The sequence below is a fragment of the Methylocystis sp. Sn-Cys genome (assembly GCF_016745395.1).
In the GTDB taxonomy this organism is placed as follows: Bacteria; Pseudomonadota; Alphaproteobacteria; order Rhizobiales; family Beijerinckiaceae; genus Methylocystis; species Methylocystis iwaonis.
The window spans coordinates 56,318-171,660 of sequence record NZ_JAERVJ010000008.1 but is presented as its reverse complement, the minus strand read 5'-3'; the positions used below and the strand labels follow the sequence as shown (position 1 = coordinate 171,660).

Sequence of the window (115,343 nt, the reverse complement as noted above, 5' to 3'; positions counted from 1 at the left end):
GCGCGGACGCGCTCCGGTCGCGACGATGATATGCTTGGCCTGATAGGCGCCCTCCCCCAGAGGCGTCTTCGGCGCCGGGAGCTGCGGCGTCACGGCCGGTTTCGTCGGCGCGCCGACCTGCACTTCGCCCTTGGACCCGAGCCGCGCCTCACCCCAAATGACGTCGACCTTGTTTTTCTTCAGCAGAAAGCCGACGCCAGCGTTGAGCCGCCCCGCCGCCTCGCGCGAATGCGCCACGATACGGGCCGCATCGAAGCCCGGTTCCGTGACCGTCACACCATAGCGCGCGCCCTCCTGCGCCAGCCGGTAGACCTCGGCCGAACGCAGCAGCGCCTTGGTCGGGATGCAACCCCAGTTGAGGCAAATGCCGCCGAGATGCTCGCGCTCGACGACCGCCGTCTTCAGCCCGAGCTGCGCCGCGCGTATGGCGGCGACATAGCCGCCCGGTCCGCCGCCGATGACGATGACATCATATGACTGGCTCATGCGGGCCCCGCTCGCTTCCGCCGCTTCGCCCAGTGTTAGCGGCGCGCGCGGTTTTAGTCGAGATGAAGGCCGTTACGTCGGCGGCGACGGGCGCCAGGAAGGAAAAGATCGGTGAAAAGGCGCCGATGATCTCGCGATGCCCCAGCCGCGGATAGAATCTCGTCTCGACCTCGCCGCCCGCCGCCCGCACGGCGGCCGCGAGATCATGCGTGTTGCGCGGCGTAACGGTTTTATCGACCTCTCCCGTCGCCAGCAGCAGCGGCGGCGCGTCGCGCGTCACATAGGCCATGGGCTGGGTCCGCCCCTTGTTTTCCGGCGGGCCGAAGACGCCGCGGAGCAAATCCGTGTCGATCTCGAAGTGATAGGGGCCGGCAAGGCCGATCACGCCGGCAAGGTCGGCGCGGCTATCGAGGCCCACGGCCGCAAGCCAGCGTTTTTCGAATGCGAGCATGGAGGCGATATGAGCCCCCGCCGAATGGCCCATGACAAAGAGCCGCCTTCGATCGGCGCCGAAGCGCGCCGCATGGTTATGGGTCCAGCAAAGCGCCTCGGCGGCGTCCTCGACAAACGCCGGAAAACGGGCGGCCGGATAGATGCTATAGTCGGGGACGACGGCGAGATAGCCCCGCGCGGCCAGCGACGCGCCGAGAAAGCGGTAAATCTCCTTGGCGCCGGAGGACCAGCTCCCGCCGTAGAGATAAAGGATGATGGCGCGGGGCGCCGCGAGGCTCGCCGGAAGATAGACGTCGAGCCGACGGCGCGGCCCCTCGCCATAAGGCATATCGGCGATCCGCCGATGATCCTGCAACCGCGCGGCGAGATCGACCGCCAGTCTCGGCGTCTCCCTCACCGCCTCTCCGAGGAATTTCGTCGATCTCAAAAGCGCCTGCGCCGGCATTTGGCCTCTATCTGAGTCTTTCGCCGCTGTAGCAAAAGATAGGACTCGCCGACGCAGGCGGGAGTGTCTTGTCCAACGCGCTAGTCATGGCGTTGGGGAGCAACTGGCCGCCGAACGGGGATCGGCCGCAATACGGGCGTCGCCGGGCCGGCGAAGGCGCCGCGCACGGCGTCCACCAATTTGGCCAAAGTCGCCGCGACTCCGTCTTTCTGCTTGCCTTTCATGAGTGTGACTCCTGTTCTCCTTTCCAGGGAGGAGCAACACCCGAAGAAGCCGGATTGATCCAGGTAAATTTGGAATAAATCAAAAAAGCGCCCGCCGTCGAACGGCGAGCGCTTCAATAAATCTTGTATGATCAGAAGGTTAGGCAGCCTGCGGCAGCGCCGCCTTGGCCTGCGCCACGATGGCCGCGAAAGCCTCGGGCTTCTCGATGGCGAGCTGCGACAGAACCTTGCGGTCGACGATCACGCCAGCCTTGGCGAGGCCGTCGATGAAGCGCGAATAGGTCAGGCCATGCTCACGCACGGCGGCGTTGAGGCGCTGAATCCACAGCGCGCGGAAGGTGCGCTTCTTGGCCTTGCGGTCGCGCGTGGCGTATTGCATCGAGCGATCGACGGCCGCCTTGGCGGTGCGGATCGTATTCTTGCGGCGGCCGTAGAAGCCCTTGGCGGCCTTCAGCGTTTTCTTGTGCTTGGCGTGGGACGTAACGCCCCGTTTGACGCGAGCCATGACGAAACTCCTTCAGAATTCTGCGTGTATAGGGGACGATTAGGCGTTCGGCAGGAAGTATTTCTTGACGTTGTCGCCGTCGGTCTTGAACAGAACATTCGTCCCGCGCAGATTTCTGATCTGCTTGTTCGTGCGCTTGATCATGCCGTGGCGCTTGCCCTGCTGGGCATAGACCACCTTGCCGGTCCCGGTGACCTTGAAGCGCTTCTTTGCGCCGGATTTCGTCTTCAGCTTGGGCATTTTGCTCTCCTGGGCCTTGGCCCTGTTGTTTTTCGCGCCGGCTGAGCCAACGCGCTTCGCGCGAGCGAAAGAACCGCCACGGCAGCCCATCACTGGCCGGGCGGTTCGGAAGCGCGGCTTATAAAGCGAAACCAGCCGGACTTGCAAGAGCGTTGGACCGGAGCCGTTCCTGCGACATATTGAGCGATGGCCCTCTCTCCCGCGTCGGCCAAAAATAATAGCGAGGAAACACCGGGATTTTCAGCATGAACTTTCACGCGCCTTCGTCCGAATCGTCCGCCGCCGCCTGCCCTGTGAGTTCCCACAATGAATGGGACCCGCTGGAGGAAATCATCGTCGGACGCCTCGAAGGGTCGACCATCCCCTCCAACCACCCGGTCGTCACTTGCAACATCCCCGGCATGGCGGCGCGCGCCCAGTCCCTGGCGGCGGGCTTCCGCTTTCCCAAATTCATGGTCGAGCCCGCCCAGGAGGAGCTCGATCATTTCATCGAGGTGCTCGAATCGCTCGGCGTCACCGTCACGCGCCCCGAGCCCTTCGATCACCACGCGAAATTCGCGACACCCTATTGGTCCTCGCGCGGCTTCTGCAATTCCTGCCCGCGCGATTCGATGCTGGTCATTGGCGACGAGATTCTCGAAACGCCCATGGCCTGGCCCTGCCGCTATTTCGAAACGCACTCTTACCGCCCCATCCTCAAGGACTATTTCCGCCGCGGCGCGCGTTGGACCTCGGCGCCGAAGCCGCAACTCACCGACGCGCTGTTCGATCCGAATTTCGAATTGCCGAAAAAGGGCGAGCCGATCCGCTATATTCTCACCGAATTCGAACCGGTGTTCGACGCGGCCGACTTCTTCCGCTGCGGGCGGGATATTTTCGTCACCCGCTCAAATGTGACGAACAAGATGGGCGTCGACTGGCTGCGCCGGCATTTGGGCGAAGGCTATCGCATTCACGAGATCAAAAGCCGCTGCCCCAACCCGATGCATATCGACACGACCATCTTGCCACTCGGCCCCGGCAAGCTCCTCATCAATCCGGAATATATTCACCCCGACGAGCTGCCGGACATTCTCAAGAAATGGGACATACTCGTCGCGCCGGACCCGACGCCGATCGACGACCGCATTCTCGCCATCACCTCCATGTGCGGCAAATGGCTGAGCATGAATATTCTGATGATTGACGAGAAGCGCATGATCGTCGATCCGCATCACGTCAATATGCTGCGGCAGGTCGAGAAATGGGGCTTCGAGCCGATTCCCGTTCCCTTCCTGCATTATGCGGCGTTCGGCGGGGCCTACCATTGCGCGACGCTCGACGTGCGCCGGCGTGGAACGCTGGAGAGCTATTTTTAGTTCACGCCGCTCAATCTGAGCCCGACCATGCCGATGACGATCAAGGCGAAGGACGCCAGCCGCATCGGGGTGGCGGGCTCGCCTAAGAAAAACACGCCGACGACCGCCACGGCCGCGATGCTGCCGCCGGTCCACACGGCATAGGCTGTCCCCGCCGGTATCGTCTTTATCGCGACGCCCAAACAGCCAACGCTCGCGACCATGAAAAACAGCATGATCACCGTCGGCCACAGGCGCGTGAAGCCGTCGGCGTATTTCATGCCGACGAGCCAGCCCACCTCGCAAAGGCTTCCGATCAAGAGGATGATCCAGGCCATCTACAATTCCTTCCAACACAGAATGCGATTGCCTTGTTGGCGCTCCAGCCAGCGGCGTCAAGCGGGCGGCGCGCGCCCAGCCCGCTTGTTTGAATTACGCGCGCGAGCCCCAACATAAGTTGGAAAGGAATTTGCCGGACGAGTCGGCAGGGAGGTCCGTTATGCGCAAGATCATCGGGGTCCTTGCCGCGCCCGAGACCATGCATTGGGTCGGCGACGGCTTTCCGGTGCGCACGCTTTTCTCGCATCAACGGCGCGAGGCGCTGATGAGCCCTTTCCTCCTGCTGGATTACGCCGGTCCTGTGCATTTCGAGCCAACCGAGCGGCGTCTCGGCGTCGGGCTGCATCCGCATCGCGGCTTCGAGACGGTGACGATCGTCTATGACGGCGCAGTCGCGCATCGCGACTCGACCGGCGCGGGCGGGCTTATCGGGCCTGGCGACGTGCAGTGGATGACAGCCGGCGCGGGCGTCCTGCATGAGGAATATCATGCCGATGATTTCGCCCGAACAGGCGGGCGCTTCGAAATCGTTCAGCTATGGGTCAATCTGCCGGCGCACCTGAAGATGACGGCCCCGCGTTACCAGGCGCTATCCGCCGGCGATATTCCGAATGTGGCGCTGCACAAGGGCGCCGGCGTCGCGCGCGTCATCGCCGGGGAGCTTCAGGGCGCGACCGGGCCCGCGCGCACGGCGACGCCGATGAACATTTGGGACGTCCGCATCAAGGAAGGCGGGACCGCCGCCTTTTCCTTGCCCGAGGGGCATAATCTTGTCGTCGTCGCGCTCGACGGGCCGGTTGTCGTCGATGGCCAAGCGCATGTGCGCGCTGGAGAGACGATCATCTTCGAGCGCGCGGGCGGCGACGTCATCTTCTCCGCGCAAGCGGATACGAAACTCCTGCTGCTCAGCGGCGAACCGATCCACGAGCCGGTCGTGCAGGAGGGGCCTTTCGTGATGAACACGCGGGCGGAGATCGAGCAAGCGATCGCGGATTATCGCGCGGGGCGTTTTGGAGCGGCGGCGCCGTAAGGCGCGTGAGCGGGGCGCGTCTCCACCGGTCTACCCGCCGCGGCGTTCGACGCCGCATGGCGTAAGCCGGAGCTCCTCGATCGTTGCGGCGAGCACGGCGAAATCGACCGGTTTGGTGAGAAAGCCGTCGACGCCGGCGGCGCGGGCCGCGCGCTCGTCCTCCGCCTGCGCGCTCGCCGTCAAGGCAAGGATCGGCGTGCGCGGCGCCCGGGCGCGCGCTTCGGCCTCACGGATTCGCCGCGTCGCTTCGCGCCCGTCGAGTTCGGGCATGAAGAGATCCATAATGACGACGTCATAGCGGCCGGCCGAACCTGCTTCGATCGCCGCCGTCACAAGCGCGACCGCCTCGGCGCCAGTATGGGCGCGGGTCGCCGCCGCGCCGAGCTTCGCGAGATGCCGCGAGAGAATCAGGGCGTTGACGTCATTGTCCTCGGCAATGAGCGCCCTCGCGCCCTCGAGCGCGCGGATCGGCTGCGCTGCGGCAGGCGCTGGCGCATCGGCCCGCTCTTTGGACAGCCGCGCGACGAGCGAGGCGCTGCGCACGGGCTTGACGAGCCAGCCGTCGAAATCGCGTAGCGCCGCTTCGCCGAAGGCCCGCCGCTCCAAGGGCGAGAAGAGGAGAAACCGGCGCCGCACGCCTGCCGCGCGCGCCGCCGCCGCAAGTTGCGCGACATCCTCCGATCCCAGCGCGCAATCGACGATGATCGCCTCATATGGCGCAGCCGCTGAGATAAGCGTCAGCCCCGCCTGCAGATTTGCGGCAACCTCGGCAATGCCGCCCGCCGACCTCAGGCTCTCAGCGAGAAACGGCGCTTCGAACGAGCTGTCGTCGACGAGCAGAACCCGCAGACCGGCAAGCGGCCTCGACGGCGTTTCCGGAGCGCTTATTGAGATCGGCAACGTGAAGGCGAAGGTCGACCCATTGCTCGACGTCTGCGCGAGCGACAGCGCGCCGCCCATCAGGCTTACGAGACGGCGGGAAATGGCGAGCCCCAATCCCGTCCCGCCCTGGCGGCGCGTCGCGGAGGCGTCGCCCTGCTCGAATTCCTCGAAGATCGCCTCGCGCGCGGACTCGGGAACGCCCGGCCCCGTATCGCGCACGTCGATTCGCAATAAGGCGCCGTCACGCGCAACCCGCACGCCGACGCCGCCGCGCACGGTGAAGTTGATGGCGTTGCCGATAAGATTGACCAGCACCTGTCGCAGCCGCGAGGGATCGCCCTCGATCATTCGCGGCGCATCCTGCTCGACAACGCTTGCGATCTCCAACCCTTTGGCGAAAGCGCGCGGCGCCAGCAGCTCGACGACGCCCTCGACGAGCGGCGCCAATGCAAAGGTCTCGCGGCGCAAGTCCAATTTGCCGGCTTCGATCTTGGAGAAGTCGAGGATGTCGTCGATGAGCTGAGCAAGCGACCGGCTGGAATCGCCGATAGCCTCGACGTAGCTCGCCTGCTCCGCGTCGAGCCGCGTCATCGCAAGAAGCTGCGCGAGCCCCATCACCCCATTGAGGGGCGTGCGAATTTCGTGGCTGACGGTCGCAAGAAAGCGGGATTTGGCCAGACTCGCGGCCTCGGCCTTATCGCGCTCGGCCGCCGCGGCGCGCAGCTCCCAGATTTCATCCCGCAGCTTTTCGAGCTCCGCCTCGCGCACGCCGCGCTGGCTCCTGCGCAAGGCGCCGAAAACCGCGCCCCCGAGCAGCGCCACAGCGGCGATGAGAGCCACAATCTCCACAGCGCTCATGCCGCGACCCGCCGCGCCGCCAGACCCGCACGATAGGAGAGCGCCTCGGCAAGATGCGCGCGCGCAATCCGTTCGGCGCCATCGAGATCGGCGATGGTGCGGGCGAGTTTCAATACGCGATGGAAGCCGCGCGCGCTCAGGGCGAAACGATCCGACGCGTCCCGGATCAGCGCAGTCCCCGGGCCGTCGAGCTGCGCCACCCGCTCGATGACCGACGCAGGCGCAGCGGCGTTGGCGAGGACGCCCGGCAGTCCCAACGCCTCGTAACGCTCCCGCTGCAAGGCGCGGGCGCGAGCGACGCGCGCCGCGACCTCGCGCGAGCCTTCGGCCGGCGGCGGCAGGACAAGATCGGCGGCGCTGACAGCGGGCGCCTCGATTTGGAGATCGAAACGGTCGAGCAGCGGCCCGGACAGACGCGCCTGATATTGCGCCACGCACCGTTCATTGGGCTGCCGGCGGCAGGCGAAGCCGGGATCGAGCGCGTGGCCGCAACGGCAGGGGTTCATCGCCGCGACAAGCTGGAAACGCGCGGGATAAACCGCCCGATGATTGGCGCGCGCGATGGCGACCTCGCCAGTTTCGAGCGGCTGGCGCAGACTGTCGAGAACCTGCGGCTGGAACTCCGGCAATTCGTCGAGGAAGAGCACGCCATTGTGGGCGAGCGAAATTTCGCCGGGCTTCGCGTGGGTTCCGCCGCCGACGAGAGCGGCCATGGAAGCGGAATGATGCGGCGCGCGAAACGGCCGCCGGTCGGTCAGCTCGCCGCCGGCGATCTGCCCCGCCACCGAATGGATCATGGAGACTTCGAGCAGCTCGCGCGGCGTCAGCGGCGGCAGGATCGACGGGAGCCTTGCGGCGAGCATGGATTTGCCCGCCCCCGGCGGCCCGCTCATCAGCAGATTGTGGCCTCCAGCCGCGGCGATTTCCAACGCCCGCTTGGCGCTCTCCTGCCCTTTGATGTCGGCAAGATCGGGAAGATCGGCGGCCCGTGCGCGCACCGCCGGCTCGGGCCGGGCCAAGACCTGCGTTCCTTTGACATGATTGACGAGCTGAATGAGCGAGCGCGGCGCGAGCACCTCCATCTCTCCGGAGGCCCAGGCGGCTTCCGGCCCGCATTCCTTGGGGCAAATCAGCCCCTGCCCCCGCGCATTGGCCGCCACCGCGGCCGGGAGCACGCCGGCGACAGGCGTCAGCGTCCCGTCGAGCGCGAGCTCGCCGAGGACGACAAAGCCTTCCAGCGCATCGGCCGGGATCGCGCCAATGGCCGCCATCACCCCCAGCGCGATAGGCAGATCATAATGGCTGCCCTCCTTGGGCATGTCGGCGGGAGCGAGATTTACGGTGATGCGCCTGGCGGGCAGGGCGAGGCCGGAGGCGATGAGCGCCGCCCGCACCCGCTCACGCGATTCGGCGACAGCCTTGTCGCCGAGGCCCACGACATTGAAGACGACCGAGCCGGGCGCAATCTGGACCTGGACGTCCACCGGGCGCGCTTCGACGCCTTCGAAAGCGACCGTCGCCACCCTGACCGCCATAGCAATGCTCCCAGAAAACCACCGGCCGCCTGAAACAGAGCTAAATTAACTTTCGGGGCTTGATCGCGCAAGAACAATATACGAACATTCGAGCGCTCGCTCGTAAGCTTGCCGCATTGTCAAATATGTTTAGGCTCCCTGGCGTTTCGGAGAGCCCGAGGAGGAGGCCGATGAAGAGATTATCGACAAGCCGCGCCGCCGCTAAGTTTTTGGCGGCGACGCTTGTTATCGGAGCGCTCGGCGCGGCGGCGCCGGCTCAGGCGGCGCGATGCGGCAATGGCGCGGGCGGCTTCGAGGCGTGGAAACAGGCGTTCGCCGAGGAAGCGCGCGGGCGCGTCGGCGCCGCGGGCATCGACGCCCTCATGGACACCCATTACAACTCCCCGACGATCGGCGCGGATCGCGGCCAGAAGAGCTTTCATCTCTCGCTGGAAGCCTTCATGACGAAGCGCGGCGCCTCGGCCATTGTCGCGCGCGGACGCCAGCTCAAACATTCGCAGGCCGCGCTCTTCTCCTCGATCCAGAGCCGCTATGGCGTGCCGCCGGGCCCGCTTTTGGCGATTTGGGGCATGGAGACGGGTTTCGGCGCGGTGCATGGCAATCAGCACGCGCTCTCCGCCGTGGCGACGCTCGCCTATGACTGCCGGCGGTCGGACTATTTCACAGATCAGCTCTACGCCGCCCTCGAGCTGATCGACAATGGGAGACTGTCCGCCAGCGCCCGCGGCTCCATGCATGGCGAGATTGGCCAGACGCAGTTTCTGCCCAAGAACATTCTGCAATATGGCGTCGGCAATCTGGACAACGCCTCGGCGGCGCTGATGTCCACGGCGAATTTCCTGCACGCGCATGGCTGGCGCGCGGGGGCGGGCTATCAGCCGGGAGAGCCCAATTTCGAGGCGATCCAGGCATGGAACGCCGCCTCGGTTTATGAAAGAGCCATCGCCATCATCGGCCGCCAAATCGACGGCGGCGGCGAATAGCTCGATTTGCTAAGTCCGCCGTTTGGAAAACGGCGGACTTACATGATGACGGCCTATTCTGCGGCGGTGCTGTATCTGTCGGTCTCGTCCCGTTCCTCGGCTTTTTCTCCGTCGGTCTCGGCCGCCTCTTCTTCAACCGTCTCTCGGGACGGGTCCGCGTCCGGGTCGGGGCCGTCGATCGGCGGCAGCGGCGGCGTCTTGAAAGCCGCGGCGGCGGTGGCGATCTGCGGCGGCGGCTTGCGGCCGCGATGCACGAGATAAATGAGGAAAGCGGCGACGACGCCAAGGCCAAGCGTCAGATAGATCGGCAGATCGCGCATAAAAGTGCGATCGACCGAGAAAGGAAAGCGCGACACCCATTGCTCGCCGTGGTCGCCGGTCACGGTCACGATGCCGACGAAATAGCCGCCCTCCTTGAAGGTGTGCTCGAAATTCACCGTACCGGTTGGATAGAGCTTGGGCGGCTGGTAGGCGACGGTCGCCGCCTCGAGATTCTCGTTCTCTTTTTCCGGGCCGCCCACGTCCTTGACGATACGTATCTCGATCTTCATGTCGCGGAGCTCTTGCTGCTCCGCGTCGAGCACCATGATGATCGGGCCGGTCGCGGGGATGTCCTCGCAGAACTCGTTTTTCGAGGCCTCGGGCAAATAGCCCGTGAAGTTCATGACGTCGGGGCCGATGTACAGCCGGCAGCGGCCTTCGGCGGCGCCCAGGCGCCCATGCGCCTCTGCCGGCGCGGCGAAGAGCCCTGTGAAAGCCAGAGCGCCGGCGGCCGCAAAAGTTCTGAGCAGCCTCATGTAGCTATGAAACGACGTCGGCGCGTCATCACTCATCTTCTCCTCCTGGTCCTCGTGCGGCAAAGACACGCGACTCCCGGGACATCCGCATTGCGCCGCGCAATCCCGCCGCTCCGGCGGGAAGCCGGGCGACGCCCTTCCCTCGATGTTAGCGTAATCCGTTTGAACGGCAAGGGTGCGACAATCAGTCATCTATGCGGCTTCGCACCATGGCTGGCCGCGCGTTTTTCCCCTCGAAACCGCCTGGACGCCCGGGGGCGCAGGGGAAGTCGAGGGCTCCTGGCACGGCGCTTGCGCCTTTCGCAACCGCACAAAAAAAAGCCCGAACCGGCGGCGCAGCCGTCATTGCGGGGCAAAGCGACGAAGCGATCGGGAGTTGCGACGCGGCCCTGATCGCTCGCAATGACGGATCCGGGGCGTTTCCTGGCGAGCGGCGGGACGCCAAGCCTGTTCTCTACTTTCCATTAATCCTCGCGCCACCTTAACAAGAGTTCATCCAGGCGCGCCTTGCCACCCAAATCGGGCCAAGCCATATTGCACTCAGCCATAATGGTTGAGGCTACGAGCGATGGTCGGAAATCCGTCCGCGCCGGCCTTGGGAGATCGAGAGGATCGCTATGTCATATTACGACCGCAACTCGAACTTCGGCTACGGCCGCGGGGTCGCCCGGTCGACCACGGCCGAGATCGACGAAGGCCTGCGCGGCTATATGCTGGGCGTCTACAATTACATGACGCTGGGCCTCGCCGTGACCGGCCTCGTGGCGCTGGGCACCTATATGCTCGCGGAGCCGCAATTCGTCGGCGGCAAGCTGGTGGCTCTGTCGTCCTTCGGCCAGGCGCTCTATCTCTCGCCGCTGCGCTGGGTGGTGATGCTATCGCCGCTCGCTTTCGTCTTCCTGATCGGCGCGCGCGCCCAGACCATGTCGGCGGCGACGGCGCGTAACCTGTTCCTCGCCTTCTCGGCGTTGATGGGCCTGTCGATGTCGTCGATCCTGCTGGTCTACACCGGCGTTTCGGTCGCCCGCGTCTTCTTCATCACGGCGGCGGCCTTCGGCGGCCTCAGCATCTACGGCTATATAACGAAGCGCGACCTCTCGGCCTTCGGCTCCTTCCTGGTCATGGGCGTGTGGGGGCTCGTTATCGCCGGCCTCGTCAATTTGTTCCTGCACTCCAGCGGCCTTCAGTTCGCGCTGTCGATCCTGTCGGTGCTGATCTTCTCGGGCCTCACCGCCTGGGACACGCAGAACATCAAGGACATGTATTACGAGGGCGATGGTTACGAAGTAGCGCAGAAAAAGAGCGTCTTCGGCGCGCTGTCGCTCTACCTCGACTTCATCAACATGTTCCAGTCGCTGCTGTATCTCTTCGGTCAGCGCAACGACTGACGCTTTGAGGCGGCCTAAGCCCGATCCGGAGAAGCCCCGCGCGAGCGGGGCTTTTTTATTGGCCTATTCCGCGCCGACGATGCGCAGCCCCTTGTCGAGCACGCGCAAAACGCGCGCGAGGTCGTGCCCACGCCGCATAACGAGCCCGCCGGCGGCGATCACCGCATAGGCCCCCTGCTTGCGCGCCAGCTCAGGATTTTTTTCGATTCGATATAGCGGCGCTTCGCTGGTCCGCCGGAAAATCGAGAAAACCGCCTTGGCGGGCGTGAAGTCCAGCGCGTAATCGCGCCACTCGCCGGCGGCGACCTTGGCGCCGTAGAGATTGAACAGGGCGTTGAGCTCGCGCCGGTCGAACGAGACCTGCGCCGCCGCCCGGTTCTCCGCCCCCTTCGCGTGGTCCCCCTGCCCCGAGCGTCCGGAGCCGCCCACCACCACAAAGGCTGGGCGGGAACGGCTGGGCTCCGTCGTCTCCGACTCCGCCATGCATGTTCTCCAAGCTTGCCATTATGTTCGCGCGATGCGGGCTGCGGGGCAAGCGTTGTTTGTCATCGACGCGACATATTAAAGGGCTTCCGCGCCTTAACCTCGGCACCTACAGTCATTAATCACAATTTAGCCTGCATTGGGCCCCTTGCGCGTCAAACGGCTAGCCCAATATTTCTTCTCATTGCCGCGACCGGCTTCGGCGCGCTTTTCCGGTTTTCGTCAGCCCCCCAGCCCCCCGGGATCGCGCGTTCTCAAGTCGCAACAGGTCCGGTGATGACGGGCCGGCCGGGAGAAATCCCGCGCCGGCCCTGTCTTTTGACCGCTGTCCCCTTGCAATTTTTGGACAAATGCCAAACTCAAGCAGCGCGCCGCAAGGCCGCCCTTTTTGCCTTTTTAATCAGGACTCCCGCGCCGGAGCCTGACCGATTTGGAGCACTCATGACCAAAGACGCTGTTACTGCCGAAGCGCCGCAAGCCGCTCAGTTCGGCTTCGAAGCGGATGTCGCGCAGCTTCTCGAGCTAATGACGCATTCCGTCTATTCGGAACGCGAGGTTTTCCTTCGCGAGCTTATTTCGAACGCCGCCGACGCCTGCGAGAAGCTGCGCTACGAATCACTCTCCGACGAGAGGCTCGCGGCCGAGGCCGGCGCGCCGCTGGTCACCATCGCGCTCGATAAGGAAAAGCGCCAGCTCACCGTCGCCGACAATGGCGTCGGCATGTCGCATGACGAGCTTATCAGCGCGCTCGGCGCCATCGCCAATTCCGGCACGCGCGCCTTTTTGGATAAGCTCGGCCAGGAGGGCGCCGGGGAAGGCGCGTCGCTGATCGGTCGGTTCGGCGTCGGCTTTTATTCCGTCTTCATGGTCGCCGATCTGGTCGAGGTCGCCACGCGGCGCGCGGGCGATGACCAAGCCTGGCTCTGGTCGTCGCAAGGCAAGGGAACCTATTCGATTGCGCCGCTCGCGCTCGACGACGCGCCCAAGGTCGGCGCGCGCGTGACGCTGCATCTCAACGCTGAATCCGACGAATTTCTCGAGCCCTGGCGCATCGAGAACATCGTGCGCGAACATTCCGGCGCTGTCTCGACGCCGATCGACCTCATCGAGGAGCCTGGCAAGGAGCCGCGCCGAATCGCCGACGGTCAAGCGCTCTGGACCAAGCCGAAGTCGGAGATCACCGAGGAGCAGTACACGGACTTCTACCGACAGCTCTCGGGCTCCTTCGACGAGCCGGCGCTGACGGTGCATTGGCGCGCGGAGGGCCGCACCGAATATACGGTGCTCGCCTTCGTGCCTGGCTCGCGTCCGTTCGACCTCTTCGAGCCCTCCCGCAAGAGCAAGTCGAAGCTTTACGTGCGCCGCGTGCTCATCTCGCGCGACGTCGAGCTTCTGCCGGCCTGGCTACGCTTCGTGCGGCTCGTGGTCGATAGCGCGGACATTCCCCTCAATGTCTCGCGCGAGATGGTGCAAAAGAGCCCCGTCATCGCCTCGATCGGCAAGGCGGTCGCGACGCGTCTCCTCCAGGAGCTCAAAAAGCTTGCCGAGAACGAGCCCGAGAAATTCGCGACAGTGTGGGAAAACTTCGGCTCTGTGCTGAAAGAAGGCCTGCACGAAGACCCGAGCCGCCGCGACGATCTCTTCGCGATTGCACGGTTCACCTCGAACAAATCCGACGGCGAGACGCGCACGCTGAAAGATTACGTCGCCGACCTGCGCGAGAATCAGACAGCCATCTATTACATCACCGGCGACGACGCGAAGCGTCTGGCGACGAGTCCCCAGCTCGAAGGCTTCCGCGCGAGAGGCGTCGAGGTTCTGCTGCTCGACGACGCCGTGGACGCCTTCTGGGTGACGAACGCGCTCGGGTTCGACGGCAAGCCGTTCAAATCCGTGACTCAGGGCGCGGCGGACATCGACGCCATTGCCCTGCTCGACGAGAGCAAGGAGGAAACCCCGCCGGCCGCCGATGTGGGCGATCTCGTCGCCGCGCTCAAGGAGACCTTGTCGGACGCCGTCGAGGACGTGCGCGTCTCGACGCGGCTGACCGAAAGCGCCGCCTGTCTCGTTGCGTCCGAAAAGGGCCTCGACCGGCAGCTTGCGCGCATTCTCGCCGAAACCGGACAGAAGGGGCTTTTCGGCAAGCCGGTGCTGGAGATCAACGCCAAGCATCCCGCCGTCGCGGCGCTGGCGGCGAGCCTGCGTGAGAAGGGTCGAGAGGGCGCGGCCGATGGGCTGCATCTCCTGCTCGATCTCGCGCGCGTCGCCGACGGCGAGGCGCCTGTCGATCCGGCGGCCTTCGCCAAGCGTCTGTCGGCGCTGATCGCCAAGGTCGCATAGACATGGACATGCGCCGCGACCCAGCGCCATTCTCCGCCATCGAGAGGCAACCCTCGCGCGCGGAGGCCATTGCGCAGGTCGCGGCCTATCTGAGCGATAGCGGCGTGGAGGCCGCGCAAGCCCAGGACGACGCGCGGGCCTTGCTGCGCGCGGCGGCGGGGCTTTCGCGCCTGGAGCTGGCGATGTCTCCCCAGGCGCCAATTACCGACGACGAAGCCGACCGGCTTTCGCGACTGGCGGCGCGCCGCGCGGCGCGCGAGCCGGTCTCGCGCATTCTCGGGGAGCGCGGCTTCTGGACGCTCGACCTCGTCGTCTCTCCTCAAGTTCTCGACCCGCGCCCCGACACGGAGACGCTCGTCGAAACCGTTCTTGCGCTCCTCGACAAGCGCGACGCGCCGCTTTCTATTCTCGATCTCGGCGCAGGGTCGGGGGCGATCACCTGCGCTTTGTTGAGCGAATTGCCGGCGGCGCGCGCTATCGCGGTCGATCTCTCGCCTCATGCTTGCGCGGCGACGGCTGAAAATCTCGCGCGTTGCGGCTTCACGGACCGCGCCATCGTGGTGCGGGGAAGATGGGCCGAATCGCTCGCCGGTCCCTTCGACGTCATCGTCTCCAACCCGCCCTATGTGCGCGCCGGCGATATTTCCACCCTCGATCCGGAAGTCAGGCTCTATGATCCTGCGCTCGCGCTCGACGGCGGGCGGGACGGACTCGATTGCTACCGCGAGATTGTCGCAGATGTTGCGCGATTGCTGAAATCCGACGGACTTGTCGCATTCGAGGTCGGCTCGGATCAGGCGGTGAGCGTTGCTTCCCTCCTTGGCGCGAAGGGTTTCGCCATTGCGCGGGTGGGCAGAGACGCGGGCGGCCACGAGCGCGTCGTGGCCGCGCGTCCGGCTCAGCCGTAGACGTGACATATTCGCTACAGTGCACTCGATTTTAACCGTAGAACGCGACGCCGCACTTGGCTCGGGGGGATGCAGTCTCTATAGTCTGAACTATATCAGCTAAACGAAATCGAGATGGGGATCTCGACAATTCCGGGCCCGCCTCGCGAGCGACGCCTCAGGACAGGCCGGCAAAGGCTGGCGTGTAAGCTGCATGATCCCGGCGGAGTAAAACCACGCTGATCGTCACGGCGCGCCTCCTTTGAAGATGCGCGGCCATCGATGTCCGCTTGGTTGACATGTTAGGCGACCGCGCCGAGAGGCCAGGCGAGTCGCCGAGCGATACAGGGAATCGCGCAGGGCCAAGCGGCAGCAACAGGATCGATGACGGCGCGGTCAATGGCCGGCCTCCGATCCGTCGATACGCAGCGCCTGCGGAGCGATCCAAACGAACTTCCTTCGGCGGAAGGAACGGCATGGCGCGACCTGCCATTTGCATCATTTGCGCATGAATTGCGCGAAGCTTTCGGGGGAATTATGAGACCAGGACAAAACAAGAGAATGCGGGGGCGCAGCGGCCGGAAAGGGCCGAACCCACTGACGCGCTCTTACGAGTCGAACGGTCCAGACGTCAAAATCCGCGGCACCGCCCAGCATATCGCCGAGAAATATTTGCAGCTCGCGCGCGACGCGCAGTCGTCTGGCGACACGATCATGGCCGAGAGCCTGCTGCAGCACGCCGAGCATTATTTCCGCCTCATCGCCGCCGCGCAGCTCGCGCAGCAGCAGGCAAGCGGCTACGGCCGCCCGCCAATGGAGGCGGAAGTCGAGCTGGAGGACGACGACGATTTCGCCGCCCTGCCCGATCGCTTCGCGCCGCTCTCCGAGCGCTTGCCGCAGCCGGTTTATCAAGGGCAGCCGCAGCAGCAGCCTTTCGCGCCGCAGCAGCCACAGCCGCAACCCCATTACGCGCAGCAGCAACCCCAGCCGCAGCCCTATGAGGAGCGGCCGATCGGAGAAATGCGCGCAGAGCGGCCGGAACGCCCGGAGCGGCCCGAACGGCCCGAGCGTGCGGATCGGCAAGAACGCATGGAGCGGCCAGAGCGGATGGAGCGGCCAGAGCGCGGCGAGCGACCGCCGCGGCCGGAGCGCCCGCCCTTCCGCGAGCGCAGCGCCGAGGGTGAGCCGCGTCGCTTCGAACGCGGCCGCGACCGCCGCTTCCAGCGACCCGAGGCCAGTGACGAACCGCCGCCCGGCCTGCCCTCCTTCATCACCGCGCCGCCCGCGCGCGCGCCTGTCGCCGCCGAGGGCGACGCCCCCGAAGCCGGTTTCGCGCCTGCCGAGCGCCCGCAGGCGCGCGAGCACGAGGGGGTGAATTTCCACCTCAATCCGCGCCGCCGCCGCCGTCCGCGCGCGCAGCTCGACGAAGCCGCCAGCGAAGCTCGCGAGGAAGCGACGCAGCCAACCGAGCTCCCGCTCGAGCCGGACCGTCTCTGAGCTTCATCGAAACCAAAAGAGCCGCCTCAGACCGAGGCGGCTCTTTTCTTTTTCAAAGGCGCATCAGCTCTACGAAATCCGTGAGACCAGTTCGGTGTCATTCCCGACGCTCGCGCAGCGAGTGATCGGGAATCCAGAGCAAAACCTGCGCTTTTGTGGCTCTGGATTCCCGATCGGGCCTTTGCCCCGTCGGGAATGACAAGCGCCAATGCGATCTATTCAAACGGAAACGGTATCAGAGGAGCGTCAGAGCATCGCCGACCGCCACGCGTCCGCCCTTTTCGACGCGGGCGTAGACGCCGCAGTCGACGTGGCCAAAATTCTTTCTCAGCGTCTGCACGACATCCATATCGCGCCGCCCCGTGCCGGGCTCGACGCCCGTCGCCGCGCAACGGTCGGTCATCTTCAGTACTGAAAGCGTCGCGTCGCCGATCTTCAGCGTGCGCCCCGGCCAAGCGGCTTCCGCCCAAGCGTCTGCGCCCTCGATATAGAGATTGCCGCGAAAGCGCAGCGGATCGACGCGGGTCCCTTGCGCCTTCTCGATCTCTGCAACGCTTGCGAGATTGATGAGCGAGACGAAGCCCGATTTGGAATCGGTGAACCGAAAACCTTCGGGCGCCTCTAGCAGCTTCACCGGCCCGCGAATTTGCGCGTCATCGACATATGCGCTCAGAAACGCCTCGATTGCGGCGCGCCCCTCTGACGTGCGCAGATTGGCGCGCACCGCCTCACGGCCACCCTCCGAGATCGCGAGCGTTCCGCTCTCTTCGTCGTAGCGGGTGGCAAGCCCAGCGAGGGCGCCATTCTTCATGAGCATGAGAAACTTGATCTTGGGCTGATGCTCCGGCGCGGCCGGGTCGAAACCCGAAGGCCCGTTCTCCAACGCGAAGAGCCGGTCGCAGGGGAAATAACCATCCGTCGGGAGATCGGCGGCGCGCAGCGGCTCCGGCGAGAGGCCCTTGACTGGATAGCGGTAGAGTTGGGCGAGGCGCATGACGACTCCGGCGCATGAAAACCGGCCGCAAGTCACGGCGAAGAGGCGCCGTTGTCAAGCGCAGCTCGCGGCGTCGGGCTCGCAATCTCCAGCTCCGGCAGCGGGATTGCGCTCTCGAACCGGCGAACCAGATAGCATCGAGCGAGCGTAGGGACGAATGCGTGAAGTCCCTGCGCGAAACTCCGCCTTTGCATTGGAGCTTGCCATGAAGGTGAAGGACGTGATGCACCAGGGCGTCGAATGGGTTTCGCCCGACACGCCGGTCGCAGAAGTGGCGAAAAAGATGCGCGAGCACGACGTCGGCGCAATCCCGGTTGGCGAAAACGATCGCCTTGTCGGCATGGTCACCGACCGCGACATCACCATCAGAGCCGTCGCCGAAGACAAGGATATTTCCAAGCTCTCCGTACGCGAGGTCATGACGAGCGGCATCATCTATTGCCGCGATACGGAGGATGTCGGCGACGCGATAAGGATCATGGAAAGCAAGCAAATCCGACGGCTTCCAGTGATCGACGAAAACAAACGCATGGTCGGAATCGTCGCTTTGGGCGACATCTCCCACGGCGGCTCGCGCGATCTCGCGGCGGAAGTAATGAAAGCCGTATCGGCGCATCACCGTTGACGCTCGATCGCGCATCTGCGGCGGGAGAGGCAGATATGATCACGCTCGAAGATATCGACGTCCGCCAGGCGCAATCCATCGCAACCCTTGCAAAGGCGGCGCGTGCGCGCCGCGATGAATTGCTCGGCAATGTCGCCGAGGAGGATCTCGGCGAAGCGCCGCCAGCGCGCGGCGAACATAACCCAACGGGGGCTCTCGGCTTCGAGCCCCTGCCTCCCGGCGCCCCGCAGATTGCTGCGCTGCGCGACGCGATGGCGGCTCTCTCTCCAGCAGCGCGCTTCGAGCTTTACGCCCTGATGCGCATTGGCCAGGGGCATCTTGCCGCCAAGGATTTGCGCGAGGGTGCAGCGGAGGCCGAGAGACTCGGCAATGAGACGATCAGCGCCTCGATGATGGAGGACGCCGATCTGCACGACCACATAACCAAGGCGCTCTACGAAGCCGACCTCTCGTGATATGGCATCTCATCGATTTGGTTCGGCGCCATTTCCGACGCTCGCGCCGTTTGAACACACAGGAAAACACTGCCGTCATTGCGAGGAGGCGGAGCCGACGAAGCAACCCAGGGCCGCATCGCTGTCCTGGATTGCTTCGCTTCGCTCGCAATGACGGGCGCTGGGCAAAACTAGCGCTCTCCTGGCTCTGGATTCCCGGTCGGGGGAATGACACGCGCGCGATCGAGCTGTTCAAACCGAAATGGTATCAGCCAGCATTCGGGAGATGGCGATCGAACCAATCTATCGCCAGGCTGACGACCGTCTCCAGCGTTCCGGGCTCCTCAAAAAGATGCGTAGCGCCCGGGACGATATCGAGGCGCTTCGCGCATTGCAGCATGAGCAGCGCCGATTGATTCAGTTGTATAACCAGATCGTCCAGGCCGCCAACGATCAACAGAGTCGGCGCCTTCACCAACGGTAGCGCTCTTTCGGCGAGATCAGGGCGACCGCCACGCGAGACCACCGCGCCAACCAGGGCGGGTCTTGCTGCTGCAGCAACCAAGGCCGCCGCGCCGCCGGTGCTTGCTCCAAAGAGGCCGATCGGCAATCCGTGCAAAGCCCGCTCGCGCGTCGCCCATTCGAGCGCTTCGACGACACGCTCGCCCAGTAAAGCGACATCGAAGACGTTACGGCGATCTTGCGCTTCTTCCTCGGTAAGAAGATCGAACAGCAAGCTTGCGAATCCGCGCTTGGACAGCTCCCCCGCGACAAAGTTGTTGCGTGGGCTCAACCTCGACGAACCGCTGCCATGGGCGAAAATGACGAGACCCTGCGGTTCACGCGGCTTACGCAGAACGCCTTCGAGACCTTGGCGACCGACGATGACCTCTTCCTTGATGACGCTCTCGGTCATGGCGCGCCTCCTGCGTTAAATTAGCCAATTAATGCACGACACGCAAAGGGCGACTGGCGCCTTTCCCTATGAACAGCTCGCACGGGACCTTGTCATTCCCCGCGGGCTGGAAGCCCGACCGGGGAACCAGAGCCACAAGAGCGCTATCGTTGATCTGGTCTCTTGCCGCAGGCGTCCCCGCTAAGCGGGCCGCCATTCGTAAGCTACTCGCTTACCGTTCAACGCCCTCACGCTACCGCGCGGGTGAGTAGCCGATGGCCGGAGCGGCCGCAGCGCAATGCGCTTTTGCTTCCCCGGCGCCAGATGAAACCAATTATCCTCCGGGAGAAATTCTTCACACTCTATGCAGACCGACTGCGCGAAAGAATCCACGGTCAACATCAGGGCAAAGCCCGCGCCGTCGAAAACAACCCCCGCTCGTAAGCCACATTCGGCGCGCGCTATGCCGAACCCAAGCGGGAAGTGAAATGCTTCCAACACATGGTCTGGATTGTCTTTCGGCCGGAACGCCGCGACAGTGACGTCATGCGACGGCGGTCCGAAATTATAGGCGAGCGCCGTGTCGAAGAACCCGCCCCAGAACGCAATGTCTCGAGTGACGCTCACCTGTCCCGGCGCCACTCTGATCGAGCGTGTCGCGTGCATGACAATGGTTCTTCCGTCGCGGTAGCAGGTCAGCGACGCGTCGCCTTCGAGCGTCTCGGGCCCGGCATTGACGAGGTGCAGATGAAGACCATTCACCCCTTCGTCTATCAGGAACGTCTGCGCCGGCGCAAAGGCGCGCTTCAACGCGTAATAGGAGGATTTCGGCAATCGGTCTGAATCGAGAACGCCCCACCCCGGCCCCGGCCAAAGATCCTTCAAGAACCAAACAAGCGCGCCACGCACCTCCGAACCGCAACGCCGCCACTCCGAGATGGTCGACGTCATCGTTTCGGCGACGCAAGCGCGTGCGAGGTCGAGATAGCGGTCAGGGTCGGACGCCCGCAGCCGCTCTGGCTCGCAGCCATAGAGAAGCCGCATATAGTGCTCGGTGACGTCCCTGAAATCCTGCAGCGCGCCCATGTCGCGCGGGATACGAGGCTCCCAGAGCGGCGACGCAATTTGCGCCGACCCGAAATTGCGCAGGATCGACGCCGTCTCCGGCGGACAGGAAAAACCGAGGCACTCGGTGGCAAAACGCACATTGGCGCGTCGGGCGTCATCGAGCGGGCGGCGATAGGCGCCGACGCCATAGTAGTGAGAAACGCCATAATCGGATTGGAAGGGCAAGGCGCCGCCGGAAGGCGAGTTCTCAACGTAAATCACGTCGGGCCTTTGCTGCCGCACCGCTTCCGGCAAAAGCTCCTCATACAATGGCGAACGCCATTTCGCCTCGGCAATCCCCATCATCGCGGCCTGCTGATAGACCTCGCTGCCCCCACAAGTCACCGCCAAAGACGGCGACGCCTCGACGCGGGAAAGAAACTCTGCGGCCTCACGCGCAACGCTCGCACGAAATTCAGGCGCGTCGATTGGGTAATCGAAGTTGGCGAAGGCGAAATCCTGCCACACCATGATCCCGAGTTCGTCGCACAGCTCGTAAAAGTCGTCGCTCTCGTAGTAGAGTATTCCAGGAACACGCAGCATATTCATGCCCGCGTCTCGCACCGCTTCAAGGAGCGGCGCAAGCGTCTGGCGTGAGCCGTCGAGACTGTGTGGATCCGCTCCCGTCCAGACGGCGCCGAGACAGACGAGCGGCGCGCCATTCACCGAGAGGGCGAAATCGGCGCCGTCTTCGCCACGCGAAAGGTCGACGCGGCGAAAGCCCGTGCGCCCGAGATCGACGCTAACGCCGCCGATCTCGGCGTGAACATCGTATAATTTCGGCGCGCCGATGCTGTGAGGAAACCAAGGCTCGTAAGCAACCAGCCGGAGTTCGGCGACGAGACGTCCCTCCCCTTGCTTTTCAAAAGCTACATGACGCTCGCCACAGAATAGCGTGCCCGAATCCACTTCGGGCGTGGCGACATCCACCTTGACCGCAAGTGTCGCGCCCCTCCTATCGACCTCGGCGCGAACCGCCGCGTCACGCAAACGCAACGGACCGTGCTCGATCAACTCGACAGCCCGATAAGGCCCGACCGGCGGCGTCGGCGGCGCAAATCCAGGTAGCCGTCCCAACGCCGTTGTCCGAATGTGCCTCAGCCCGCTGGGAACGATCATGCGCGGGCGCCAACGCGCGCGCCCCTTCTTCGTGTCTATCTCGCGCAGGACCGAGCGAAACCGGATGTGCAGATCGTGCTGTCCGGGCTGGATAGAACGAATTGCCTCCCGAACGAACATATTGTCACTCGACAGCACCAGCGCTCCGTCCAGGAAAATCTCCGCGAGCGTCGCGAGCCCGTGAAACACGAGATCGGCTTCAACCTCATTCTCGAAGGACAGGCGGTACCAGCAGTCGATCCCGTCGAGCGGCGGCAGATGCTCGTAACGACAGCCTTGCTCGATCAAAGCTTGCGCGAGGACGCCGGGGACCTTGGCGGCGCGCCATACAGCATCCGATGGAATTACGTCAGGATGCGACCAGTCGCCGCCTTCGTCGATAAGAAATGACCAACCGTCTTCGAGCCGGCGCCGGCGTTCTCCTTGCACCGAAAGAACGCGCGCCACCTGTTATCTCGCGCCGTCGAGCGTGGCGAGGAGACCGGCGAAAAGGCGATCATAAGCAGCCGCCATTTCATTCAAGGCTTGCGTGGGATCGATCGCCCGTCGCCGGGTTGCCGCCCGCGCCACATTGAATTGCAGCGCCTTTGCCGCCGAGGAAAGCGCGCGGCACTCGGCGCTTTCTCGCGCGAATGCGCCATCGGGCCTCAGCCAGTTGAGATGACTGCCGAGCAGCTCGAAATTCGCGCCAAATTGCCGAAGCGTGTTGAAGGCGAAGACGTTGAAAAAAGCAGGCGGTCGCTGTTCGAGGTTTTGCCAGAGCTGCGGAAACGCAACCGCAAACGCGCTCACAGGATTGCGCTCCGGCCGACGCGCCAGATGCGCGCGAAGAAGCTGCTCTGCTTTTTTGCGAACATCCACCCCCCGCTCGGGTATCGCCTCGAAACGCGCAAACTCCGCATAAGGAAAAAGCGCATCTTCGCGCTTCTGCTCGGGCGCGCGGCCGAGCACGCCGAGGAAGTCGTCGTTCTCGAGCGCGAAGAGGCCGTCATTGTGGAAATAGAGCATTTGCGATTGCGCGACATCAAAGCCGACGATGCCGATCGTCGTCTTCGAATGTTCGCTGTGGTAGGAAATTCCGCGCGTGTCCGGCAGGTAAAAACTATCCACCTCGATGACGACAATGCGCCCGCGATGCAACTGCGTCTCGATATGATTTTCGAGGCTGTCGTAGAGAGCGAGCTCATCCACCCGCAAACCGTACAGAAAGTCGAGATCTGCATGCGACGGCTTGAAGAAAGTGAACTGATCGCCCTCGAAATCCTGACGAACCGTGAAGCCGAGCATAGCCTCGGGCGCGAAGCCATGCGTTGCAATCACCTCGATCCAGAGATCGACATAGCAATTGGTCTGAGGCCAGTCGCGTTCCGGGCGATGCAACGCGTGCGACACATAGCTCGCAGGCGAGACGCGCGGCGCTTCCTCAGAATTGGAGCGCGGCGCGAACTGAAGAAGGCCAGCCATCGGTGTCGAGCCCATGGTGTTTGAACAAGGCGAGCGCCAAGCGCTCCATTCCGAAACCCACGCACGCCGTATGCGCGACTTCATCGGCAGCCGTCTGGATGCCCCAGAGCGAACCAAAGTGGTCCTGATGGTAATTGAAGCTCTGGCAGGCCGTCGGCTTGTCGGCGTCTTCGATCGGAACAAGGAGTTCGAACTTCAGTCCGAGTTCACGCTGGCTGGAGGCCATCATGCGCCCGCTGCGACCAAAGAACGGATCGTTCGCGACGTCGATGTCGAATGGCAGGCCGAGCGCGCCTGCGAATTCCCGGCCGCGATCCAGCCAATCCTGCCGGAAGCTCGTGACAGTCTCCGGCGGGCCGATACGCACAAACTCCCGCATTCGAAACATCTGCATCCGCGCCGGGTCTTTCGACGGCTCGTGACGGAAGCAATAGGACTGCACGTCGAAAAGCAGGCCGCCTTCGGGTAGTTTACCGCGCTGGGCGACGATCGGATAAAGCGGGTAGCAAGCCGCGGGCGTCAGCGCGATCTCTGTCGCCTGTTGCCCGTCGGTCCATTTCTCGCCATTGTGAATCCGATCGAGCAGCAACAAGTGCTCGCGCTCGGATCCGGCAAAACTATGCACGGTCCCTGCGAGCTGGGGAAATGATTTCATGTAGCCGCTCTTTTGAAAGAGCGACAGATTCATCCCAGGCGGAAAGCGGATGACCTCGGCGCCGTCCTTAGCGCCGAAATTCGAGATAAGCGCGTCGATCCCCTCGATGACAGCCTCGAAGCGTCCGCCACGCGCATATAACCCATCGACGCCAGTCGCATGAAGAATGCCTTTGGCGAATAAGTTCTCGAGAAAACTGGAGCAAGCGCCACACATTTAAGAAAGCCTCGGATCGAGTCGATGGGCAAGCAGCATATTCGACAGGTTCTGATAGATCCGGTCGTTCGAGATCATGATCCGCGCCGAGAGCGCGTCCCGCATATGGCGGCCCACGCTGTGCGGACTGTCGTTCCGATAGCCCGAGATCCCGGTGATCAACAGCGCGTGATTGATGATGTCGATCGCCGTTTCAGAGGCAAAAGTCTTTAGATTGTTGAATCGGACGCCGAAGCTCATCGAATTGAGGTCTTCGTGATTCTCCTGCGCACATTCGAAGCGGGCGAGACCTTCCTTGAGCGCTGCGCGCATCGCTTCGGCTTTCGTCGACGCCTCCGCCAAGCGCAATGCCCCGGGCGGCAGCCCGCCGCCACCCTTGCGCGCTTCTGCGCGAACGAAATTTTGAGCGCGCACGAGCGCGTCGACGGCGACGCCATACCACACCGAACCCCACAGAAGATGGGCTGTCGCCAGCATCGATTGCGCGGCGATTTCGGCGAAATCGGCGCCGAGAATCTGCTCGGTCGGGGCCTTGGCTGTCAGAATGAAGCTGTCACTACAAGTCCCGCGCATGCCGAGCGTATCCCATACGCCCGTGCGCGACAGCGTGTATTGATCTTTGGTGATGGCGGCCATGAGCTGGTCGGAGGCGGCCGCATCGGGCGCACGCCGCGCCGTGACCAAGATGGCGTCGGCTTGAGCGCCATAGGAGATCAAAGCGCCGCGCTTTTCGACGCGAAAATCGCTTCCCTCGCGCTCGAAGGCGCAAACGCTCGCGCGCATATTGCCGCCGACGCCGCCTTCAGTGGTGGCCGAAGCAAGAAGCAGTTGCTCGTCGCTGATGCGGCGCAGGAAGCGCTTCCCCCAATCGGTTTCGGCCCCATAAGAGACGAGGCTGGAAACCTTGATCTGATGCATGGCGAAGATCATGGCCGTCGACGCGCAATGCTGTCCCAGCGCGGAGCAAACCTCCGCGACTTCGGCAAGCCGCGCGCCGTCGCCGCCAAATTCTACCGGGATGAGGAGAGACAGCAGCCGCGCGTCTTTGAGAGCCGCAAAGGCTTCAAAGGGAAAACGCGCTACTCTGTCGACCTCCTCCGCATGGCGCGCAGCGACAGCGACGACGCTCGAAATACGGTCGAGCGGGGCGCTCATGCAGCGACGCCTTTACCTTTGAGCTCGGAGATGCAGCTCGCGATCATGTCGATCGACGCCCAGCTTTTTCGGTTGAGCATTCTATCCGGAAACTCGATGTCGAATTTCTCTTCGAGAGCAAGCATAAGTTGAACCGCTGCGAAGGAGGTCAGGCCGGCCGCGTAGAGGTCGGACGCTCCGGTGAGCGTATCGACTGACACAGCAAGGCGGCCATGTTCCTCAAGAGCCTGCCGAATGGCCTCGTTCATTTCCATTTCTCCGCCGATACGGACACACAAGTCCGCGTCGCAATGAATTGCTCGTCGTTTCCGGCGAGGATGTTACGACGCTTGTCTGAATGAACTCTTTATCGGATCGTCGAGTCGGGCGAGAAGATGATCTCGCAGCCAATCGACGCTTTCCTGCGTCGTCAGATTATGGTCGGCGTTTTGGATACGCGACCAAGTGACATTGTCATATGCCCGCAGACCGACGCAATTCTTGCCGAAATATTTGGTCAGCTCATCCTCTCCCAAATCTCCCGCGCTCGTCACGAAGGAGATCCGCGTTCCGCGCGCAGCCAATTCCGCCAATCGCTTCTGCGGTTCGTTCAAGAGCTTTTTGCCGACCAACGAGTGAATCAGCCACATCAATTTGTATTTGGCGGAATCTGCGATCCGCCCCAAAACAACCGAAAGCAGCTTGCGGATAGGCGCTTGGCCTTTGAGCAGCTTGATCAGCCCGTCGCGATCGAGCACGCGAGAGAAATATTCCGTATTGCTGCGAGAGTGATATTTTATCAATTCGCTGACCGAGCGCGCGGGGTCGCGGGCGAAGACCACGAGATTGATGATAATCGCTTGTTCGATCCGCGGGTCGCGGATGGCGGCGTGGAAGGCTTGATAGGCGCCGGAACATACGCCAATCACGGAGACTTTCCCCCTGCCTTGCCCCGCCAGCCAATCGACGGCGGCGAGAACATCCGCAGTTTGCGCCTGCGTGTATATTCTTTCGCCAAAGTCAATCGGCGCCGGGCAATCGCCAATCCCGGTCGTATCGATGCGAAGAGACGCAATCCCATGCGCCGCCAGAACGCGGGCATGGTCGACGGTCATGCGCCGCCAACCCGTGTGCGGATTGGCGCCGCAGTTGAGAAACAGCGCAACACTCTCGACGCGCGGAGTCAGCGGTTCGCAGAACACGCCGAACACATGACCGTTCGCCAGGTGTAGCGGCGTTTCCCGCCACGAAGGGCCCGCGAGCGGCTTGGCGGGTTGCGGCGCACGCGGCGTGGAATTAAAGGGGCGCGTTCGATCGCCGCTCCAAGCGAGCATGTGGTCGACAATGCCGGAAAAGACCTCGCGGGGATGCTCGGTGATCGTCGGATTGGAAACGAGCTCCTCGTAGCCAGTGTAGGGAACCTGCTCGACGGCCGCGCCAAGAAAGTTGAAATGGTTTGCGAGTTCCTGCTGGCTTTGAACGCGATCGACCAAAAGAACGCGAGGCGCCGGCAAGCTTTCCAACTCGAGGAAATTGAGTTTCTTGAGATCGCCGACGAACGAGGCCGGAAGCTCGAAGCCCAGCATGGTCAAAGACCCGTCGGCGCGGGCGGCGATGGAAACGCCAGCCGCATCTGCGAGCATAGTGGCGGAGACACTCAGCTCGCGAACATAAGCGCGCCCCTTGGAAAATGACGCAAGGAGAACGAGGCCTTCGACACGCGAGAGCTGTTGCGCCACAAGGATCGCGACGCCCGCGCCGAGGCCTTGACCAAGCACGATGATCCGGCGCGCTTGCGAGATATCCAGCAGCAAGGCGGCGGCCGCTTTGGCGGCGTCGATCCAATCGTCGAGGCGCCATGGCTCTGTCGAGGCGCCGAGTGAATCACAGACGCCCGGATAATCGAAGCGGAGCGTTGGAAAGCCGGCCGCGGCCAATTCGGCGGCCATTCGCCGCCAGCTTGCGCGAACGCATAATTCTTCATAGCCCCAGGCGCTGCACATCAGCACGGCGACATCGCCCCCGCCCGGATGGTAAAAGCCCGCGCAACCGGAGAAGGTGACAGGAATTCCCCCCTCGGTTGCGGCGCTGAAGGCAGTGGGGATCGTGGCGGTCAACTTTCAACCCCTTCGTAATATTCATCGAGCGCTGCGGGCGCCTCCAAACAGCCGAGAAGATACCAGAGCAGAGCCCCGGTTTTAATCGAATACATTGAATTGCTGATCATCAGCAATGCGATGATGTAAATTGCGGTAAACAGCCGATAGCGCCAGGCCACTTCATCCGAGACGGGGCGCAGCACGAATAAGCTCCAGAGGCCGATGCAGCCGAGCAGCCCGAATTTGGTGAGCGTGTAGGTATATCCTGAATCGGCGACAAAACGCGTCACCTGCACGAAGCCCATGGCCTCCCAAAAATCGAGATGCGAAAGCATCTGACCGGTCAGAAGAAGGCGACCGGCGAAACCATTGTCCCACGGCTTGTCGGGGTTGAGGAAGCCGTTTACGGCAAGAAGCAGAAGGACGCAGAAGGGCGCCAACAGGATCGGCAACCGTCCGATATACCGCGCCAGCGGATACAAGACGAAGCTCGTCAGCGACACCATCAGGCCGAAACGCGCGTCGGCGAGCACGAAAACGGCGGTGGCGGGTAGAAGCTTCATCGCCATGACGAGCGGACGCTCGACATTGCGCAATATGATCCACGAGAAGACAACCGCTCCAAAATTGCCGACCGAAACAGGCTCGAGGAAAATCGACGAAACACGGTGCGGGCCAAGGAACGGCAGGAGCGTGCGCCCCTCCGGCCGAATTCCGCTAGCGAAAAGTCCTGTTCCAGTGGTGTCCGCCGCGGCGGCGTCGACCGTCCCGCGCGCGACGTAATAGGCCAATATGTCGAAGAACTTCAGATAATACGGCAGGAACAAATATTCGCAGATGCCGACGACGAGCACTGTCCAGACGCATATATCGACAAGCCGGTCGCCTGCTTCCGGCGAACCGAGACGGCGGCCAAGAAACAAAAAAACGATCGGGATAAGAATATCCCGTATCGCCTTCATGTCCAACGCGCCTTGCAGGCTGCTCAAATAGAGCGCGAAGGACACATAGCCCGCGAGGACGGCGTATAAGGGCGGATTGTCTCTGAGGACCAGGAGTAAGGCGAGGCCAAGAAGCGCCATCTCCGACGCCATCACAATTGCGGCGCTGACCCCGAAAATCTTCGTGTTGACGAAGCACAGGATGAAATTGAACGTCAGCGCGCCGAAAACAATCCATCCCGCGAAGCTCGCCCCATAACGAGTCTCGGCGGTGCGTAGCCAGTCGAACGCGTCAGAGTGGCCGGCGCTCACGCCGCCGCCCTTTCGCTGACGAGCATGACGCAAGTTGAATCCGGATATTTCGGCCCGAGCCGATCCGATAGGCTCGCCATGTCGGAAGCACGCATATGGTCGCTGTCGACGAGCACGACCAGGCCGTCGGAAATCTCCCTGCAGGCGCGGTCCAGGTTCTCGTCGATGCCTGCGTCTATCAAGACAATGTCAGCGTCCTCTGTCCAAGGCTGAAGCGCTCGTTCGAGGCGCCCCGCCGTCAAAGAATTCCTGTTCCGGCCCGTTACGTCGCCCAGCCACAAGAATTCGAGCGCCCCGGGGCCAGGGCCGTAGATTGCAAAAGAAGCTTCGAATTCTTCGAACGGCGCCAATTCGAATGCGGCCAATTCGAACGGCTGCACACGGCGTTCCGCGCTCACCAAGCCTTCGCCAGCTTTGCGCCAAAAGGTGCTCGCCGCGCCCCCGTCGAGGTCGGTATCGACGACAAGGGCGCGTCGCTTGTCCAAAAGACAAGCGACGCCCAACTCGAACAATATCCTCGATTTCCGTAAATCACCGTCTAGCCCGGCGACACATATGATGCGCGCGCCATATCGTGGCGGTATGGAGAGAATCCAATCGAGCAACTGCTCCGATTGGACCTCTATCGCAGGAGGATCGCCGCGCCGGGAAGCCGCAGCGTTACCCATCGCGTCCCGGCGCGCAAACACCGCCTGCGCAACGACGGGCAGGCCAAGACGGTCTCCCAGCGAAGCGCCGGCGCCAGCATCCACGTTGTTGCTGGAAAGATCGCGCAGATAGCCGAGCGCCGATCCCAGACCCAGGCCGCAGATCAGCACGCCTCCAAGTATCAGCGGCAAGGGCGCGCCGCTGCGTTTCGACGCGGGCGTGGCTTCTGTAATGATGCGCGACGTCGAGCTGTCGACGTCCTGCGTTTCCTCGAGGTCTTTGGCGCGCGTCAAGGAGGATTGGTATAGCGCCCGCGTCGCCTCGAGGCCGCGCTCCAAGGCGCGCAAGCCGATTACCGATTCATTCTGGCGGTATGACTTCTGCTTGAGCTCCGTGAGGGTTTTCTCCAGCGCCGCTTCCTTCGCCTGCGCACGGCGGTAATCACTGAGCGCGGCGCCGACGAGCCGCGTCAGCTCGTCCTTGATCAATCCGCTCACCGTGCGCAACTGGCGGTTTACGTCGACGACGGCGGGATACTGAGCTCCGAACTGAGTTTCTAGCGCCGATTTCTGTTGCATGAGAGCGGCGTATTGCGCGCGCAATCCAATCAACACCTGCGAGGATTCGGCCTCGCTCAATTGGTCCGTCTCGGCGCGCGAGCGGCTCAGCCGCAACGCCTCCTCGTAGCGCGCATGCTGCGTCGCCGTCTGCGAGCGCGCCAGCCCGAGTTGATAGTTCACATCGTTGAGCTGCTGCTCCTCGGTGAGCTTGCCCGCCTGACCGGAGAGATCATGTTCGGATTTGTAGCGTTCGACCTTGACTTCCGCTTCCTGGACCTGCCGAGCCAATTGTTCGGCGCGTGTCTGTAACGCCAGCCCGGCGCGCTTGGCCGCCTCGGTGCGCGCATTGGCCTGTTGCGTGAAAAACGCCCGGCTGATGGCGTTCGCGAGGCGCGCCGAAAGCTGAGGGTCCGACGTCGTGACGACGACGTCGAGAATAAGCGCGCGTTCGCCGCGCACAACCTCGACGCTGTCGATCAACTTGGCTAACGCCGCTTCGCGCGCGTCGCCGCTCTTGGCGCCGAATTTGAAAAGCCTGCCGAAAAAGCCGGGCCCGGCAAAACGCGGGTCGTCAGCCAGATGCTCGCTATCGACGACGGAGCCGAGGACAGCCTTGGACAGGATGAGATAGCGGTACGTTTCGAGATCGAGCAGATTACTGTCGGCGCCCTGGGTTTGCGACGCCGAGTCCGTCTTGGAGACCGCAATTCCACGTGGATCGATCAGCAATTCCGCAGCCGAACGGTATTTCGCCGGCGCGACGAGGTAAAAGACGAGTCCGAGCGCCAAAGCGAGGGCCGTCGTCCCCCCGATCCATCGCGCACGGCGCCGAAGAAACTGAATCAATCGCGCCAAATCGAGGCGATCCTGCGGAAGCGCCCGCGTCCTGGCCTCGAGTTCCGGCCGAGCGCCGAACCTCCCGAGCTGCTTGACGCTTCTGGCCGACACGCGATTCATAAACCCGCTTTCCACGCGACGCCATAAAACCAGGCGTCGGTCGCTGGCCGCAATTTTAAGAACCAGCGGCTTAAAATTCCGCTAACCATATTCGGGGAACCTCACCCGCGTCGCCTCGCCTGAAAGGCGCCGAGCAATGGGGCCGCTCGTGCAGCCAGCCTGTTCGCGACCTTGCTCACCGCCTGGATGTCGCTCGGCGTCAGGGCGCGGAAAGCGAGGATCGCCACGACGTAAAGAATCGCGCCCGCGGGAATAGCAAGAAAGAGTGCAACAGGCTGCGGCCACAGAACAATGATGGCGCGCGCGGCGATCGCGCAGCCCAGCGCCGCGGCGGTAATTCGAAGGACGGCGCCGAGGGGAAATGGGCACTGCAGCCCTTTCTCGATGAAGATGAACGCCAGGATGGTTAACAATCCTTGCACAAAGGCCCGCGAGATCACCGCGCCCTCGAGACCGAAAAACGGAATGACCGTCATTCCGGCCAGGAGCGAGAACAGGACGCCGAGCAGGCCGACACGCACCAGAAAAGCGCCGCGCTCGACCGACATGAGAAACGTCGAGCTGACCGTCGAAATAGCGCCGAGGGCCTGCGCGCCAACAAGGATCGCCGCAGCCGGAGCAGCGTCGGAAAATGCGTCGCCGAAGAGCAGAGGCAAGATAACGGGCGTGATCGCCGCCATACCGAAACAGGCGGGAAGCAGAAGAAGACTCATAAATCGCACGGCCTGCGCATAGGCCTCTTTGAGGCCCGACTGATCCGAAACAGCGTGGCGTTCGGAGAAATAGGCGAGGAGGCCGCCGGTCATGAGCATCGGACCCTGCACGGCCAGGGCGCATAGCGTATAGGCGGCCGAGTAGAGTCCCGCCTCCCGCGCGCCCCGCCAATAATCCAGAAAGGCAAGCTCCACCCGCGACCAGACGATGGTCGAAATGACGCCGACGATCCAGCTATTGACGGCGAAGCGCCATGATCGGCGTTTCAGCTCGTCGGGCAAATCGACTTTGGCGCCGATTAACCGCAAAGCGACGCTCGCCGTCGCCATGCCGCCCACCGCATAACCGAGCAGCGCGCCTTCGGCGCCTCCCATAATAGCCCCCGTCGCCATCGCGATCAGTTGGATCGGGGCCCCAAGAGTCGTCAGCTTCGCAGCTCGGTCGAAGCGCTGCTCTCCCCGGAGCGTGGATAGGCCAAAATTGCCGATGGCCTGACACGCGAAGACAAATCCCACAACGAGCCAGATCGAATCCGGAGAGCTGGACAGAATGCTGAATCGCACATGGTCGCGCAGCCATTCGGCGCCGCCGACGCCCAGAGCGACGCATAGGCCGACGACGATCGCCGTCGTCAGCAACACCATTTTCAAAAAATAAGGAGCAAACGCGCGCGCCTCCAGGTTTTGTTCGCGCGCGTTCAACTCGGGAACAAAACGGGATACTGTGAGAGGCAGTCCCAGATCGGCGAAAGTCACGGCCGTCCCGGCAAGCCAGATTCCCATGCTGACAACGCCAGAACCGACGGGACCAAGCGTCCGCGCCACGATGACCATCCCAAGGAAGCTGCCCAGAGCCGAGCTGAGGCCGGCAATCGTGCCGAAGATCGAATTTCGCGCGAAACGGTCGAAGGACATAAAGTTTCGTTTACCTTTTCGTTTCGAATCCGCTTAGAACGCCGCGCTCATGCTCGAGCTCGAGATAGCCCGAAAACTCGGCGAACAAGTCGTCCCACGCTACGCGTAACCTCTTTACTGCGAGCACGGGCAAAAATTTCATCGAGCGGTCGCCCGTCGATGATCGAACCCGTCATCAGAGATCAAGGGCCACGCCATTCACTCACCCCTCTCTTCCTGCAGCGCAGTCGTGAACGCTATGTTACATATTTAATCTAAACTCCGGAATCTTGTTGGCGGACGGCTGAGGAAACGCACAATAAACTTGGTTGTTTACCAAGGTAACAAATGGAGCGCGATCAAATCCGCCATTAACGAAACCGTGCAATTTCGAGAGAATGTTCATGTTGCAGCGCGAATTGACGCCGTAAAAGGTAAAATCATTGCGGCGCGCGCCTGCCGGAAAGCGACAGAATCTTGCGATCAAAGCTCCACTTTTCCAATCCGTCTCGTCTCGAGTCCGCCACGCGAAAGCGCGCTTTGGCGCTCTTCTCGAGACTGTCCGCCATCGCCCTCGCGGCAAGCCTCGTCTTCGCGCCAAACGTCGCTCTCTGCGCGGATGCGTGGAAGACGGGCGTAAATCTGTCTGGCGCGGAGTTGAATCCAGGGCGCAACCGCCCAAACATCGATTACGTCCTGCCGACGACGCAACAGATCGACTATTTCACCGAGCGAGGATTGCTCACGTTCCGGATCCCCGTGCTGAGCAGCCGACTGTTCGTCAGCGATAAATCGATCGTGACCGAGGATTGGCGCGCCCTTGTCAGTTTGATCGATTATGCGGCGCGCAAGGGCGCCGACGTCATCATCGATCTCCATCAGTATGGCGCGATCGACTCACGGCTCATTGGCCGAGACGCTTCAGCGACACAAGAGTTCGCTGCCGTCTGGGGTGAGATCGCCGCGCGGTTACGCGGCCGTACCAACGTCGTTTTCGGTTTGATGAACGAGCCGCACGAACAATCGGCCGCCGAATGGTTGACCGGCGCCAACGCTGCAATCGCCGCCATTCGGAAGAGCGGCGCCCGTCAGCTTATCCTCGTTCCTGGCTCCTATTGGAGCGGCGCGCATTCCTGGACCAATACCGACAATGGCGCCGTCATGACGGGCGTCGTAGACCCAGGAGACAACTTCGCCTATGAGCTGCACCAATATCTCGACGCCGATAGCTCCGGCACATCGCCTCAGGCGAGTTTGGGCGCCGGCAAGGCGCGTTTGAAAGAGTTTACTGAATGGGCGCGCGCCCGCCACGCCAAGGCGTTTCTCGGGGAATTTGGATTCGCGGCGACGCCGGAAGCGTTGGCCGAAGGTCGTGCGATGCTCGACTTTATGGCGCAGAACCGCGACGTATGGATCGGTTGGGCTTATTGGGCGGCGGGCGCCTGGTGGGGCGACTATATGTTCTCGGTTGAACCAAAAGACGGCCACGATCGGCCGCAGATGAGCGTTCTAAGCGCCTATGGACGCGCGCGCCGTCGCTGAGGCGCAAGCGCGAACTGCCCAAGAACGACATTCGCTCAGCGGCGCGCTCGTCGAGCCGCCTCATCCACTGGCGCGCCGCCCGAGGACGTCTCTATAAACCGTTTGGTATTTCTGCCCGACCTGCGGCCACGTGAATTTTTCCGCAACCTTGATCCCGTCGTCGCGCAAGTTCGGAGATGCGGCAAGATCCGCGAATGCGCCTCGAACGGCGGCCGCGCTTGATCGGGAGTCTTCAAAATCGACGATGCGAACGGCGCCGTGCTTCGAAGCAAACCCGCGGTAGGCCGCGTTGCTATGGACGACCGGAAGGAGACCTGCGCTCAGCGCTTCGACGAGCGCTATGCCAAACCCTTCATGCTCGGAGGCGCTGACGAAGATGCTGGATTGCCGGATCACCTCTGCGACGCCGGCGTCGTCGAGCCCCAGATAGCATTCCACTTTGGCATCGAGGCCGCGCGCGGAAATCTCGTTGCGTAAGCGTTCGCCCGACCAATCGGACTGAGTTCCGACAATATGCAGCCGCCACTCATCATCCTTGGCCGCCAAGGCCGACATCATATCGAGAAGACGGTCGATCCTTTTGTTATCGGAGAGCCGCCCGATCGTTATCATCGCTTTGACCGGTTCGGCGCTGGCCAGATTCGCGAATTTTGCAATATCGACCCCGTTCTCGACGAGACGCAGATTAGCAGGCGATATACCCGCAAACATCTGATAATCACTCTCGCTGCAAGCGACGATCGCGCCATAAAAGCGAGAGGACAGCCGCGTCACGGTATTGAACCAGATTTGCTTGAGCAAAGAGTTTTTGGACGTATGGAAGAAGCCGCCATGCGTGGTCGCGACAAGGGCCCGGTGACGCACACCAAGAGTCAGGGCAAGAAAATCGAAGAAAAAGTCTATCGCATGCACATGAACGATCTCCGCATCGCCAATGTGGCGGAGCACGCTCGGCGCCAAGGGGTAACGTGACGACCCGCGAAAAGGGATGCGCTGGATGTCGATCCCTTCCCGCGTCTCGCGCTCAGGGAGCTTCACGCCCCGACGCGTGAACAATTCGTCCAGCGTAACGATGCGGACATCGTCGCCTTTGGCGATCTGCTCGAGCGCGAGCCTGCGCACGAATTCTTCCAACCCGCCATTCGAAGGCCAGAATTGACGAACGACATGAACGATCTTCATTAGCGCCCGCCGTCTCCCCATGGCATTCCGCCGAATTTAGCGAAGGATTTACGGGGAAAATGATAAAGATCGACCTAACTACTTTCTAGAAGGCAGAATTCATGCGCAGCGCTAATGGGCCGGCAGAGAGTCTCGCATCCGGGAGCCCGAGCCTATCACTCATCCTTTGCACGGTCGGCCGCACCGCGCCGCTCAGCCGGCTGCTGGAATCTCTTGCCCGGCAAACGAGCGACGACTTCGAGGTGATTTTGGTCGACCAAAATCCGCCGGGCGCACTCGATCCCCTCCTCGCCGCCTATGCGGGCAAGCTCAAAATCTCACATTTGACCTCGCCGCGCGGTCTCTCCCGAGCTCGAAATGTCGGCCTTGCGGAAGCGAGAGGAGCGCTGATTTGCTTTCCCGACGACGATTGCTGGTATCCGGATGGGCTCATCGCCGACATCGCAACACGCTTCGCGCGAAATCCTGACATCGAGCTGATCATGGGCAGGACCGTCGACGCCTCGGGCAAAGACTCCCTCGGGAATTTTCTGACGGAGACCGTTGCGATTGATCGCCACAACGTGTGGTTCTGCGGCAACTCCAACACGATCTTCTTGCGCGCCGAACTGGCTCGCAAAATCGGCCCCTTCAACGAAGAACTCGGCGTGGGCGCGTCGACGGCTTTCAAATCGGGCGAAGAGACGGATTATGTGCTTCGGGGACTGAGCCTCGGCGCCGTCGCCTGGTTCCAAAGCGATCTGATCGTTCATCACGATCAGGTTGGCGCCGGAGGAGCCGGCGCCTCCCTCGAGCGCGCGCGCGCCTATGCGCCCGGATTTGGCCGCGTGTTGCGGCTCCATTACGGCGCGGGCTATTTTCTTTGGCGTTTGGCGCGGATGTTCGCGCGCGCCGCACTCTCGCTCGTTGCGCTCGACTTTACGACAGCGCGAGACAAGCTCGAATGGATGCGCGGAACGATCAAGGGCTATCGAGCGTCGCTTTGATCCGGAACACCAACACCGCCCAGGCAAAAGTGACTGCCCCCACGGTGTAACGCGCCATCAGCCGACGCGGCTCGTTCTTCAGCCGAAACAGCCATTCGAGACGCGCTTTTCGCATCCAGAAAGGCGCGCGAGGCATGCTCTCGGACAGGAAATCCAGCAGCGCGCCAACGCCGAAGACGAGCTTGCAATTCAGCGCCTGCGCATTTCTGTGCATGAATAGTTCCTGAAGCGGATTGCCCATGGCCACGAGGAGCACGTCCGGCGCCTCTTTGGCGATCAACGCCACGATCTCCCGTTCCTGCTCTGCCGAAAAATAGCCGTTGCGCACGAAGACGACCTGATGCCGCGGATAGCGCGCCGCCAGGCTCTTCGCCGCCCGATGCGCGACTCCCGGTTTTCCGCCAAGGAGAGCAATGCGCAGGGAGTGTTTCGATTTTGCGAGAAAGGCCGGAATGAAATCCGTGCCGTTCAAATTTGCTGGAAAAGGCTTGCCTGTGATCAGCCTGGACGCAATGTCGAGCGCCACCCCATCATTGAAAAGAAGCATGCGTGATAGGGCCGCCCGATAGGTTGGGTCGAAAAGGGCTTGGCTGACGCAGTGCGCATTACAAAATGCGACGCGCTTCGGAGAGTCCTTCTCCAGCGCCTCGTCGAGTTGTTTCAGCGCTGCATCGACGGTCAGGTGCTCTACTCTGATCGGCCCCAGGATGAGCTCGTTGGGCATTCGGGAAACTCACAAGCCAAATGAAATCCGCAAACATTTAAGCTATAGATCGTTTGCCCGAATTTGAATAGAATACGGACAATTTTAGGTAAATTTTTCTCTTAACCATTCGAACAGTTGGCAGATAGACAGCGCTCGTCAGAACATATTGTTTTTTAATATGTTTTTTGGACGCGTTTTGGCGACTTCTCCAACTCCGGCCGTTTTGAAGCCGGGGAATTTTGCCGCTGCGAGGCAACGTGCCGCACTTGAAGAGCCCGAGAGCGGCGCGTCGATGTCCGGGAGGCAACCGCCGCTCCGCCCCTCGGCGGGTCGCAATCAAATACCCGCCCTCGACAAAGTGATGCGAGATCCGTTTGATTGGCCCTTCTACAAACTACTTCGCCTCGGGGCTCGGCGGTTTGATCTCCGGCGTCGAGCGAGGGTCCATCTTTGGCGCTGGTTTTACAAAGGAGGGATCGACGTCCTGCTTCGGTTTCAGGACGCCTTTCTGCCTATCGAGGCGCTGGCTGAGGGTTTCGTCGCCAGACGGCTCTCTTTTTGGCTGTGCCTCCTCTGCGGCCAGCGCCCCAACGTATTGGGTTGCCGCGAGGAGCACGAAAAAGATTTGAATCGGTCGCATGGTGCCTCCGGATCGCCCGCCCGCCGGATAGATAGAACATTCGGCAGGCGCCGCGGATCGTGGAAAATGATCGAAAAAAGCGGTCGGCGGCGTTTCTCGACGACGATATGCTTTCTGGACGAGCTCACGAGAGGAGGCGGCATGATGAGATTTGCATCGATCGCGCTGGCGGCGGCGCTCGCTGTCTGGGCTTCTCCGCCCGCCCGCGCCGAGAGCCAGAAACACGCGGAGGAACAAGTTGTTGCGCGGGGGCTGCCGGCCGAGGCGGTGACATCTCACATCATCTCTCTGCAAGGCGAGCAGGTCGCGTTCACCGCGCGTGCGGGAGCCATTCGGCTACGCGACGCCAAGAGCGACGCGCCCCAGGCCGACGTCGCCTATGTTTCCTATGAGCGCAACGGCGCCGACGCCGCCGCGCGCCCGGTCATTTTTGTCTTCAACGGCGGGCCAGGCGCCGCCTCTGCATGGTTGGGGCTGGGCGCCCTTTCGCCCTGGCGGCTGCGCTTCCCGGCGGACGCCCCCTCCCCTTCCCGAGCGCCCGTGCTTGCCGACAATGCGGAGACATGGCTCGCCTTCGCCGATCTCGTCCTGATCGATCCGCCTGGGACGGGCTACAGCAAATTGTTGTCCGACAGCGACGACATCGAGAAGCGCTTTTTCTCCGTCGACGGCGACGCCGAGGCGCTCTCAGTCGTCATGCGCAAATGGCTCGCGGCCAGGGGCCGTCTTCTGTCGCCAAAATATATTGTCGGCGAAAGCTACGGCGCTTTTCGCGCGATCAAAGCGCTAGCGGCTTTGAGAGAGCGCGAGAATATTGGCGTCGAGGGTCTTTATCTGGTGTCGCCCGCATTGGATTTTGCTTGGTTGCAGGGCGGGCGCAATCTTCTGTCCTACGCGGGGCTGCTGCCCTCCATGACCGCCGTCGCGCGCGGCTCCAACGGGCGGACCGAGCTGGCGGACGCCGAAACCTACGCTGCGGGCGACTATATTGTCGACCTGCTCAAAGGCGCCAAGGATGGACCGGCGCTCGCCCGCATGAACCAGTCCGTCGCACGCTTCACCTTGCTCGACAGCCATTTCGTCTCGCGCCTCGGCGCCCGTATCGACGCGAAGAGCTTCAGCCGCGAACGTGGTCGCAACAAGCAGCGCGTCTCCAGCGCCTATGACGGCGGCGTGGAGGGTTACGATCCCACGCCCTTTGCGCCGGTGAGCGACTGGAGCGATCCGGTTCTCGAAACATGGCGCACGCCGCTCGGCGCAGCCATGATGCGCCTCACCCAGGAAAAGCTCGCCTGGCCGATCGGCGAAGCACGCTATTTCATCCTCAACGAACGGATCGCACGCCGGTGGGATTTCGGTCATGGCGGACGCGAGAACGCCGAGGTTGTCTCCGATCTGCGTGACGCCTTGGCGCTCGATCCCAGACTGCGGGTTTTTGTCGTCCATGGCGTCGCCGATCTCGTGACGCCCTATTTCGCCACCAAGCTGATGCTCGATCAACTGCCCGCCTATGGGGACGCCGACCGCGTCCGCCTCATTGTGCTGAAAGGCGGGCACATGCCCTATCTGCACGATGAGTCGCGCGCGGGCATGCGCGATGCCGCGCGAAAGCTGGTCGAGGGCCAACACTGAAGATCAGGCGCCATTCCATTTTCGTTTGAACAGCTCGCACCGGGCGCGTGTTTTGCCCGGCGGGCAGCCACAAGAACGCTGGTTTTGCCCAGAGCCCGTCATTGCGAGTGAAGCGAAGCAATCCAGGGCGGCGATGCGGCCCTGGATTGCTTCGTCGCTTCGCCGCATGACGGCGGTGATTTTCCTATGTGTCCAAACGGCGCGAGCGTCGGGGATGGCGCCGAACCAATCGAGCGGAAGTAAAAAGCTTGCGGGCTCGGCGCGCTCGTCGATTACGGACCGCCCAGCGTTTCGACGCCGAACCATTTGACTTTGACCTGATCATAATGCGCGCTCGGATCGTAAATCGCGACATCGAGATTCAGAGTATCCGCTGAAAGCCGCCCGATGGAGCCGAGAACGGCGTAGGACGCGACGACAAGATCGCGTTGCGCGACAACGATCGCGACGCGCGTGTTCAGGAGCGCCTGCTGAGCATTCAAGACATCGAGCGTCGTGCGCCTTCCAACTTTCGCCTCGTCCCGCACGCCAATGAGCGCAGTCTCCGCCGCTTTTTCGGCGGCGCGCCAGGACGTCAGAGACGCCTTCGCCGTTTCGAGAAGCCCGTAGCTCGACACCACGCTCGCCCTTACGCTGTCGCGTTGCAGATCCGCATTCAGCCGCGCCTGTCCGAGACGCTCCTTGGCCTGGCGGATCGACGCATATTCGCCGCCGCCCTGATAGAGCGGCACATTGAGCTGCCCGACGACCGCGGCGGCAAACTGGCGCGTGCCTGGGACGCCCAGAACCGCGTCGCGTTCGTTCGTGAGCTGCGCGCCAACCGATAGAGTTGGCGAAAGCACGCTTTCGGCCGCCTTCACAGCTTGTTCCGCTGCGTCGACCTGATGCAGGGCCGCGGTCACGCCCGGATGTTCGGCCAGCGCGACGGTAATCGCTTGGTTCAGGGATTTTGGCAGCAAGGGCTCGACCGAGGGGCTCGGCTCCAGGCGCCTTGGCTCGTTGCCGATAATCTGGCGGTAGCCGGCGATGCTGGTCTTGAGTTGCGCCTGCGCCGCGTAAAGCTGCGAACGCGCCTGCGCCAATGACGCCTGCGCTTGCGCGACATCGGTCTGCGTCACCGCGCCCACGCTGAAACGGTCGGCGGTGACTTTGAGCTGCTGCTCCAGCACCGAGATGTTATTTCGCCGCAGGCGCATTATCGCCGTATCGCGCAGGACGTTCATATAAGCGGCGGCGCCGTTCTGGAGGACGGCCTGTTCGGTGAGACGCAGCGTCGAACGCGCGGCGAAAACACTCGACTCGGCCTGCCTGAAAGCGCTTTCGGTACGCCCCCCATCGAAAAGGGTCTGCGAAACAGCGAGCGTCGCGCCGCGGGGAAAGCTCGAGAAGGCGTCATCGACGAACTGGCGTTGTCCGTTCGCAGATCGGCCCGCCGGGATTTTGATCGCTCCAACCTGCCACCCCGCCGTCGCTTGAATGCTGGCTTTCGGGCGCTTGCCCGCAAGCGCTTTCGGCGCTTCTTCATCCTGCGCGCGAACGCTCGCCCGGCTCTGGTTCAAATCGGGGTTTTCGACATAGGCGCGCGCCAAAGCCGATCGCAGGCTCTCGGCATGAGCCTCGATTCCGCCGGCGAATATCGAGCCGCTCAAAACCGCGCCAACAAGGAGACGGCGCCTCGCCAAGCCCTCCGAGCGCGCGATTCCTCGCTTGTTTTTCACGGCTCTTCTTATTCCTCGAAGAGAAGATCGAGATTGGCGTCGAAGAGCGCCCCGATGTCGAGGGGCTGGGACCTGTCGAGCAAGCCATTGTGAACGATCCCGTACCAGATCGGCGCAATCAGCAGCTCCGGATTGTCCACCAGCGCATCGGATTTCAATTCGCCTTCCTCGCGCGCCGATCGCACAAGGTTGCGAAGCTGGTTCAGCAAAGGATCGAACATCTCGCGGCGGTAGATTTCGATGAGCACGGGAAATCGCACGCCCTCTGTCAGGACGAGCCGCGCCAGGGCCGCGCGTCCCTGACGCTCGACGACCTGCATTGCAGGCGACATGGTGCGCCTGAGAAACGCGCCCACCTTCTCGCCCGGCGCCCGGTTGGCGGCGTTCACATCGACGACCGCGCCAGCGATCTCCTGCCGAACGACGCCCTCGAACAAGGCTTCCTTCGTCGGAAAATAACGATAAGGCGTGCCCTTTGCGACGCCCGCCCGCCTCGCGACCGCATCCATGGTCGCGCATGCAAAGCCTCGCTCCAGAAACTCCGCGAGCGCCGCTGAAACGATCGCGCGCCGCGTCTGCGTCGTTTTCTCTACGCTCGGGCTCCTCGCCCGCTGCCGCAGCTCTTTCTGCGGGGCGTCGCCTCGCCGCTGAGCGCCAGCCGCCATCTTGAATGCTCCCTCTCTTGACACAAAATGACTAACCGGTCATTTTTACAAAATCAAGAGGGTTGGCGAAGCCGACCCAATGAGCGGCTTCGTTTCACGAAGGAAACTACGTGCTGCCCCGCCCCGAGCATTGGCTTTTCTCCATTCAGGCGTTCCTTGCCGGAGTTCTCGCGCTGGCGGTCGCCTTCTGGCTGGACTTGCCGCGGCCCTATTGGGCGCTCGCAACCGTTTACATCACCGCACAGCCGCTCACGGGCGCAACATTTTCGAAGTCCTTCTATCGCGCGATTGGAACATTGGCGGGAGCGGCCATGGCCATTGCGCTCGTTCCCAACCTCGTGAATGCGCCGCCCGTGCTCATCCTCGCCATCGCGATTTGGTCGGGCCTGTGCCTTTATGCGTCGATTCTCGATCGGAGCCCGCGTGGATACGCCTTCATGCTCGCGGGCTATACGACGGCGATCATCGGATTCCCGGCGGTCGATACGCCCATCGAGATCTTCGACCTCGCCTTGGCGCGCACGGAAGAAATTCTCGTCGGCATTTTTTGCGCCGCTTTGGTGTCGAGCCTGCTTTTCCCGCGTAGCGTCGGACCGGCAGTGGCGGAACGCGTTGCGCTTTGGCTGAACGACGCGCGGGCCGCCGGGCGCGACGCGTTGCGTAAAATCGATCCTGGCGCCCGAGAAGCGCATTGGCTGCAGCTTGCCGCCGACACGACAAAGATCGAAGCGCTTGCCGAGCATCTTCCTTTTGAAGCAGCCACAGACCCGGCTGTGTCGCCTTTGGCGCACAGCCTTGTTCCGCGCATGCTCATGACGCTGCCAATGATTTCGGCTGTCGGGGACCTGATGCGCGAGCTCGGCGCGCTCGGCGGTCCCTCGCCCGAGATGGCGTCTTTGCTCGCGCGCGTCGATCCCGCCTTCGCGGCCCACGCCCCTCGCGCGGACGCTACTATGTTGGAAGGGCTAGACGCCTTTACCCGCGCTCGCGGCCCCATCACATGCTGGCGGGCGTTCGTCGAGCTCACCCTCGCGCTTCGCCTACGCGACCTTGTCGCTCTTTTTTCGGACAATGACGCCCTCGCGCGCGCCCTTGCCGCCAACACGCAGAGCCTCGACAAGCCCCTCGCCTTTCCGCTCGACGCAGATGCGCCGCGCGTTCGCCATGACGAGCATGCCCGGGCGCTCATTGCCGCCGCGACGCTCTCACTCGCCCTCATCTTCTGCTGCGCCTTCTGGATTCTCACGAGCTGGCAGGAAGGCGCCGCCGCAGCGATGATGGCGGCCGTCGCGGGCAGTCTCTTTGCGACACAGGACGATCCCGTGCCTTCTATCCGGAAGTTCGGGATATGGAGCGCCGTCGCCGTCGCAACCTCCGGCCTCTATGTTTTCGTGATTCTCCCCAAGGTCCATAGTTTCGAGACTCTCGCGCTTGCGCTTGCGCCGGCCTTGCTTCTCTTCGGCCTGCTCATTGCGGAGCCGAAGACCTTTGTGATCGGCGTCGCTCTTGGCATTCTCATGCCGACGACCATGGCGCTCCAAAGCGCCTATGAGGTAGACGCCAAAGCCTTTTTGAATACCGGCATGGCGATGATCTCCGGCATGGCGATCGCGGCGGTAACTACCGCGGTGGTGCGCGTCATTGGCGCGGAATGGCGTGCGGCGCAATTTGTTCGCGCGAACAACCGCAGCCTCGCGGAGGTCGCCGATATTCGAAGCCGGCGCAATGACGCCTATCTGCTGGGGCTCATGTTCGACAGGCTGTCGACGATCGCCCCCATCGTGCAATCGGCCGATGAAGACATGCCGGACGCCATGCGGCAATTGCGGGCGGGGCTGAATATGGTCGAGGCCCGCAAGGCGCGCGCGAAGCTTCCGCAAAGAGCGCGGCGACGGCTCGACGCCGCGTTGTTGCGCCTGCGACGCAACTATCGGCGGCATACACCGCTCGACAGCCGCGCGCTCGCAGCGCTCGATCGCGCCATTCGGGCCCTGCGTGGCGGCGACGCGGCGGAGAGGGAGGCGCTTCTTGCGCTCGCGGGTCTGCGTCGTTGCCTCTTTCCGCAAGCGGCGCCGCTTCAACTCGCAGATTTCGGAGGACATCCATGAATGCGGAGGTGAGTTTCTTTGGACTCTATGCGCCCGGACTTCTGGTGTGTGCGCCGCTCGCCTACATTCTCGCTTCCCTGTTGCGATTGGCGCTGAGCGCCTTGGGCGTTTATCGGTTTCTCTGGCACCGGGGTCTGTTCAACGCCGCCGTCTTCGTGTGTTTCCTCGGCGCCCTCCTTCACGTGCTTTCGAGGACCGCGCTATGAAGGAAGCACTGGCGAAATCTCTCGGCGTCGCGATCACTGTGGCGATAACGCTGGCTGCGGTCTTCGTGGGATGGCGTCTGTGGTCTTATTATGAGGAAGAGCCATGGACGCGCGACGGCCGCGTTCGCGCAGAGGTCGTCGCTGTCGCGCCCGACGTCTCGGGCCTCGTGAGCGAAGTCCTCGTGCACGACAATCAACGCGTCCGGAAGGGCGATGTCCTGTTCCGCATCGACCGGAAGCGTTTCGAGCTGGCGTTGCGCCAGGCGGAGGCGACCCTCGCCGGCCGCGCCGCCGCGCTCGAGGTCACGGCGCAGGACTTCACGCGCTACCGCACGCTCGACGCCAAAAACAACATCGCCGTTTCCAAGCAACAGTTCGAGAATGTGACGGGGCAGCACGAGCAGGCGCGCGCGGCTTACGACCTTGCGGTCGCCGACCGCGATCTCGCCCGCCTCAATCTCGAGCGTTCCGAGGTGCGCGCCTCCGTCAATGGCGCGATGACGAATTTCGAGCTGCGGCCGGGAAGCTATGTGACGGCGGGCAAAAGCGTCGCGGCGCTCGTCGACGAGGATAGCCTTCACGTCGACGGCTATTTCGAGGAGACCAAGCTCCCCATGATCCATGTCGGCGACCGTGTCGCGGTGCATCTGATGGGCGAGCGCCAGCCTCTCTTCGGCCATGTTGAAGGGATTGCGAGCGGCATCGAGGATCGCGATCGCAGCAGCGGCGCCAACCTTCTGGCGAACGTCAACCCCACCTTCAATTGGGTGCGGCTGGCCCAGCGCATTCCAGTGCGCATCGCTCTCGATCAGCCCCCACCGGACATCCGACTCGTGGCCGGCCGGACCGCGACCGTCTTTGTCGATCCGCAAGACCAATCGAAGCGCGCCTTTTCGCTGTTTCCGGGATGGTAGGGCGACGAGCCAGCGCCTCTGCTCGGCCCTATATGTCATGAGAGTCGATCCGGCCTAGCGCGCCTTTCGCTTGCATGGAATCATGCGAGCGATGAGAAAGCGCGCAGAGTCACAAAGCTGGAGCCCATTCTTATCGCAAAAGTCTATTACCTTTTGCGGAATGCGCTCTGATCGGGAAACATTCGCGATGCTCACAAGGCTCCTCGTCCCGCTCGATCTTGCCGAGCCTCAGATGACAAAGCTGGCGGTGGATTACGCCGAAACGCTCGCCAAAGCTTTCGACGCGGAAATTCGTCTGATCAATGTGCAATCGCTCACGCCGATCAAGCTGATCGATTATCTCCCTCGCGATTTCGACGAGAATATAAGGCGGGGTTTCGAGAGCGAATTAGCGCAGGTCGCGGCCAATATCGATCGCCCGGCTGAGCGCATTTCCACAGTGCTGCTATTCGGGCCGGTGTATCAAACCGTCCTGGCGGAGGCGGGGCGCTGGGGCGCCGACCTTATCCTGCTGTGTTCGCATCGCCCCGACATGGACCGCTTTCTGATCGGCTCGAACGCCAGCGCGATCGTGCGGCATGCGGCCTGCCCGGTTCTCGTGCTGCGCTAGAGCGCTTTTGCGCTCTTTTTGCTCGCGGGACCGTGCGGGCGAAATGCGCGTCAATGCTCGACCGCGCGCGGTTGCGTTGCCGCCGCAAAAAAGACCTGCCGCGTAATATTCGTGTAACCGCCTTCGAGCGCCATCGCTCCAACAAAAACGAGCACGGCGAGCGGCGGAACAAGAATTGCGGCGACAAGCGCAAGGCGCTCCCACGCCATATGCATGAACACCGCGACGATCAGCCCGGCCTTGAGCAGCATGAACAGAATGATCAATCCCCAACGAAGCTCGCCGTGGAAATTGAAATAATCGACCAAATAGGAGCAGGCGCTCAAAACGAACAGCAAGACCCAGACCAGTAGATAGAGTGCGATCGGGTGCTGTTGGCCATGAACGGCGGCGCCCGGCGTGCTACGCGATTTGGCGGACGAGGCGTGCGCGAGAGCTGTCATTTTATCACCAGCCGCTTCCATTTCCCTGCTCCTCCCGGAAATTCGTCGCCGCTCACCAGAGATAGAAGAAGGCGAAAATGAACACCCAGACCAGATCCACAAAGTGCCAATAAAGCCCCATGATCTCGACGATCTCGTACCGGCCCCGGCGGCCCGTAAAAAATCCAGGCTTCGCCCGATCATAGTCGCCGCGCCAGACGGATCTCGCAATAATCAGAAGGAAGATCACGCCCATCGAAACATGGAAGCCGTGAAAGCCGGTGATCATGAAAAAGCAGGAGCCGAACTGCGCGGCGCCGAAGGGATTGCCCCAAGGGCGCACCCCTTCCTGGATAAGCTTGGTCCATTCGAACGCCTGCATGCCGACGAAGGTCGCGCCGAAGAAAGCTGTCGCCAGCATCATCAGCGCCGCCTTCCGACGCTCCCGCGCATAAGCGTAATTGACGGCAATCGCCATTGTGCCCGAGCTTGTGATCAGGTCGAAGGTCATGATGGCGATGAGGATGAGCGGGATTTTCTTTCCGCCGATGTCGAGCGCGAAGATTTCGCTGGGATTCGGCCAGGGAACCGTCGTCGACATGCGGACGGTCATGTAGGAAACGAGAAAGCAGCTAAAAATAAATGTGTCGCTGACGAGGAAAATCCACATCATCGTCTTTCCCCAGGACGCGCTCTTGAAGGAGCGCTGATCCGAGGACCAATCCGCGACGACGCCGCTCACGCCGCTCGGCCGTTGAGCCTCCACCGCCGTCTTTTGTCCCACAGACTCGACTGACATGCGACGATCCTTCGATCACGAAAGAAGACGGCGGCACACGACGCCGAGCGTGTCCGCCCATCCCACGAGCAGGGCGAAAAGGAGCAACCAAACGGCCAGCAGGAAATGCCAGTAGATGGCGCAAAGTTCGACCGTCCCCGCCAAAGCATTCTCCGCCTCCTTCCGCGACGCTTGCGCGATCGTCCAGAACAGGACCGCGAGCCCTCCCAGCAAATGTAGCGCGTGGGCGCCCGTGAGCAGAAAGAAGAAAGCATTGGCGGGATTCTGCGACGCGTAGAAGCCGCCTGCGATCATGTCGCGCCAGGCCCATAGCTGCCCGAACAGGAAAACCAGACTCGCAACGGCGCCGGCGGATAGCGCATATCTCATTCGCTCCCGAGCCGCTGTCTTTCGCGCGGCGCTCGCGACATGCAGGGCGCCGCTCGCGGCGATGAGAGCGGCTGTGTTGAACCAAAGAATGCCGGGCAAAGGCGGCGAGAGCCAATCATACGAGCCCATCCGCATGAAAAAGGCCGCGCAAAGCAACGAGAACAGGCAGAGAGCCACCGCCAGAAAGACGATGAGGCCGGTCTTCGCCGCATTGGGCGGGCGGCCGCCATTGGCGCGATAGGCTGCTATCTCGCCTTCTTGCAGCCAAGACGCCTCCAACACGCCCTCGCGCCACAGATAGATGAGCGCCACCGAAAAGACGCAGATGAAAAAGAGCCCCATGACGCTCATGTCGCATCTTCTCCTCTCTGCGGCGGCGCATTCTGCGGCACGAAATCTTCCGCAGCGCCGGGGATGCTGTAGCCGTAAGGCCAGCGATAAACGATGGGGAGCTGTTTGCCCCAATTGCCGTGACCCGGAGGGGTTTCCGGCGTCTGCCATTCCAGCGACGCCGCGCGCCAGGGATTGCCCCCGGCGAGCACGCCATGCTTGAGGCTGCTGAGAGCGTTGTAGAAGAAGATGGATTGCGCAAAGCCGACGATCAGCGCCATGATTGTCATGAAGATATTCAGCCCGACGATCGAGTGCGGGAGAAAGGCGGCGTCCCCCATCTCGAAAAACCGGCGCGGGACGCCGGAAAGCCCGAGGTAATGCATCGGGAAGAACACGGCATAGGCGCCGAGGAAGGTGATCCAGAAATGGACTTTGCCCAAGCGCTCGTCCATCAATCTGCCTGTGATCTTCGGATACCAGTGGTAGATCGCGCCGAAGATCACCAGGATGGGAGCGACGCCCATCACCATATGGAAATGCGCGACGACGAACAGCGTCGCCGAGAGCGGAACATCGACGATCACATTGCCGAGATAAAGACCCGTGATTCCGCCATTGACGAATGTGACGAGAAAACCCAGCGCGAAGAGCATCGGCGTCGTAAAATGGATGTCGGCGCGCCAGAGCGTCACCACCCAATTATAGACCTTCATTGCTGTCGGCACGGCGATGGCAAGTGTCGTGACGGCGAAGAAGAAGCCGAAGATCGGGTCCATGCCGCTCACATACATATGGTGGCCCCAGACCACCATGCTCAGAACGCCGATCGCCAGAATCGCCCAGACCATCATGCGATAGCCGAAAATATTCTTGCGCGCATGGACGCTGATAAGATCGGAAACCATGCCGAAAGCGGGCAGCGCGACGATATAGACCTCTGGGTGCCCGAAGAACCAGAACAGATGTTGGAAAAGGATCGGGCTGCCGCCGCTGTAGTCGCGCCGTTCGCCCATCTCCACAATCGCCGGAACGAAAAAGCTGGTGCCGAGCGTGCGATCAAGCAACAACATGACGCAGGCGACGAACAGACCCGGGAAGGCAAGAAGCGCCATTACCGCCGCAGTGAAGATGCCCCAAACAGTGAGCGGCATGCGCATGAGCGTCATGCCGCGCGTGCGGCCCTGCAGCACCGTCACGACGTAATTGAGGCCACCCATCGTGAAGCCGACGATGAAGAGAATGAGCGACGAGAGCATCAATATGATGCCCCACTCATGGCCAGGGGTTCCGGTAAGAATTGCTTGCGGCGGATAGAGCGTCCAGCCGGCGCCGGTCGGCCCGCCGGGAACGAAATAGCTTGCCGCGAGGACGAGCGTCGCCAGCAGATACACCCAATAGCTCAGCATATTGACGAAGGGAAACACCATGTCCCGCGCGCCGACCATGAGGGGAATGAGGTAATTGCCGAAACCGCCGAGGAAGATCGCGGTGAGCATATAAACCACCATGATCATGCCATGCATGGTGACGGCCTGGTAATAGACATTGGCGTCGATGAAGGGGATGGCGCCGGGAAAGGCGAGCTGCAATCTGATCAGCCACGACAGCACGAGCGCAACAAGCCCGATCGCGATCGCCGTGCAGGCATATTGAATGGCGATGACCTTGGCGTCTTGTGAAAAGACGTATTTCGTCAGCCAAGACGTCGCGTGGTAGAGCTCGACGTCCTCGACCTCCTGGGTTGGAACGCCGTCGTCCTCTATCGAGACATCGGTCATGGTCGATCCCCCTCCCCCGACGCGCCTCAAAAAGCCTCTGTCTTGCGCAACTGCGCAAAGCTCTTTTGCGCCGCCAGCCAATTGCGATAGTCACTCTCGGAATCGATAAAAAGCGCGCCGCGCATTTGCGCGTGGCCAATGCCGCAATAAGCGACGCAAAGGATTTCGAACTGCCCGGTTTTGGTTGGCGTGAACCAGAAATAGGTTTCCATGCCCGGCACGAGATCCATTTTGGCGCGAAGCTCCGGCACGTAAAAGTCGTGCAAGACGTCGATCGAGCGCAACAGCACCTTGACCGGCTTGCCTTCCGGCAGGTGCAACTCGCCATTGCTGATAATGAGGTCGTCGCGTCCTTTCGGATCAGCGGGATTGACTCCCAAAGCATTGGCCGCGTCGATAAAGCGGACGTCGGTCGCGCCGAATTGATTATCGGCCCCGGGCAGGCGGAAGCTCCAGCTCCATTGCGCGCCGACCGCCTCTACCTCCATCGCGCCCTCTGGCGGCGTGATAAAACTCCCCCACACCGAAAGCCCTGGCGCAAGCAAGAGGATCACGGCGAGGGTGGTTATTCCGCCAAGCAAAAGCTCGAGCCTTCGGTTTTCGGGCTCGTAAGTGGAGCGCCGCCCCGATTGGTGGCGAAACCTGTACAGGCAGTAGGACATGAACAGGATGACAGCGACAAAACCAATGGTCGTCACGATGAAGGTCAGCGACAGAGTATCGTCGATGAAGCCCCAGTTGGAGGCTATCTGAGTTGGTCGCCAGGGGCTTAGAAAATGAAAGACAAGCGAGCCGACGACAACAAGGGCCATAATCAAAGCGACCAGCATCCGCCGTGACCTTTCACGAGAGCCTACTCGCAACAATTAGGTTCGACAGGCGCTGCGGCAATGAGCTTGCGCGCCGCGCGCCTGCCTTCTAACCCTTCCGTTAAATCTGCGCCGGCCGCGCCAAAGTCGCGCTATAGACGGAGCGTGCGCCAGCGTGGGGGCTCAAGGCGTAAAGAAAGAACGATCCGACAGACACGATCGCCGCGGTGAGGATCACGCCAGCCAGGAAGTTTTTCGAGCTGGCGGGCCGCGCAATCTCTGGCCCGGCTAAGACAAGGAGCGCAATCAAACCGACGAATGCGCTGAGAAGCGCGAGGAGATAGAGACTTTCCACCGCGACCATGGCTGCAGCTCCCTTTTTTGACGCTTGCCTCCCTGCGTAACGCGGGAGCGCGCATGAAAGGTCCTTGCCGTGGTCGCGCTAAATTCCTTGTTGGCGCCCCGTGGCCAACATGCGGGTGGGTCGGTCCTGCGAACTGATGCAAAATCCGCGGGATTGGTTCGCTGTCATTGGCGACGCTCGCTCGAGCGAGCGATCGGAATCCAGAGCAAACCAGCGCTTTTGTGGCTTTGGATTCCCGGTCGGACTTTCAGTCCGCCGGGAATGACAAGCGCTACTGCGAGCTGTTCAACCGGAGATAGTATGATCCGGCCATGAAAAGTCGCGCCCTACTTTACGCGACGGCCTCGCGCTTGCCGTCGCAAGCCAGGATTTTTTCAACCGCCTCTAGCGGCTTGGGACGCCCCAGGAGATAGCCCTGCACCGAGTCACACCGCTCGGCGCGGAGCCATTGGAGCTGATCCTCGGTTTCGACGCCCTCGGCGGTCGTGGGTATGTTCAGGCTTTCGCACAAGCCGGTGATGGCGCGTATAATCGCCAAGCAGTCTGGATTTTCAGCAACCCCCTTGACGAAGGCGCGGTCGATCTTCACCTTGTCGAAGGCGAATTTCGTGAGGTAGGCCAAAGACGAATATCCGGTCCCGAAATCATCCATGGCTATCTTCACGCCGATATGTCTCAGCTTTTCGAGAATAGCGATGGTGTCCTCTGTATTATAGAGCATAACGCTTTCGGTGATTTCGAGTTCGAGCCGGCTCGGTCTCAAATTCGAAACGCCCAGCGCCGCCGCGACATCGAGCAGAATAGATTGATCGCGGAATTGGCAGGCTGAAATATTCACGGAAACGCCGACGTCTTCGGGCCAATCGGCCGCGTCGAGGCATGCGCGCTTGAGCGCCCATGCGCCGATGCTGCGGATCAAACCTGTCTCTTCCGCCAGCGGGATAAAATCCGCCGGAGAGACGAGTCCGCGCGTGGGCGAGTCCCAGCGCATCAGCGCTTCGAAACCATTGACCCGGCCGTCCGAGAGACCGACGAGCGGCTGGTAATAAAGCTTCAGCTCGTTGTTCTCGAGCGCATGCCGTAGATCGTTCTCGAGAGCGTGGCGGGCGTTGAAGTCCTTCAGCATCTGCACATCGAAATAGCGCTGCGTATTGCCGCCTTCCTTTTTTGCGCAATAAAGTGCGATGTCCGCGTTTCTGAGCAATGCGTCGGGATCGCTCGCATCGTCGGGCCCGATCGCGACGCCGATCGACGCCGTCGTGATGACTTGACTGCCGCAGGTCTCGATAGGGGCCGCAATCGCCGAGACAATTCGATCGATTGCTGCATGAAGCGCGTCGACGCTTGGAACGCCATTGAAGATGATCGCGAATTCATCGCCGCCAAGGCGCGCGATGTGGTGCGGCTCGCGAATAATTTTTCGCAGCCGCTCGGCGACAGAAACGAGCACGAGGTCTCCCACCGGATGCCCAAGAGTGTCGTTGATCGATTTGAAGTCGTCGAGATCGAGGTAGACGAGCGCGAATATGCCGCCATGTTGATAGTAAGAAAATGATTCCTTCAAATTGGCGTAGAAGGTCGCGCGATTGCCGATCCCGGTAAGACAGTCATGATGCGCAAGGTATATGATATCATTTTCAGCCTTGCGCTTTTCGGTCACATCCTCATAAATGCTGAGAAGATATTGAGGATTTTGCTTTTCGTCGAACAGCGGAATCAATGTCGCAAACAGGCTCAATTTTGTTTCTGTTTCATACTCACATTCGAAAGTTACAGCTTTTCCAGACTTGATAACGGCCTGGTCCCTTAAGGCAAACTCGTCCGCCCTCTCGCGCGGGAGCAAATCATGCAGCGTTTTTCCGATGATGGCGCTCGGCGTTCCAAATACCTTTTCCGTCGCTTTATTCGCCAGCACAAACTTCTGCGTGTTCGCGTCGACCACTGTGACCATCATGGGAAGGTTGTTTATGATGGCGTCGAGAAAAACCTGGGTCTGGGACATCGTCTATAGTTTCCTCAAGTTTTATCGAATATGGCGGCGCCTGGATCGAGATAGCTCGATCGAGCGCGGGTATTGATATGGCGGCTTCATCCTCGACCCTGGCCCAGGTCGACGAAACACGCGCGCATCATTTTCAGAATGACTTAATCGAGGCTTAAAAACGTGCTTTCAACCAAGCGCAGAAGAGAAGAATCCAGCCAGATAGGGTAATAAAGCGTAACATTTACGCTGTCTCCAAATTAGATACAGCCACGATGAAACAATTAAGCACACGGCACAGGCCAATTTCAACTTGAGCGTGCAACGCATGCGCAGCATCGCCAGACTTTGAACTTTGCGAAACGTCCCAAGCATCTTGTCGTCATCAAAAAGGTCGCAGCTTCCCAACTGTCATTCTATGATCGTTTCAGGGCCATGGGGGCCGTCACCGGAGGCAGGATGGCCAGACGGGCGTCCGGCGCAAGGATAGTGGCCTCAGGCTTGCTTGAGGCGAAAGCAGGCGTATGTGTAGCGTGCTTTCCGCTCGCATGGAGTCATCCGAGCGATGAGAAAGCGCGCAGCTTCAAAAGCCAGGGCGCGTTCTACGCGAGTCGAACGAGTCCGCGTTGTCTCTGATTGGAGGCGCTCCATAGCGCAGAGCCGAGGAAGCTGCCGATGGCGGAAACCTTGAAGACGGCGAGCGTTCGAGAGTCAGACAGTGGCAAGCGCTTTCTGAAGGCGCTTCGACTGATCTCCATCCTGGCGCTTACGATGAGCGTTTCGAGCGTCGCCTTCGATTGGCTTTCCGCCTCGGGGAAGTATTTCGAGGATGGAGCTTCCTGGATTTACGACTGCGCGATTTACGGCTTGGTCGCGATCTCTTTTGGAAGGAGCGTCTTTTACGAACGAGCGGCGGCCTTTATGCTCTCGCTGGTCCTTACGGCCGCCGGCTGTCAGGGCTCCTACGACGTTTGGAGCGAAATTGCCCGCAGAGGCCACGACGTTTCCGTCGATACGCCGTTTTCCGCCCTGGTCTTTGCGACCGGCGCAATCCTGGAAGCGGCTTTGCTGTTCAAATTTCGAAAGTCGAGGGAGTGCTTGATGATGGCGACTTGGCTTTCCGCCCGGAACTCTGCGGCGGTTGCGCTTGCCGGCGCCGCTGTCTCGCTCGTCTTTCACGCGCCGACAGCGAGCGGCCCTCAGATATTCCTCGACTGTCTCGATACGGTCCTCGCGTTTCAGGCGGCCTTCCTCGTGGCCAAGGGGATCGTCGAAAATTGAGCGCGGCTTGTGACGATGACGATCACGCAGGCTCGGCGGGAGAACCGACCCACTCCGAGGCGCGCGGAATCGTCTCGCCTTTCATAACGACCGTCAGCGGACCGAGGCGCGCATAATCCCCGACATGGGTGTCATAGAGGACGGTCGATCCTGAGCCCAAGGTCACGCCTTTACCCACCTCGATCGACCCGATCTTCATCAGCCGATCTTCATACAAATGCGTTTGCAGCGCGCTGCCCATGTTGAGCGCGCAGTAATCGCCGACTTTCACGCAGTCGAATTCGGTGATGTCGGTCATGTCCATATAGACGCCCTTGCCGAATTTTGCGCCGAACACCCGCAAAACCCAGGGTAGGAACGGCGTTCCGCGCAGATAGTCGAGCAAAATGCGGCCGGTCATTCCCCAATATAAAACCGTGCTGGTCTCATTGCGGATCGCCCAGAAGGACCACATTGGCCGCACTTGAGGCCTGTAGCGTCCCATGGTCGTCCACTTCACACCCGCGGCGACGAGCATCACGGCGAAGGGGATCACCATCGAGGCCAGAATGAAGAGGCCGGCGAAGCCGAGGTAGTCCTTGGCGATCAGCTTATCGCCGAAGATTTCGACGGCCCAGGTGCCGAGCGTGATGTAAAGCATCGACGGCAAGGAGATATTGAGCGCTTCATAAGCGGCCCTGCCAAACCGTCTCAACCGCGTCGGATTGAAGGTGAGCGCCACATCTGCGGAATCCAGTTTCTGGCGCGCCGGCATCAGTATCGGCGGCGAGCCGAACCAAGTGTCGCCGCTTTCGACCTTTTGTCCCGCCGGCGGCTTGGATTTGACGCCGATAAGGACGTCCGACGGCAGTGTGGCGCCGGGCGGCACGACGGCATCGTTGCCGACGAACACGCGATCGCCCGCCGCGACTGGCTCAAGATGCATCCAACCTCTGCGGATGTCTTCGTCCCCGATCGCGACCTCATCGGCGATGAAGCAGTTTTCGCCAAGAGAGACGACATCGTAACGGCCGGCAAGGTTGGTGGCGATTTCGGAACCCTTGCCGATACGGGCGCCCATGAGCCGGTACCAAGTGCGCATGTAAAGCGTCGCGTAAAGCGACGACAGCGTTTCAAGGGCAACCTCCGTCGCCAGGGAAACGGCCCAGCGACGCAGATAGAACGCCGACCAAACCGAATATCTTCCCGCCGCCGCGCGCGGCAGCACCGTCCAGCGGAAAATGGCGACCAGAGCGATCGTCGCCAACACCAGGACGAAGGCGGTCGGCCATGCAAGCAGGGGAATGGCCGCCAGGTAATAGTGGTACTCCGACTCCGAGAACTTCATGGCGGCTTCGATCGTATCGAACGCCCAGAAGGCCGGAAAAATCGGCAGCAGACCGATGATCGGCAGAAAAAGCGCCAACGCCGCGGAAATCAGAGTCACCGCAAGGCGCCGGACGATCGTCGCCTGAGCTGGCGCTTCGAGCGCCTCAGGATCGACGGCTCCGATGCGCCGGCCGGGCGAGCCGTCCCAGATCTCATTCGCCTGGACGCGCGATCCGGCGGGCAAGGACGTCAGATCTTCGAGCGCTGCGCCGTCGCCGATGAAGACGCCCTCCTCGATCACGCAACCCGTGCCGATATACGCATCCGCTCCAATCTCGACCGGTCCGATGACAAGCTCGTTTCCTTCGACCCTTGCGTTGGCGATCTTGAGCTTGGAGCCCAGCGACGCGCCCGCGCCGATCGATATGAGGTCGATGGCGCCAGCCTCGAGATCGCTGATCTGCGCGTCCCGGCCGATCTTTGCGCCGATCGCGGCGAGGTACAAGGGCATCAGCGGCGAGTTTTGCAGCAGCCTTGCGTTGCTGAGCCCCAGCAGCCGCTGGGAAAGCCACCAGCGAAAGAAATAGAAGCCCCAGAGTGGATACCGGCCCGGCTTGGTGCGCCCGATGACCAGCCATTTTCCTGCAATTGAGATGACTAAGGTGGATACAGTGATGGAGAGAATGATGCCGAACAGGCTGAACGCCTCGTCCACGAAGCTTGCATTGACCGGGGTAATCAGCGTGTAAGAAATGAAGATGGCGAGCCACTGGGCCGCCGAGATGGACAAGAGAAACGGCAGGATCGCGAGCTGCGCCAAAGCGCAGAGAACGCGCCGTTTGAGTGGCGGCGGCTCGAAGGCCAACTCCTTAACGGACTCTTTTGCATTCTCCCTCAGATGGACGGCGAGATTGCGCAACGTCCGATGCGCGTACAAGTCGTGCAAAGTGATCGACGCCAGACTCGGCGTTTCTCGAACGATGGAGACAAAGCGCGCGGCAAGGAGCGAATGCCCGCCCAAATCCATGAAAAAATCCGCTTCGAGCGGAACCGTCGGAGTCGATAGCGCCCGTTTTGCCGCGTCCAGGAGACGCGCCTCGATGTCGTTGCGCGGCTCGTCCTGCTCGTCGTCCGGCGCCGACTGCTGCGACAGCGGCATGGCCTGGAGGCTCTTGCGATCGACCTTGCCCGACGTCAGCACCGGCAAAGACGCAATCGCCTCAAACCGCGACGGGACCATATAGGACGGCAACGCCTTGCGTAGCGCGACGCGCAACTCGCGTTCGCTCGGCAATGGCGCGTCCGTCACAATGAAAGCGACAAGCTCGTCGAGGCCAGTGTCGTTCCGCAACACGACCGCCGTCTGGCGCGCATCGACGTGCGAGGCAATGACGGCTTCGATTTCCCCGAGCTCGACGCGGAAACCGCGTATCTTGACCTGATCGTCGACACGCCCGCGAAAAACGAGGTCGCCGGACTCATTCAGAATGACGGCGTCGCCGGAACGATACAGGATAGGATCGAGGCCGCCATCATAGTGAGGATTGTCGATGAACTTCTCGGCCGTGAGGCTATCTCGCTTCAGATAGCCCTTCGCGACCCCCGGCCCGCCGATCAGAAGCTCGCCTTCTGCGCCGGGAGGTAGCAGAGCGAGCGTCTCGTCGACCACATAGCAGGAATAGTTCGGGATGGGCTTGCCGATGGTCACGGCTTCGCCACGGCGGACCTCGGCGATCGTCGCCACGACGGTCGCTTCCGTGGGGCCATAGCTGTTGTAGATAACCCGGCCGTCGCGCGACCAGCGCTCCGCGACGCTCGGAGGGCAGGCCTCGCCGCCGAGGATGATCGTCCGTAGCGTCGCAACGTCGCGCGGGAGCGCATTCAGCAAAGTCGGAACCGTATCGAGCACGGTGACGCCCGCCTGCTCTAAAACGGCCGGCAAAGTTTCGAGGTCAGCGAGAATCTCGGCGGTCGCGACAAACAACGTCGCCCCCGAAAGATAGCTGACCCAAATCTCCTCCATCGACAGATCGAAGGCGAGGGACGCGCCTTGAAAGGTCACGTCGGAAGAGGAAAATCCGTAGATTTCATTCGCGGAGCGCAGATAATGGCAAATATTCCTGCCGGTGATTATTGTGCCTTTAGGCTTTCCGGTGGACCCTGACGTGTAAATAAAATAGGCGGGATGCTCTGGCGTCGCGCCTAATTCTCTTGCTGTTGGAAGCCGATCGTCTCCTTCGACGCTCGCCTCCGAGGCGATGACGAGCTGAGCAGGCAGATGGCCAGAAGCCTTGGCGGAGAATTCCGGGCTGGTGAGCAAGAAACGCGCTTCGGCGTCCTCCAGGCAGGCGGCGATACGGTCGACTGGCGCTTCGGCGTCAAATGGCAGCCATGCGGCGCCGGTCTTTGCGATGGCGAGCTGCGCGATGAGGGCCTCGGTCCCGCGCGCCATCCAAAGACCGACGACGCCGCCAGGACCGACGCCAAGGGCGAGCAGCCCTCTGCGGAGGGCGTCCGATCGGACGTCAAGCTCCCGATAGCTGATGGAATGACGTAAGCTTTTCAGAGCATTGGCGTTTGGGTGGCGCTTCGCCGTTTCCGCGAAAATCTCGCAGAGCAACTCGTCGCGAAGCAGGAATTCGGCTTTTGTTCCCAGGGCGACAGAAAAGCCTGGCGCGGCCGATTGAACAGTCCTGGCAGTCCCCAAGACGAAAGGCCTATCATTCATACTTTGCGGAACCTATCGTGGAGCATTCGCGCGCCCTTGGGGCCCAGACGCGCTATCATCCGTTGCTAAGGCGAGCGGGGACGCTATGCAAGAGCTACCGTTTGAGCATGCAGAAACAGAACAGCGTTTAAAAGCGAATCGGCTGGCGCGAGCTTGTCTTCTAGCGACCTTCATCTTTGCTGTTGGCGCGCCTCAAACGAGCCTGGCGGCGCCTCAGGCCGAGCAGGTTCGAGCGGAACGCCCCGGGGACGTGCAGGCGGACCGCCAGCAGTCTGGGCCTTCCTTGTCCAAATTCGAGGCGCGCCGCATCCACCGCCGTTGCCGGGATCAGGTCGCCGACTCGAATGCGAGCAAAGAGCTACGCCATTGTTTCGAGCTACATATCGCCGCACGACGTCTCTGGGGCGAGTGCAAGCGCGAGCCTAAGATCGCCACTCTTCGCGGGCGCGAGAAGGAGGAGGCGATCAGGCGCTGCGTTCTGGAGAAGCGCGGCAGCGGCAAACGCGGCCAACCTTGAACGTCATTCGGACCGAGGCTTGCGGTAGAGCCCAGAGATTATGAGATCGGCGCCCAACAGCCGAACACAGGCGCAATCACACCAAGATCACCGGGGCCTGGCGCAAGAACCAGAACCCCCCGGTGTCGCGATCGGGTTCGTTGCGCCTACCGCTTATTTCTGGGCGGCGATGTCGATCTTCTTCTCTTCGGACTTTGGCTGCGCGCTTTTCGGCAGCGTGACCTTCAGGACGCCCTTCTCGAAGTTGGCGGAGATCTTATCGGGATCGACGTTGTCCGGCAGGCGGAAGCTGCGCTTGAAGGCGCCGTAACGGCGTTCCGAGAAGAACCGGCCCTCGCCTTTCTCCTCGCGCTCCACCTTCTTTTCGCCGCTCATGACGAGGGCGCCGTTGACGAGCTTCACTTCGACGTCCTTCTCGTCGAGGCCGGGAAGCTCGGCGGTCATTTCATATTCATTGTCATGCTCGACGAAGTCGACGGGGGGCGCGCCCCAGCCCATGAAGCGGTCGAAAGGCTCGACCTCGCCGGTCCGCCGCGCCACGGGCGCCTCGTCGAAGAAGCGGTCGAGCTGGCGGCGCAGCGCCTCGAAGGGGCGCCAGTCCCAAAAATCGGGAGAAACGAGAGAAGATCCATTGTCTTTCTTCACGGGCGCATTCTGCTCTTGAGCCATCACGGCCTCCCTAAGGTGAATGACCAATTCCAACTTTTTTGAGCGACGTTCGCACGTCTCGACGACAAAAAAATCGTCGGGGCCAGCGCCATCTTCAAGCGAAGCCGTGGGAACAAATTGTCGCGGAGGATGCGGGCCTGAAGGCCCGCGCTCCGGACCGAGAGCCTTCAGGCTCGCATTCACTCTTCGAGTGACAGCAGACCCGCATCGCCGCCGAAGGACGCCGTATTGACCGTCACCGTCGTCTCCAGCAGGAAGCGCCGCAGATAGTCCGGCCCGCCTGCCTTCGGCCCCGTGCCGGAGAGGCCAAACCCGCCAAAAGGCTGACTGCCGACGACGGCGCCGATCATATTGCGGTTCACATAGACGTTTCCCGCTGGCGCCCGCGTGGCCACATCGCGAATGCGCTCCTCGATGCGCGTCTCCAAGCCGAAGGTCAGCCCATAGCCACTCGCCTCGATCTCGCGCAGCAGGGCGTCAAAATCGCGCGCGCACCAAGTGACGACATGCAGAACCGGGCCGAAGACTTCCTCGCGCAAATCCGCCACGCGATCGAGCCGCACAATATGCGGCGTGACATAGTATCCTGGCGTCGGCGCCTCGCCCGCATAAAACAGGCGCCCGGCCTCCCTTTGAACAGCGAGATAGCGATCGAGCTTTGCCTTCGCGTCGGCGTCGATCACCGGGCCGACATGCACGCCGAGCCGGCGCGGATCGCCAATGCGCAATTCCTTTGTCGCGCCAATGAGCGTCTCGATTGCCGTGGGCGCGATCTCCTCCTGAAGGCACAGCAATCGAAGCGCCGAGCAGCGTTGGCCTGCCGAACGAAAAGCGGAGGCCAACACATCGTCGACCACTTGCTCGATCAGCGCCGTCGAGTCGACGATCATCGCATTGACGCCGCCGGTCTCGGCGATCAGCGGCGCAATGGCGCCCGCGCGGGCGGCGAGCGATTGGTTGATATGGCGCGCGACCTCCAGGGAGCCGGTGAAGACGACGCCCGCCGTGAGGGGGTCGGCGACCAGCGCCGCGCCGACGTCTCCCGCGCCCGGCGCCAATTGCAGGGCGTCGCGCGGAATGCCCGCCTCGTAAAGAAGGGTGACCGCCAAGGCCGCGACAACGGGCGTTTGCTCGGCAGGCTTGGCGACCACAGTGTTGCCCGTGACGAGCGCCGCCACAACCTGCCCCAGGAAGATCGCCAAAGGAAAGTTCCACGGCGAAATGCAGACGAAAACGCCGCGCCCGGAGTAACGCAGGCGATTATCTTCGCCCGTCGGACCAGGAAGCCTGATCTCGTTGCTGATGCGCCGCGCCTCGGAAGCATAGTAGCGGCACATATCCGCCGCTTCGCGAATTTCGGCGAGCGCGTCGTCGAGGGTCTTGCCCGCTTCACTTTGCAAGAGGGCGATGAAGGCGCCGCGCCGCGCCTCGATCAAATCCGCCGCGCGCTCCAGTTTTTGCGCGCGCGTCTCCACGGGTGTCGCATTCCAGTGCGGAAATGCGCTCGCGGCATTGGCCATCATTGCGCGCGCGCCGTCGGGGTCCGTCTCGGTCACTTGCCCGACCACAGCGCCGTCGATGGGAGATAAGACATCCCGAGCCGCATTCTTCCCGGGGACGCTCGGCCGCGCTTCCAGTGAAAGGCGCGCGGCGTCGCGTTCATCGAGCAAAGCAGCGAGCGCCGCTTTGTCGCCGAATTCAACGCCCTTCGAATTGGCGCGCAGCGGCTCATAAATTTGCGCTGGCAAGGGCAAGCGCGGATGGCGCGCCTGCGCGGCGTCGCCAATCCTTTCATGCGGATCTTCGACGAGCGCGGCTTCCGGCGTCTGCGGATCGGCCGCGCGCGCGACGAAAGACGAGTTGGCGCCATTCTCGATCAATCGCCGCACGAGATAGGCCAGCAGATCGCGATGCGGGCCGACAGGCGCGTAAATACGCACCGGCGCGTCGCTCATTTGCGCCAGCGCCGCATAAAGCGCGTCGCCCATGCCGTGCAGGCGTTGGAATTCATAATCCTTGCGCGCGCCGGCGCGCGCAAGGATCGCCGCGACGCTGCGGGCGTTATGCGTGGCAAATTGCGGATAGAGCCGTGGCTGGGAAAGCAGACCCGCTGCGAGCGCGTCGTAATTGAGATCGGTCATCGCCTTGCGGGTAAAGACCGGATAATCGGCGAGGCCCCGTTCCTGCGCGCGTTTGATCTCACTGTCCCAATAGGCGCCCTTCACCAGGCGCAGCATGAAGCGGCGACCATAGCTTTCCGCCAACGCGGCTATGTAATCGATCACCGCGCCGGCGCGCTTTTGATAGGCCTGCACGGCAAGGCCGAAACCATTCCAGCCGGCGAGCGACGGATCGGCGACGACGCGCGCGATCACATCGAGCGAAAGCTCGAGGCGGTCCGCTTCTTCTGCGTCGATGGTGAAAGCAAGGTCGCGCGCTTTGGCGAGACGCGCGAGGGAGAGCACGCGTTGCGGCAATTCCTTTAGGACGCGATCGCGTGAGATGGTTTCGTAACGCGGATGCAGCGCTGAGAGCTTGACGGATATTCCGGGGCGGTCCGGCAAAACCCGATCGCCCGCGCGCGCGCCGATCGCCTCTATCGCGCTGGCATAAGCGTCGAAATAGCGCTCCGCGTCCTTGGCGCTGCGCGCGCCTTCGCCGAGCATGTCGAAGGAAAATCTCTCCCGCCGCCCCTTCGCGCGCGACAGCGCATCGTCGATCGTCTCACCGAAAACGAAATGCGCGCCCATGAGCCGCATCGCCTGCCGCGCGGCGATGCGCAAAGTGGGGAGGCCAAGGCGGCGCGCGAGATCGGCGACGAGTCCGCGCGGCTCGGCGCTCTCGTCTTTTCCGGGCCCCACAAGCCGCGCCGAAAAGCCCAACGCAAAGGCGCAGGCCTGCACGAGCAGCGTATCGGAAGCGGATTCATGATGCGAGAAATCGCCTGCGGCGAGCTTGTCGGCGAGGAGTTGGTCGGCGGTGGCGTCGTCGGGCACGCGCAGGAGTGACTCGGCAAGGGCCATGACGGCGAGGCCCTCGCGGGAGGAGAGCGAGAATTCATGGAGGAAATCCTCGACGCCGCCGAGCGCGCTATGCTCGGCGCGCATGCCGCGAACGAGCGCAAGCGCCTTGGCGTCGATTGCTGCGCGCAAAGACGCGTCCGGACGGTCTGCCAGAAAGGCGGCGGCGAAGGCTTCGTCCGGCGGCGCATAGGGCGCGGCGAAAGGCGGCGGCTCGACCATGGGCAGCTCCCTCATGCCTCTATCAGGGCATATGGGAGTCTCCGGCCGTCATTGCGAGAAGCGGGGCGGAAGCGACCCAGGATAGTGGGGGCGGCCCTGGATTGCTTCGCTTCGCTCGCAATGACGGCCTGTCTCCTAAATCTTGTCCCCCTCGGCGCCGGGCGTGACGCAGCGCCAGCGGGTGACCTGCACATTGGGATGATCGCCCGACCATTGAGCGATGTATGGCATAGCCTGCATCATGCAATTGCTCGTCGAGCCCGTGGCGGATTCGAGCATGAGCCGGCGCTCGTCGCAGGCGTTCGGCTGCGCGAGCGTGCAGACTGTGAGGATGAGTTCGACGAAATTCATCGGCAACACCCCTTGCGTGAGCGCCGCCGAATTCGGCGGCGCACAAACTCTAAGCAAGGGTAATGCCGGTCAGGCGGGGGTCAAGATTTCGCCCTTGCCGTAGACGGCCGTATCGCCGCCGTAGCGCTGCAGCTTCGCCGAGAGAACCGCCGCCGCCGCCTCGCTGTCCGTCTTCAGCCCGCGGGCGAAAAGCCGCGCAAACGTAAGGATATGCGGGCCGCAGTCGATATAGGTCGGGCCAATCTCCGGGCGGTTGGCCAAAACGAGCGAGCCGCGCTTGTTGAGATAGCCGACGCGGCCCGAGGTCTTGCCCAGCGCCACGATGGTGCCGGCGATGAGGCGCGAGCCCAAATCCTCGCCAGCGTCGCCTTCGATGATCAAAATGCCCCGGCGGAGGCGGTCGCCCGCCCGTGCGCCTGCCTTGCCGCGCACCACGACGCGGCCGCCGGACATGCCGGCGAGTTCGCCGGCAAGCGGCGCCGCAAGCAGCTCGCCCGCGTCCCCCTTGATCTCGATATGGGCGCCCTCATTACCCGAGGCCGCATAGGCCCCGGCGCTGCCCGAAACCGTGATCTTGCCGCCCTTGGCCAGCCGGCCGAGTTGCAGGCCGACGTCGCCCTCAACGTGAATGGCGAAGTCCGGCAGGAGCTTGGCGCCGATCAGATCGAAACGCGCCGAGCCGCCCTCGTAGCGGATGTTCTTGAGATCGCCCTCGGCGAGCTTGAACACATCGCCGACCTTGGTCGAGGCGCGGGTCGTGCCGATCTCGATCTTCTCGATGTCGGCGAGCGACTTGCCGGCGAGGCGGTCGGGCGTGAGCGCCGAAAGGTCGACGCGCTGCGGCGGCTCCTGGCGGAGCGTGAAGGTGAAGGGCTTCACGGCAGCAAATCCTTCAAATGATAGTGGAACGGGCCGAGCTTGCCGCCATAGTTGCCGGCGCCGACGCGCTTGGCGCCCTTCTCCGGGCCCATCTCGATGATCGCTTTCAATCCGGCGCGCATGGCGTTGGAAACCGCCGCGTCGGTCAGGCCGTCGATGACGATCTCGAGCACGCAGCCGACGTCGGGATCGAGCGCGCTCTTGGTCACGCCGCGCAGAGTCGGGCAATAGGCGTCATTGGTGGAGGCGCCCATGCCCTTATATTGCGAGCCGACCTTGGAGCCCGACCGCACAATGCCGCCCGGGAAGGGCTGGATCACGTCCGGCACGGCGTCGATCGCGGCCACGGCGGCTTCCGTCGCGCGCATGGTCGATTCCCAATCCGCGCCCATGACGAGCAGATTGCCGCCGCCAACGGATTTCTTCGTCAGCCCGACCTTCGACTCGCAGAAGAACTCGCCGTCCATCACCGGGATGCGCCAGAAGCGGCGCCCGTCGATGGCCTTGGACATCTGCCATTTGTCGCCGAACTGGCGCACGGCGTCGCCGACCTTGATCTCGAACTCGCCCTTGACGGTCGAATAGACCGCCGAGCCCGGGCAGGTCAGCACGCATTGGCCGAGGCGGTTGACGAGCTGCTTTTCAGCGTCCTTCGACGACATGGCGAACAGCAGCGCGCGCACGCCGGGGCGCCCATCGGGCGTCTCTTCGGGCGAAACCTCGCAGTCGACGCCGGCCTCGCAGCCGCAGCCGATGACCGAGGTCGCGAAGCCCGTCATGGTCTTGGCGGCGATCATGGCCCATTTGGCGTTCGGGCCGGTGATGAGAATGCCCGTCCCGCTCATCGGGAAGGCTTCGGCGAAACTCTCGTCGATGCGAACGCCGTTGCGAACTATTCCTTGCATGCGACCTCCGCAAAGGCGTCCTTGTGCGGCAGAGCGGCGTCCGGCACGTCGAAGATGCCGCGCGGCAGGCCGTAAAGCTCCTCGTAGTAGCTATCGAGCCGCTTGTTGATGTTGTTGTCGAAGCGCGGGCTGATGTGCAGCGTCTTGCCGCGCTTGTAATGCGACACCTCGCCGTCCTTCACCACGAGGTCGCCGTCCTTGAAGACGTAAGCCGCGCGGCGGAACATGCCGGCCTTGTCGCGGCTCTCCTTATAGACCGCAACGTCGGCGACGGCGCCGGCCGCAAGCGTACCGCGATCCGTGAAGCCGAAGAGCTTGGCCGCGCCCGAGCGGCTCATCTGCGCGAGCTCATAATAAGTGTATTCGCGCTTGAGCGAGGGCAGCGTCGTGAACTGCAGCGCCTCGGCCGGCAGCCGCGACATCACCTGCTCGCGCAGCTCGGCGCTCATCAGCAGCGCGAACAGCTCCGGATAAGCAGTGAAGGGGCCGCCGTTCGGATGGTCGGTGGTGAAGAAGACCTGCTCGGGGTTCTTGATGAGCAGGAACAGCTCGAGACCCGCCGCCCATTGGATGGCGTTGTAATAGTTCGAGATCTTGTAGTTGTAGGGCACGATGCCGCCGCCGTTGGCGTCGCCGTCGAAGATCGCGCCCTTCTTCGGGATCCCGCCCGGCATGCTGTTGAACTGCTTCAGCACGTCGGAGGAGATCGTCACCGTCTGCGAGAACATCACCTGGCCGACGTCGACCGTGACATTCGGATTGGCGTTGATCTTCTCGGCGAAAGTCGCGGCGGCGGAGGAGAAGGCGTTATTGCCCTCCTTGCCATAGGCGTAGAACTGGATGTGGGCGAGATGCAGCGGGAGGCCCTGCGCCGCGTCGATCGTGTCGAGCGCGGTCTGGATATTGCCGGCGATGCCCAGATTGTTCATGTGCAGATGCAGCGGGTGGTGGATGCCCACCGCCTGCGTCGCCTTCTGCAGCGACTGGAAGATCTTGCGCGAGGTGAGGCCGTAGAAGGGCACCTCGTCGTCGAGCCCATAGGCGCGCATATTCTCCTTGAAGGCCTCGCAGCCGCCCGGATTGATGCATTTGAGGCCGAGCGACTTGGTGCCGGCGACCGTCGTCGCGACATAGTCGTTGATCGCGCTCTCAGGCTCGCCCGCGCGAATCTGGCGCAGCAGGAAGTCGTCGTTGCCGAGAACCGTCAACGCGCCCTTATCGAGGATCGGGACGTCGTTGAGCTCGAAATGCGTCTGCAGCGAGTGATGCGGCGCCATCGCCGGCTCAACGACCGTCGTGAAGCCCATCTGTGCATAGAGCCGGCCGGTCTCATAGGTCGACCATTTGGCGGTCGAGAGCGGCGTATTGGCGAGACGCGCGCGAATGCCGCGATGCAGCTCAGGCAGCAGCAGGCGCGCGGTGTTCACATTGCCGCCGGCAATGTGCGAGTGAATGTCGATGGCGCCGGCCATGACGATATGGCCCGTGCAATCGATCTCCTGATCGGCCTTGCCCCCGGCCGGGGGCGCGACGATGCGGCCGTCTTCGAACCAGACGTCGCCGACGCCGTCCTTGCCCGTTGCCGGGTCGACGACATGGCCGCCACGCAAAACTGTCAGCAAGGCGCGACCTCCGAAACATTCGCCATGAGGGCGTCGATGACGTGAGCAACCGTCGGCGCGTCGGACGGCGCCGTGGCCGTGCGCAGCGTCAGGCCGCCGGTCTCCTGGGCCATGAGCACGGCGTCATGGGTGACGCCGGGCTGGCCGACTTCGATGTAAAGCCCGCGCGCCGGCGCAGCGCCGGCGGGGGCCAGAGTGACGAGCGGAATATCCGGGCGTGACCACGACGGCGCCTCGCCGTCGAAAGCGGAAATCCACAGCGCGGCGTCGGCCTCGCCGCTGTCGACGAGGCGCGTGGCCTCGAAGCGCCAGGGATCGTGCTCGGGATAGCCGCGGCCGAAGCCCGTGCGCGGCGGGAAGCCCGTCATCCAGCCCGCCGCTTGCGTCACGCCGGACGCGCCGGCGCGGGCGCCGATATGCACGCCGGTGAAGCGCGTCGTGACGTTGAGGTCGGTGACGAGCGCCTGCATCATCTCGATCGTCGGGGCGTCGAGGCCGGCGGAGGCGGCCCAGACGAAGCAGCCGAACTTGGCGTTCTTCAAGGTCTGCGCAAGGGCGTCGATCCGCTCGAGCTTGGCGGCGTCGATCCGATCGGCATTGACCGGGCGGCCGCCGACGCGGGCGCGCCAGACGCCGAGGGCGCCGGAGATTTCCTGCAAATTCGCCGGAATGACTGTCGCGCCGGCGATTGCGTTAACCTCGCTCGCGTCCGGCCCGAGCCAGATGACCTTGCGCGGCGTTCCGGCGTGCGAGCCATGACGCGGGGCCTGATCGAGCGCGAGACGCTCCAGCATGCCAGGCCATTGTTTCGTGAGGCCGGGTCCGACGAGCACGACGACATCGGCGCGCACGCGCGCCTCATTGGCCGTGGTGGTGAACATGCCGAAAGACCGCTTCACATCGAGATCGGCCAGCAAATCCCCCGAGGCCAGATGGTCGAAGGCGCCGCGCAGCCGCTCGGCGAGAAGGATTGCCGCGCGGGCGCCGGGAACGTCCGCCCCGAGACCTGCGACGAGGGGAAAATTCGCGCGGCTCAATATGCGCGCCGCCTCTTTATAGGCGTCTTCGAGCGCAATCGCTTTGCCGTCGAGCGTCGCCTTGCTCATCCGATTCCCTGCCCCGTTCCGCTGGTCGCGGTTGTTGTCCTTGTCGCGCGGCCGGCGCCGCGCGGGCCCGAGCGATTCTCTCGCCGCCAGTGGCGTGAGGAAGGCTCTAAGGCTTATGAATGATGGCCTTCGGCCGGATTGCACGCGCCCGTTTCGAAAGCGCGCTGTACCTAGCAGCCGTCACGCGCCATGTCGAGACGCTTGGACGTCACATCTCTGCAGAACACATAAGGAGCGAGGTCTGCCGCCGCGCCAGCCTTGCCGCAAGCGGGGCCATAAGGTCAATTGCACGGCCCCATCGATCATGATAATGCTCTCGCCGAGCTCGAACCTGCCCCAGCCGATCAAACGGCCAACAAGAGCGGGAAGCAGCCGTCAGAGTTCCAATTCGGAGGATATCGACATGGCCTGGACCACCCCTGTGATCGTCGAAGTTTGCGTCGGCATGGAAGTCACCAGCTACTCTTCGGCTGAAATCTAAGAATTCGCGAGAATCGTCGCTTCGGCGACGATGCGCTCGACAAAAAAGCGAGCCGGTAGGATATACGCCGCTGTTGACGGCGTTTCTTACTCGGCTCGATTTTTTTGCCCAATTCGTTGAAACTGCAAAGTCTCTGAGGGCCGTCATGCGCAAATCGGCGCTATTTATCGCTTCAACGGCAGCCATCCTGTCCACGGCGGCGATCGCCGAAACGCTCGACACGAAAAAGCTTCTCAACGACGCGCATGCGTCCTTCCAGCCGCTTCCGTCGGTCCCCGTCGCCAAGGATTCGCTGCAGGCTGTCCGCGCCGAGCTTGGTCGGCGGCTGTTCTTCGAGAATCGCGTCTCGATGGACGGCAATGTGAGCTGCTCTCACTGCCATTTGCCGGATAAGCAGGCGACCGATGGCCTTCCGAAGGCCGTCGGCGTGTTCGGCAAGGAAAATCCCCGCAACGCGCCGTCTATCTTCAACGCCGCGATGAATTTCAAGCAGCATTGGCGGGGCGACCGCGAATCGCTCGAAGAGCAGGCGGAAAAATCGCTGCTCGGCCCGGCGAGCTTCGGCAATCCCGACCAAGCGACCGCAATGGGCAAGCTGAAGGCGATCCCCGCCTATCCGGACGCTTTCGCAAAAGCCTTTCCGGACGACAAAGACCCGATCAACTCCCGCAATTGGGGAATCGCCGTCGCCGCCTTCGAATGGACGCTGCTGACGCCGTCGAGATTCGACGCCTTCCTGTCGGGCGACGCCAAGGCGCTGTCGCCGCAGGAACAGGCGGGCCTGCGCAAATTCATCGATACCGGCTGCGCGACATGCCACAATGGCGTGGGTCTCGGCGGCAATTCCTTCCAGAAGTTCGGCGTGACCGAAGACTACTGGAAGGAAACGGGCGCGACGAACCCCGACAAGGGCCGCGCGGACGTCACCAAAAACGACGACGATCTCTACGTCTTCAAGGTCGCGAGCCTGCGCAATGTCGCGAAGACCGCGCCTTATTTCCACGACGGCTCGGTCGACGATCTGACCAAGGCCGTCAAGATCATGGGCAAGACGCAGCTCGACAAGACGCTTTCGGATAAGGACGCCGCCGACATCGTGGCCTTCCTCGGAAGCCTGACGGGGCCCGTCCCGGCGAATTATTCGGCGCCGGAGCCTTATCCGGACGCGAAGTAAGCACCTTTCAGAGCGCGCGTCGGCATCAAGGCCGTCATGGCCGGGCTTGTCCCGGCCATCCACGCCAATGGGCACGGCCTACCCACGGACATGACTAGCTCTGCGCCAAAGACCGATCGGGGCGACTTCCCAGACGGTTTTGCGAGGTAGCGCGCACCCGCCCACCCGAGCCGCCCTTGCGCGGCGTGGATGGCCGGGACAAGCCCGGCCATGACGCGGGAGCGAAGTGAGAGTGGGTAATGCGGCAGACGCAACTCACGCCAGCTTCTGCTCCAGCGCGATTCGCATCAGCTCCATCGGCGTGCGGGCGCCGAGCTTGCGCTTCATGATCGAGCAGCTATTGGCGACGGTCTTGTAGGAAACCTGCGTCGCCTCGGCGATTTCGGCCATGCCGAGGCCCGAGCCCAGCATGCGCAATATCTCCAGCTCTCGCGCCGTGAGCGCCGACAGCGGGCTGACCGCGGCGGAGTTTTTCGCAAAGGCGAGCTGATTGGCGATTTTCGGCATGAGAAACACCCCGCCAGCAGCCACCTCGCGCACGGCTTTCAGCAGCAGAAAGGGATCGTCGTTCTTCGTGACATAGCCCTTCGCGCCGGCCTCGATCGCCCGCGCGGCGAAGATCGGGTCGTCATTCATGCTGAACACGACGATGCGCGCCTGCGCGTCGATCTCCAAAATTCGCCGCGTCAGTTCGAGCCCCGAAACGCCGGGCATGGCGATGTCGACAACCGTCACATCGGGCTTGTTGGCGATAAAGGCCGCAAGGCCGCTCTCCGCATCACGGGCGTCGACGACCTCTATGTCGCCTTCCCCGGCGAGCATCGCTGAGCAGCCCGCGACAATGATCGGATGGTCGTCGACTATAAGAACGCGCATCTTTCCTCCCTTGAAACTGCGTCAAGATTGACCGTAAGCGGCGCCTTCGTAAAGTCGCCGCTCCCTGCGTTCGTCCCGACGCAGGCGAGAAAGCGGGAGGAAATCGGCCATGTTGCGAAAAATGACGTTGCGCGCGCGGCTCTCGCTTCTGATCGGCGGCGTCATCATCGCGGGCCTTGGCTTCGGCGTGGGCCTTCTGATCCTCCATGCGGGGACGCGCGTCAGCGCGGAAGCCGAGGGCGCGACAAGACTTGCGCGCGAACTCGTCCAGGCCACCCTGCCCCGGCTGTCGACGACGCAGAATCCGCGCGCCGTCCTTGCGGAGTTGATGGAAGACGCGGGCCGCCTTCGCCACGTGCGCGTGATCGTGGAAGAGGAAGCGCCATCGGTCGGGACAAATGAGAAACGCGCGCCCGACTGGTTCAGCGCGCTGGTGTTTCGGGCGCCCGCGCCGACGCGCCTCGCAACGCCGCTCGGAACAATCGAAATTACGGCAAGCTCGCAAGACGAAATCGCGGAGATCTGGGAGGAGATCGTCTGGCTCGCGGTCGGCGCGGCTGGCGTCGCGGCGGTCGCCTTCGCACTCGTCTCCTATGCTGTTTCCCGCGCGCTCGCCCCGATCGGCGCACTTTCGGACGCGTTGCAACGGCTCGAACAGGGCGATCATGCGATACGCGTTCCCACCGATGGCTCCCGCGAATTCGTGATGATCGCCGAGCGCATCGACAGCCTCGCCGCCACTTTGCAGCGACTCGACTCGGAAAACCGGCAGCTTCTGCGCCGCATGATCCATGTGCAGGACGAGGAGCGGCGCGCCATCGCGCGCGACTTGCACGACGAGATCGGACCTTTCCTCTTCACCGTGCGCGCCGGCGTCGGCGCCCTGGCGCGCAAGGCGCAAAGCTCTGGCGCCGACCCGGCGCGACTGGCGGAAGACTGCGCCAAGATCGACGCCCAGATCGCCGCCTTGCAGCAGGTGAACCGGCGCATTTTAGGGAGATTGCGGCCAGCGGCCCTGGAAGAGATGGGCCTCGCCGACGCAATCGAAGCGCTGGCGCGCGGCTGGCGCGAGGCGCGGGCGGAAATCGCGATCGATCTCTCGCTCGAGGGCGCGCGGGCCAAGCTCGACGAAACGACCGCAATGACTGCCTATCGCGTCGTCCAGGAGGGGCTGACCAACGCCTTCAGACATTCGGGCGCCAGCCGAATCGCCGTTGTGATCGCGCGCGCCGGCCAGCGGCTACGCGTCGAAGTCCGCGACGACGGGACGGGGCTTCCGGCCGCTTTCGCGCCTGCCGGACTCGGGCTGCGCGGCATGAGCGAGCGGGTGAGCGCGCTTGGCGGAACGCTCAGGCTCGACAACGGCTCGAACGGCGGCGCCCGGCTCGTCGCCGAATTGCCCCTCGACGCAGCGTCCGCCGACAAGACGCGGAGCTGAGCCGCTCGGCCCGAGAGGCCCGGGATTTTCTCCCGAAAAGAGCAGGACCGTATCCCTGTAAAACCGTTATTTTTCAAACCTGTAGCGAAGGCGCAACAGGTCGGGAATATTGTCGCTAAACTGTCTTGGCGACGGGACGGCGCGGCAGGCTGAGAGATATAAACCCGCCCAATAAAGATGCTCGCAAAAATCGGACTGGGGCCATGGTTTTGGATAGACGGATTTCCTTCATCGCTCTCTCGGTGGCGCTCGCGCCGGGCGGGGCCTTGGCGCAGACCTCCTTGCCGACGATCGAGGTCGGCGGCGCACCGCTGCGCTCGACCGCGCGTCCTGCGCCCGCGCAAACCGCCCCGAGCCGCCCGGCCGCCGGCCAGTCCACACGCGTCTCTTCCGCCCCGATCTCGGCGACGCCCGCGGCTTCCCCGGTCGTCATCAAATACGCCGTTCCGGCGGCGACCTATACGCTTTCCTCCAAGGAACTGGCGCAGACCCGCCAGTTCGACGTCTCCGGCGCGCTTCAGCGCCAGGCGCCGGGCGTGATCATCAGCGACGTCGCCGGCAATCCCTTCCAGCCGCAGATCGACTTCCGCGGCTTCGTCGCCTCGCCCATCTCCGGCACGCCACAAGGGCTCGCCGTCTATCAGAACGGCATTCGCGTCAACGAAGCCTGGGGTGACGCGGTCAATTGGGACTTGATCCCGAATATCGCCATCGACCGCCTGACGGTGGTCACCGGCAACCCGCTCTTCGGCCTCAACGCCATCGGCGGCGCCGTCACGGTCGACATGAAGAACGGCTTTACCTATCAGGGCTTCGAACTCGACGCCCGCGCCGGTAGCTGGGCGCGCCGTCAGGCCTCGATGCAATATGGCGTCCAAAAAGGAGCCTTTGCGAGCTACCTCGCCATGGAGGCCGCGGGCGACAACGGCTATCGCCATTTCTCCGGCTCGCACGTCAAGCGGCTTTACGGCGACGTCGGCTATCGCGGCGAGAGCGGCGAAATCCACGCCAATGTCACGGTGGCGCAGAACCGCTTCGGCGCCAGCGGCCCGGCGCCCGTCGAGCTGACGAACATCGATCCGGGCGCAGCCTATACGACGCCGCAAACCTATAAGAACACGCTGGCGATGTACGACATCAACGGCAACATCGCGCCCAACGAGCATTGGAAGCTTTTCGGCGACGTTCACTTCCGCGCCTTCGATCAAGCGCGCGTCGACGGCAACACCACCGAGTTCAATTCCTGCGGCGAAGCAAGGCTGTGCAACGGCGAGGGCGAGGACACGCGGCTTCCCGACTATTTCGGCGGCGCCGCATCGCTCGGCGTGATCGACAACACCTGGACTCGCTCACGCACCATCGGTGGCACCGTCCAGGCCACAAACGACGATATTTATTTCGGCTTCCACAATAAGATCACTTTCGGCGTCAGCTATGATCACGGCTGGACGGCCTTTTCGGCGAATGAGACGCTCGGCGTCATTCAACCGAACCTCGTCGTCGGGATCACCGGCCCGGTCGTGGAAGAACCCGGGAGCAGCATTTCGAGCGTTTCGGTGCGCGCCTCGAACGACTATCTCGGCGTCTATGCGCTCGACACGCTCGACATCACCGACAAGCTCTCGGCGACCGCGGGCGCGCGCTTCAATCGCGCCGGCATTTCGCTTTATGATATGCGCGGGACGCAGATCAACGGCTCGGGGGTCTATACGCGCATCAATCCGGTTGCCGGCCTCACCTATAAAATCCTGCCGAATGTCTCGGCCTACGCCAGCTATTCGGAGGCCAATCGCGCGCCGACGCCGCTCGAGCTCGCCTGCGCCGACCCGAACCGTCCCTGTCTCATCGACAATTTCCTTGTCGCCGATCCGCCGCTGAAACAAGTGGTGTCGCATACGATCGAGACGGGCTTGCGCGGCAATGTCGCGCTTCCTGCGATCGTCCCGTGGGCGGCGGATTATCTCCCCGGCGAGCTCACCTGGAGCGCGGGGCTCTATCGCACCTATAACTTCAACGACATTCTGAGCGTCCCGACCCAGGTCGGTGGGCGCGGCTATTTCACCAACGCCGGGACGACATTGCGTCAGGGCGTCGAAGCCTCGCTGCGCTACGCCGACGAAAGGCTCAGCGCCTGGCTCAGCTATACGTTGACCGACGCAACCTTCCAGTCGACGATCCTGCTCGGCGCGCCGAACAATCCGCTGGCGGCGGCCTTCGGCAACGGCAGCGTGATGATCACGCCCGGCGCAAACATGTCCTCGATCCCGCGCCACCGCCTGAAGGCGGGCGCGGATTACGCCGTGACGCCGCAATGGCGAATCGGCGGCGATATCGTCTATTCGACGGGGGGCTGGCTGCGCGAGGACGAGATCAACGCCTTCGGCACGCTCTCGCCCTATGCGCTGATCAATTTACGCACGTCCTGGCAGGCGACGCCGAACCTGCAATTCTACGGGCTCATCGAAAACGTCGCCAATGTGCGGTCGCGCAGCTTCGGGGTCTTCTACGATACGGCGGCGATTTCCTTCCTGCCCTTGTCGAATCCGAAGATGGTTTCGCTCGGACCGCCGCTCGGCCTCTTTGGCGGCGTGAAGATCTCCTTTTGACCGGCGGAGCTGGCGCCCGGGCTCCCGGGCGCCTATTTTAGCGCTGCTTCGGCGCTAAACTTTGGAGATCGATATGAAAAAGACGTTTGTGTACGGCGCGCTGGCGCTTGCCGGGCTGCTCGCCGCCCCGGTCGCGCCAGCCCTGGCCAAAAAGGCCCCGCCGGTCGCCTCGCTCGATACCGACAACGACGGCACGGTCGACGTGAACGAGGCGAACAAATCCGCCGAGGCGCTTTTCACCAAGCTCGACAAGGACAATGACGGCACCATCGAGCCCAAGGAGCTTCAGGGCCGCCTCTCCAAAAAGGAATTCAAAGCGGCTGACCCCGACAATGACGGCACGCTGAGCAAGGACGAATATCTGGCCGTCGTCGGCAAGCTCTTCAAGGAAGCCGACGGCGACAATGAAGGGACGCTGGACGACAAGGAATTCGCGTCCAAGCAAGGCAAGGCGCTGCTGCGCGTCGTCCGCTGATCCCGGCTTTCCGGCTGTCATTCCCGACGCTCGCTTAAGCGAGCGATCGGGAATCCAGAGCCGAACCAGCGCTTTTGTGGCTCTGGATTCCCGGTCGGGCTTTCAGCCCGGCCGGGAATGACATCCCCTAATGCAAGCTGTTCAACCGGAAAAGGTGTCAGGCTTTGCTCCGGATTCCCGATTGCCTCGCATTCTCCAAGGGCGCGAACTCCAAGGGCGCGAATGATGGACCGCGTTCTTACAACTTGATCCCTCCCGCCGATCCGGCCATGTAGAAGGCCATGAAACGCCTCGCCGCCGCTTTATGCCTCATGCTCGCGACCGCCTCCGCGCGGGCCGAGACGCTCGATGTCAAGGTCGGCGTGTTGCGCGAGCCGCATTCGCGCGAGACCCTCTCCATCCTCGACATTCCCGCCGCCGACGACACGCTCGCCGGCGCGCTGATGGGCGCGGTCGACAACAACACCACCGGCAAATTCACCCATCAAACTTTTGAAGTTGCCGACGCGAAGCTCGACGACGGCGCCGATGTCGCGGCGGCGATCGATACGCTCGTCGATAAGGGCGCGCTTCTCATCATCGCCGATCTCGCGCCCGACCGTCTTCTTGCGGCGAGCGAGCGCGCCAAGGCGAAGGGCGCGTTGCTCTTCAACGTGTCGGCGCCCGACGATCGGCTTCGCGAGGAAGACTGCCGCGCCAATGTCGTGCATGTCACGCCGACGCGCGCCATGCTGGCCGATGGGCTCGCGCAATATCTCGTCTGGAAACAGTGGCGGAAATGGCTGCTCATCAAGGGCTCGCACGCCAATGACGAATTGCTGGCGCAGGCCTATCGCCGCGCGGCCAAGAAGTTCGGCGCCAAGATCGTCGAAGAGCGCCTCTATGAAGACACCGGCGGCGGGCGGCGCAGCGACTCGGGCTCGGTTCAGACGCAACGGCAAATGCCCGTCCTGACCCAGAATGCGCCCGCCTATGACGCGCTTCTCGCCGTGGATGAGAGCGAGGTTTTCGCGGGCTATCTCCCCTATCGCACATGGGACCCGCGCCCTGTCGCGGGCTCGGCCGGCCTCTATCCCACCAATTGGGACCCCGCCCATGAACAATGGGGCGCCCAGCAATTGCAGAACCGTTTCATGATGACCTATCGCCGTCTCATGAACGCGCGCGACAACGCCGCCTGGCTCGCCATGCGCATGATCGGCGAAGCGGCGACGCGCACCAATTCCAGCGCGCCCGACAAGTTGCGTGAATTTATGCTCGGCAAGGATTTCTCCACCGCCGCCTTCAAGGGCGTGCGTTTGACGCTGCGTCCCTGGAACCAGCAATTGCGCCAGCCGATCCTGCTTTCGGATGGCCGCATCACCGTCTCCGTCTCGCCGCAGGAAGGCTTCCTGCATCAGGTGAGCGAACTCGATACGCTGGGGCTCGATCAGCCCGAAACGAAGTGCAGGTTGAAATGAGAATGGCCCCCTCCCCAGCCCTCCCCCGCTGCGCGGGAGAGGGAGCAGATTGTAGCCTTCATCAGAAACGCGGATCGCGAGTGTCCCCTCTCCCGCGCAGCGGGGGAGGGACAGGGAGGGGGCTGCTGCGAGCAGCGCTCTTCTGCGGCGTTCTTCTACCCACCCAAACCCACGCCTACACGGCGTTCGTCAGCAATGAAAAAGGCAACTCCATCACCGTCATCGACACGGAGAAGCTGGAAGCGACGGCGACCGTGAAGGTCGGGCGCCGCCCGCGCGGCATCGAGCTGAACAAGGACGGTTCCGAGCTCTTCATCTGCGCCGGCGACGACGACGCCATTCAGGTGCTCGACACCAAAACCTTGAAGCTCACGGGCAAGCTCCCTTCCGGCCCGGACCCCGAGCTGCTCGTGCTCAGCCCCAAGGGCGACACGATCTACGTCTCCAACGAGAACGATAATCTCGTCACGCTCATCGATGTGAAGCGCAAGGAGCAGGTGGGCGATATTCCCGTTGGCGTCGAGCCGGAAGGCATGGCGGTCAGTCCGGACGGCAAGCTCCTGGTCAATACGTCAGAGACGACCAATATGGCGCATCTGATCGATACGCAGACCAAGGAGATCGTCGCCAACATCCTCGTCGACAACCGCCCGCGCTTCGCCGAATTCAAGAAGGACGGCTCCGAGCTTTGGGTGTCGTCGGAGGTTGGCGGCACGGTGGCGGTGATCGATCCCAACAAGCGCGAATTGAAGCAGAAGATCAGTTTCGAGATTCCCGGAATGTCGAAGGAGGCGATCCAGCCGATCGGCATTTCGATCACCAAGGATGGCAAGCGCGCCTTTGTCGCGCTCGGTCCCGCGAACCGCGTGGCGGTGATCGACGCCGAGACGAAGAAGATCGAGAAATATCTGCTCGTCGGCCAGCGCGTCTGGCACCTCGCCTTCACGCCGGACGAAAAATATCTGCTGACCGCGAATGGCGTGTCGAACGACGTGTCGGTGATCGACGTGGCGAGCCTCAAAGTGGTGAAGTCTATCCCGGTCGGCTCCTTCCCCTGGGGCGTGGTGGTGGCGCCGCAATGATGGGGCCGGGGCTGGATTGTCATTCCCGACGCGCGAAGCGCGATCGGGAATCCAGAGCAGCAACCCCTAAGATTGGGTGGGACGGCTGTGGATTCCCGGTCGTTCACTCCGCGAATGCCGGGTATGACAGTTGCGCGCCTGAAGGCGCGCGGTCCGGACCGCGAGCCTTCAGGCTCGCTTGCAACGCAGCGCCGCGATGACCGACGCCCTCTCCATCCGCCATCTTTCGCACGCCTATGGCGCCCGCAAGGCGCTCGACGATGTGAGCTTCACCGTCGCGCCCGGCAGTTTCACCGTGCTGCTCGGTCTCAACGGCGCGGGGAAAAGCACGCTCTTCTCCCTCGTTACGCGGCTTTATGCGGCGCGGCAGGGTCAGATTGAGATCTTTGGCGCAGACGTCATGCAGAGCCCCGGCGCGGCGCTGCGGCGGCTCGGCGTCGTGTTTCAGGCGCGCACGCTCGATCTCGAATTGAGCCTGATGCAGAACCTCGTCTACCACGCGGCGCTGCACGGCATCGGCCCTATCGAGGCGCGCCGCCTCGGGCAAGAGGCGTTGACGCGCGCCGGCCTTGCCGAACGCGCCAATGACAAGGCCCGCGCGCTCTCGGGCGGGCAGATGCGCCGCGTCGAGATCGCTCGCGCTTTGCTGCACAAGCCGCGCCTTCTGCTTCTCGACGAACCCACCGTCGGCCTCGACATCAAGGCGCGCGCCGATATTCTCGCCCATGTGCGCGGCCTCGTGCGCGACGAGGGGCTCGGCGTCTTATGGACGACCCATCTCATCGACGAGATCGATCACGAGGATCAGGTGGTGATCCTGCACAAGGGCAAGGCGCTGGCGACCGGAACGGCGCGAGAGATCGTTGCGCAAAACGGCGCGGCGGAAATCGGGGCGGCCTTCGCGAAGATCACAGGCGCCGCCGTGGAGAGGATTTCGGCATGAGCTGTCGGGAGCCAATGACGCTCGCCTCCTCTTTCACCCCGCGCCAATATCTCGTCTGTCTTTGGGGCGTCGTCTGGCGCGAGGGGCTGCGCTTTCTGCATCAGCGCGAGCGTTTCATCTCCGCGCTGGTGCGGCCGCTTGTGTGGCTCTTCATCTTCGCAGCGGGCTTCCGGCAGGTGCTTGGCGTCTCGATCATCCCGCCCTATGAGACCTATGTGCTCTACGAGGTCTATATCGCGCCTGGCCTCATGGCGATGATCCAGCTTTTCAACGGCATGCAGTCGTCGCTCTCCATGGTCTACGACCGCGAGATGGGCAATATGCGCACGCTGCTCGTCTCGCCCTTCCCGCGCTGGTTCCTGCTCGGCGCCAAGCTTTTCGCCGGCGTCGCCGTGTCGATCCTGCAGGTCTACGCTTTCCTGGCCATCGCTTATTTCTGGGAGATCGAGCCGCCCACCAAATGGGGCTATCTCACCGTCCTGCCGGCGCTTGCGCTCGGCGGACTCATGCTCGGCGCTCTTGGCATGCTGCTGTCATCGCTCATCAAGCAGCTCGAGAATTTCGCGGGCGTGATGAACTTCGTCATCTTCCCAATGTTCTTCGCCTCTTCCGCGCTCTACCCGCTCTGGCGCGTGAAGGAGTCGAGCCCCTGGCTCTATTACGCTTGCCAGGCAAATCCGTTTACCCACGCGGTCGAGCTGATCCGCTTCGCCTTTTATCAGCAGGTCGACTGGGTCTCGCTGCTCGTGGTCGCAGCCTATACGAGCATCTTTCTCATCAGCGCAATCATCGCCTACGATCCCGCGCGGGGCATGCTGATGCGCAGGGGCGGCTAAAAGCGGCGCCCCGCATCTCCCTCTTTATTTCGAGAGGCGCGCCACACTATTGGACGCCACGCCGAGCGCGCATTTCATTGTGTAGACGAAATCCAGGTAGTCGTTATCGCCGCCGTCTTCGACGTTGTACTGGGCGCCGCCGCTATCCTGACAATTGCCGGTTTTACGAAACGAGGCCGAGTTGACGTCGCTATAGAACTCGACCGGATTGATCAGCCCACCTTGATAACTCAGGTCCTGGTAAGCGACCATTCCGACGCCATAGGTCGAATATTTCGGGACCGAAAAAGTGACTGTCCAAGCCCCGACCGGCGGGTTGGTTCCCGAGCCGGAGACGCCGTAACGGTAGGAAAGAACCGTTTGCTTCGAGGTGACGGCCCCGGAGGCGTTTTTCGTCCAGAGGAACATGTCCTTCGCGAAAGCGCCCTTGGCGCTGACCGCGTTGAAAGTCGCGGTGACGATCTGCGTCGGAAGCGTCGCCTCGGAATGCGCGCCCACGTTGATCGAGTTCATCCCGATGATCTTCAGAAAAGCCGTCTGAACAGCAAAGGTCGCGTCAGACGCGTAGATAACGGCGCCATTTGCAGCCGTACTGACGGCAAGCGTCGCATTGATGGCGCTGATCCCGACAGGCATATTGGCGTTCAAATATCGGTTGAGGAGCGCAGAATCGGCGGCACCTTTAGCCGCAGCCGCCAAAACGCCTTTATCGAGCGCTTCCTGCAATCGCGACTTCTTCGTTACTGCCGCAGAATAGTCGACGGCGCCGCCCACCAGGAGCGCCACGGGAAAAAGCGCTAGGCCGAAGAGAATGGCGACGGTGCCGCGCTGACAGGCTGCGAAGGCGGAGCGCCTGCTCGTTGAGGCGTAAAGCTGTAATAGGCGCAATTTCCAGGCCCCCAAAACCATGTCTTCATCGACAGGATCAGGGAAAGACCTTAGCGGCAGCTTAAACGCAGCCTCTGTAAACGCTTGTTTCGACCGACTAATTTATTTTTTGCCCTTGGCCTTCGCCGCCGCCTCTTCCGCCGCCGCGGCCTCGGCGTAGCCTTCCGGCAGCTTCACGCCGCTCGCGAGCTGGGCGCCGAGCGCAATGGCGCGCGCCTCCGTCAGCCGCAGGGCGCAATAGCCGAAGTCGGATTCCTTGGCGTAGGAGCGGCAAACCTCCTCCCGCCAGGAGGAAAAGCCCGCCTGCTCCTTCACCACGAAACTGCGGACCAGCTTTTCTTTCTTGTTGCGCTCGTAGAGCTCGCGGAAATCGGCGCGGACGTCTTTTTCGACCTTGGCGCGGGCGCCGAGCATGTCCTCGGCCTTCTTGGGGTCGAACTCCCTCTCCGCCGTGCCCCAAAGCCCGCTCGGATCGGCGCGGCAATCCGCTTCCTTGATCTCGCAGGCCTTGCCGTCATTGGTGACGAGAATGGCCCCGTCCAGCACATCGAGCGTGAACGGACAAGCCGGGAGAGACAGAAGCTGATAGCGGCGCAGCCCGGACCCGCTGTCGCGGCGCGTGAGTTTCAAAGGCATGCCCGCGATCTCGACGCGGCATTCCTCGCCCGAGCGCGACAGGCGATCGCCGGAAAGCGTCAGCTTCGCGACTTCCAGATCCGGTCCGATCCGAGAGAATTCTATGGCGCCGCCTGCGCCGTCGAGCTGCAGCGTCTTGCCGACGATTGTCTCCTCGGAAGGGGCCTTGGGCATGACGACAGGCCCCCGCGCCTGCCCCATTTCGCCGCTGCTGAGCTTTTTCTTGGACTTTCCGCCAGGAGACGTCACCGTTCCTTCCGGAGTCGGCGCCACGGCCCCGGGAAGCGCAAGCTGGGCGCCAGCAGGCGTTAGCGCAGCGCCCGACATCAGCGCGCTGGACACAAGCCCAGCGGCCGCCCGAGAAAGAAATGTCCTGGACGGCGCAATCGACATCGGCCTGCCAACCCCTCCCCCTGCCCGCCGGGTCGCCGGCAGGCGCAGCGCCTATTTCGGCGCCAGAACCATCACCATCTGTCGCCCTTCCATCGAGGGCTCCAGCTCGACCTTGGCGATCTGAGCGGTCTCGGCCTTCACGCGCGTCAGCAATCGGTAGCCGATGTCCTGATGCGCAATCTCGCGCCCACGGAAGCGAAGGGTCACCTTGACCTTGTCGCCCTCCTCGAAGAAGCGCTGAACCGCCTTCATCTTGACGTCGTAGTCGTGCTCGTCGATGCCGGGGCGGAGCTTGATTTCCTTGACCTCGACCACCTTCTGCTTCTTGCGGGCCTCGGCGGCCTTCTTCTGCTCGGCGAAGCGGAAACGGCCGTAATCGAGGATCTTACAGACCGGCGGCGTCGAGTTCGGCGCGATCTCGACGAGATCGAGCCCGGCCTGCTCGGCCATGCCCAGCGCGTCCAGCAATTGGACGACGCCGTGATTCTTTCCTTCGGAATCGATCAACTGCACTTCACGGGCGCGAATTTCTCGGTTGGTGCGCGGGCCTTCTTTTTGCGGCGCCGCGGTGCTCTTCATTGGCCTGCGAATGGATCTTTACTCCTTTGAGGGCCGACAACCTCGGCCGTGATCGAAAACTGCGCTCAGCGAGCGGATAGATGATTTTCGGACGGATGTCCGGAGCGGGGGAGATTCTCACGACTGCGCGGCAAGTCAACAGGCGAAATGGCTATTTAGGGATTATTCACGCGGAAATGCGCGTTAAAGGAAATCATCTATGAGAGTCGCGAGCTTTTCGGGCGCGTCTTCGGGTGAGAAATGGCCGACGCCCGGCAGGCGCTCGATGCGAAGGTTGGCGACGTAACGCTCTGTGCCCTCGAGACAGTCCCGGTCCAAAGCGACGTCGCGGAGGCCCCAGACGATCAGCGTCGGCGTCTCGACGCGCGCGGCGAACTCGTCACGCGCCGCAAGCGCATCCCATAGAGCGCGGCGATACCAGTTGAGCATGGCCGTCATCGCGCCGGGCGAAGCGGCGTTGTCGCGGTAAATGTCCATGGCGTCGTCGCAGATCGCGCCCGGGCGCGGCGCCGCATTTCGGATCAGCGCCGCCGTCAGATAGCCGCGCCCGAGCGACAGAAGCCAGTCGGGCAGCGCCGGAAGCTGGAACAAGGCGATATAGAAGGATTTCCGCCTTTGCCGTGGGCTCCGCCAAAAGGTCTGCCAGAAGCAGAGCGGGTGCGGAATATTGATGAAGATGAGCCGCTCCAACCGCCGCAGCCGGCGAATGGCCGCCACCCAGGCGACGAGGCCGCCCCAATCATGGGAAATCAGCGTGACCGACTTGGCGCCGGAAGCGTCGATAAGGCCCGCGATGTCCCCGGTGAGGGCCGCAAGCGAATAATGCTTCTTGCCCTTCGGACGGCTCGTGGCGCCATAGCCGCGCTGATTGACGGCCCAGACGCGATAGCCCTTGGCGACAAGCGGCGCGACCAGATGGCGCCACATGACGGCGGTTTCGGGGAAGCCATGCAGCAGCAGCGCAAGCCGCTCCCCCTCCCCCGCCTCGAAGACCTCGAAGGTCAGCCCATTGGCCGGGACGAAAATGCGCCGCGCGCCGAGAAGAGCCTCGGCGTCCATCAACCGGCGAGCGCGGGACAGCTCGGACAAGGCGCGCCGCCGGACATGGCGCCGCAGCTCGGGCCTGTGTCCACATCGCCGCCCGCCGCGGGCTTGGCGATCAGCGACAATTGCCGCTCGACATGCGCGCCGCCACAAGCGGGGCACTCGGGGGTCTCCTCGAAACGCGCGAGCGTCTCGAATTCATGGGCGCAATCCTGGCAGCGAAAGGCGTAGAGGGGCATGGGGTCTCGTGGGTTGGAAAGTTCGCTGCATAATAGGCGTTGCCGGCGCCGCGGAAAAGCGGGCGAAAAAGCGAGGGCTGGAGAGGGTGGCGCGCTCACGGGTCGGACCTCGCATCTCGTCATGGCCGGGCTTGTCCCGGCCATCCACGCCGAGGGATACGGCCGATGACGGGACGCGCTGTCCCACAGGCGGGGTTTATGCCAGTAAACTTATCCGCTCCGCACGTTCTGACGCCTGCACGGCGTGGATGGCCGGGACGAGCCCGGCCATGACGGTGTGTAAGGGTGTCATTATCGACCACGCTCTCCCCGAGGGCGCTAAATTCAGTTTGACGATTCGCTTTCCCGAGGCTGACCCGGATGACCTATCGCGCGCCGCTTACTGATATTCTCTTCTCTCTACGCCTCGCCGCGGGGGCGGACCTCGAGGACCTCTACGCCGATATCGCCGACGGCGTCGCCGAGCAGACGCTCAACGAGGCGGCGAAATTCGCCGAAGGGCAGCTTCTGCCGCTCGACAGGATCGGCGACCGCGCCGGCGTCAAATTTGCCGATGGCGCGGTGACCACCGCCCCCGGCTGGCGCGAGGCCTATGCCGCCTGGCAGGCCGGCGGCTGGAACGCCATCGCGGCGAGCCCGGATCACGGCGGGCTGGGCCTCCCCGCGCTGCTCAACGCAGCCTGCACGGAAATCTGGAACGGGGCGAATATCTCCTTCGCCCTGTGCCCACTTCTCTCCCATGGCGCGATCGAGGCGCTGGAGGCGCATGCGAGCGCGGCGCTGAAGGAGACCTATCTCGCCAGGATCGTCAGCGGCGAATGGACCGGGACGATGAATCTCACCGAACCGCAGGCGGGCTCGGACCTCGCGCTTCTGCGCACCCGCGCCGAGCGCAACGCCGACGGCTCCTACCGCCTCAGCGGCCAGAAGATATTCATCACTTATGGCGAGCACGATCTCGCCGACAACGTCGTGCATCTGGTGCTGGCGCGGCTCCCCGATGCGCCGCCCGGAACGAAGGGTATCTCGCTTTTCCTCGCGCCAAAATTCCTGCCCGATGAAAAGGGCGCCTTCACCCGCCGCAACACGCTGCATTGCGCCGGCGTCGAACACAAGCTCGGCATCCATGCCTCGCCGACCTGCACCATGGTTTATGAGGACGCCGTCGGCTTTCTGATCGGCGAAGAAAACAATGGCCTTGCCTGCATGTTCACTATGATGAACAACGCCCGGCTTTCGGTAGGCCTGCAGGGCGTTGCGCTTGCCGAACGCGCCACGCAGGCCGCGCTGGCTTACGCCAAGGAACGCAAGCAGGGCCGCGCGCCGGGCGCGCCGGAGACGAGCGCGATCATCGAGCACCCGGACGTCGCTCGCATGCTGCTCACCATGGCCAGCCTGACGGCGGCCGCGCGTCTGATCTCTTTCGAGACGGCCGCGTCGCTCGACCGCGCGCATCGCGACCAGGACCCCGCCCGCGCCAGGGAAGCGGAAGAGCGCGCGAGCCTGCTGACGCCTGTGGCCAAGGCCTTCTCCACCGACATCGGCAATGAAGTGACCTCGCTCGCCGTGCAGGTGCACGGCGGCATGGGCTATATCGAAGAGACGGGCGTCGCCCAGCTTATGCGCGACGCGCGCATTTGCGCGATCTATGAAGGCACGAACGGCATTCAGGCGATCGACCTCGTGGGGCGCAAATTGCCGATGTCGGGCGGCGCGGCGCTGAACCACGAGATCGACGACATGCGCGCCATCGCAAGAGAGAGCACTGTCGCCGCGGTCGACGCGGCGGTGGAAGCGTTCGCGCAAGCCAGCGACTATCTGTTGCGCGCGACGAAGCAAGCGCCGGCCGAGGCCCTTGCGGGCGCGACGCCTTATCTGCGCCTGTTCGCGCTGGCGCGCGGCGCGACGCTTCTCGAAAAAGCCGCCAAAGCCGCGCGGCGCGACAGCGATCACAACGCCGCGCGCTATGAAGCGCTGGCGCATTTCTTCGCCACGAATATTGCGGTGGCGGCGCCGGGCTTGGCGAAGACGGTAGTGGAAGGCGCACGCTCGGTGACGGAAGGAAAGGCCGCGTTTGCAGGATGAGTGCGTTGGTCAACCGCGGCCCCCGTCATGGCCGGGCTTGTCCCGGCCACCCACGCCGCGCAAAAAGCGGCTGATGCTTGCCAGTCATTGGAACGTTTGCGTTAACGAGAGGGACGATGCACGAACTTTGTCCGTAGTGATAAAGTGTCTTGTTGGGCTCTGCCCCTCGGCGTGGGTGGCCGGGACAAGCCCGGCCATGACGCCCCCCGAGATGAGTGACTCTCTTAGCCTTTACGGGTCGGGTGGGGTAAAGCCCCGCCACACTCATTGCGGCGCGAGCCCCACCCGGCGGCCTTCGGCCGCCGACCTCCCCGTAAAGGGGAGGTATTGGCGGCTAATGACGCTGGATTGCTATCCACCCGGCATCGAGAGGCTAAGCGCCCATATATTCTCTTAAGCCCAACTGCTGCTCCGCACTCATATGCAGCCCCAGCTTAGAACGTCGCCACAAAATATCGTCAGCTTTCCGCGCCCATTCGTTCTCGATGAGATAACGCGCTTCCGCCTCGGTGAGCCCGCAACCAAAGTCACGGCCTAAATCCGCCATCGCATGCGCATGCTTCACAATGCGCTCGACGCGCGTCCCATAGGCGCGCGCGAGCCGCCGCGCCAATACGTCGCCGAGAAAAGGCTTCTCGCTCTTCAACCGCGCGAGAAGGGCGTCGAACTCCATATCGCCCCCGGGGAACGCGGCGCCCGCCGTCCATGCCTCGCCATGCGCCGGCAGGAAGCGGCGCAACTCGTCCAGCGCATGTTCGGCGAGACGGCGGGCCGTTGTGATCTTGCCGCCGAAAATCGAAAGAACCGGCGCGCCGTCCTCTGGCGCGTCGAGATCAAAAGCATAGTCGCGCGTCACCACTGAGGCGTTGAGAGAACCATCGTCGTAAAGGGGCCGCAGCCCCGAATAGCTCCACACGACGTCTGCGCGCGTGACTGGTTTTCTCAGGAAATGGTTGATGGCGTCGAGGAGGTAGTCTGTCTCCGCGTCGCTGATGGCAACCTCACCCGGCGCGCCCTCATAAGCGACGTCGGTTGTGCCGATCAACGTGAACGCATGCTCGAAGGGAATGGCGAAGACGATGCGGCCATCCGGGTTTTGCAAAATATAAGCGTGGTCGCCCACGTAGAGTCTGCGTGTAACGAGATGCGAGCCCTTCACCAGCCGCACATGCTTGCGCGAATGCATATGCAGCGCGCCTTCGATGACCTGCGAAACCCACGGTCCCGCCGCATTCACCAAAGCGCGCGCCTCGATCTCCATGCCGCCATCGAGTTTAGCGGTCCAATGCGCGCCCTTGCGTTTCGCCTGAACGGGCCGCGCGCCGACGCTGATCGTCGCGCCGCGCTCCTTGGCGTCGAGCGCGTTGAGCGCAACGAGACGCGAATCCTCCACCCAGCAATCGGCATAAGTGAAGCCGACGTTATAGGTTTCGCGCAACGGCGCGCCGAGCGCATTGTCCCCTAGCGCAACCAGATGCGAGCCTTCGAGGCGTTTGCGGCGCGCGAGATGATCGTAGAGAAAGAGGCCGAGCCGCAGCATCCACAAAGGACGCAGGCCCTTTTCATAGGGCAGCACGAATTTCAGCGGCCAGATGATGTGCGGCGCGGCGGCGAGCAGACGCTCGCGTTCCTCCAGCGCTTCATGCACGAGACGAAACTCATAAAGCTCCAAATAACGCAAGCCGCCGTGAATGAGCTTGGTCGAGGCCGACGACGTGCCGCTCGCAAGATCGTTCTGCTCGACGAGGCGCACCGAAAGCCCCCGCCCCGCCGCGTCGCGCGCAATAGCGCAGCCGTTGATCCCGCCGCCGATAATGAGAAGGTCATAGAGCATGCGCGCCGCTCTCGGTTGGCTCATGCTCAATCTAAGGCGCGTGCGGGCGAGCGCAAGGAAGGACCGCAACGCCATCCACCGTCATTGCGAGCGCAGCGAAGCAATCCAGAGCCGCATCACGGCCCTGGATTGCTTCGTCGCTTCGCTCCTCGCAATGACGTCGAGCCTCTCAGAAAAGGCAAAGCCGGCGACTGCCGGCTTTGCGAAAGCGATGGTCTTTCTTATCAGGCCTGCGGCGCGCGCGATTGCGGGCGATTGCCGCCGCCGCCATGCGCCCGCCGCTTCTGGCCATTGGCTGGCCGCGCCGGACGCTGCGCGTTCTGGCGTTCGCCCCCCGGCCGGCGCGCTTCGGCGTGCTGGCCTTCGCGGCGCGGATGCTTATGCGCATTCCGCCCGGCGCCATTGCTCGGTTGGGCGCGGCGCGGTTGGGCGTCGTCGCGGCGCTGGTCCTCGCTGCGGCGGTCGGTGAAGGGCAGCGACTGGCGCGTCAGCTTCTCGATCTGCCGCAGCAACGGACGCTCGCCGTTGTCGCACAAGGAAATCGCCCGACCAGAAGCGCCGCCGCGGGCCGTGCGGCCGATGCGGTGGACGTAAGCTTCCGGCACTTCCGGCAGCTCGAAATTGACGACATGCGTCACGCCATCGACGTCGATGCCGCGCGCCGCAATATCCGTCGCGACCAGAACGCGCGTGCGTCCCTTGCGGAACGAGTCGAGCGCGCGGATGCGCTGGTTCTGGCTCTTGTTGCCATGAATCGCCTCGGCGCCGACGCCCGCCGCCTCGAGATGCTGCGCCACGCGATCGGCGCCGCGCTTGGTGCGGGTGAAGACGATGGCGCGGGAGATGTCCGTGTCTTTCATCAGCTCGAGCAGCACGTCGCGCTTGGCGCCGCCGTCGACGAGAAACACATGCTGCTCGACCCGCTCGGCGGTGGTGGCGACCGGCGTCACCGACACTTGCGCGGGGTTATTCAGCATATCCTGCGCGAGCCCGGCGATCTCCTTCGGCATGGTGGCCGAGAAGAGCAAGGTCTGGCGGTTCTTGGAAAGCTTCGCCACGATCTGGCGGATCGGGACGACGAAGCCGAGATCGAGCATGTGATCCGCTTCGTCGAGGACGAGCACCTCTGTCGTCGCCGGCTTGAAGCGCCCCGACGCAATATGGTCGAGAAGCCGGCCGGGCGTCGCGACGAGCACGTCGAGGCCGCGCGACAGCATCTCGATCTGCGGGCGATGCGACACGCCGCCGACGATCACGCCGACGCTCGGCCGCATGAATTGCCCATAGGCGCGGAAACTATCGGCGATCTGGGCCGCGAGTTCGCGCGTCGGCGCAAGCACCAGCGCACGCGCCGTAAAGGGCGTGGGACGGCGCCGGTCGGCGGCGAAGCGCTCCAATATCGGCAAAGCGAAGGCCGCCGTCTTGCCGGTGCCGGTCTGGGCGATGCCGAGAAGGTCGCGCCCCTGAAGCAGATAGGGAATGGACTGGGCCTGGATGGACGTCGGGGTCTCATAGCCTTCGCGGTTCAAGGCGCGAAGAAGAATCTCGGAAAGACCGAGATCGGCAAATTGGGTCACTGAGCGTCTTTCATAAGGGATTCGCGGCCGCGGTCGGGGAGCGAGCGCGGGCGGTTTCGATCCGGAAAAAAGGGAGACTTGCCCCGCGTATCGGGCCGTCGATTGATGCGTGGGGAGGCTCGACAGCGGGCCCGACGCAACTGAAAGTGACGTCGGCTATACGCGGCTGGAGCGCCTCATGCTGCGGCGCAGCTTTCAGTCTCGTATAAGAAGAAGCGCCGCGGGTCAATGGGGCCGTCTGACGCAGAGCAGCAATGCTTCAGAAACAGAGTCCAAGACGCCCCGGGTATAATTGCGTCGCGTCGGCCGGTCTCCATCCGCGGCCGACCCCCAGCGCCCGGCACGGCTCCGCCAGTTTGTGCCGGGCGCTCCCTTCCGATCATGCCTCCGCCAGCCATTCAGAATGCCTGCGTCATCGCCTCCTCCGGGCGCGGTCGTCATTGCCGGGCCTGCGTCGTCGAGCGACCCGGAAGAAGCGCGACTGAATTCGCTCGATCCACGGAAAGGATTTTCCCGTGCTGCTCATCGACAATTTCTTGGACCGGGACAGCGCCGAACGTCTGCGTAGGAAGATCGTCGATACGCCCTTCAACGCCGGCTCGTCGACGGCCACCGGCCTGGCCGCGCGCGTCAAAAACAATCTCCAAATGGACCGCGAGAAAGGTAGCAGGATTCTCGACGACATCGCTTCGAGGTTGATGACCCACGAAGAGGTAGAGCTTTACGCCATTCCCAAACGCATCGCCGCGATGAGCGTCAACCGCTACGACGTAGGGATGGAATACGGCAACCACACCGACGCGCCGATCATGAACAACTACAGGTGCGATCTCTCGTTCACCTTGTTTCTCGAAGATCACGCCAATTACGACGGCGGCGAATTGGTGCTGGAGCAAGAGCACGGTCTCTTGAAAGTCAAGCCCGCGATCGGCAGCCTGTTCCTCTATTCGACCGGGTTGATTCACCGCGTGACGCCAGTCACTCGGGGCAGCCGCCTCGCATGCGTCGGCTGGATCGAAAGCCGGGTGCGGGACGAACAGCGGCGCACGGTTCTCCGCGAGCTCAATGTCGTTCACCGCTCTTACGTCGCGCGACATGGACGTGACGAATTGGTCGATCTGCTGCTGAAGAACGCGGCAAGTCTCATGCGCATGTGGTGCGAATAGCGCAGAGCCACGGCGTCTTTTCCACGCCCCGAAAAAACCGCCCCGCGCGAGGCGCGGGACGGTCTTCTTGCGCCAGCTCTTACCAGTAGACCTGCGCGCGCGCCTCGAAGAGGTCGGGATGCGCGCCATTGTAGTAGAAGCCCTGACGGCCCGGCATCGGGGCGCCGACGATGTTGTAATCGTTGAGCGGCGCCGAGACGTGGAGAACATGCGTCCAGTTGAACTGGAGATGCACGCCCTTGTCCGGATACCAGTTGAAGCCCGTCGTGACGTTCTCCTGACGGCCGCCATAGACGCCGGAGTTGACGATTGCGGCGGTCGTGGCGGCGCTCGGCTGCACATAAGTCGTGTAGGCGAGCATATTCGCGAGGCCCGAACCGGAGTAAGGCCCGCTGTTCAGATTGACCGAGCTGTAGCGCCCGGCCAGGCTGAACGCGCCAAAGCCGCCCGCGCTCAAGGGGTTCTTGATTTTCGGCTCGAAGAAATTCGCGCCCGACTTATCGGAGGTGCTGTAGGCTTGGGCACGCTCTTCGCCCGTCACCCAATACTGGCCGTAGATATAGTAGCCGCCAAAGTGAGAGCTCGACCCGCCCGGAGCGAACACGCCCGAGGCGCGAGCTTGCAGGATTTTGTTGTTGTCGCGCGTATAATCCGTTGCGATATATTCGGCCTGCATGTCGAACGGCCCATAGGCGCCCGCGAGCTCGAAGCCGTAGCTCGTGACATGCTTGGTGCAGTGCCCGGCCACCGCGCTAAATGGGATGCCCCCGAACAAGCCGCCGTTGGCGTAGGAGCCGCAGGACATATCCGGCGTGCCCAGAAGGCCCTGGCCGAGTACGGTCGCCTCCGAGCGCAGGCGATTGCCGAGACGCAGAACACGATCGTCGTTGGCGCCGGTGGCGTCGTTCGGGCTGTGGTAGCGGCCCGACACGCCAAAGTGCAGCAGATTGTGCTCGTCCTTGATCGGCGCATAGGTGAAGCGGCCGGCGACGTCGACATATTGGGCTCCGCCCGTGGAGACCCAGCCAGCGGCTTTCGGGATGCCCCATCTCGACGGCGTGTTCTGGCCCGGCGTGTAGGAGGCGTCCTCCATGGATGTGGAGAAGACGCCAATACGGCCGGTCCAGTTGTCGCCATAGCCGCCCACCGAAATGCCGAGGTGACGGTTCGGGGCGATGCCTTCCACCGCCATCGCGCGCTCGATGAACGTGCGGAACTTAGAAGAAGAGGTCGACTCGAGGCTGAAGGGCTCGAAGTGATTGCCGACCATCACGAAGAGCGGGTCCTTCGCGAAAGGAACCGACAGGGCCGGATGCTGGATGCCGAAATACACATCGCGCATGCCGCCGAGCACTTGATTGTTGCCGGTGACCTGACCGGTGCCGGAGAAGTCGTACTGCAATTTGTAGAACCAGACTTGGGCGGCCTTGCCTTCGACCTCGAGACGGATCTGGCGAACGCCGACCTGGTTCGAGAAGCCGTTCAACGGCTGGGAGATGCCGCCGCCGTCCACCATGATGCGGCCGCCAACCTTGAAGCTGTAAGCCTTGTCTTCGGTCTCGACGAAGAGACCGTTCTTGAAGCTTACGAACACCGGCGGCGGCGCGTGGACATCGCCTTTGTGCGAAAGATTGGCGACGTTGGATTTGGCGGCGGCCGCGGCCTTGGCCTCCTTCGCTTCCTTGCGCAGCTTGGCCATCTCCGCCTCCAGAGCTTTCATGCGCTTTTCGATCGACCCCGGGTCGGCGGCCCCGAAGGCTCCCGACGAGGATAGAAGCGCGCCGAGCGCTGCGCCGCAAACTGCATATTTCTTGATCATGTCCGAATTTCTCCAGCCCGCACTCTGATTGTGCCTGTTTTTTAGGCTGATGCATAGTCGATACATCCTGTGACAGATCCATGACATGCAAAGTATTAGCTGCGCTGTAGATAGTTATTCACCAATAGCGTTGCCATTATGCAACACAATTCAGACGCATTTCTAAATATTTCCATATGGTGTCAACTGATAATATCACGACATACTTCCAATGAATCTGAAACATACCAGTCGCAATTTCGAAATATTACTGCCTATTAGAAACATATAATTGCTGAGTGGCAATACTCGAAATCTGGTAGACATATGGCAGAAATATCAGCATCCCATTCTCAACCTCGCGCTTTGCGCAGTGGATGGGTCGCGGCGAAAGGAGCCGACGGTCTGATCCGCCCGCCTTGGATCGAGCCCGCTGTCCAAAGGCGCGAAGAACGGGCAAAAAGCCTATCGCCGTAGGGGCGTGGTGGTGGACTTGGCTGAACGGGGCTGAAACAATCCTCGTCGATCAGCCTCTCGCAAGAAACCAGAGCTTGCGAGCGCTCCCGATAGCGAGAGATCGGGACCGAAGACGCTGTTGTCGAGATTCAGAGGGGGGCGCCTGGCGCGCGAACAGCCGCTTCAATCGTTCAAAATTTGCGGCGGAAAAGAATCGCGCCGCGCCCAAAATAAAACCCTAGAAAAAAACCACGACAAAAAAGCCGCACCGCCCTTCGCGGCGCGGCTTCGCCGACGCGCCATTCAGGCTCATCGTCAATCGCAATTCTTGAATTGCGATTCCTTGCACTTCTTGACCATCTCTTTGGCCTTGGCGAGATCCGGCTCAGAGAGGAGCTGCGCGGATAACTCCTGCATTTCCTTTTTCTGGTCGGGCGGCATGGACAAAGGTTCGAGGCCGATCGCGGTCCACATGTAACCGCGCAGCAGGTCACGATCCAAACCTTGACCCGCCACATACATGGTTCCGAGATTGACCTGCGATTCGGCGTCTCCCTGCTTCGCGGCGAGGCGCATCCATTTCGCGGCTTCCTTATAATCCTGCCCGACCCCGGAGCCGTCATAATACATGCTGGCGATATTTGCCTGCGCCGCCGCGACGCCCTTGCCCGCCGCGAGCAGGCTCCACTTCATCGCTTCCGCATAGTCCTGCTTCAGTATGTGGCCATCGAGATACATCGTGCCCAGATTGGCCTGAGCCGCCGCGTCACCCTTTTCGGCAGCCTGCCTGATCCACTTGATCGCTTCCTTGTGATCGATCGGGACGCCCTTGCCCATAAGGTAGATCGGGCCGAGCTCGGACATCGCCCGCGCTTCGCCTTTCTCGGCCAGCGGCTTGAGGATTTTTACCGCAGCCGCGTAGTCGCCCTTGCTTGTCGCGGCGGTCACGTCCTCGTAAGCGTCGGCGCGAGCTGAACTAGCCGCGATTGTGGCGGCGAGCAGGATCAGGAATGAGCCAATGCGCTTTCGCATGCGAACCCTTTTTCACGCTATAAAGAGATAGGAACGCCCCCGGAAAACCGGGGACGTTCCTCTTGTTTGTGAGCGTATCGAATTTCGCTCAGTAGTTCCACTGAAGCTGCATGCGCAGCAAGTCGGCATGGAACTGGCGGTAGGGCGCCGCGCCGGTGTTGGTGCGGTTCATATTCGAATAGACCGCCGTCACCTCGACCTCCGGCAGCGGCTGCCACTCGACGCCGACGTCCCATTCATAGGTGCGGGCCGACGGAGCGTTGGTTTCGGTTTTCCAGCCGCCGTTGAAATACTGCCATTTGAAGAAGGGGAAGAAGGTGCCGAGGCCGAACTCCTTGTCGTCATACTTATAGGTCGCCTCGACATAGCCGCCGTTCAGGCCGGCCGAGCGGATATAGGTCTGCGTCGGATCGAGAGCGGGGCCGCGGCCCCAGTTCCATTCGGCGCGCAGACCGAAGGGCTGCGGATAGATCACGCCGGTGACGGCGACGCGATCGTCCTTGACGCCCTGGCAGCCATTGGCGCAGCTCCAGCCCCAGGCGTTCGCGCCGGGATAATTGCCGAGCACGAGATTCCGGGTGCCGTCGAAATAGCCGGGCGCATTGACGAAAGGCACGCCGGCGCCAGGGAAGCCGACAGGACGGTAGCCCGCCCAGTTGGTGGCCATGCCGAGAGACGGGGTGATCGCGGACGTCGTCGGCATGTAGCGGCCGGTGTAGCCCTGGATCGAGGCTTCGACGATCTGACCGTTCGCGAAGACGTAAGGATAGGTGAAGCGGCCGACGATGTGGACGCCGTTGTTCAGCTCGATGCGGTTCGCGCCCTGGCCGTTATAGACGCCCAAAGCGACCATGCCGTAGTCGCCCGTGCCCTTGAGGTTGTTCCTCACAAGGTCGCGGAAGAGATGACGCATATGCTCGGGCGTATAGTAGAAGAAGATGCCGACATCGCGCTCGTCCTTGCAGCAGCTATTGATCGCATCGGCGCGGTCCAGCGCGAGGCGATTCTGCGAGGACTGCATGTTTTCGAAGCCGTAGGGGATCTTCGACTGACCGACGCGGAAACGGAATTCTTTCTTCTCGTCGATCGAGATATCGGCGTAAGCGTCGCGCATCTGGGCGAAATTACCCGCCGAGTTGCCGTAGATGCCGATCTGGGGATTGTACAGGGCGTAGGAGGGATTGGTCCCCGCCGTGAAGCTATTGCTGAACGTGCCCGACGGCGCGGAGGCAAGGTCGAACTGAACGTAGAGATACAGATGGCTGGAGACGTCGCCGCTGACGATCAGGCGCGCGCGACGGAGCAGGAAGTTCCTGCGCGGGCCCACCGAGCGATCATGCGGGCTGTAGACATTATTCCAATTGTCCGCGTTGATCGTGTCGTTGTAGCGCATCTGCGTGTAGCCGCGGATGCTGAGCTTCTCGTACCAGTGCTTCGGCGCCTCCGGCGCATGCGCCACGGCCGGCGCGGCATGTGCGCGCTGCGCTTCCGCCTTGGCGGCGCGTTTCGCGGCCGCCTCTTCGGATTCGAGCTTGTTGAGGCGCGCTTTCAACGCGCGGATTTCCGAAGCCGTGTCGGCCGCGGCCGGAGAGGCCGCCACCCCCGCGAGAAGACCGAACGCCGCGGCGGCAAATGCGGCCCGTCCAACACCAAGTTTCATAAGGAACCCCCTTCGTTAACTTCCGGGGGCGAGTGAAGCCGCCCGTCGATGACAGTGGCGTGACAATTTTCATAGAACGCAAACTGTGACAGGAGGCGCGAACGCAACTGTGGCTCCAATGCCACAGTTTTAGCATTTACAGGCCTGATTCGCGTGGCATAACGGCCACACTCCGCCATGATATTAACCATAGCTTGTCCTGGCCTCGCCCAAATCACCGCCTTGCCGCGCGGTCGCGTTGCCGCTATCGGAAAGGCCGACTTTTCCTAACTGCAAGGCCACAGATGACCCCCGCGCAACAGCCTCGTCGTGAGGCGGCGTTCATCTTTATTCTCGTCACCGTCGCGCTGGACATGCTGGCTCTGGGCGTCATCATCCCGGTGCTGCCAAAGCTGATCGTGCAGTTCGAAGGCGGGGATCTGGGCTCGGCGGCGCGCGTCGTCGGCCTCTTCGGCTTGGCCTGGGCGGCGATGCAGTTCTTCTTCCAGCCCGTGCTCGGCGCCCTGTCGGATCATTTCGGCCGCCGCCCGGTCGTGCTGGCCTCCAATCTAGGGCTCGGCCTCGACTATATCTTCATGGCGCTCGCGCCCTCGCTGCCGTTTCTCCTCATTGGGCGGCTGATCTCCGGAGCCACGGCGGCGAGCGTCTCGACCGCCAACGCCTATATCGCGGACATCACCCCGCCAGAGAAACGCGCGGGCCGTTTCGGCCTCATCGGGGCCGCCTTCGGCCTGGGCTTCGTCCTCGGCCCGGCGATCGGCGGCGCGCTCGGCGCGTATGATCTGCGCTTTCCCTTCTGGGCCGCGGCGGCTTTCAGCCTCGCCAATGCGCTTTACGGCTATTTCATCCTCCCTGAATCTCTGCCGCCCGAAAAGCGCACGACCGGCATTGTCTGGCGCAGCGCCAATGTGGCCGGCTCGCTCGATTTCCTGCGGCGCGATCGCGCGCTGACGCTGCTGTCCGGCGCGCTCTTCCTGTCCTATCTCGCGCATGAATCGCTGCCGGCGCTTTTCGTGCTCTATACGCAGCAGCGCTATCATTGGGACGTGGCCGACACGGGTTGGGCGCTTGCAATTGTCGGCGTGTCGCAAACCATCGTCTCCGGCGGCCTGGTGCGGCCCGCGGTGGCGCGGCTCGGCGAAAAAGTGACGCTGACCATTGCGCTTGTCTCCGGCGCGCTCGGCTTTCTCGCCTTCGCCTTCGCGCCGACGGGCCTGGGCTTCATGGCGGGGGCGCCGTTGGTGGCGCTCTGGGGCATGGCCAATCCGTCTTTCCAAGGCCTGGCGACGCGGCTTGCCGGCTCTTCGGAGCAAGGCCGGCTGCAGGGCGCGCTCGGCAGTCTGCGCGGGGTCTCGGGCATGACCGGCCCGCTGATCTTCTCGCAGATTTTCGCCTTCTCGCTGTCGATCGATTTTTTCTCCGGCGCGAGCTATTTCGCCGCCGCGGCGCTCCTCGTCTCCAGTCTTACGTTGGGACTGAAAGCCATCAATTACAAATTGCTTTAATTTAACAAGTATTTATTCAGAAAATTCCCTAAACGGCGCAATCGCGCGCCGGGGGCGAGCCGCGCCAATTATCCGAATTTTGATGCGAGGCCGGAATATTCTCTGAAGGGTTTGTCAACGACTGAGGAGTAATACCGCATCACTACATAACTAAACGAGAGACGCATGATGCGGACTCGGGGCTTCTCCCATTACTCGGGCAGGATTCGACTGCTCGTCCACGCCATGCAGCGCGAGGACGACGGCGTTGTGGCAGTTCTTTTCGCCATGGCGCTCTTGCCGATTATGTTGTTTGTTGGCGCCGGCGTCGACTTCATGCGAGTCGATCGCGCGAAATCGGAGCTTCAACAGGCGCTCGATACGGCGACCCTGGCGGCGACGGCAAATCAATCGACCGCCGCCACGATACATCTCACGAACCAACCCGACGCCTCGCTGCTGAAAAACGCGACCGTCTCCTGGACGAAGAACGCCGACGGCTCGATCACCGGCACGGCCGACGCGAAAGTGCCGACGACCTTTCTGCAGCTCGCCTATATCGACTCGATTCCGATCCGAGCCACTGCGACGGCGACAAATCAAACCGCGCGCACGCCGTCGACTCTTATCTTCACGCTGACCGGCGCCTATGGCTGGTACTGGAAAGAAGTCGACCTCTATGTTCATACGGTCGGCGCATCCAACGACACGCTTCTCGCGTCATACGTCTATCAGCCGGTCGACCTGGGCGGCCAGAGCGGCCGCGGGACCGGAACGACGACCGCCGAATTCCTGTCGGGCGGCGATATGGTTTCCGGGCCTGTGAATACGTCGATTTCGCTCGGCTCGAATTACGACAACGCCTATCTGACCATGACGGTTTACACGGACGGTTGCGGCCCGGGAATGGCGCCGACCACCTCCCAATCGTCGTCGACCAGGAATTACACCTGCGTGACGTCCGGAACGAGAACTTCCCGCAAGACCTACACGAAGACGGCGTCGCCTGTCGTTTACAGCACCTCGGACGCCGCCCAATCGCGCAATCTCTTCGTCAACGGCGTCAACATGTATTCGACCACGACCGCGCCCTCGATCATGCAGCTTTTGCCCTGCGCCAAAGGCGAGACGACGGCGACCAACACCCACGCCTGGGAGGATACGCCCTATGCCGGCTCGTTGACCGGCGGGAGTTGGTCGAACCAGGACGTTTTCTTCAGCATCCAAACGACCTGCGCCTCGAACAATAATTACAGCGGCGCCCCCAGATTGACCAAATGAGCAGGCGTGGCCGTCCGCGAATAGCTTTACCCAAAGCCCGGCGCGCGCAGCCGAACCGCGCTGACGCCGCCGCCGCGCCGCTCGACGCAGATTTTCGTCGCGATTCGCGCCTGCATCGATTCGACGTGGCTGATGACGCCGACCTTGCGCCCCTGCCCTTGCAGATTTTCGAGCGCGTCGATTGCAACGTCGAGCGTCGCCGAATCCAGCGCGCCGAAACCTTCGTCGATGAACAGCGTGTCGACGAAGGAGTCTCTGCCCTCCAATCCCGCGAGAGCGAGCGCCAGCGCGAGCGACGCAAGAAAGCGTTCGCCGCCCGACAGCGAGCGCGTCGAGCGCCGCTCGTCGCCAAGATCGCGATCGACGATCTGAAGCCCGAGCGACCCCATCTCGCCGGCGCGCTCCAGCCGATAGCGCGGCGAAAGTAACGACAGGCGACGATTAGCGAGCGCGACGAGCTGTTCGAGCGTGACGCTCTGCGCGAAGCGGCGAAATTTGTCGCCTTCCTTGGAGCCGATCGCGGCGTTGATCTCTTCCCAGATCCTGCGATTGGCCTGCGCCGCCGCGATCTCTTCCGACAGGCTGCGCGCGCGGCTGCGGGCCTCGTCGTCGCGCGCAAGCCGCTCCTGCAAGGCGCCTGATCGCGCAGAAAGGTCGTCGAGCGCCTGCGCCAATTCTGCCTGGCGCGCGGAGAGAGTCTCGCGGGCCATGTCGATCGGCGCAACGGCCTCGGCTTCGGCAAGATCGCGACGCCGTTGCGTGAGAGTCGCTTCCACTGCGTGGAGCGCCGATTGCGCGTTTTCGACGACGAGCCGCATCGCCGCCGTCTCCTCGCGCGAGAACGCAAGAAGCCGTGTGGCGTCCTCTTCGGCAAGCCCCGCCGCTGCGAGCGCTTCGCTAAAAGCCGCGCGCGCCGCCGCCAAAGCGGCTTGCGCCGCCGCGATGTCGCGCGCGGCGCCGGCGTTGCGTTCATCGCTCGCGGCTTTCGCCTTATCGGCCGCCGACAGCGCCTCGCGCATCGCCTCATGCGTCCCGCGCGCGGTCTTGTGCTGTTCCTCGAAACGCGCGCGGTGGGCTGCGGTCGCTTCGCCGCCGAGCAGCACGCTGCGCGCCTGCTGCGATTTGGCGAGGTCTGCGGCGCGCGCCAGATGCTCCGCCGCCGCTGCCTTCGCCTGATCGGCGAGCGAACGCGCCTCCGCCTCGAAGGCTGCGATTTGCGGCCTCAGCTCGATAAGCCGCGCGGCGGCTCGGCCATGCGCCTCCTTGGCCGTCCGATATTGCGCGCCAGCCTCTTCGAGCCTTTTACGCGCGCCGGCGGCGTCGCGGTCGAGATCGGCGGTCGAGAGATTGCAAGACGTGAGAAAAGGCGAGAGCGAGCGGTCGAGCGATCCGATGCGCTCAATGGCGCCCGCAAGCTTTTCCTTCAGTCCTGCCTGCGCCTCGCCCGCCCGCCGCGCGAGCGCCTCAGCTTCGTCGCGCGTCTCCTTGCGCCCCTCGATCGCGTGGCGCTTATCGTCCGACGCCTTGCGCAGCCGCTCGATCTCCAAAGAGAGTTTCTGCGCCGTGTCGTGTATTTTCGTCAGCGCCGCGCGCTGCGCGCGGAGTTCTTCGAGCAAAGCGGCAATATTTGCTCCGGCCCCCGCTATCTCCTGCGGGGCGCCGCAATCGGGGTTTTGCGTGAACAACGCCGCATAGTCGCGCGTGGCGGCGTCGAGCGCTGCTGTCGCCGCGCGCAGACGCCGCGCCGCCTCTTCATGCATGGCGCCCGTCGCCGCCTCTTGAGCAGACGTTTCCGAAATGGCCTTGTTGGTTCGCGCCAGCGCCTGACGGGCCGCCTCGCGCTTGGCGCGCAGAGCGTCAACGAGCGCGCGCGCGGCGTTCTCGGCATGTGCGAAAGGATGGTCCTTGGCTCCGCAGACCGGGCAAGGCGCGCCGTCGTCCAAGGCGGCGCGCAGCCTCAGAGCATGCGGGTTGGCCGCCGCGTCGGCCAATTCGCCGAGCCGCTCGGCCTCTGCGGTTTGAATGGCCTCGACATCACGCGCCGCTTGCAAATTCCCCAATTGCTCGACAAGCGCGCCATGCGCCGCGCCGAGCCGGGCGACGTCCGCCGCAGCGCTTTCAGCAGTCGCCTCGGCGTCGGCGTAATCGCGCGCGCAACGCGCCATGGACAGCAAAGCCTCTTGCGCGGCGGACAAAGCCTCCGCCCGCCTTTGCGCCGCCGGAGCGTCGAGGGCCTGAAGCGCCGTTTCTCTTTCGCGCGTCTGCTCCAGCACGGCGTCAAGCTGCGTGCGATCTGCTTTGTCGGCGGCGTCATAGGCCGCGCGCATCTCGCCGGCGCGGCCCAACTCTTTTGCTGCGTCTTGCAACGCGCGCTCTGTTTCGCTTTTTTCTTTTGACAGAAGCATGCGCTTGGAGAGCCAGTCGTCGATCTCTTCCCACCGCTCGCTCAAGGACCGCGCTGCCTCGAGCGTTTCCAGCCGGCCCTGCGCCGTCGCGCTTTCAGCCGCCGACGCTTCTTCTTCCGCTAGCGCCTTGGCGAGCGCCTCCTGCTTACCGGCAAGGCGCAGAGCTGCGGCCGCTTCGGCATCGCGCGCCTTGGCGGCCTCGCGCTGCTGGGCCTCGATGCGCGCGTCGAGCGCGCTCGCCTCGCGCCACAGCGGCTCGAATTGCTCGATCTCGCGCTGCGCGGCGCCTAACGCCGCCATCGCGGAGCGTTCTTGCGTCCTCGCCGCCTCCACGGCGGCCTGCGCCGCCTCGGCCTGTTGTTGCGCGAGCAACGCCGAAGCCTGTTTTTCGGCCAGTAACTCTTCGGCTTTGCGAAGCTCCTCTCGCGGCGCGCGCAAGGGTTCGGCGCGAGTGAGATTCGCGAGCGTTTGTTGTTGATGCGAGAGCGCCGCCAGCGCTTCGCTCGAAGCGACGCGCGCGGCTTCTGCCTCGGCGAGCTTCTGCTGCGCCTGCGCGCGCGCGTCTATCCGGCGCAAAGCGTCGAGCGTCTCACTCTGCTCGGCGGTGAGCGTCGAGCGCCGCGCGCCGATCTCCTCGCTTTCGGCGACGATCGCCGCGCGCTCCTCCTCCGGCATGGCGCCGATGAGCGCGCGCTGCTGCTCCAACGCCTTCACGGCGCGCGCGGCCTCGTCCCAGCGCTCATAAGCGCGTCTCGACAGATGGCCGTAGACTTCCGCGCCGGTGATCTTTTCGAGAAGATCGGCGCGCTCTTTGGCGTCGGCGCGTAGAAAGGCGTCGAAATCGCCTTGCGCCAAAAGCGCCGTGCGGCGGAACTGATCGAAGGTGAGGTCAGTCAACTCAACGATGCGACGGTTGACCGGCTCGACGCCGGAGTCGAGCGTCTCGATCTTTTCGCCATTCTCGTCGATGCGCCAGAGACTACGGCCACGGTTTTGCAGCCTCCCGGCGACCTTGCCGCGCGCACGCATGAGATCGCAGCGGGCGCGGTAGCGTTTACCGTCGCGCGCGACGAAATCGGCCTCTGCGAAACCACGCCCCGCCCCGCGTCGCAACAGCGTGCGGGGATCATTTTCCTTGATAGTCGCCCCAGAGGGGTCCGGCATTTCGTCTCGTGCGCCGGGCGCTACGACACGAGGAAACTCGTCGTAAAGAGCTAGACACAGCGCATCGAGGATGGTCGACTTGCCTGCGCCCGTTTCGCCAATGATCGCGAAAAGTCCCGCCGAGCGCAAAGGCTCGCTCTCGAACTCGATCGCGAAGGGTTCGGCGAGGCTCGCAAGATTTTCGCCCCGGATCGCAAGGATGCGCATTACGCTTCCTCCGCGAGCCGGTCGAAGCAGCGCAAATGTTCGTCCGTCGGCGCGACGTGATGCGTCGCTTCGAAAGCCTCGCGAAAGAGATCGCGCGGCTGGCGTTCGGCAAGCCGCATTGGCGCCGGCTGAGGCGCTTCGCTCATTTGCGGCCGCTCGACGGCGAGCGAGACGAGGCGCACCGGAAACTTCTCGCAGATCGCGTCGATCTCGGCCTTCAATCCCACGGCGGGGCCGTCGACCGTCACAGCGAGATAAACGAAAGGCCGGGCGTCGTCGGGCGTTTCTGGGGCGAACGCGAGAGCGGAAAGCGCGCTCTCAATCTCCAAGACCGCCAGCGCGCCCTGCCGCGGCAGGCGCAGATGCGGGACGCTGCGGGTGAAGGCCACATGCTCGGGCGTCGCGGCGCCGGCCGCGTCGATCTCCACGATTGTGACGCCATGCGCATAGTCGATTTCCGATTTCGACATCGGGATGAGCGCGCCGGAATAGCGGATCGTCTCGCGGCCGACCTTCTGCGGCTTATGGAGATGGCCAAGCGCCACATAAGCGGCGTCGGCAGGAAAGATGTCGGGCGGCGCCGCATGCTCGCCGCCCACCAGAATGCGCCGCTCGCCCTCGGATTCGAGCCCGCCGGCGACATGGAGATGGCCGGTGAGGACCAGCGGCGCATCGCCAATTTTTGCCCGCGCGGCGTCGACCGCCTCGCGGTAGAGCGCCCGCACGCCCCAGACGGTAGCAGAGCCCGCCACATCCGCCCCCGCGATCGGCAGGTCGGCTGCGCGCGGATAGGGCAGCGCCAGAAGATGGGCGCCGACCGCGCCGGATGAGTCCCGGATCGGCAGGAGATGGGTGGAAAGGTCGAGCGCGCCCTCTCGCCGCGCGATGACGCCCACCGAATGCACCCCCGCGATCTCGAACAAGGCGCGGGGCGCCTCCAGCCTGCCGGCGGGGTCGTGATTGCCGGCAAGAAGCGCAATGGTCGCGCGCGGACAGGCGGCGCGCAGGTCGCGCAGCGTGTCGTAAAGCAGCCGCTGCGCCTCGGCGGACGGGTTGAGACTGTCGAAAATATCGCCCGCGACGATCACCGCATCGACGGCGCGGGCGCGCGCCGTCGCGACGAGCTGCGCCAGCGCGGCGCGATGCTCGGGCTCTCGCGACCAGCCTTGCAGCGCGGCGCCTAGGTGCCAGTCGGCGGTATGTAGGAGTCGAATCACAGCGGCGACAGTAAGCAGCAAGCGGCGGACCCGAGGCAAGCGATACGCAACTTGCCTGCCCGGGCCCGCCGCCCGGCCCCCCAACTCGTCAAACCGCGTTGCGATACGCCTTGCGCGAAAAGACGGTGAGGAACACGATCCAGAGATCGAGAGGCAGCGACCAATTGTCGATGTAATAAAGGTCGTGCTCGATTCTCTGTCGGATCTTCTCCGGCGAATCGATTTCGCCGCGCAGGCCGTTGACCTGCGCCCAGCCGGTCATGCCCGGTTTGACGTTGTGACGGCGCGCATAGAGCGCGATCCGCCGCTCGAAGAGCTGATCATGCGCTAGCGCGTGCGGGCGCGGCCCGACGAGCGACATCTCGCCGCGCAGCACATTGAAGAGCTGCGGCAGCTCGTCGATGTTGTATCGGCGCAAAATGCGCCCCACGCGGGTCACGCGCGGATCATTCGCCGTCGCCTGTTTGACGTGGCGCCCATCGTCCATGGTCGTCATCGTGCGCAGTTTCACGATGCGGAACGTCTGACGATTGAAGCCGTAACGACGCTGATAGAAGAGCGCCGGCCCGCGGCTGTCGAGCCGGATCGCCAGCGCGCAGAGCAACAGCGCCGGCGATAGCGCCACGAGCGCAAGCGCCGAGACCACAATGTCGAAGACGCGCTTCGCCGCCACCTCGAAGAGATTGAGCGGATCGCCGGAGAGGCTCAGGCTCGAGATTGCGCCGACCTTGTCGATATGGGCGTTGGCGAAGCGGTCGAGCACGCGCTCCGGCCCGAGATGGATGCGGGCGGGCACGCGCAGGAAGGCCGTCACGCATTTGTCGATGACATCGGTGCGCGACCAGGGCGAGAGGATGAAGACGTCGTCGGGCCGCAGCATACGCGCCGAGGCCGCCGCAAGCGTGAGGTCGTCGTCGAGCGTATGTTCGGTCTCGCGCAGCACCACCGAAGCGACGACGGTCATGCCGCAGGTCCAGGGTTTATAGCGATAGGTGAAGGCCTCGATGTCTTTCTCGAAACCGACGAGAAAGAGGCGCCGCGCCGATACGCCGCCCGCGGCCGCGCTGGAGCGGACGAAACGGGTGAGCGTCGCCCGCTCGGCGAAAAGCGCCACAAACCCCAGGGTCGAGGTCAGCACGAAGGCGGCCCGCGACGTCTCTCCAGTGACGTTGGACAGAAACCCGATCGCGAGCGCGAGGAGGCTGACGACGCTCCACAGGCTGAAACAGCGCCAGGCATGGCCCCGAAGCTGGAGGTAGTTGGCGAAAGAATATTCCTCCCGGACGACGCTCCCGAGAAGGAAAATCATCGTCGCGACGAGGCCCAGTTCGAGATTGCCGATCGTGAGCGCCCCATAGGCGAATTGGACCACGACCGAGGTCAGGACGAGCGCCAGAAAATCCAAAGATGCGGCGAGGAGCGAGAACGACGCCCGGACGAAGGCCGTGCTTTGGCGAGGCGCCCAATAAGCTGCGCCGCGATTCGTCCCCGCGAGAAGCCGCGGCCTCGCCTTTGGGGGCCGCGTTTCAAACTGAGACGGCCTTTTGGAAAAATCAGCCTGCTGAGACAATTGATCGGCCCTGGATCGGCTCGCCTGCTCCAAAACGGAACAAGAGCGATGCTATTGCCGAATCGGAGCAAGTAATGAGCCCTGTCTGGCGCCACCCTCTGCTCGCCAGCTAATCGGGCATTTCAAAACACCGCCTCACGCTGGAATTAACTATTCAAAAAACCTATATTTTTGCTGGATTTCTACTTCATGAACCCGCCGGACAAGCCGCGCAAATGGGCTGCACAAGGCGCCTTCACAAGCGCGTCATCCTCCCTGTAACATATAGAGAGTCGCAAAAGGCCGGTGTGGACCTTGGCGCGGTCCTTCGGGCCCTTCTCGAAACCGAGAGGCTGGCAAGGTGACCGCTCACTTCAGACACCAATATGTCTCGCCGCAAGCTTGTCCCGCGCTGGTGCTCAACGCGGACTATCGCCCGCTGAGCTACTATCCGCTTTCGCTATGGGGCTGGCAGGACGCCATCAAGGCCGTCGTCCTCGATCGGGTCAATATCGTCTCGGAATATGACAAGACGGTCAAAAGCCCGAGCTTCGAGATGCGCCTGCCCTCTGTGGTCTCGCTCAAGGAATATGTGCGGCCGGCCCGTCAGCCGGCCTTCACGCGGTTCAACGTCTTCCTGCGCGACCGCTTCACCTGCCAATATTGCGGGGCGCATGACGAATTGACATTCGACCATGTGATCCCGCGCTCCAAGGGCGGCGCGACCACTTGGGAGAATGTCGTCGCCGCCTGCTCGCCCTGCAATCTGCGCAAGGGCGACCGGCTGCCGCTCGACGCGCATATGACGCCGGCGCAGACGCCCTATCAGCCGTCGGTCGTCGACCTGCATCGCAACGGCCGCCGCTTTCCGCCTAACTATCTCCATGACAGTTGGATGGATTATCTCTACTGGGATTCGGTGCTCGAGCCGTAAGGCTATTTCCGTTTGAACAGCTCGCGTTGGGGAATGTCATTCCCGGCGGGCTGAAAGCCCGACCGGGAATCCAGAGCCAAAATATCGCTGGTTTGGCTCTGGATTCCCGATCGCTCGCTCAAGCTAGCGTCGGGAATGACACCGGCCCAATCAAGCGGATCTCGTATAAGGCCGGCGCCAGAGAGTTGCTATGCGCTTGATCGTCATTGTTTTCGGCTTCGTCATCGCTGTTGGCGTCGGCGCGGTCTTTCTCTTCGTTTCGGCTTTCTTCGATCCCGTGACGCGGGATGCAGGCCTCTCCTCCGTCCTCGCGGGGATTTTCGCGATCCTGGACGAAGCGATCGAGCCGGAGGAGGCCGTCGCGACGCTGGGCTTTGTGATATGGGCCGCCATCGTCGCGGTCTGCGCCGCGCCGCTCGCCGTGGCGGCTCTTGTCGGCGAAGCGGCCGGCGCGCGCTCCATCGTCTGGTATGCGGGCGTCAGCGGCGTCCTCGCGGGCGCCTCGCCCTGGATTGCGCGCGCGTCGAAAGGGCTGGAGCGCGCCCATAAGGTCAGCGAGGCGGAGGCGCGGCTCGCGCTTTTGTTCTTCCTCACCGGCGCGCTGACCGGCGCGATCTATTGGCTGATCGCCGTGCCCGCCCGCAAGGCGGCGGCGCCGCAGACGGCAAGCGACGGGCGCGGACTTTAGAGCGAGCTCCTCACTTTGACCGATTCAGGTCGGGCGGAAAGCGCGCGAAGCGCGATCGCGTTGCTTCTTTTCTTCCGTGTAGCGCCAATAGAGAAAAGCTGCGCCAAAGATAAACACTGCCGACAGCATCGCCGTCGCATAGAACTGCAGCGGGCCGCCCACGTTGATGGCGAAACGCGTCGTGCGCTTCGCTCCGGAACTTTCCGTCACGGTGATCAAGGCGGCGTAAGCGCCGCTCTCGTCGAACACATGCTCCATCGGCACGGCGCCGCCCGGATAAAGACGCGGCGGAAGATAAGCCACGGTGAAAGGCGTCGGATCTTCCTCCAGGGAAATCGGTCCGTTTTTCTCGCGCACGATGCGCACCTCGATCGGCAATTGGCGCAGGCGCTCGGCGATGAGGTCGATTGTGAGAATGATTCGGCCCGTCGAGGGGAAATCGCCGCAGAAGCGATCACGCGAACGATCGGGCATATAGGAGACGACGCCGATAAGGTCAGGGCCTATCGAGATTTCGCACTGGTCGCGAATGGTCGAGGCCTTGTCCATGCTGATCGCGTTTGCGCAAACCGGCGCGAAAAATGCGACGACGAAGGCGACGCCAAAGAGACGCGCCAATGAGATGAGCGATGACATATCTTCCTCTTCCGATCAGGCTCGGCCGGCCGCGTCGCGATCGCCGACAAGCACGCTGGAATCCCTTGTTTTTCTCGCATTTGCAAGGGGTCAGGATTGACGCCCCCGGCAGGAAGTGCTCTTAACCGCCCATGGCTGATTACTATTCGTTGATCTCCCGCGCCATTGCCGCCCTACCCCAGCAGACGCCCGACGCGCGACAGGCTGTCTATGATCGGGCGCGCAAGGCGTTGTTCAATCAATTGAGAAGCATTCAGCCGCCGGTTGCGGAAGCGGACATTTCCGCCGAGGGCCGCGCGCTCGAAGAAGCCGTTGCGCGCCTCGAACAGGAAATCGCCGCCAAGAATGCGCCGCCAGCGCCGGCGAAGCCATCCGCTACGAAACCAGCGCCGACCACCGCCGCCCCCGCGAAGCCGGAACCGCCGAAGCCGCAGCCCGCGCCGACGCGCCAGCGCGCCGCCGAACCGTCGAAGCCCGCAGCGCCGCCGGAGCCGCCGCCGGCCGAGCGCAGCGCCGAAGAGGCTTGGTCCGACGCGCTCCCCGCCGCCGAGACGGAAGCCCCGCCGCGCGAAGCGCAGCGTCCCGCCGCGCCGCTGCCTCTGCCGCCCCGTGCGCAACGTCCGACGCAGCGCATATGGGCGCTCGCAGGCGTGCTGGTCGCGCTGATCGCCGTCGTCGGCGGCCTCGCATGGTATCTCCGCGAACGGCCGGAAGATCTCGCGAAGCTGCAGCCGGCCGAAACATCGCCTTCCGACGCGGCGGAGGCCGGTAAATTCGGCGGTCGCGTCGATGGCGGCGCATCCGCCCCGGCGCCGTCATCTGGAAAGCGCACGGTCGTTGTGCCGGTGGCGCAGAAGGCGGAATTGTGGGTCGCGACCTTGCAGGCGCCCGATAAGGTCGACCGGATTTATAACGCCACGGTGGTCTGGCGTTTGGAGAATGTCGGCGGCGGCCCCGGAGAGCCGGTGAGTTCGGCGATCCGCGGCGATGTGGATATTCCCGACGGCAAGATGAAGCTGACGCTGCTGATTCAAAAGAACAACGACTCGGCGCTTTCGGCCTCCCACACGATCAACGTCTCTTTCAAGCCGGCGCCGGGGAGCCCGCTCGGCGGCGTGAAGGCGATCGGCCCGATTCAGATGCGCCGCGCCGATGCGCAGGCCGGCGAAAAGGTCTTCGGCATTCCGGTGCCCATTACCGAGAACAACTTCCTCATCGGCCTGATGCGCGGCGACCATGAAGCACGCAACATCCAGCTCCTGCGTTCCTTCGCTGTGATCGACCTGCCGTTGCAGTTCACCGACGGGCGGCCGGCGACGATCAATATGGAAAAGGGCCCTTCGGGAGACCGCATCTTCGCCGATGCGATCGACTCCTGGACGAAGTAGGCGTCTTAGACGAAATCTCGCCCGTTCGGTTGCCTGTCATTCCCGACGCTCGCAAAGCGAACGATCGGAATTACCGCCGTCATTGCGAGGAGGCGGAGCCGAGGAAGCAATCCAATGCCGCATCGCTGCCCTGGATTGCTTCGCTTCGCTCGCAATGACGGGCTCTGAGCAAAACCAGCGCTCTTATGGCTCCGGGGTTCCCAGTCGGGCTTTCAGCCCGCCGCGAATAGCAAAAAACCGCAGTTCAAGCGGGTTCGCATCAGACGAAGACGAGCCGATACACGAAGGAATTCGCGCCCTTCCGGCTTACCCAGTCGCATTCCGGCGCCGTCGCGCCCTGGCGATTTATCGCGATGTCCCAGGGCCGCCCCATCAACGCCTGCTCTTCTGCGTCCCAAACGATCCAGCCAAAATCCGGGTCGCGTAGAATCCAGATGTCCTTGTCGGCGCGCTTGAAGCGCGGCAGCCCGTCCTCGGCTGCTGGCGCCGGGAGAAAGCGATAGACGGCGCCGTCGGAAAGACGGCGCATTTCGATCGCGCGCTCGGCCATGGTTCTCCTCTATTCTTGGACGGCCGCCTCCACTTGCGCCGGACGGCGGTCGGGCTCCGGCGCCGCCTCGCCGTCCGACGGCGGCAATCGCCCGGCCTGAAGGAAGATCTTGTTGTAGATAGAAAGGTTCAAATACGCCACTGCCGCGCCGAAAAGTCCGGGCGCGTAAAACAGGGCGGTGAGCAAGGGGTTGTCGGCGCGCCGGTATTTCCGAATGAAATCGAACAGTTTCAGCAATTTTGGCGCATTGTCCAAAGCCTTGACGATGGCGTAGCCCGCGGCGCCGATAAGCGCCGCTGGCAATAGGTAGTACAATATATTTTCGACGAATAGTTTGTAGAGCTCGGCAACGAGATCGACGCGCGCCCACAAGAAGAAAAGGACGGGCGCAACCAGAAGGAGCGTGACGCCCCAAGTCCGCGCGGGATCGGCGTAGAAGGGTTTGAAGAACAAGTATTTCCCTATCAGCAGATGCGAAAGCAGCTTTTGCTTGTCGGTCTTGACCATCCCCCGGATGGCCAGGAAACGCCACGGTTGCCGAGGCGCGCCGCCGGGCGACGGCGCGCCGAGCCCCGCGTTACCTTGGTTATGCTGGAGAAAATAGTCGGCGAGACAGTAGCCGTCGTACATCAGCGTATAGGCTTCGATGTCCGAAAAGGCGTCGAGATCGGTTCTGATATTGGAAAGGGCGTAGATATGCCCATCGTTGAGACCGTTGCACTGGTCGACCGGCCCGGGCAGCGACGGATAGGCCGCATTTCCGGGGAAGTCGTCGCGCAGGTGGAAAAAGACGAAGCTCCCATCGCCGGGGCAATTGCGGAGATTGTCGTAGCACTCGGCGCGCACGCGCGTCGCCAATATGTCGTTCGAGCGCGTGGCGACGGGCAGTAGTTGAATGTCCGGCGTACGGTTCCCGTCCAACTGCCCGGAGGCGTCGCTGCAAATGATCAGGTCGCATTTTTCAGAAAGCAGCGCCTCGACGCCCTGATTGTCGTAAACGCCGCCGTCGACCAGCTCGACCACAATCTCTTCGCCATTCGCTCCCTTCGGATAGAGATCGTGGATTGCGAGCGGCGTAAATATCGCCGGCACGCAGGCCGAAGCGGCGACAGCCTCGGAAAGGCCGATCTGCGCCAGCTTCTTTTGCTGCTCCGGCGTCAAACTGGGATCCGAATAACTGATCCTTGGCAAGGGCTTGATCGTGCCGATCGGATTTGCCGAGGGGACCTCGCCCAGATCCGTCGCGGTGAAAACCCACCGGCCGCCGGTATTCAGCGACGTCGCGTTGAGGTTGAGGATGGGAATCTTGAAATCCGATGTCGAATTATACTCCCGCACATTGAAGCCGGGCTGCATCCAGGCTGGCGTGATCAGCAAATCCGACAGTGGAATTTTCTCGCCAGGGTTCTTCGCGAATCTGCTGTAAAAGCACTGTTCATATACTTCTGCGATGCGGTCGCTTCTCGAATAATCATCCGAGAAAATCATCCTGGCGTTGGCGACGGGGTCGAGCAGCGCCTTTATTCTGACATTGGTCTGAACCGCCGCCAAAAATTCGCTTTCGACCTCGCCGACGAGGTCCACATAGTCCTGCGACGACGGCAAAATGGGTTCGCCATTCGGGTCGAGCGGCCTTTCCTCCAGCAGCTTCTTGAGCTTGAGATAATAGAATGCGCCGATGATCGAGCCGCCCGAAACGGTGGAGAGCACATCGACGCGCCGCAGCAGGTCGAGCTCGGCCAATCGCGCCAGCACGCCGATATGGAAGAGCGAGGCGCGGAAACCGCCGCCGGACAAGGCGAGTCCCAGCTTCTGGCCGGGCGCAAGGCTCCATACGGTTGGGATATAGGCGCCGACACTCGGGACAATGGCTAGAATCCGCGCAGTAGTCATAAAAACCTCCATCACTGAAATATGAGACGGAAGATTAACGCTCGCCCGCGCGTTTTGACAACGGGTCTGCCTTTCTTATCGCGCCGAAAGCGAAGGCGCGGGCGTTATACCATTGCCGTTTGAATAGCTCGCATTGGCGCTTGTCATTCCCAACGGGCCGAAGGCCCGACCGGGAATCCCAGAGCAAAAATAGCCAGCTTTGCTCTGGATTCCCGATCGCTCGCTGCGCGAGCGTTGGAATGACATACCGGCGCTCTGGCTTCCTGCTTCACATCACCAGAGTCAGCCTGTGCGCGGCGCGCGTGACGCCCGTATAAAGCCAGCGGGCGCGATGTTCGCGGAAGGCGAAAGACTCGTCGAAGAGGGTCACATTGTCCCATTGCGAGCCCTGCGACTTGTGCACGGTCAGCGCATAGCCGAAATCGAACTCGTCCGAATCCTTGCGCATCGCGTAAGGAATTTCGCCCTCGCCGCCGTCGAAGAACTGCGGAATAACAGCGACGCGCTGGAATTTGCCCGTCTCGCCCTCCTCCGGCATGACGAGCATCCGTATCTTGCCGCGCCGCAACGCGCCCGCGCTTTTCACCGTGAACAGCGCGCCATTGAGCAGGCCCTTCTTGCGGTTGTTGCGCAGGCAGACGAGCTTTTCGCCCGATTGCGGAAACTGCCCGGTGAAGCCGCGCAATTCGCGCAGCCGCCCGTTATAGGCTCGCCGTGTCTTGTTCATGCCCACCAGCACCTGATCGGCGCCGGTGACGAGCGCGGGATCGAGCCCTTCGCGCGAGACGACGCGCGTCTCGCCATAGACGCCGCGCGTCAGCGTGCCGCCTTCGCGAATCGTCATCGACAGGCGGATGATGGGATTGTCGGAGGCTTGGCGATGCACTTCCGTCAGCATCACATCGGGCTCTGCCTCGGTGAAAAAGCCCCCGCCCTTCACCGGCGGCAATTGCGCCGGATCGCCGAGAACCAGCACCTTCTTGCCGAAGGACAGCAAATCGCGCCCCAGCTCCTCGTCGACCATCGAGCATTCGTCGATGACGATGAGCTTCGCGCGCGCTGCGTCGCTCTCGTCATTCAAAACGAAGGACGGCTCCTCGGTTTCAGAATCGGTCGCGCGATAGATGAGGCTGTGAATCGTGCGGGCGTCCTTGCAGCCCTTGGAGCGCATGACCAGCGCGGCCTTGCCGGTGAAGGCGGCGAAGGCGACGTCGCCGTCGACATGTTCGGCAAGGTGAAGCGCGAGCGTCGATTTGCCCGTGCCCGCATAGCCGAACAGGCGAAACACCTGCGGGCCGCGCGGCGTCGCAAGCCATTTCGCGACGCTGTTCAGCGCATTCTCCTGTTCGGGCGTCCAGACGGGCATGGGTTCTTACGGCTAGAATCGGGAACGCGCACGATGCCGGAGACGGCTCCCACTCACAAGCCGCTCCGCGCACGCATCAGGGCTCCGAATTCGGGTTAACGAGCAAACGTGTTCCCGCGTCATGGCCGCGCTTGTCGCGGCCATCCACGCCGCGCCGACGCAGAAAAGCTGAGAGCATAAGCTGAACAACGCCGCTTCTCCTCCCCGCGTGTCGCAATGTCTTGGCGTGGATGCCCGCGACAAGCGCGGGCATGACGCTGGTGCGTAACCTGGAGCCTGGCGTGCGCATCACGCAGCAAGGCCGCCGAGGAGCAACACGGCTCCGAGAAGCGCCGAAACAAGCGCGTAAACGGGGAGCTTCTCCTTGAACTGCATCCAGTCCACCGATCTGCGCAAAAAGCCTGTGGGCAGGAACATCGTCGCGAGCCCACTGAAGAGGCCGATCCAGCCAAGCGCCGAGACCAACGCCTCCAGCCATCCATCCCAGCGGTTATGGGACGAGATGACAGCCAGGCCGAAGACGAGGCGGAGCACGCCGATCATCGATTCGAAGACGGGATCGTGCGAGATGCGCTCGATCAGCCCCACTGCGGCTTCGCGGCGGAAGTAGAGCCATGCGGCCGCAAACAGCGCATAAGCGCCGATGAACTTGGCGAAGAAGGCCGTCAGCGGCGTCATGCGCCTCTCCAGACAGCCCCCTGCCCGGCTCTGCTTTTCGGCGATTAAACGGCCGCGGAATGACGCGCCGCGCCGGCCTCCAGATAGGCGTCGAAGGCTGCGGCGGCAAGGCGCACGAACGGCCGTCCACGCTCGGTGACGCTCACGCGCCGGTCGCGCAGCGCCACCACGCCATCGCGCTGCAGCCCGCTCAAGGAGAGGCGCGCCTGATCGAAAGCGTCGACCGCAAAGCCATGCTCCAACGCGACGGCGCCGAAATCGACGGTAAAGTCGCACATCAGCCGCTCGATGATCTCGCTGCGCGCCAAATCCTCGACGGAAAAGGCAAGGCCGCGCGTGACCGCAAATCGATCCGCCTCCACGGCGCGCCGCCAGCCGGCAAGATCGGTGGCGTTGCCGACGAAGCCCTGCGGCAGACGGCCGATCGAGGAAACGCCGAAGGGCAGCAGAGCGGCTGCGCTGTCGATCGTATAGCCCTGGAAGTTGCGGCGCATGCGCCCCTGCCGCGCCGCCACGGCCAGCGGATCGCTCGGCCGCGCGAAGTGATCGAGGCCGATCGCCTCATAGCCGGCGCGCTCCAACGCCCGGCGCACCGCCGCGGCCTGGGCGAGGCGCTCGGCGGCGCCGGGCAGCGCGGCGGCGTCGATGAGTTTCTGATTCGCCTTGAACCAGGGCACATGCGCATAGCCGAAAACCGCAAGCCGCTGCGGATCGAGCGAGGCCGCCATGGAAGCCGTGCGCTCGACGTCGGCGACGCTCTGCAGCGGCAGGCCATACATCAGGTCGAGATTGATCGCGCTGACGCCGACGCCGCGCATCATGGCGACGGCGCGCTCCACGATCTCGAAGGGCTGCACCCGGCCCGCCGCTTCCTGAACATGGGCGTTGAGATCCTGCACGCCAAAGGAAACGCGGTTGACGCCCGCCCGCCCCAGCGCCTCCGCCATATCCGGCTCGAGGAGACGCGGGTCGAGCTCGATCGCATGTTCCGTCTCGTGGGTGACGTCGAAGAGGTCGCGCAGGCGCTCGACGATTTCTCCGAAGCGCGCGGGCCCCAAAATGCCCGGCGTGCCGCCGCCCCAATGGATGCTCGCCACGCTACGCGCCTTTGTCGCGCGCGCGGTCATCTCGACTTCGCGCAGCAGCGTTTCCTTATAGGCGGTGAGCGGCGCCTCCTGCCGAACCGCCTTGGTGTGGCAACCGCAATAGGCGCAGATTTCCCGGCAAAACGGCACATGGAAATAAAGCGACAGCGTCGCGTGCGGATCGAGAGCGCCAAGCCAGTCGCGCATCTCGACGTCGCCGATCTCTTTTACGAAATGCGGCGCGGTCGGATAGCTCGTGTAGCGAGGCGCGGAGCGTTCGGCGAGCGCGAGTGCGGCCGGGTCCATGAGGCGTGGAACTCCTGGGGGACGAAATTCTCGTAATTTTATCCCGATCGACCGCGCTGCGCAAAAGCCCCCGCCTGCTACAGATTACCGCGCCTCATCTAAGTTGGCGGAATCTGAGCAGGACGTGCGTTGGCGCATGATTGCTCAGCCGAATTGCTGCGAAAACGGCTGCAGACGCCTTGGCCCGGGCGCGTGAAAAGGGCAGACTGCACGCGATTCACCCACTCTGGAGCATGCGTCGATGTCGACCTCTTCCCCGCGCGCGGATAAGCTGCGGCGCCTCGGCTTGGCCGCGGCCCTGTTCGCCGCTTTGCCGCTCGCCAACGCCGTCGCCGCCGGCGACACGGCAGGCCGCTACGGCATTCTGCGTGACGATAAGGACACCGGCTGCATGCTGACCTTGATGGGCGGCGGCAGAGCGCAACTGGCCCCCGCCTGCCGCGACAACGGCATTGTGGTTTTCGACCCGGTGCGATGGTCGATCGATCGTGGCCGCCTCGTGCTCGTCGCGCGCAAGGGCCACAAGGCCCATTTCGAACGCGACAGCGCCAGCATCTGGCGACGCGATCCTGCCGAAGGCAAATCCTCGCTCGCCTTCAAGCCAATCTGAAAAAAGGAAGCCTCCCGGATCGCTCCGGGAGGCTCTTTGTCCGCCGCCGCGCGAGAGGGGTGCGGGGGTGGGCGGCGGAAACTCGGAAAGCACGCGGGACACAACAAAACCCGGGGAGGACGGGTCGGAGGAGATTAAGAGAGCGCTAATCGCAGACCTGGGCCCTGCGGTAGCCAACAACATTGCCCCAGCCGTCCATGACCGGGCGATCGACGGGGTAACAGTCGCCGCCATAATAGCCGCCGTAGCCGGTCCCATATTGGGGCTGACTCATCGCGCCGGCGGCGACGCCGAGCGCCAGACCGCCGATCGCCGCGGCGGCTGCCGCGCCGCCATTGTTCCAACCGCCATGATGATGTCGCCAGCCGCCATGATGCCCCCAGCCGTAGCCGCCATTCCAGCCCCAGCCATCGGCTGCGGCGGGCGAGGCGGCGCCCGCGCCGAGCAATCCGGCCAAAACAGTGAGAGCGATTGTCTTTCTGACATTCAGGCGCATCGGAGGCTCCCTTGAATCGAGGCTTTCCCTCGGCCTCATGAAGCGACTATCGCGCCGTGCGCCTGAACCGAAAGTGTCCGCGCCGTTCAGCTTCCAGTCAGCTTTTTGCGCATAGCCCTGGTTGCGCTTATTATATTGCCAAACTCGTGGTAGGCGGGGAGAGGCCGATTGACCGCCGGAAAGCAGATACGCCTGATGATCGCCGAGGATCAGAGCGTGATCCGCAAGGCGCTGGCGGCGCTCTTGGCGCTCGAGGAGGATATTGCGGTCGTCGCCACGGCGGCGGACGGCGCGCAGGCGGTCAGCGCCGCCCTCGCCTATGCGCCCGACGTCGTCCTGATGGACCTCAAAATGCCGCGCATGGACGGCATCGCCGCGACGCGCGCCATTTTGGCGAAATCGCCGTCGATCCGCGTCATCATGCTCACGACCTTCGACGCCGACGAGCTTGTCTTCGAGGCGGTTTCGGCCGGCGCGCAAGGCTATCTGCTGAAGGACGCCGAAGAGGCCGAAATCCTCTCCGCCATCCGCGCGGCGGCGCGCGGCGAACCGCGTCTGTCGCCCAGCGTCGCGACAAAAATCCTCTCAGAGTTTCGCCGCGTCAGAACGCCGAGCAAATTATCGTTCGAAGACGAGGAGCCGCTCACCGAACGCGAGAAGGACGTCCTCAACCACGTCGCCGCCGGCAAGGGCAATCGCGAAATCGCGCGCGAAATGGGCCTCGCGGAAGGCACGGTGAAGAATCACGTCTCGACCATTCTCGCCAAGCTGCATTTGCGAAGCCGCACGGAGCTGGCGATACGGGCGCTGTCGGAGCGGTAGCTGCTGATATCTCGCTAAGCGGGTCTAAGGGAATCACACATTTCGGGGACCGTCATGGCCGGGCTTGTCCCGGCCACCCACGCCGGCGGGCACAGACCAACAGGACGCGTTATCGCTAGGGATGAAGTTCAGCGCGGGCTTTGCGATGCTCCGCAGTCCTGCTACGCCGACGCAAATGTTCCATGATCGCCCTATGCCCAGCGTTAGCCGCCGTTGCGCGGCGTGGGTGGCCGGGACAAGCCCGGCCATGACGAGGGCGGCGACATGAATGTATGCATGCGTTACGCTGAGCGGGAATGCTAGAGAAGATGCGCGATGGGCCAGTGGCAAACATCGTCGCCCGGCTGCGCCATTCGCGGTTTTGCTTATCCTTACAGTTTTAAATCATAAATTCGTCTGATGGAGCGCCTTATGAGCAACGGCTGGGAAGAATCGGCGAGCGCATGGATCGCGGCGCAAGGTGAACGCGGCGATTTTGGACGCGAGCATGTGCTCGATCCTGTGATCATGGAGCGGATATCCGGAAAGCGTTTCGAGCGCGCACTCGACGTGGGCTGCGGCGAAGGACGCTTTTGCCGCGCGCTCAAATCAAAAGGCGTCCCTGCCGTGGGAATCGACCCCACCGAAGAATTGATTTCTCATGCGCATCAGCGCGACCCTGATGGCGATTACCGCATCGGCGGAGCGGAGAGCCTGCCATTCGCCGCCGAAAGCTTCGACCTCGTCGTCAGTTATTTGACGCTACTCGACATAGATGACTTCCGCGCGGCGCTGGCGGAAATGACGCGTGTGCTAAAGCCCGGCGGGACTCTCCTCATCGCAAACTTAAATAGCTTCATCACGTCGTGTTCGAGCGGCTGGATAACAGATCAGGACGGAAAGTGTCTTTATTACCCGGTCGATCGCTACCTGGAGGAGTTCCCCGAGTGGGTCGAGTGGTCAGGCATTCGCGTCAAAAACTGGCATCGACCATTGGCC

General features: G+C 63.0%; 97 protein-coding genes (2 of these 97 running past the window's edge). 36 read left to right on the top strand and 61 right to left on the bottom strand.

Features of this window, described 5'->3' with window-relative positions:
* The 5 genes from lpdA to rpmI form a co-directional block, all read right to left on the bottom strand.
* Positions 1 to 486, bottom strand: partial view of a dihydrolipoyl dehydrogenase gene (lpdA, locus tag JJT62_RS15595; RefSeq protein WP_202073693.1) — the 5' portion only. 954 nt of this gene lie to the left of the window's left edge; only the first 486 of its 1,440 coding nucleotides appear in the window; it begins with the start codon at positions 484 to 486; the stop codon falls past the left edge of the window.
* Complete coding sequence (locus tag JJT62_RS15590) at positions 470 to 1,384, bottom strand: alpha/beta hydrolase (RefSeq protein WP_202073692.1); 915 nt, start codon at positions 1,382 to 1,384, stop codon at positions 470 to 472. Before JJT62_RS15590 ends, lpdA begins: the two co-directional genes overlap by 17 nt.
* Positions 1,385 to 1,464: 80 nt before the next feature.
* On the bottom strand, positions 1,465 to 1,608 hold the full coding sequence (locus tag JJT62_RS15585) for a hypothetical protein (protein ID WP_202073691.1): 144 nt from the start codon (positions 1,606 to 1,608) through the stop codon (positions 1,465 to 1,467).
* 139 nt (positions 1,609 to 1,747) lie between these two features.
* Positions 1,748 to 2,113 carry a 50S ribosomal protein L20 gene (rplT, locus tag JJT62_RS15580; protein WP_202073690.1) on the bottom strand — a complete coding sequence of 122 codons (366 nt, stop codon included), beginning with the start codon at positions 2,111 to 2,113 and terminating at the stop codon, positions 1,748 to 1,750.
* 39 nt (positions 2,114 to 2,152) lie between these two features.
* The gene (gene rpmI / locus JJT62_RS15575) at positions 2,153 to 2,353 is read right to left on the bottom strand and encodes a 50S ribosomal protein L35 (protein ID WP_165047728.1); all 201 of its coding nucleotides are present in this window, start codon (positions 2,351 to 2,353) and stop codon (positions 2,153 to 2,155) included.
* Between the two features lie 245 nt (positions 2,354 to 2,598).
* Here rpmI and JJT62_RS15570 point away from each other — a divergent pair, with 245 nt between their 5' ends.
* The gene (locus JJT62_RS15570) at positions 2,599 to 3,711 is read left to right on the top strand and encodes an amidinotransferase (RefSeq protein ID WP_202073689.1); all 1,113 of its coding nucleotides are present in this window, start codon (positions 2,599 to 2,601) and stop codon (positions 3,709 to 3,711) included.
* On the opposite strand, the gene JJT62_RS15565 is transcribed toward JJT62_RS15570, so the two are convergent.
* Complete coding sequence (locus tag JJT62_RS15565; RefSeq protein WP_202073688.1) at positions 3,708 to 4,028, bottom strand: multidrug efflux SMR transporter; 321 nt, start codon at positions 4,026 to 4,028, stop codon at positions 3,708 to 3,710. The two genes, JJT62_RS15570 and JJT62_RS15565, sit on opposite strands and share 4 nt — an antisense overlap.
* 161 nt (positions 4,029 to 4,189) lie before the next feature.
* On the opposite strand from JJT62_RS15565, the gene JJT62_RS15560 reads away from it, so the two are divergent.
* Positions 4,190 to 5,059: a pirin family protein gene (locus JJT62_RS15560; protein ID WP_202073687.1), complete on the top strand. Its 870-nt coding sequence runs from the start codon at positions 4,190 to 4,192 to the stop codon at positions 5,057 to 5,059.
* 30 nt (positions 5,060 to 5,089) lie between these two features.
* Here the strand turns inward: JJT62_RS15560 and JJT62_RS15555 are convergent, their stop codons facing one another.
* Positions 5,090 to 6,799: an ATP-binding protein gene (locus tag JJT62_RS15555; protein ID WP_202073686.1), complete on the bottom strand. Its 1,710-nt coding sequence runs from the start codon at positions 6,797 to 6,799 to the stop codon at positions 5,090 to 5,092.
* A complete protein-coding gene (locus tag JJT62_RS15550; RefSeq protein WP_202073685.1) occupies positions 6,796 to 8,334 on the bottom strand; it encodes a YifB family Mg chelatase-like AAA ATPase in 1,539 nt (512 codons plus the stop codon). The genes JJT62_RS15555 and JJT62_RS15550 overlap by 4 nt, the downstream gene beginning before the upstream one ends.
* Positions 8,335 to 8,504: 170 nt before the next feature.
* Here JJT62_RS15550 and JJT62_RS15545 point away from each other — a divergent pair, with 170 nt between their 5' ends.
* Positions 8,505 to 9,317: a lytic transglycosylase domain-containing protein gene (locus tag JJT62_RS15545; RefSeq protein WP_202073684.1), complete on the top strand. Its 813-nt coding sequence runs from the start codon at positions 8,505 to 8,507 to the stop codon at positions 9,315 to 9,317.
* Between the two features lie 53 nt (positions 9,318 to 9,370).
* On the opposite strand, the gene JJT62_RS15540 is transcribed toward JJT62_RS15545, so the two are convergent.
* A complete protein-coding gene (locus tag JJT62_RS15540; RefSeq protein WP_246744936.1) occupies positions 9,371 to 10,150 on the bottom strand; it encodes a hypothetical protein in 780 nt (259 codons plus the stop codon).
* Between the two features lie 581 nt (positions 10,151 to 10,731).
* On the opposite strand from JJT62_RS15540, the gene JJT62_RS15535 reads away from it, so the two are divergent.
* Positions 10,732 to 11,502: a Bax inhibitor-1/YccA family protein gene (locus tag JJT62_RS15535; protein ID WP_202073682.1), complete on the top strand. Its 771-nt coding sequence runs from the start codon at positions 10,732 to 10,734 to the stop codon at positions 11,500 to 11,502.
* Between the two features lie 63 nt (positions 11,503 to 11,565).
* On the opposite strand, the gene JJT62_RS15530 is transcribed toward JJT62_RS15535, so the two are convergent.
* The gene (locus tag JJT62_RS15530) at positions 11,566 to 11,985 is read right to left on the bottom strand and encodes a DUF2794 domain-containing protein (RefSeq protein WP_202073681.1); all 420 of its coding nucleotides are present in this window, start codon (positions 11,983 to 11,985) and stop codon (positions 11,566 to 11,568) included.
* Between the two features lie 441 nt (positions 11,986 to 12,426).
* Here JJT62_RS15530 and htpG point away from each other — a divergent pair, with 441 nt between their 5' ends.
* The 3 genes from htpG to JJT62_RS15515 all read left to right on the top strand — a co-directional run bounded on the left by htpG (position 12,427) and on the right by JJT62_RS15515 (position 16,709).
* Complete coding sequence (htpG, locus tag JJT62_RS15525) at positions 12,427 to 14,325, top strand: molecular chaperone HtpG (RefSeq protein ID WP_202073680.1); 1,899 nt, start codon at positions 12,427 to 12,429, stop codon at positions 14,323 to 14,325.
* 8 nt (positions 14,326 to 14,333) lie between these two features.
* Positions 14,334 to 15,233, top strand: coding sequence for a peptide chain release factor N(5)-glutamine methyltransferase (gene prmC / locus JJT62_RS15520; RefSeq protein WP_202073679.1), 900 nt, complete (start codon positions 14,334 to 14,336; stop codon positions 15,231 to 15,233).
* A gap of 540 nt (positions 15,234 to 15,773) precedes the next feature.
* Entirely contained in the window at positions 15,774 to 16,709 is a 936-nt protein-coding gene (locus JJT62_RS15515; protein WP_202073678.1) for a DUF4167 domain-containing protein, read from the top strand.
* Positions 16,710 to 16,944: 235 nt separating this feature from the next.
* On the opposite strand, the gene JJT62_RS15510 is transcribed toward JJT62_RS15515, so the two are convergent.
* A complete protein-coding gene (locus tag JJT62_RS15510) occupies positions 16,945 to 17,703 on the bottom strand; it encodes an MOSC domain-containing protein (RefSeq protein ID WP_202073677.1) in 759 nt (252 codons plus the stop codon).
* Positions 17,704 to 17,908: 205 nt separating this feature from the next.
* On the opposite strand from JJT62_RS15510, the gene JJT62_RS15505 reads away from it, so the two are divergent.
* Positions 17,909 to 18,328, top strand: a complete 420-nt coding sequence (locus JJT62_RS15505; RefSeq protein ID WP_202073754.1) for a CBS domain-containing protein — start codon at positions 17,909 to 17,911, stop codon at positions 18,326 to 18,328.
* Between the two features lie 35 nt (positions 18,329 to 18,363).
* Complete coding sequence (locus JJT62_RS15500; RefSeq protein WP_202073676.1) at positions 18,364 to 18,783, top strand: DUF3775 domain-containing protein; 420 nt, start codon at positions 18,364 to 18,366, stop codon at positions 18,781 to 18,783.
* 247 nt (positions 18,784 to 19,030) lie between these two features.
* Here JJT62_RS15500 and JJT62_RS15495 read toward each other — a convergent pair whose 3' ends face one another.
* The 10 genes from JJT62_RS15495 to JJT62_RS15450 form a co-directional block, all read right to left on the bottom strand.
* Entirely contained in the window at positions 19,031 to 19,678 is a 648-nt protein-coding gene (locus JJT62_RS15495) for a dienelactone hydrolase family protein (RefSeq protein ID WP_202073675.1), read from the bottom strand.
* 180 nt (positions 19,679 to 19,858) lie between these two features.
* A complete protein-coding gene (locus JJT62_RS15490; RefSeq protein ID WP_210340690.1) occupies positions 19,859 to 22,330 on the bottom strand; it encodes a glycoside hydrolase family 2 protein in 2,472 nt (823 codons plus the stop codon).
* A gap of 3 nt (positions 22,331 to 22,333) precedes the next feature.
* Positions 22,334 to 23,347, bottom strand: a complete 1,014-nt coding sequence (locus JJT62_RS15485; protein ID WP_202073674.1) for a DUF1839 family protein — start codon at positions 23,345 to 23,347, stop codon at positions 22,334 to 22,336.
* Complete coding sequence (locus tag JJT62_RS15480) at positions 23,307 to 24,218, bottom strand: amino acid--[acyl-carrier-protein] ligase (RefSeq protein WP_202073673.1); 912 nt, start codon at positions 24,216 to 24,218, stop codon at positions 23,307 to 23,309. The genes JJT62_RS15485 and JJT62_RS15480 overlap by 41 nt, the downstream gene beginning before the upstream one ends.
* Complete coding sequence (locus tag JJT62_RS15475) at positions 24,219 to 25,373, bottom strand: acyl-CoA dehydrogenase family protein (RefSeq protein WP_202073672.1); 1,155 nt, start codon at positions 25,371 to 25,373, stop codon at positions 24,219 to 24,221. It lies immediately after the preceding gene.
* Entirely contained in the window at positions 25,370 to 25,621 is a 252-nt protein-coding gene (locus JJT62_RS15470; RefSeq protein WP_202073671.1) for an acyl carrier protein, read from the bottom strand. Before JJT62_RS15470 ends, JJT62_RS15475 begins: the two co-directional genes overlap by 4 nt.
* 72 nt (positions 25,622 to 25,693) lie before the next feature.
* Complete coding sequence (locus JJT62_RS15465; protein WP_202073670.1) at positions 25,694 to 27,469, bottom strand: alpha/beta fold hydrolase; 1,776 nt, start codon at positions 27,467 to 27,469, stop codon at positions 25,694 to 25,696.
* Positions 27,466 to 28,704, bottom strand: a complete 1,239-nt coding sequence (locus JJT62_RS15460; RefSeq protein WP_202073669.1) for a surface polysaccharide polymerase — start codon at positions 28,702 to 28,704, stop codon at positions 27,466 to 27,468. Before JJT62_RS15460 ends, JJT62_RS15465 begins: the two co-directional genes overlap by 4 nt.
* On the bottom strand, positions 28,701 to 30,869 hold the full coding sequence (locus tag JJT62_RS15455; protein ID WP_202073668.1) for a GumC family protein: 2,169 nt from the start codon (positions 30,867 to 30,869) through the stop codon (positions 28,701 to 28,703). Before JJT62_RS15455 ends, JJT62_RS15460 begins: the two co-directional genes overlap by 4 nt.
* A gap of 101 nt (positions 30,870 to 30,970) precedes the next feature.
* Positions 30,971 to 32,497 carry a lipopolysaccharide biosynthesis protein gene (locus JJT62_RS15450; RefSeq protein WP_202073667.1) on the bottom strand — a complete coding sequence of 509 codons (1,527 nt, stop codon included), beginning with the start codon at positions 32,495 to 32,497 and terminating at the stop codon, positions 30,971 to 30,973.
* A 519-nt stretch (positions 32,498 to 33,016) separates the two neighbouring features.
* Between JJT62_RS15450 and JJT62_RS15445 the strand changes: the two genes are divergently transcribed.
* Positions 33,017 to 34,018 (top strand): glycoside hydrolase family 5 protein, encoded by a 1,002-nt coding sequence (locus JJT62_RS15445; RefSeq protein WP_246744935.1) that lies wholly within the window; start codon positions 33,017 to 33,019, stop codon positions 34,016 to 34,018.
* A gap of 60 nt (positions 34,019 to 34,078) precedes the next feature.
* Here the strand turns inward: JJT62_RS15445 and JJT62_RS15440 are convergent, their stop codons facing one another.
* The gene (locus tag JJT62_RS15440; RefSeq protein ID WP_202073666.1) at positions 34,079 to 35,200 is read right to left on the bottom strand and encodes a glycosyltransferase family 4 protein; all 1,122 of its coding nucleotides are present in this window, start codon (positions 35,198 to 35,200) and stop codon (positions 34,079 to 34,081) included.
* 101 nt (positions 35,201 to 35,301) lie between these two features.
* On the opposite strand from JJT62_RS15440, the gene JJT62_RS15435 reads away from it, so the two are divergent.
* On the top strand, positions 35,302 to 36,186 hold the full coding sequence (locus JJT62_RS15435) for a glycosyltransferase family 2 protein (RefSeq protein WP_202073665.1): 885 nt from the start codon (positions 35,302 to 35,304) through the stop codon (positions 36,184 to 36,186).
* Here JJT62_RS15435 and JJT62_RS15430 read toward each other — a convergent pair.
* On the bottom strand, positions 36,161 to 36,910 hold the full coding sequence (locus tag JJT62_RS15430; RefSeq protein ID WP_202073664.1) for a WecB/TagA/CpsF family glycosyltransferase: 750 nt from the start codon (positions 36,908 to 36,910) through the stop codon (positions 36,161 to 36,163). The genes JJT62_RS15435 and JJT62_RS15430 overlap by 26 nt on opposite strands.
* Before the next feature lie 763 nt (positions 36,911 to 37,673).
* Here JJT62_RS15430 and JJT62_RS15425 point away from each other — a divergent pair.
* Positions 37,674 to 39,164: a S10 family peptidase gene (locus tag JJT62_RS15425; RefSeq protein ID WP_202073663.1), complete on the top strand. Its 1,491-nt coding sequence runs from the start codon at positions 37,674 to 37,676 to the stop codon at positions 39,162 to 39,164.
* Positions 39,165 to 39,436: 272 nt separating this feature from the next.
* Here JJT62_RS15425 and JJT62_RS15420 read toward each other — a convergent pair whose 3' ends face one another.
* Positions 39,437 to 40,813, bottom strand: a complete 1,377-nt coding sequence (locus JJT62_RS15420; protein WP_246744934.1) for a TolC family outer membrane protein — start codon at positions 40,811 to 40,813, stop codon at positions 39,437 to 39,439.
* Between the two features lie 77 nt (positions 40,814 to 40,890).
* Positions 40,891 to 41,547 carry a TetR/AcrR family transcriptional regulator gene (locus tag JJT62_RS15415; RefSeq protein WP_202073662.1) on the bottom strand — a complete coding sequence of 219 codons (657 nt, stop codon included), beginning with the start codon at positions 41,545 to 41,547 and terminating at the stop codon, positions 40,891 to 40,893.
* A 110-nt stretch (positions 41,548 to 41,657) separates the two neighbouring features.
* Between JJT62_RS15415 and JJT62_RS15410 the strand changes: the two genes are divergently transcribed.
* From JJT62_RS15410 to JJT62_RS15395, 4 genes are all read left to right on the top strand, one after another.
* Positions 41,658 to 43,655 carry an FUSC family protein gene (locus JJT62_RS15410; RefSeq protein ID WP_202073661.1) on the top strand — a complete coding sequence of 666 codons (1,998 nt, stop codon included), beginning with the start codon at positions 41,658 to 41,660 and terminating at the stop codon, positions 43,653 to 43,655.
* Positions 43,652 to 43,861, top strand: a complete 210-nt coding sequence (locus JJT62_RS15405) for a DUF1656 domain-containing protein (RefSeq protein WP_202073660.1) — start codon at positions 43,652 to 43,654, stop codon at positions 43,859 to 43,861. The genes JJT62_RS15410 and JJT62_RS15405 overlap by 4 nt, the downstream gene beginning before the upstream one ends.
* Positions 43,858 to 44,775 carry an HlyD family secretion protein gene (locus JJT62_RS15400; RefSeq protein ID WP_202073659.1) on the top strand — a complete coding sequence of 306 codons (918 nt, stop codon included), beginning with the start codon at positions 43,858 to 43,860 and terminating at the stop codon, positions 44,773 to 44,775. Before JJT62_RS15405 ends, JJT62_RS15400 begins: the two co-directional genes overlap by 4 nt.
* Positions 44,776 to 44,962: 187 nt before the next feature.
* Positions 44,963 to 45,385 (top strand): universal stress protein, encoded by a 423-nt coding sequence (locus JJT62_RS15395; protein ID WP_202073658.1) that lies wholly within the window; start codon positions 44,963 to 44,965, stop codon positions 45,383 to 45,385.
* 50 nt (positions 45,386 to 45,435) lie between these two features.
* Here the strand turns inward: JJT62_RS15395 and JJT62_RS15390 are convergent, their stop codons facing one another.
* From JJT62_RS15390 to JJT62_RS15360, 7 genes are all read right to left on the bottom strand, one after another.
* On the bottom strand, positions 45,436 to 45,828 hold the full coding sequence (locus JJT62_RS15390; protein WP_202073657.1) for a cytochrome C oxidase subunit IV family protein: 393 nt from the start codon (positions 45,826 to 45,828) through the stop codon (positions 45,436 to 45,438).
* A 52-nt stretch (positions 45,829 to 45,880) separates the two neighbouring features.
* Positions 45,881 to 46,606, bottom strand: a complete 726-nt coding sequence (locus tag JJT62_RS15385; protein ID WP_202073656.1) for a heme-copper oxidase subunit III family protein — start codon at positions 46,604 to 46,606, stop codon at positions 45,881 to 45,883.
* 15 nt (positions 46,607 to 46,621) lie between these two features.
* Positions 46,622 to 47,326 carry a cytochrome c oxidase subunit 3 gene (locus JJT62_RS15380; RefSeq protein ID WP_202073655.1) on the bottom strand — a complete coding sequence of 235 codons (705 nt, stop codon included), beginning with the start codon at positions 47,324 to 47,326 and terminating at the stop codon, positions 46,622 to 46,624.
* Complete coding sequence (locus JJT62_RS15375) at positions 47,323 to 49,086, bottom strand: cbb3-type cytochrome c oxidase subunit I (protein ID WP_202073654.1); 1,764 nt, start codon at positions 49,084 to 49,086, stop codon at positions 47,323 to 47,325. The genes JJT62_RS15380 and JJT62_RS15375 overlap by 4 nt, the downstream gene beginning before the upstream one ends.
* A gap of 26 nt (positions 49,087 to 49,112) precedes the next feature.
* Positions 49,113 to 49,916 carry a cytochrome c oxidase subunit II gene (locus JJT62_RS15370; protein WP_202073653.1) on the bottom strand — a complete coding sequence of 268 codons (804 nt, stop codon included), beginning with the start codon at positions 49,914 to 49,916 and terminating at the stop codon, positions 49,113 to 49,115.
* A 100-nt stretch (positions 49,917 to 50,016) separates the two neighbouring features.
* Positions 50,017 to 50,259 carry a hypothetical protein gene (locus JJT62_RS15365; protein ID WP_202073652.1) on the bottom strand — a complete coding sequence of 81 codons (243 nt, stop codon included), beginning with the start codon at positions 50,257 to 50,259 and terminating at the stop codon, positions 50,017 to 50,019.
* A 331-nt stretch (positions 50,260 to 50,590) separates the two neighbouring features.
* Positions 50,591 to 52,261: an EAL domain-containing protein gene (locus tag JJT62_RS15360; RefSeq protein ID WP_202073651.1), complete on the bottom strand. Its 1,671-nt coding sequence runs from the start codon at positions 52,259 to 52,261 to the stop codon at positions 50,591 to 50,593.
* 654 nt (positions 52,262 to 52,915) lie between these two features.
* Between JJT62_RS15360 and JJT62_RS15355 the strand changes: the two genes are divergently transcribed.
* The gene (locus JJT62_RS15355) at positions 52,916 to 53,521 is read left to right on the top strand and encodes a hypothetical protein (RefSeq protein ID WP_202073650.1); all 606 of its coding nucleotides are present in this window, start codon (positions 52,916 to 52,918) and stop codon (positions 53,519 to 53,521) included.
* Between the two features lie 22 nt (positions 53,522 to 53,543).
* Here JJT62_RS15355 and JJT62_RS15350 read toward each other — a convergent pair whose 3' ends face one another.
* The 8 genes from JJT62_RS15350 to JJT62_RS15315 form a co-directional block, all read right to left on the bottom strand.
* A complete protein-coding gene (locus JJT62_RS15350; protein ID WP_202073649.1) occupies positions 53,544 to 57,557 on the bottom strand; it encodes a Pls/PosA family non-ribosomal peptide synthetase in 4,014 nt (1,337 codons plus the stop codon).
* 670 nt (positions 57,558 to 58,227) lie between these two features.
* The gene (locus JJT62_RS15345; RefSeq protein ID WP_202073648.1) at positions 58,228 to 58,743 is read right to left on the bottom strand and encodes an Hsp20/alpha crystallin family protein; all 516 of its coding nucleotides are present in this window, start codon (positions 58,741 to 58,743) and stop codon (positions 58,228 to 58,230) included.
* A gap of 179 nt (positions 58,744 to 58,922) precedes the next feature.
* Positions 58,923 to 62,000: a bifunctional proline dehydrogenase/L-glutamate gamma-semialdehyde dehydrogenase PutA gene (putA, locus tag JJT62_RS15340; protein WP_246744933.1), complete on the bottom strand. Its 3,078-nt coding sequence runs from the start codon at positions 61,998 to 62,000 to the stop codon at positions 58,923 to 58,925.
* 120 nt (positions 62,001 to 62,120) lie between these two features.
* On the bottom strand, positions 62,121 to 62,393 hold the full coding sequence (locus JJT62_RS15335) for a hypothetical protein (protein WP_246744932.1): 273 nt from the start codon (positions 62,391 to 62,393) through the stop codon (positions 62,121 to 62,123).
* A 12-nt stretch (positions 62,394 to 62,405) separates the two neighbouring features.
* Positions 62,406 to 63,215, bottom strand: coding sequence for a formylmethanofuran dehydrogenase subunit C (locus JJT62_RS15330; RefSeq protein ID WP_202073647.1), 810 nt, complete (start codon positions 63,213 to 63,215; stop codon positions 62,406 to 62,408).
* Entirely contained in the window at positions 63,212 to 64,120 is a 909-nt protein-coding gene (fhcD, locus tag JJT62_RS15325; protein WP_202073646.1) for a formylmethanofuran--tetrahydromethanopterin N-formyltransferase, read from the bottom strand. The genes JJT62_RS15330 and fhcD overlap by 4 nt, the downstream gene beginning before the upstream one ends.
* Positions 64,108 to 65,742: a formylmethanofuran dehydrogenase subunit A gene (locus tag JJT62_RS15320; protein WP_202073645.1), complete on the bottom strand. Its 1,635-nt coding sequence runs from the start codon at positions 65,740 to 65,742 to the stop codon at positions 64,108 to 64,110. The genes fhcD and JJT62_RS15320 overlap by 13 nt, the downstream gene beginning before the upstream one ends.
* The gene (locus JJT62_RS15315) at positions 65,736 to 66,848 is read right to left on the bottom strand and encodes a formylmethanofuran dehydrogenase (protein ID WP_202073644.1); all 1,113 of its coding nucleotides are present in this window, start codon (positions 66,846 to 66,848) and stop codon (positions 65,736 to 65,738) included. Before JJT62_RS15315 ends, JJT62_RS15320 begins: the two co-directional genes overlap by 7 nt.
* A gap of 115 nt (positions 66,849 to 66,963) precedes the next feature.
* Between JJT62_RS15315 and pqqA the strand changes: the two genes are divergently transcribed.
* Both pqqA and JJT62_RS15305 read left to right on the top strand, forming a co-directional pair.
* The gene (gene pqqA, locus JJT62_RS19640; RefSeq protein ID WP_370568568.1) at positions 66,964 to 67,329 is read left to right on the top strand and encodes a pyrroloquinoline quinone precursor peptide PqqA; all 366 of its coding nucleotides are present in this window, start codon (positions 66,964 to 66,966) and stop codon (positions 67,327 to 67,329) included.
* Positions 67,330 to 67,474: 145 nt separating this feature from the next.
* The gene (locus JJT62_RS15305; RefSeq protein ID WP_202073642.1) at positions 67,475 to 68,503 is read left to right on the top strand and encodes a cytochrome-c peroxidase; all 1,029 of its coding nucleotides are present in this window, start codon (positions 67,475 to 67,477) and stop codon (positions 68,501 to 68,503) included.
* 255 nt (positions 68,504 to 68,758) lie between these two features.
* On the opposite strand, the gene JJT62_RS15300 is transcribed toward JJT62_RS15305, so the two are convergent.
* A complete protein-coding gene (locus JJT62_RS15300; RefSeq protein WP_202073641.1) occupies positions 68,759 to 69,379 on the bottom strand; it encodes a response regulator transcription factor in 621 nt (206 codons plus the stop codon).
* A 109-nt stretch (positions 69,380 to 69,488) separates the two neighbouring features.
* Between JJT62_RS15300 and JJT62_RS15295 the strand changes: the two genes are divergently transcribed.
* The 7 genes from JJT62_RS15295 to JJT62_RS15265 all read left to right on the top strand — a co-directional run bounded on the left by JJT62_RS15295 (position 69,489) and on the right by JJT62_RS15265 (position 78,219).
* Complete coding sequence (locus tag JJT62_RS15295; protein ID WP_202073640.1) at positions 69,489 to 70,817, top strand: ATP-binding protein; 1,329 nt, start codon at positions 69,489 to 69,491, stop codon at positions 70,815 to 70,817.
* 203 nt (positions 70,818 to 71,020) lie between these two features.
* The gene (locus JJT62_RS15290; protein ID WP_202073639.1) at positions 71,021 to 73,423 is read left to right on the top strand and encodes a TonB-dependent receptor; all 2,403 of its coding nucleotides are present in this window, start codon (positions 71,021 to 71,023) and stop codon (positions 73,421 to 73,423) included.
* A 73-nt stretch (positions 73,424 to 73,496) separates the two neighbouring features.
* Positions 73,497 to 73,898: an EF-hand domain-containing protein gene (locus JJT62_RS15285; protein WP_202073638.1), complete on the top strand. Its 402-nt coding sequence runs from the start codon at positions 73,497 to 73,499 to the stop codon at positions 73,896 to 73,898.
* Positions 73,899 to 74,179: 281 nt separating this feature from the next.
* Entirely contained in the window at positions 74,180 to 75,358 is a 1,179-nt protein-coding gene (locus JJT62_RS15280; RefSeq protein WP_202073637.1) for an ABC transporter substrate-binding protein, read from the top strand.
* 122 nt (positions 75,359 to 75,480) lie between these two features.
* Complete coding sequence (locus JJT62_RS15275; protein WP_246744945.1) at positions 75,481 to 76,440, top strand: YVTN family beta-propeller repeat protein; 960 nt, start codon at positions 75,481 to 75,483, stop codon at positions 76,438 to 76,440.
* Positions 76,441 to 76,636: 196 nt separating this feature from the next.
* Positions 76,637 to 77,383, top strand: coding sequence for an ABC transporter ATP-binding protein (locus JJT62_RS15270; protein WP_202073636.1), 747 nt, complete (start codon positions 76,637 to 76,639; stop codon positions 77,381 to 77,383).
* Positions 77,384 to 77,397: 14 nt separating this feature from the next.
* Positions 77,398 to 78,219, top strand: coding sequence for an ABC transporter permease (locus JJT62_RS15265; RefSeq protein ID WP_202073747.1), 822 nt, complete (start codon positions 77,398 to 77,400; stop codon positions 78,217 to 78,219).
* A 24-nt stretch (positions 78,220 to 78,243) separates the two neighbouring features.
* Here JJT62_RS15265 and JJT62_RS15260 read toward each other — a convergent pair whose 3' ends face one another.
* The 5 genes from JJT62_RS15260 to JJT62_RS15240 all read right to left on the bottom strand — a co-directional run bounded on the left by JJT62_RS15260 (position 78,244) and on the right by JJT62_RS15240 (position 81,998).
* Positions 78,244 to 79,128, bottom strand: coding sequence for a TadE/TadG family type IV pilus assembly protein (locus JJT62_RS15260; protein WP_210340689.1), 885 nt, complete (start codon positions 79,126 to 79,128; stop codon positions 78,244 to 78,246).
* 81 nt (positions 79,129 to 79,209) lie between these two features.
* Positions 79,210 to 79,992, bottom strand: a complete 783-nt coding sequence (locus JJT62_RS15255) for a hypothetical protein (protein WP_281928445.1) — start codon at positions 79,990 to 79,992, stop codon at positions 79,210 to 79,212.
* Positions 79,993 to 80,187: 195 nt separating this feature from the next.
* On the bottom strand, positions 80,188 to 80,715 hold the full coding sequence (gene infC, locus JJT62_RS15250; RefSeq protein ID WP_202073633.1) for a translation initiation factor IF-3: 528 nt from the start codon (positions 80,713 to 80,715) through the stop codon (positions 80,188 to 80,190).
* A 183-nt stretch (positions 80,716 to 80,898) separates the two neighbouring features.
* On the bottom strand, positions 80,899 to 81,804 hold the full coding sequence (locus JJT62_RS15245; RefSeq protein ID WP_246744931.1) for an alpha/beta fold hydrolase: 906 nt from the start codon (positions 81,802 to 81,804) through the stop codon (positions 80,899 to 80,901).
* On the bottom strand, positions 81,774 to 81,998 hold the full coding sequence (locus JJT62_RS15240; protein ID WP_202073632.1) for a zinc ribbon domain-containing protein: 225 nt from the start codon (positions 81,996 to 81,998) through the stop codon (positions 81,774 to 81,776). The genes JJT62_RS15245 and JJT62_RS15240 overlap by 31 nt, the downstream gene beginning before the upstream one ends.
* Before the next feature lie 360 nt (positions 81,999 to 82,358).
* On the opposite strand from JJT62_RS15240, the gene JJT62_RS15235 reads away from it, so the two are divergent.
* Positions 82,359 to 84,083: an acyl-CoA dehydrogenase gene (locus JJT62_RS15235; RefSeq protein WP_202073631.1), complete on the top strand. Its 1,725-nt coding sequence runs from the start codon at positions 82,359 to 82,361 to the stop codon at positions 84,081 to 84,083.
* Between the two features lie 373 nt (positions 84,084 to 84,456).
* Here JJT62_RS15235 and glpD read toward each other — a convergent pair whose 3' ends face one another.
* A complete protein-coding gene (glpD, locus tag JJT62_RS15230; protein ID WP_202073745.1) occupies positions 84,457 to 85,917 on the bottom strand; it encodes a glycerol-3-phosphate dehydrogenase in 1,461 nt (486 codons plus the stop codon).
* A 224-nt stretch (positions 85,918 to 86,141) separates the two neighbouring features.
* Entirely contained in the window at positions 86,142 to 87,494 is a 1,353-nt protein-coding gene (locus tag JJT62_RS15225) for a DEAD/DEAH box helicase (protein WP_202073630.1), read from the bottom strand.
* A 515-nt stretch (positions 87,495 to 88,009) separates the two neighbouring features.
* On the opposite strand from JJT62_RS15225, the gene JJT62_RS15220 reads away from it, so the two are divergent.
* The gene (locus tag JJT62_RS15220; protein ID WP_281928450.1) at positions 88,010 to 88,660 is read left to right on the top strand and encodes a Fe2+-dependent dioxygenase; all 651 of its coding nucleotides are present in this window, start codon (positions 88,010 to 88,012) and stop codon (positions 88,658 to 88,660) included.
* 79 nt (positions 88,661 to 88,739) lie between these two features.
* Here JJT62_RS15220 and JJT62_RS15215 read toward each other — a convergent pair whose 3' ends face one another.
* The 3 genes from JJT62_RS15215 to JJT62_RS15205 all read right to left on the bottom strand — a co-directional run bounded on the left by JJT62_RS15215 (position 88,740) and on the right by JJT62_RS15205 (position 93,606).
* A complete protein-coding gene (locus tag JJT62_RS15215; RefSeq protein WP_202073629.1) occupies positions 88,740 to 90,479 on the bottom strand; it encodes an OprO/OprP family phosphate-selective porin in 1,740 nt (579 codons plus the stop codon).
* 750 nt (positions 90,480 to 91,229) lie between these two features.
* Complete coding sequence (locus tag JJT62_RS15210) at positions 91,230 to 91,946, bottom strand: tetratricopeptide repeat protein (RefSeq protein ID WP_202073628.1); 717 nt, start codon at positions 91,944 to 91,946, stop codon at positions 91,230 to 91,232.
* Positions 91,947 to 92,034: 88 nt separating this feature from the next.
* Positions 92,035 to 93,606, bottom strand: a complete 1,572-nt coding sequence (locus JJT62_RS15205) for a porin (RefSeq protein WP_202073627.1) — start codon at positions 93,604 to 93,606, stop codon at positions 92,035 to 92,037.
* 284 nt (positions 93,607 to 93,890) lie between these two features.
* Here JJT62_RS15205 and JJT62_RS15200 point away from each other — a divergent pair, with 284 nt between their 5' ends.
* Entirely contained in the window at positions 93,891 to 95,111 is a 1,221-nt protein-coding gene (locus JJT62_RS15200) for a TCR/Tet family MFS transporter (RefSeq protein ID WP_202073626.1), read from the top strand.
* 165 nt (positions 95,112 to 95,276) lie between these two features.
* Positions 95,277 to 96,371 carry a TadE/TadG family type IV pilus assembly protein gene (locus JJT62_RS15195; RefSeq protein WP_202073625.1) on the top strand — a complete coding sequence of 365 codons (1,095 nt, stop codon included), beginning with the start codon at positions 95,277 to 95,279 and terminating at the stop codon, positions 96,369 to 96,371.
* Between the two features lie 26 nt (positions 96,372 to 96,397).
* Here JJT62_RS15195 and JJT62_RS15190 read toward each other — a convergent pair whose 3' ends face one another.
* From JJT62_RS15190 to JJT62_RS15180, 3 genes are all read right to left on the bottom strand, one after another.
* Positions 96,398 to 100,147, bottom strand: coding sequence for an AAA family ATPase (locus JJT62_RS15190; RefSeq protein ID WP_202073624.1), 3,750 nt, complete (start codon positions 100,145 to 100,147; stop codon positions 96,398 to 96,400).
* Entirely contained in the window at positions 100,147 to 101,364 is a 1,218-nt protein-coding gene (locus tag JJT62_RS15185; RefSeq protein ID WP_202073743.1) for an exonuclease SbcCD subunit D C-terminal domain-containing protein, read from the bottom strand. The genes JJT62_RS15190 and JJT62_RS15185 overlap by 1 nt, the downstream gene beginning before the upstream one ends.
* Before the next feature lie 88 nt (positions 101,365 to 101,452).
* Positions 101,453 to 102,769 (bottom strand): exopolysaccharide biosynthesis polyprenyl glycosylphosphotransferase, encoded by a 1,317-nt coding sequence (locus tag JJT62_RS15180; protein ID WP_246744930.1) that lies wholly within the window; start codon positions 102,767 to 102,769, stop codon positions 101,453 to 101,455.
* Between the two features lie 559 nt (positions 102,770 to 103,328).
* Here JJT62_RS15180 and JJT62_RS15175 point away from each other — a divergent pair.
* Positions 103,329 to 103,847: an HNH endonuclease gene (locus JJT62_RS15175; protein WP_202073742.1), complete on the top strand. Its 519-nt coding sequence runs from the start codon at positions 103,329 to 103,331 to the stop codon at positions 103,845 to 103,847.
* A gap of 190 nt (positions 103,848 to 104,037) precedes the next feature.
* Positions 104,038 to 104,535 carry a hypothetical protein gene (locus tag JJT62_RS15170; RefSeq protein WP_202073622.1) on the top strand — a complete coding sequence of 166 codons (498 nt, stop codon included), beginning with the start codon at positions 104,038 to 104,040 and terminating at the stop codon, positions 104,533 to 104,535.
* Positions 104,536 to 104,559: 24 nt separating this feature from the next.
* On the opposite strand, the gene JJT62_RS15165 is transcribed toward JJT62_RS15170, so the two are convergent.
* On the bottom strand, positions 104,560 to 105,171 hold the full coding sequence (locus JJT62_RS15165) for a hypothetical protein (protein WP_202073621.1): 612 nt from the start codon (positions 105,169 to 105,171) through the stop codon (positions 104,560 to 104,562).
* 131 nt (positions 105,172 to 105,302) lie between these two features.
* Here JJT62_RS15165 and JJT62_RS15160 point away from each other — a divergent pair, with 131 nt between their 5' ends.
* The gene (locus JJT62_RS15160; protein WP_202073620.1) at positions 105,303 to 106,559 is read left to right on the top strand and encodes a hypothetical protein; all 1,257 of its coding nucleotides are present in this window, start codon (positions 105,303 to 105,305) and stop codon (positions 106,557 to 106,559) included.
* A gap of 259 nt (positions 106,560 to 106,818) precedes the next feature.
* On the opposite strand, the gene JJT62_RS15155 is transcribed toward JJT62_RS15160, so the two are convergent.
* The 5 genes from JJT62_RS15155 to hemN all read right to left on the bottom strand — a co-directional run bounded on the left by JJT62_RS15155 (position 106,819) and on the right by hemN (position 112,437).
* Complete coding sequence (locus JJT62_RS15155) at positions 106,819 to 107,109, bottom strand: hypothetical protein (RefSeq protein WP_202073619.1); 291 nt, start codon at positions 107,107 to 107,109, stop codon at positions 106,819 to 106,821.
* A 9-nt stretch (positions 107,110 to 107,118) separates the two neighbouring features.
* The gene (locus JJT62_RS15150) at positions 107,119 to 109,002 is read right to left on the bottom strand and encodes a patatin-like phospholipase family protein (RefSeq protein ID WP_202073618.1); all 1,884 of its coding nucleotides are present in this window, start codon (positions 109,000 to 109,002) and stop codon (positions 107,119 to 107,121) included.
* Between the two features lie 268 nt (positions 109,003 to 109,270).
* Positions 109,271 to 110,368, bottom strand: coding sequence for an ATP-dependent RecD-like DNA helicase (locus tag JJT62_RS15145; protein WP_202073617.1), 1,098 nt, complete (start codon positions 110,366 to 110,368; stop codon positions 109,271 to 109,273).
* Between the two features lie 288 nt (positions 110,369 to 110,656).
* Complete coding sequence (locus JJT62_RS15140; protein ID WP_202073616.1) at positions 110,657 to 111,046, bottom strand: hypothetical protein; 390 nt, start codon at positions 111,044 to 111,046, stop codon at positions 110,657 to 110,659.
* A gap of 44 nt (positions 111,047 to 111,090) precedes the next feature.
* Positions 111,091 to 112,437, bottom strand: coding sequence for an oxygen-independent coproporphyrinogen III oxidase (gene hemN / locus JJT62_RS15135; protein ID WP_202073615.1), 1,347 nt, complete (start codon positions 112,435 to 112,437; stop codon positions 111,091 to 111,093).
* A gap of 241 nt (positions 112,438 to 112,678) precedes the next feature.
* On the opposite strand from hemN, the gene JJT62_RS15130 reads away from it, so the two are divergent.
* Positions 112,679 to 113,047, top strand: coding sequence for a hypothetical protein (locus JJT62_RS15130; RefSeq protein WP_202073614.1), 369 nt, complete (start codon positions 112,679 to 112,681; stop codon positions 113,045 to 113,047).
* A 145-nt stretch (positions 113,048 to 113,192) separates the two neighbouring features.
* Here the strand turns inward: JJT62_RS15130 and JJT62_RS15125 are convergent, their stop codons facing one another.
* Positions 113,193 to 113,543 (bottom strand): hypothetical protein, encoded by a 351-nt coding sequence (locus JJT62_RS15125; RefSeq protein WP_202073613.1) that lies wholly within the window; start codon positions 113,541 to 113,543, stop codon positions 113,193 to 113,195.
* A 168-nt stretch (positions 113,544 to 113,711) separates the two neighbouring features.
* Between JJT62_RS15125 and JJT62_RS15120 the strand changes: the two genes are divergently transcribed.
* Together JJT62_RS15120 and JJT62_RS15115 are read left to right on the top strand one after the other, a co-directional pair.
* The gene (locus JJT62_RS15120; RefSeq protein WP_246744929.1) at positions 113,712 to 114,365 is read left to right on the top strand and encodes a response regulator transcription factor; all 654 of its coding nucleotides are present in this window, start codon (positions 113,712 to 113,714) and stop codon (positions 114,363 to 114,365) included.
* 411 nt (positions 114,366 to 114,776) lie between these two features.
* Positions 114,777 to 115,343, top strand: the 5' portion of a protein-coding gene (locus tag JJT62_RS15115) for a class I SAM-dependent methyltransferase (protein WP_246744928.1). 156 nt of this gene lie beyond the right edge of the window; the window shows 567 of its 723 coding nt (coding positions 1-567); the start codon lies at positions 114,777 to 114,779; the stop codon falls past the right edge of the window.

Bases quoted from the DNA above. Each gene is read 5' to 3' on its own strand.
- JJT62_RS15590 (WP_202073692.1), bottom strand. From the start codon at position 1,384: ATGCCGGCGCAGGCGCTTTTGAGATCGACGAAATTCCTCGGAGAGGCG.
- JJT62_RS15585 (WP_202073691.1), bottom strand. From the start codon at position 1,608: ATGAAAGGCAAGCAGAAAGACGGAGTCGCGGCGACTTTGGCCAAATTG.
- rplT (WP_202073690.1), bottom strand. From the start codon at position 2,113: ATGGCTCGCGTCAAACGGGGCGTTACGTCCCACGCCAAGCACAAGAAA.
- rpmI (WP_165047728.1), bottom strand. From the start codon at position 2,353: ATGCCCAAGCTGAAGACGAAATCCGGCGCAAAGAAGCGCTTCAAGGTC.
- JJT62_RS15570 (WP_202073689.1), top strand. From the start codon at position 2,599: ATGAACTTTCACGCGCCTTCGTCCGAATCGTCCGCCGCCGCCTGCCCT.
- JJT62_RS15565 (WP_202073688.1), bottom strand. From the start codon at position 4,028: ATGGCCTGGATCATCCTCTTGATCGGAAGCCTTTGCGAGGTGGGCTGG.
- JJT62_RS15560 (WP_202073687.1), top strand. From the start codon at position 4,190: ATGCGCAAGATCATCGGGGTCCTTGCCGCGCCCGAGACCATGCATTGG.
- JJT62_RS15555 (WP_202073686.1), bottom strand. From the start codon at position 6,799: ATGAGCGCTGTGGAGATTGTGGCTCTCATCGCCGCTGTGGCGCTGCTC.
- JJT62_RS15550 (WP_202073685.1), bottom strand. From the start codon at position 8,334: ATGGCGGTCAGGGTGGCGACGGTCGCTTTCGAAGGCGTCGAAGCGCGC.
- JJT62_RS15545 (WP_202073684.1), top strand. From the start codon at position 8,505: ATGAAGAGATTATCGACAAGCCGCGCCGCCGCTAAGTTTTTGGCGGCG.
- JJT62_RS15540 (WP_246744936.1), bottom strand. From the start codon at position 10,150: ATGAGTGATGACGCGCCGACGTCGTTTCATAGCTACATGAGGCTGCTC.
- JJT62_RS15535 (WP_202073682.1), top strand. From the start codon at position 10,732: ATGTCATATTACGACCGCAACTCGAACTTCGGCTACGGCCGCGGGGTC.
- JJT62_RS15530 (WP_202073681.1), bottom strand. From the start codon at position 11,985: ATGGCGGAGTCGGAGACGACGGAGCCCAGCCGTTCCCGCCCAGCCTTT.
- htpG (WP_202073680.1), top strand. From the start codon at position 12,427: ATGACCAAAGACGCTGTTACTGCCGAAGCGCCGCAAGCCGCTCAGTTC.
- prmC (WP_202073679.1), top strand. From the start codon at position 14,334: ATGCGCCGCGACCCAGCGCCATTCTCCGCCATCGAGAGGCAACCCTCG.
- JJT62_RS15515 (WP_202073678.1), top strand. From the start codon at position 15,774: ATGCGGGGGCGCAGCGGCCGGAAAGGGCCGAACCCACTGACGCGCTCT.
- JJT62_RS15510 (WP_202073677.1), bottom strand. From the start codon at position 17,703: ATGCGCCTCGCCCAACTCTACCGCTATCCAGTCAAGGGCCTCTCGCCG.
- JJT62_RS15505 (WP_202073754.1), top strand. From the start codon at position 17,909: ATGAAGGTGAAGGACGTGATGCACCAGGGCGTCGAATGGGTTTCGCCC.
- JJT62_RS15500 (WP_202073676.1), top strand. From the start codon at position 18,364: ATGATCACGCTCGAAGATATCGACGTCCGCCAGGCGCAATCCATCGCA.
- JJT62_RS15495 (WP_202073675.1), bottom strand. From the start codon at position 19,678: ATGACCGAGAGCGTCATCAAGGAAGAGGTCATCGTCGGTCGCCAAGGT.
- JJT62_RS15485 (WP_202073674.1), bottom strand. From the start codon at position 23,347: ATGGCTGGCCTTCTTCAGTTCGCGCCGCGCTCCAATTCTGAGGAAGCG.
- JJT62_RS15480 (WP_202073673.1), bottom strand. From the start codon at position 24,218: ATGTGTGGCGCTTGCTCCAGTTTTCTCGAGAACTTATTCGCCAAAGGC.
- JJT62_RS15475 (WP_202073672.1), bottom strand. From the start codon at position 25,373: ATGAGCGCCCCGCTCGACCGTATTTCGAGCGTCGTCGCTGTCGCTGCG.
- JJT62_RS15470 (WP_202073671.1), bottom strand. From the start codon at position 25,621: ATGAACGAGGCCATTCGGCAGGCTCTTGAGGAACATGGCCGCCTTGCT.
- JJT62_RS15455 (WP_202073668.1), bottom strand. From the start codon at position 30,869: ATGAATCGCGTGTCGGCCAGAAGCGTCAAGCAGCTCGGGAGGTTCGGC.
- JJT62_RS15450 (WP_202073667.1), bottom strand. From the start codon at position 32,497: ATGTCCTTCGACCGTTTCGCGCGAAATTCGATCTTCGGCACGATTGCC.
- JJT62_RS15440 (WP_202073666.1), bottom strand. From the start codon at position 35,200: ATGAAGATCGTTCATGTCGTTCGTCAATTCTGGCCTTCGAATGGCGGG.
- JJT62_RS15435 (WP_202073665.1), top strand. From the start codon at position 35,302: ATGCGCAGCGCTAATGGGCCGGCAGAGAGTCTCGCATCCGGGAGCCCG.
- JJT62_RS15430 (WP_202073664.1), bottom strand. From the start codon at position 36,910: ATGCCCAACGAGCTCATCCTGGGGCCGATCAGAGTAGAGCACCTGACC.
- JJT62_RS15425 (WP_202073663.1), top strand. From the start codon at position 37,674: ATGATGAGATTTGCATCGATCGCGCTGGCGGCGGCGCTCGCTGTCTGG.
- JJT62_RS15415 (WP_202073662.1), bottom strand. From the start codon at position 41,547: ATGGCGGCTGGCGCTCAGCGGCGAGGCGACGCCCCGCAGAAAGAGCTG.
- JJT62_RS15405 (WP_202073660.1), top strand. From the start codon at position 43,652: ATGAATGCGGAGGTGAGTTTCTTTGGACTCTATGCGCCCGGACTTCTG.
- JJT62_RS15400 (WP_202073659.1), top strand. From the start codon at position 43,858: ATGAAGGAAGCACTGGCGAAATCTCTCGGCGTCGCGATCACTGTGGCG.
- JJT62_RS15395 (WP_202073658.1), top strand. From the start codon at position 44,963: ATGCTCACAAGGCTCCTCGTCCCGCTCGATCTTGCCGAGCCTCAGATG.
- JJT62_RS15390 (WP_202073657.1), bottom strand. From the start codon at position 45,828: ATGACAGCTCTCGCGCACGCCTCGTCCGCCAAATCGCGTAGCACGCCG.
- JJT62_RS15385 (WP_202073656.1), bottom strand. From the start codon at position 46,606: ATGTCAGTCGAGTCTGTGGGACAAAAGACGGCGGTGGAGGCTCAACGG.
- JJT62_RS15380 (WP_202073655.1), bottom strand. From the start codon at position 47,326: ATGAGCGTCATGGGGCTCTTTTTCATCTGCGTCTTTTCGGTGGCGCTC.
- JJT62_RS15375 (WP_202073654.1), bottom strand. From the start codon at position 49,086: ATGACCGATGTCTCGATAGAGGACGACGGCGTTCCAACCCAGGAGGTC.
- JJT62_RS15370 (WP_202073653.1), bottom strand. From the start codon at position 49,916: ATGCTGGTCGCTTTGATTATGGCCCTTGTTGTCGTCGGCTCGCTTGTC.
- JJT62_RS15365 (WP_202073652.1), bottom strand. From the start codon at position 50,259: ATGGTCGCGGTGGAAAGTCTCTATCTCCTCGCGCTTCTCAGCGCATTC.
- JJT62_RS15360 (WP_202073651.1), bottom strand. From the start codon at position 52,261: ATGTCCCAGACCCAGGTTTTTCTCGACGCCATCATAAACAACCTTCCC.
- JJT62_RS15355 (WP_202073650.1), top strand. From the start codon at position 52,916: ATGGCGGAAACCTTGAAGACGGCGAGCGTTCGAGAGTCAGACAGTGGC.
- JJT62_RS15350 (WP_202073649.1), bottom strand. From the start codon at position 57,557: ATGAATGATAGGCCTTTCGTCTTGGGGACTGCCAGGACTGTTCAATCG.
- JJT62_RS15345 (WP_202073648.1), bottom strand. From the start codon at position 58,743: ATGGCTCAAGAGCAGAATGCGCCCGTGAAGAAAGACAATGGATCTTCT.
- putA (WP_246744933.1), bottom strand. From the start codon at position 62,000: ATGAGGGAGCTGCCCATGGTCGAGCCGCCGCCTTTCGCCGCGCCCTAT.
- fhcD (WP_202073646.1), bottom strand. From the start codon at position 64,120: ATGCAAGGAATAGTTCGCAACGGCGTTCGCATCGACGAGAGTTTCGCC.
- JJT62_RS15315 (WP_202073644.1), bottom strand. From the start codon at position 66,848: ATGAGCAAGGCGACGCTCGACGGCAAAGCGATTGCGCTCGAAGACGCC.
- pqqA (WP_370568568.1), top strand. From the start codon at position 66,964: ATGAATGATGGCCTTCGGCCGGATTGCACGCGCCCGTTTCGAAAGCGC.
- JJT62_RS15305 (WP_202073642.1), top strand. From the start codon at position 67,475: ATGCGCAAATCGGCGCTATTTATCGCTTCAACGGCAGCCATCCTGTCC.
- JJT62_RS15300 (WP_202073641.1), bottom strand. From the start codon at position 69,379: ATGCGCGTTCTTATAGTCGACGACCATCCGATCATTGTCGCGGGCTGC.
- JJT62_RS15295 (WP_202073640.1), top strand. From the start codon at position 69,489: ATGTTGCGAAAAATGACGTTGCGCGCGCGGCTCTCGCTTCTGATCGGC.
- JJT62_RS15290 (WP_202073639.1), top strand. From the start codon at position 71,021: ATGGTTTTGGATAGACGGATTTCCTTCATCGCTCTCTCGGTGGCGCTC.
- JJT62_RS15285 (WP_202073638.1), top strand. From the start codon at position 73,497: ATGAAAAAGACGTTTGTGTACGGCGCGCTGGCGCTTGCCGGGCTGCTC.
- JJT62_RS15280 (WP_202073637.1), top strand. From the start codon at position 74,180: ATGAAACGCCTCGCCGCCGCTTTATGCCTCATGCTCGCGACCGCCTCC.
- JJT62_RS15270 (WP_202073636.1), top strand. From the start codon at position 76,637: ATGACCGACGCCCTCTCCATCCGCCATCTTTCGCACGCCTATGGCGCC.
- JJT62_RS15265 (WP_202073747.1), top strand. From the start codon at position 77,398: ATGACGCTCGCCTCCTCTTTCACCCCGCGCCAATATCTCGTCTGTCTT.
- JJT62_RS15260 (WP_210340689.1), bottom strand. From the start codon at position 79,128: ATGGTTTTGGGGGCCTGGAAATTGCGCCTATTACAGCTTTACGCCTCA.
- infC (WP_202073633.1), bottom strand. From the start codon at position 80,715: ATGAAGAGCACCGCGGCGCCGCAAAAAGAAGGCCCGCGCACCAACCGA.
- JJT62_RS15240 (WP_202073632.1), bottom strand. From the start codon at position 81,998: ATGCCCCTCTACGCCTTTCGCTGCCAGGATTGCGCCCATGAATTCGAG.
- JJT62_RS15235 (WP_202073631.1), top strand. From the start codon at position 82,359: ATGACCTATCGCGCGCCGCTTACTGATATTCTCTTCTCTCTACGCCTC.
- glpD (WP_202073745.1), bottom strand. From the start codon at position 85,917: ATGCTCTATGACCTTCTCATTATCGGCGGCGGGATCAACGGCTGCGCT.
- JJT62_RS15215 (WP_202073629.1), bottom strand. From the start codon at position 90,479: ATGATCAAGAAATATGCAGTTTGCGGCGCAGCGCTCGGCGCGCTTCTA.
- JJT62_RS15210 (WP_202073628.1), bottom strand. From the start codon at position 91,946: ATGCGAAAGCGCATTGGCTCATTCCTGATCCTGCTCGCCGCCACAATC.
- JJT62_RS15205 (WP_202073627.1), bottom strand. From the start codon at position 93,606: ATGAAACTTGGTGTTGGACGGGCCGCATTTGCCGCCGCGGCGTTCGGT.
- JJT62_RS15200 (WP_202073626.1), top strand. From the start codon at position 93,891: ATGACCCCCGCGCAACAGCCTCGTCGTGAGGCGGCGTTCATCTTTATT.
- JJT62_RS15195 (WP_202073625.1), top strand. From the start codon at position 95,277: ATGATGCGGACTCGGGGCTTCTCCCATTACTCGGGCAGGATTCGACTG.
- JJT62_RS15190 (WP_202073624.1), bottom strand. From the start codon at position 100,147: ATGCGCATCCTTGCGATCCGGGGCGAAAATCTTGCGAGCCTCGCCGAA.
- JJT62_RS15170 (WP_202073622.1), top strand. From the start codon at position 104,038: ATGCGCTTGATCGTCATTGTTTTCGGCTTCGTCATCGCTGTTGGCGTC.
- JJT62_RS15165 (WP_202073621.1), bottom strand. From the start codon at position 105,171: ATGTCATCGCTCATCTCATTGGCGCGTCTCTTTGGCGTCGCCTTCGTC.
- JJT62_RS15160 (WP_202073620.1), top strand. From the start codon at position 105,303: ATGGCTGATTACTATTCGTTGATCTCCCGCGCCATTGCCGCCCTACCC.
- JJT62_RS15155 (WP_202073619.1), bottom strand. From the start codon at position 107,109: ATGGCCGAGCGCGCGATCGAAATGCGCCGTCTTTCCGACGGCGCCGTC.
- JJT62_RS15150 (WP_202073618.1), bottom strand. From the start codon at position 109,002: ATGACTACTGCGCGGATTCTAGCCATTGTCCCGAGTGTCGGCGCCTAT.
- JJT62_RS15145 (WP_202073617.1), bottom strand. From the start codon at position 110,368: ATGCCCGTCTGGACGCCCGAACAGGAGAATGCGCTGAACAGCGTCGCG.
- JJT62_RS15140 (WP_202073616.1), bottom strand. From the start codon at position 111,046: ATGACGCCGCTGACGGCCTTCTTCGCCAAGTTCATCGGCGCTTATGCG.
- hemN (WP_202073615.1), bottom strand. From the start codon at position 112,437: ATGGACCCGGCCGCACTCGCGCTCGCCGAACGCTCCGCGCCTCGCTAC.
- JJT62_RS15130 (WP_202073614.1), top strand. From the start codon at position 112,679: ATGTCGACCTCTTCCCCGCGCGCGGATAAGCTGCGGCGCCTCGGCTTG.
- JJT62_RS15125 (WP_202073613.1), bottom strand. From the start codon at position 113,543: ATGCGCCTGAATGTCAGAAAGACAATCGCTCTCACTGTTTTGGCCGGA.